General features: G+C 70.3%; 104 protein-coding genes (2 of these 104 running past the window's edge). 65 read left to right on the top strand and 39 right to left on the bottom strand.

Annotation, left to right across the window (positions count from 1 at the left end):
- On the bottom strand, positions 1-1,070 hold the 5' portion of the coding sequence (locus tag AC07AG_RS13215; protein ID WP_478754686.1) for a threonine synthase. It extends 55 nt beyond the left edge of the window; 1,070 of the gene's 1,125 nt are visible here — the first part of the coding sequence; the start codon lies at positions 1,068-1,070; its stop codon lies off the left edge, out of view.
- Between the two features lie 233 nt (positions 1,071-1,303).
- On the opposite strand from AC07AG_RS13215, the gene AC07AG_RS13220 reads away from it, so the two are divergent.
- The 9 genes from AC07AG_RS13220 to AC07AG_RS13260 all read left to right on the top strand — a co-directional run bounded on the left by AC07AG_RS13220 (position 1,304) and on the right by AC07AG_RS13260 (position 12,751).
- Complete coding sequence (locus AC07AG_RS13220; RefSeq protein WP_478754688.1) at positions 1,304-2,878, top strand: S8 family peptidase; 1,575 nt, start codon at positions 1,304-1,306, stop codon at positions 2,876-2,878.
- A 211-nt stretch (positions 2,879-3,089) separates the two neighbouring features.
- Positions 3,090-4,298, top strand: coding sequence for a DUF4190 domain-containing protein (locus AC07AG_RS13225; RefSeq protein ID WP_478754690.1), 1,209 nt, complete (start codon positions 3,090-3,092; stop codon positions 4,296-4,298).
- 118 nt (positions 4,299-4,416) lie between these two features.
- A complete protein-coding gene (locus AC07AG_RS13230; protein WP_478754692.1) occupies positions 4,417-5,682 on the top strand; it encodes an alpha/beta hydrolase fold domain-containing protein in 1,266 nt (421 codons plus the stop codon).
- A gap of 174 nt (positions 5,683-5,856) precedes the next feature.
- Positions 5,857-6,609 (top strand): GntR family transcriptional regulator, encoded by a 753-nt coding sequence (locus tag AC07AG_RS13235; RefSeq protein ID WP_478754694.1) that lies wholly within the window; start codon positions 5,857-5,859, stop codon positions 6,607-6,609.
- A 178-nt stretch (positions 6,610-6,787) separates the two neighbouring features.
- Positions 6,788-8,482: a purine-cytosine permease family protein gene (locus tag AC07AG_RS13240; protein ID WP_478754696.1), complete on the top strand. Its 1,695-nt coding sequence runs from the start codon at positions 6,788-6,790 to the stop codon at positions 8,480-8,482.
- 205 nt (positions 8,483-8,687) lie between these two features.
- The gene (locus tag AC07AG_RS13245) at positions 8,688-8,873 is read left to right on the top strand and encodes an SPOR domain-containing protein (protein ID WP_478754698.1); all 186 of its coding nucleotides are present in this window, start codon (positions 8,688-8,690) and stop codon (positions 8,871-8,873) included.
- Between the two features lie 18 nt (positions 8,874-8,891).
- On the top strand, positions 8,892-9,278 hold the full coding sequence (locus AC07AG_RS13250; protein WP_478754700.1) for a (deoxy)nucleoside triphosphate pyrophosphohydrolase: 387 nt from the start codon (positions 8,892-8,894) through the stop codon (positions 9,276-9,278).
- Positions 9,279-9,453: 175 nt separating this feature from the next.
- Positions 9,454-9,870 carry an ATP-binding protein gene (locus AC07AG_RS13255; protein WP_478754702.1) on the top strand — a complete coding sequence of 139 codons (417 nt, stop codon included), beginning with the start codon at positions 9,454-9,456 and terminating at the stop codon, positions 9,868-9,870.
- A gap of 166 nt (positions 9,871-10,036) precedes the next feature.
- The gene (locus AC07AG_RS13260; protein ID WP_478754704.1) at positions 10,037-12,751 is read left to right on the top strand and encodes a SpoIIE family protein phosphatase; all 2,715 of its coding nucleotides are present in this window, start codon (positions 10,037-10,039) and stop codon (positions 12,749-12,751) included.
- A gap of 35 nt (positions 12,752-12,786) precedes the next feature.
- Here AC07AG_RS13260 and AC07AG_RS13265 read toward each other — a convergent pair whose 3' ends face one another.
- From AC07AG_RS13265 to AC07AG_RS13295, 7 genes are all read right to left on the bottom strand, one after another.
- The gene (locus tag AC07AG_RS13265) at positions 12,787-13,500 is read right to left on the bottom strand and encodes a PspA/IM30 family protein (RefSeq protein WP_478754706.1); all 714 of its coding nucleotides are present in this window, start codon (positions 13,498-13,500) and stop codon (positions 12,787-12,789) included.
- Positions 13,501-13,614: 114 nt separating this feature from the next.
- Positions 13,615-15,735, bottom strand: coding sequence for a TPM domain-containing protein (locus AC07AG_RS13270; RefSeq protein ID WP_478755534.1), 2,121 nt, complete (start codon positions 15,733-15,735; stop codon positions 13,615-13,617).
- A gap of 99 nt (positions 15,736-15,834) precedes the next feature.
- Positions 15,835-17,262 (bottom strand): glucoamylase family protein, encoded by a 1,428-nt coding sequence (locus AC07AG_RS13275; protein ID WP_478754708.1) that lies wholly within the window; start codon positions 17,260-17,262, stop codon positions 15,835-15,837.
- 201 nt (positions 17,263-17,463) lie between these two features.
- Positions 17,464-18,669: a glycoside hydrolase family 1 protein gene (locus AC07AG_RS13280; protein WP_478754710.1), complete on the bottom strand. Its 1,206-nt coding sequence runs from the start codon at positions 18,667-18,669 to the stop codon at positions 17,464-17,466.
- A gap of 54 nt (positions 18,670-18,723) precedes the next feature.
- Positions 18,724-19,575: a carbohydrate ABC transporter permease gene (locus tag AC07AG_RS13285; protein WP_478755536.1), complete on the bottom strand. Its 852-nt coding sequence runs from the start codon at positions 19,573-19,575 to the stop codon at positions 18,724-18,726.
- A 50-nt stretch (positions 19,576-19,625) separates the two neighbouring features.
- Positions 19,626-20,630: a carbohydrate ABC transporter permease gene (locus tag AC07AG_RS13290; protein WP_478754712.1), complete on the bottom strand. Its 1,005-nt coding sequence runs from the start codon at positions 20,628-20,630 to the stop codon at positions 19,626-19,628.
- Between the two features lie 5 nt (positions 20,631-20,635).
- Positions 20,636-21,880 carry a sugar ABC transporter substrate-binding protein gene (locus tag AC07AG_RS13295; protein ID WP_478754714.1) on the bottom strand — a complete coding sequence of 415 codons (1,245 nt, stop codon included), beginning with the start codon at positions 21,878-21,880 and terminating at the stop codon, positions 20,636-20,638.
- A gap of 428 nt (positions 21,881-22,308) precedes the next feature.
- Here AC07AG_RS13295 and AC07AG_RS13300 point away from each other — a divergent pair, with 428 nt between their 5' ends.
- Positions 22,309-23,421: an acetylxylan esterase gene (locus AC07AG_RS13300; RefSeq protein WP_478754715.1), complete on the top strand. Its 1,113-nt coding sequence runs from the start codon at positions 22,309-22,311 to the stop codon at positions 23,419-23,421.
- A 24-nt stretch (positions 23,422-23,445) separates the two neighbouring features.
- Here the strand turns inward: AC07AG_RS13300 and AC07AG_RS13305 are convergent, their stop codons facing one another.
- The gene (locus AC07AG_RS13305) at positions 23,446-24,534 is read right to left on the bottom strand and encodes a LacI family DNA-binding transcriptional regulator (RefSeq protein ID WP_478755537.1); all 1,089 of its coding nucleotides are present in this window, start codon (positions 24,532-24,534) and stop codon (positions 23,446-23,448) included.
- Positions 24,535-24,719: 185 nt separating this feature from the next.
- On the opposite strand from AC07AG_RS13305, the gene AC07AG_RS13310 reads away from it, so the two are divergent.
- Positions 24,720-25,463 (top strand): SMI1/KNR4 family protein, encoded by a 744-nt coding sequence (locus AC07AG_RS13310; protein ID WP_478754717.1) that lies wholly within the window; start codon positions 24,720-24,722, stop codon positions 25,461-25,463.
- A gap of 63 nt (positions 25,464-25,526) precedes the next feature.
- On the opposite strand, the gene AC07AG_RS13315 is transcribed toward AC07AG_RS13310, so the two are convergent.
- The 6 genes from AC07AG_RS13315 to AC07AG_RS13340 form a co-directional block, all read right to left on the bottom strand.
- A complete protein-coding gene (locus AC07AG_RS13315; RefSeq protein WP_478754719.1) occupies positions 25,527-26,207 on the bottom strand; it encodes a phosphotransferase in 681 nt (226 codons plus the stop codon).
- 114 nt (positions 26,208-26,321) lie between these two features.
- Entirely contained in the window at positions 26,322-27,521 is a 1,200-nt protein-coding gene (locus tag AC07AG_RS13320; protein ID WP_478754721.1) for an alpha/beta hydrolase, read from the bottom strand.
- Positions 27,522-27,748: 227 nt separating this feature from the next.
- Entirely contained in the window at positions 27,749-28,549 is an 801-nt protein-coding gene (locus tag AC07AG_RS13325) for a succinate dehydrogenase/fumarate reductase iron-sulfur subunit (RefSeq protein ID WP_478754723.1), read from the bottom strand.
- Positions 28,546-30,483: a fumarate reductase/succinate dehydrogenase flavoprotein subunit gene (locus tag AC07AG_RS13330; RefSeq protein ID WP_478754725.1), complete on the bottom strand. Its 1,938-nt coding sequence runs from the start codon at positions 30,481-30,483 to the stop codon at positions 28,546-28,548. Before AC07AG_RS13330 ends, AC07AG_RS13325 begins: the two co-directional genes overlap by 4 nt.
- Positions 30,483-31,316, bottom strand: a complete 834-nt coding sequence (locus AC07AG_RS13335) for a hypothetical protein (RefSeq protein WP_478754727.1) — start codon at positions 31,314-31,316, stop codon at positions 30,483-30,485. The genes AC07AG_RS13330 and AC07AG_RS13335 overlap by 1 nt, the downstream gene beginning before the upstream one ends.
- 83 nt (positions 31,317-31,399) lie before the next feature.
- Positions 31,400-31,714 carry a hypothetical protein gene (locus AC07AG_RS13340; RefSeq protein WP_478754729.1) on the bottom strand — a complete coding sequence of 105 codons (315 nt, stop codon included), beginning with the start codon at positions 31,712-31,714 and terminating at the stop codon, positions 31,400-31,402.
- Positions 31,715-32,081: 367 nt separating this feature from the next.
- On the opposite strand from AC07AG_RS13340, the gene AC07AG_RS13345 reads away from it, so the two are divergent.
- The 14 genes from AC07AG_RS13345 to AC07AG_RS13410 all read left to right on the top strand — a co-directional run bounded on the left by AC07AG_RS13345 (position 32,082) and on the right by AC07AG_RS13410 (position 50,422).
- Positions 32,082-34,484 carry an ABC transporter family substrate-binding protein gene (locus tag AC07AG_RS13345; RefSeq protein ID WP_478754731.1) on the top strand — a complete coding sequence of 801 codons (2,403 nt, stop codon included), beginning with the start codon at positions 32,082-32,084 and terminating at the stop codon, positions 34,482-34,484.
- A gap of 301 nt (positions 34,485-34,785) precedes the next feature.
- A complete protein-coding gene (gene typA, locus AC07AG_RS13350) occupies positions 34,786-36,660 on the top strand; it encodes a translational GTPase TypA (protein ID WP_361050582.1) in 1,875 nt (624 codons plus the stop codon).
- A gap of 658 nt (positions 36,661-37,318) precedes the next feature.
- Complete coding sequence (locus AC07AG_RS13355) at positions 37,319-38,944, top strand: peptide ABC transporter substrate-binding protein (RefSeq protein ID WP_478754733.1); 1,626 nt, start codon at positions 37,319-37,321, stop codon at positions 38,942-38,944.
- A gap of 81 nt (positions 38,945-39,025) precedes the next feature.
- Positions 39,026-39,955 (top strand): ABC transporter permease, encoded by a 930-nt coding sequence (locus tag AC07AG_RS13360; protein ID WP_249587956.1) that lies wholly within the window; start codon positions 39,026-39,028, stop codon positions 39,953-39,955.
- On the top strand, positions 39,948-40,910 hold the full coding sequence (locus tag AC07AG_RS13365) for an ABC transporter permease (protein WP_478754736.1): 963 nt from the start codon (positions 39,948-39,950) through the stop codon (positions 40,908-40,910). The genes AC07AG_RS13360 and AC07AG_RS13365 overlap by 8 nt, the downstream gene beginning before the upstream one ends.
- A gap of 11 nt (positions 40,911-40,921) precedes the next feature.
- Positions 40,922-41,983, top strand: a complete 1,062-nt coding sequence (locus AC07AG_RS13370; RefSeq protein ID WP_478754738.1) for an ABC transporter ATP-binding protein — start codon at positions 40,922-40,924, stop codon at positions 41,981-41,983.
- Complete coding sequence (locus tag AC07AG_RS13375) at positions 41,976-43,124, top strand: ABC transporter ATP-binding protein (RefSeq protein WP_249587953.1); 1,149 nt, start codon at positions 41,976-41,978, stop codon at positions 43,122-43,124. Before AC07AG_RS13370 ends, AC07AG_RS13375 begins: the two co-directional genes overlap by 8 nt.
- 143 nt (positions 43,125-43,267) lie before the next feature.
- Complete coding sequence (locus tag AC07AG_RS13380; protein ID WP_478754740.1) at positions 43,268-43,813, top strand: SigE family RNA polymerase sigma factor; 546 nt, start codon at positions 43,268-43,270, stop codon at positions 43,811-43,813.
- A complete protein-coding gene (locus AC07AG_RS13385; protein ID WP_478754742.1) occupies positions 43,806-44,465 on the top strand; it encodes a hypothetical protein in 660 nt (219 codons plus the stop codon). Before AC07AG_RS13380 ends, AC07AG_RS13385 begins: the two co-directional genes overlap by 8 nt.
- A 185-nt stretch (positions 44,466-44,650) precedes the next feature.
- Positions 44,651-46,282: a peptide ABC transporter substrate-binding protein gene (locus tag AC07AG_RS13390; protein WP_478754744.1), complete on the top strand. Its 1,632-nt coding sequence runs from the start codon at positions 44,651-44,653 to the stop codon at positions 46,280-46,282.
- Positions 46,283-46,352: 70 nt separating this feature from the next.
- Entirely contained in the window at positions 46,353-47,276 is a 924-nt protein-coding gene (locus AC07AG_RS13395) for an ABC transporter permease (protein ID WP_478754746.1), read from the top strand.
- Complete coding sequence (locus AC07AG_RS13400) at positions 47,269-48,246, top strand: ABC transporter permease (protein ID WP_478754768.1); 978 nt, start codon at positions 47,269-47,271, stop codon at positions 48,244-48,246. The genes AC07AG_RS13395 and AC07AG_RS13400 overlap by 8 nt, the downstream gene beginning before the upstream one ends.
- 6 nt (positions 48,247-48,252) lie before the next feature.
- The gene (locus AC07AG_RS13405; protein ID WP_478754772.1) at positions 48,253-49,296 is read left to right on the top strand and encodes an ABC transporter ATP-binding protein; all 1,044 of its coding nucleotides are present in this window, start codon (positions 48,253-48,255) and stop codon (positions 49,294-49,296) included.
- A 52-nt stretch (positions 49,297-49,348) separates the two neighbouring features.
- Complete coding sequence (locus AC07AG_RS13410; RefSeq protein ID WP_478755539.1) at positions 49,349-50,422, top strand: ABC transporter ATP-binding protein; 1,074 nt, start codon at positions 49,349-49,351, stop codon at positions 50,420-50,422.
- Between the two features lie 157 nt (positions 50,423-50,579).
- Here the strand turns inward: AC07AG_RS13410 and AC07AG_RS13415 are convergent, their stop codons facing one another.
- Positions 50,580-52,757 carry a S9 family peptidase gene (locus AC07AG_RS13415; protein WP_478754774.1) on the bottom strand — a complete coding sequence of 726 codons (2,178 nt, stop codon included), beginning with the start codon at positions 52,755-52,757 and terminating at the stop codon, positions 50,580-50,582.
- Between the two features lie 149 nt (positions 52,758-52,906).
- Here AC07AG_RS13415 and AC07AG_RS13420 point away from each other — a divergent pair, with 149 nt between their 5' ends.
- The 8 genes from AC07AG_RS13420 (at position 52,907) to AC07AG_RS13455 (ending at position 60,493) form a co-directional block, all read left to right on the top strand.
- The gene (locus AC07AG_RS13420) at positions 52,907-53,101 is read left to right on the top strand and encodes a hypothetical protein (RefSeq protein ID WP_160507048.1); all 195 of its coding nucleotides are present in this window, start codon (positions 52,907-52,909) and stop codon (positions 53,099-53,101) included.
- A gap of 52 nt (positions 53,102-53,153) precedes the next feature.
- Positions 53,154-54,074: an N-acetyl-1-D-myo-inositol-2-amino-2-deoxy-alpha-D-glucopyranoside deacetylase gene (gene mshB / locus AC07AG_RS13425; RefSeq protein WP_361050552.1), complete on the top strand. Its 921-nt coding sequence runs from the start codon at positions 53,154-53,156 to the stop codon at positions 54,072-54,074.
- A gap of 101 nt (positions 54,075-54,175) precedes the next feature.
- Positions 54,176-54,544 (top strand): DUF6113 family protein, encoded by a 369-nt coding sequence (locus AC07AG_RS13430; RefSeq protein ID WP_478755541.1) that lies wholly within the window; start codon positions 54,176-54,178, stop codon positions 54,542-54,544.
- Positions 54,545-54,686: 142 nt separating this feature from the next.
- On the top strand, positions 54,687-56,864 hold the full coding sequence (locus AC07AG_RS13435) for a hypothetical protein (RefSeq protein WP_478754776.1): 2,178 nt from the start codon (positions 54,687-54,689) through the stop codon (positions 56,862-56,864).
- A gap of 131 nt (positions 56,865-56,995) precedes the next feature.
- The gene (locus tag AC07AG_RS13440; protein WP_478754778.1) at positions 56,996-57,925 is read left to right on the top strand and encodes an ABC transporter ATP-binding protein; all 930 of its coding nucleotides are present in this window, start codon (positions 56,996-56,998) and stop codon (positions 57,923-57,925) included.
- Positions 57,919-58,653: an ABC transporter permease gene (locus tag AC07AG_RS13445; RefSeq protein WP_361050543.1), complete on the top strand. Its 735-nt coding sequence runs from the start codon at positions 57,919-57,921 to the stop codon at positions 58,651-58,653. Before AC07AG_RS13440 ends, AC07AG_RS13445 begins: the two co-directional genes overlap by 7 nt.
- Positions 58,650-59,867 carry a sensor histidine kinase gene (locus tag AC07AG_RS13450; RefSeq protein ID WP_478754780.1) on the top strand — a complete coding sequence of 406 codons (1,218 nt, stop codon included), beginning with the start codon at positions 58,650-58,652 and terminating at the stop codon, positions 59,865-59,867. Before AC07AG_RS13445 ends, AC07AG_RS13450 begins: the two co-directional genes overlap by 4 nt.
- Positions 59,864-60,493 (top strand): response regulator transcription factor, encoded by a 630-nt coding sequence (locus tag AC07AG_RS13455; protein ID WP_478754782.1) that lies wholly within the window; start codon positions 59,864-59,866, stop codon positions 60,491-60,493. Before AC07AG_RS13450 ends, AC07AG_RS13455 begins: the two co-directional genes overlap by 4 nt.
- 18 nt (positions 60,494-60,511) lie before the next feature.
- On the opposite strand, the gene AC07AG_RS13460 is transcribed toward AC07AG_RS13455, so the two are convergent.
- Complete coding sequence (locus AC07AG_RS13460; protein WP_478754784.1) at positions 60,512-61,354, bottom strand: transglutaminase family protein; 843 nt, start codon at positions 61,352-61,354, stop codon at positions 60,512-60,514.
- Between the two features lie 70 nt (positions 61,355-61,424).
- On the bottom strand, positions 61,425-61,901 hold the full coding sequence (locus AC07AG_RS13465; protein WP_478754786.1) for a DUF2000 family protein: 477 nt from the start codon (positions 61,899-61,901) through the stop codon (positions 61,425-61,427).
- Positions 61,902-61,950: 49 nt separating this feature from the next.
- Here AC07AG_RS13465 and AC07AG_RS13470 point away from each other — a divergent pair, with 49 nt between their 5' ends.
- On the top strand, positions 61,951-62,796 hold the full coding sequence (locus AC07AG_RS13470; protein ID WP_478754788.1) for a helix-turn-helix transcriptional regulator: 846 nt from the start codon (positions 61,951-61,953) through the stop codon (positions 62,794-62,796).
- Positions 62,797-62,800: 4 nt separating this feature from the next.
- Here AC07AG_RS13470 and AC07AG_RS13475 read toward each other — a convergent pair whose 3' ends face one another.
- Together AC07AG_RS13475 and AC07AG_RS13480 are read right to left on the bottom strand one after the other, a co-directional pair.
- Positions 62,801-63,637 carry a transglutaminase family protein gene (locus AC07AG_RS13475; RefSeq protein ID WP_478754790.1) on the bottom strand — a complete coding sequence of 279 codons (837 nt, stop codon included), beginning with the start codon at positions 63,635-63,637 and terminating at the stop codon, positions 62,801-62,803.
- A gap of 40 nt (positions 63,638-63,677) precedes the next feature.
- Entirely contained in the window at positions 63,678-64,697 is a 1,020-nt protein-coding gene (locus tag AC07AG_RS13480; RefSeq protein ID WP_478754792.1) for a GNAT family N-acetyltransferase, read from the bottom strand.
- A gap of 143 nt (positions 64,698-64,840) precedes the next feature.
- On the opposite strand from AC07AG_RS13480, the gene fdxA reads away from it, so the two are divergent.
- Positions 64,841-65,161, top strand: coding sequence for a ferredoxin (gene fdxA, locus AC07AG_RS13485; protein WP_030573070.1), 321 nt, complete (start codon positions 64,841-64,843; stop codon positions 65,159-65,161).
- A 93-nt stretch (positions 65,162-65,254) separates the two neighbouring features.
- On the top strand, positions 65,255-66,349 hold the full coding sequence (locus AC07AG_RS13490) for a bifunctional succinyldiaminopimelate transaminase/glutamate-prephenate aminotransferase (protein WP_478754794.1): 1,095 nt from the start codon (positions 65,255-65,257) through the stop codon (positions 66,347-66,349).
- A gap of 183 nt (positions 66,350-66,532) precedes the next feature.
- Here the strand turns inward: AC07AG_RS13490 and AC07AG_RS13495 are convergent, their stop codons facing one another.
- Together AC07AG_RS13495 and AC07AG_RS13500 are read right to left on the bottom strand one after the other, a co-directional pair.
- A complete protein-coding gene (locus tag AC07AG_RS13495) occupies positions 66,533-67,003 on the bottom strand; it encodes an ATP-binding protein (protein WP_478754796.1) in 471 nt (156 codons plus the stop codon).
- A gap of 303 nt (positions 67,004-67,306) precedes the next feature.
- A complete protein-coding gene (locus AC07AG_RS13500) occupies positions 67,307-68,230 on the bottom strand; it encodes a VldE C-terminal domain-containing protein (protein WP_478754798.1) in 924 nt (307 codons plus the stop codon).
- 62 nt (positions 68,231-68,292) lie between these two features.
- On the opposite strand from AC07AG_RS13500, the gene dapE reads away from it, so the two are divergent.
- Positions 68,293-69,384, top strand: a complete 1,092-nt coding sequence (dapE, locus tag AC07AG_RS13505) for a succinyl-diaminopimelate desuccinylase (protein ID WP_478754800.1) — start codon at positions 68,293-68,295, stop codon at positions 69,382-69,384.
- A gap of 88 nt (positions 69,385-69,472) precedes the next feature.
- Positions 69,473-70,228: an LOG family protein gene (locus AC07AG_RS13510; protein ID WP_361050516.1), complete on the top strand. Its 756-nt coding sequence runs from the start codon at positions 69,473-69,475 to the stop codon at positions 70,226-70,228.
- Between the two features lie 60 nt (positions 70,229-70,288).
- Here AC07AG_RS13510 and folP read toward each other — a convergent pair whose 3' ends face one another.
- A complete protein-coding gene (folP, locus tag AC07AG_RS13515; protein WP_478754802.1) occupies positions 70,289-71,149 on the bottom strand; it encodes a dihydropteroate synthase in 861 nt (286 codons plus the stop codon).
- Positions 71,150-71,273: 124 nt separating this feature from the next.
- Between folP and AC07AG_RS13520 the strand changes: the two genes are divergently transcribed.
- Positions 71,274-71,681 (top strand): DivIVA domain-containing protein, encoded by a 408-nt coding sequence (locus tag AC07AG_RS13520; protein ID WP_478754803.1) that lies wholly within the window; start codon positions 71,274-71,276, stop codon positions 71,679-71,681.
- The gene (locus AC07AG_RS13525) at positions 71,678-72,268 is read left to right on the top strand and encodes a DNA-3-methyladenine glycosylase I (protein WP_478754805.1); all 591 of its coding nucleotides are present in this window, start codon (positions 71,678-71,680) and stop codon (positions 72,266-72,268) included. The genes AC07AG_RS13520 and AC07AG_RS13525 overlap by 4 nt, the downstream gene beginning before the upstream one ends.
- A 30-nt stretch (positions 72,269-72,298) precedes the next feature.
- Here the strand turns inward: AC07AG_RS13525 and chcB are convergent, their stop codons facing one another.
- Positions 72,299-73,099 (bottom strand): 2-cyclohexenylcarbonyl CoA isomerase, encoded by an 801-nt coding sequence (chcB, locus tag AC07AG_RS13530; RefSeq protein WP_478754807.1) that lies wholly within the window; start codon positions 73,097-73,099, stop codon positions 72,299-72,301.
- A 320-nt stretch (positions 73,100-73,419) separates the two neighbouring features.
- Here chcB and AC07AG_RS13535 point away from each other — a divergent pair, with 320 nt between their 5' ends.
- Positions 73,420-73,587 (top strand): DUF3117 domain-containing protein, encoded by a 168-nt coding sequence (locus tag AC07AG_RS13535; RefSeq protein WP_003966491.1) that lies wholly within the window; start codon positions 73,420-73,422, stop codon positions 73,585-73,587.
- 128 nt (positions 73,588-73,715) lie between these two features.
- Here the strand turns inward: AC07AG_RS13535 and AC07AG_RS13540 are convergent, their stop codons facing one another.
- Positions 73,716-74,414 carry an O-methyltransferase gene (locus AC07AG_RS13540; protein WP_478755543.1) on the bottom strand — a complete coding sequence of 233 codons (699 nt, stop codon included), beginning with the start codon at positions 74,412-74,414 and terminating at the stop codon, positions 73,716-73,718.
- Positions 74,415-74,567: 153 nt separating this feature from the next.
- Here AC07AG_RS13540 and sigE point away from each other — a divergent pair, with 153 nt between their 5' ends.
- From sigE to AC07AG_RS13565, 5 genes are all read left to right on the top strand, one after another.
- On the top strand, positions 74,568-75,335 hold the full coding sequence (gene sigE / locus AC07AG_RS13545) for an RNA polymerase sigma factor SigE (RefSeq protein ID WP_478754809.1): 768 nt from the start codon (positions 74,568-74,570) through the stop codon (positions 75,333-75,335).
- Complete coding sequence (locus AC07AG_RS13550; RefSeq protein ID WP_478754810.1) at positions 75,332-76,399, top strand: anti-sigma factor family protein; 1,068 nt, start codon at positions 75,332-75,334, stop codon at positions 76,397-76,399. Before sigE ends, AC07AG_RS13550 begins: the two co-directional genes overlap by 4 nt.
- 126 nt (positions 76,400-76,525) lie before the next feature.
- Positions 76,526-78,403: a S1C family serine protease gene (locus tag AC07AG_RS13555; RefSeq protein ID WP_478754812.1), complete on the top strand. Its 1,878-nt coding sequence runs from the start codon at positions 76,526-76,528 to the stop codon at positions 78,401-78,403.
- Between the two features lie 82 nt (positions 78,404-78,485).
- Complete coding sequence (locus tag AC07AG_RS13560) at positions 78,486-78,968, top strand: sec-independent translocase (RefSeq protein ID WP_478754814.1); 483 nt, start codon at positions 78,486-78,488, stop codon at positions 78,966-78,968.
- 186 nt (positions 78,969-79,154) lie between these two features.
- On the top strand, positions 79,155-79,826 hold the full coding sequence (locus AC07AG_RS13565; protein ID WP_478754816.1) for a hypothetical protein: 672 nt from the start codon (positions 79,155-79,157) through the stop codon (positions 79,824-79,826).
- A 97-nt stretch (positions 79,827-79,923) separates the two neighbouring features.
- Here the strand turns inward: AC07AG_RS13565 and AC07AG_RS13570 are convergent, their stop codons facing one another.
- From AC07AG_RS13570 to AC07AG_RS13580, 3 genes are read right to left on the bottom strand one after another with little or no spacing between them, the layout of a single operon-like run.
- A complete protein-coding gene (locus tag AC07AG_RS13570; protein WP_478754818.1) occupies positions 79,924-81,057 on the bottom strand; it encodes an Mrp/NBP35 family ATP-binding protein in 1,134 nt (377 codons plus the stop codon).
- Positions 81,058-81,101: 44 nt separating this feature from the next.
- On the bottom strand, positions 81,102-81,677 hold the full coding sequence (locus AC07AG_RS13575; protein WP_478754820.1) for a DUF1003 domain-containing protein: 576 nt from the start codon (positions 81,675-81,677) through the stop codon (positions 81,102-81,104).
- Positions 81,664-82,941, bottom strand: coding sequence for a magnesium transporter MgtE N-terminal domain-containing protein (locus tag AC07AG_RS13580; RefSeq protein WP_361050486.1), 1,278 nt, complete (start codon positions 82,939-82,941; stop codon positions 81,664-81,666). The genes AC07AG_RS13575 and AC07AG_RS13580 overlap by 14 nt, the downstream gene beginning before the upstream one ends.
- Before the next feature lie 203 nt (positions 82,942-83,144).
- On the opposite strand from AC07AG_RS13580, the gene AC07AG_RS13585 reads away from it, so the two are divergent.
- Complete coding sequence (locus AC07AG_RS13585; protein WP_478755545.1) at positions 83,145-83,909, top strand: hypothetical protein; 765 nt, start codon at positions 83,145-83,147, stop codon at positions 83,907-83,909.
- 15 nt (positions 83,910-83,924) lie between these two features.
- On the opposite strand, the gene AC07AG_RS13590 is transcribed toward AC07AG_RS13585, so the two are convergent.
- Both AC07AG_RS13590 and AC07AG_RS13595 read right to left on the bottom strand, forming a co-directional pair.
- A complete protein-coding gene (locus tag AC07AG_RS13590; RefSeq protein ID WP_478754822.1) occupies positions 83,925-84,437 on the bottom strand; it encodes a hypothetical protein in 513 nt (170 codons plus the stop codon).
- Between the two features lie 24 nt (positions 84,438-84,461).
- Positions 84,462-85,577 carry a magnesium and cobalt transport protein CorA gene (locus AC07AG_RS13595; protein ID WP_478754824.1) on the bottom strand — a complete coding sequence of 372 codons (1,116 nt, stop codon included), beginning with the start codon at positions 85,575-85,577 and terminating at the stop codon, positions 84,462-84,464.
- 471 nt (positions 85,578-86,048) lie between these two features.
- On the opposite strand from AC07AG_RS13595, the gene AC07AG_RS13600 reads away from it, so the two are divergent.
- A complete protein-coding gene (locus AC07AG_RS13600) occupies positions 86,049-86,633 on the top strand; it encodes a suppressor of fused domain protein (protein ID WP_478754826.1) in 585 nt (194 codons plus the stop codon).
- A gap of 18 nt (positions 86,634-86,651) precedes the next feature.
- On the opposite strand, the gene AC07AG_RS13605 is transcribed toward AC07AG_RS13600, so the two are convergent.
- On the bottom strand, positions 86,652-87,905 hold the full coding sequence (locus AC07AG_RS13605) for an MFS transporter (protein ID WP_478754828.1): 1,254 nt from the start codon (positions 87,903-87,905) through the stop codon (positions 86,652-86,654).
- Positions 87,906-88,065: 160 nt separating this feature from the next.
- Between AC07AG_RS13605 and AC07AG_RS13610 the strand changes: the two genes are divergently transcribed.
- The 3 genes from AC07AG_RS13610 (at position 88,066) to AC07AG_RS13620 (ending at position 90,420) form a co-directional block, all read left to right on the top strand.
- On the top strand, positions 88,066-88,707 hold the full coding sequence (locus AC07AG_RS13610) for a DUF6758 family protein (RefSeq protein WP_478754830.1): 642 nt from the start codon (positions 88,066-88,068) through the stop codon (positions 88,705-88,707).
- A 151-nt stretch (positions 88,708-88,858) separates the two neighbouring features.
- The gene (locus AC07AG_RS13615; protein ID WP_478754832.1) at positions 88,859-89,725 is read left to right on the top strand and encodes a PHP domain-containing protein; all 867 of its coding nucleotides are present in this window, start codon (positions 88,859-88,861) and stop codon (positions 89,723-89,725) included.
- A gap of 89 nt (positions 89,726-89,814) precedes the next feature.
- A complete protein-coding gene (locus AC07AG_RS13620; protein ID WP_478754834.1) occupies positions 89,815-90,420 on the top strand; it encodes a MarC family protein in 606 nt (201 codons plus the stop codon).
- 99 nt (positions 90,421-90,519) lie between these two features.
- Here AC07AG_RS13620 and AC07AG_RS13625 read toward each other — a convergent pair whose 3' ends face one another.
- Positions 90,520-90,672, bottom strand: coding sequence for a hypothetical protein (locus AC07AG_RS13625; protein WP_167829028.1), 153 nt, complete (start codon positions 90,670-90,672; stop codon positions 90,520-90,522).
- Positions 90,673-90,883: 211 nt separating this feature from the next.
- Here AC07AG_RS13625 and AC07AG_RS13630 point away from each other — a divergent pair, with 211 nt between their 5' ends.
- The gene (locus AC07AG_RS13630) at positions 90,884-91,783 is read left to right on the top strand and encodes an NYN domain-containing protein (RefSeq protein ID WP_478754836.1); all 900 of its coding nucleotides are present in this window, start codon (positions 90,884-90,886) and stop codon (positions 91,781-91,783) included.
- 49 nt (positions 91,784-91,832) lie between these two features.
- On the opposite strand, the gene AC07AG_RS13635 is transcribed toward AC07AG_RS13630, so the two are convergent.
- Positions 91,833-92,720, bottom strand: coding sequence for an alpha/beta fold hydrolase (locus AC07AG_RS13635; RefSeq protein WP_478754838.1), 888 nt, complete (start codon positions 92,718-92,720; stop codon positions 91,833-91,835).
- 888 nt (positions 92,721-93,608) lie between these two features.
- Positions 93,609-95,843, bottom strand: a complete 2,235-nt coding sequence (locus AC07AG_RS13640) for a DEAD/DEAH box helicase (protein ID WP_478754840.1) — start codon at positions 95,841-95,843, stop codon at positions 93,609-93,611.
- 463 nt (positions 95,844-96,306) lie between these two features.
- Here AC07AG_RS13640 and AC07AG_RS13645 point away from each other — a divergent pair, with 463 nt between their 5' ends.
- Positions 96,307-97,044, top strand: coding sequence for a ferritin-like fold-containing protein (locus AC07AG_RS13645; protein ID WP_478754842.1), 738 nt, complete (start codon positions 96,307-96,309; stop codon positions 97,042-97,044).
- A 285-nt stretch (positions 97,045-97,329) separates the two neighbouring features.
- On the opposite strand, the gene AC07AG_RS13650 is transcribed toward AC07AG_RS13645, so the two are convergent.
- The 4 genes from AC07AG_RS13650 to AC07AG_RS13665 all read right to left on the bottom strand — a co-directional run bounded on the left by AC07AG_RS13650 (position 97,330) and on the right by AC07AG_RS13665 (position 99,162).
- On the bottom strand, positions 97,330-97,602 hold the full coding sequence (locus AC07AG_RS13650) for a hypothetical protein (RefSeq protein WP_478754855.1): 273 nt from the start codon (positions 97,600-97,602) through the stop codon (positions 97,330-97,332).
- Positions 97,603-97,781: 179 nt separating this feature from the next.
- Positions 97,782-98,009, bottom strand: a complete 228-nt coding sequence (locus tag AC07AG_RS13655; protein WP_249587904.1) for a DUF3107 domain-containing protein — start codon at positions 98,007-98,009, stop codon at positions 97,782-97,784.
- A 151-nt stretch (positions 98,010-98,160) separates the two neighbouring features.
- Positions 98,161-98,802, bottom strand: coding sequence for a TetR/AcrR family transcriptional regulator (locus AC07AG_RS13660; RefSeq protein ID WP_249587903.1), 642 nt, complete (start codon positions 98,800-98,802; stop codon positions 98,161-98,163).
- Between the two features lie 144 nt (positions 98,803-98,946).
- Entirely contained in the window at positions 98,947-99,162 is a 216-nt protein-coding gene (locus AC07AG_RS13665) for a hypothetical protein (RefSeq protein ID WP_478754861.1), read from the bottom strand.
- A gap of 181 nt (positions 99,163-99,343) precedes the next feature.
- Between AC07AG_RS13665 and AC07AG_RS13670 the strand changes: the two genes are divergently transcribed.
- From AC07AG_RS13670 to moeZ, 12 genes are all read left to right on the top strand, one after another.
- Positions 99,344-100,333, top strand: a complete 990-nt coding sequence (locus tag AC07AG_RS13670; RefSeq protein WP_478754863.1) for an alpha/beta fold hydrolase — start codon at positions 99,344-99,346, stop codon at positions 100,331-100,333.
- 8 nt (positions 100,334-100,341) lie between these two features.
- Positions 100,342-101,766: a DUF3152 domain-containing protein gene (locus AC07AG_RS13675; RefSeq protein ID WP_478754865.1), complete on the top strand. Its 1,425-nt coding sequence runs from the start codon at positions 100,342-100,344 to the stop codon at positions 101,764-101,766.
- 90 nt (positions 101,767-101,856) lie between these two features.
- The gene (locus AC07AG_RS13680; protein WP_344520500.1) at positions 101,857-101,949 is read left to right on the top strand and encodes an Ms4533A family Cys-rich leader peptide; all 93 of its coding nucleotides are present in this window, start codon (positions 101,857-101,859) and stop codon (positions 101,947-101,949) included.
- A 145-nt stretch (positions 101,950-102,094) separates the two neighbouring features.
- A complete protein-coding gene (locus tag AC07AG_RS13685) occupies positions 102,095-103,822 on the top strand; it encodes an ABC transporter substrate-binding protein (RefSeq protein WP_478754867.1) in 1,728 nt (575 codons plus the stop codon).
- A gap of 20 nt (positions 103,823-103,842) precedes the next feature.
- On the top strand, positions 103,843-104,835 hold the full coding sequence (locus AC07AG_RS13690) for an ABC transporter permease (RefSeq protein WP_478754869.1): 993 nt from the start codon (positions 103,843-103,845) through the stop codon (positions 104,833-104,835).
- 11 nt (positions 104,836-104,846) lie between these two features.
- Positions 104,847-105,836, top strand: coding sequence for an ABC transporter permease (locus AC07AG_RS13695; RefSeq protein ID WP_478755547.1), 990 nt, complete (start codon positions 104,847-104,849; stop codon positions 105,834-105,836).
- Positions 105,833-107,473, top strand: coding sequence for a dipeptide ABC transporter ATP-binding protein (locus AC07AG_RS13700; RefSeq protein WP_478754871.1), 1,641 nt, complete (start codon positions 105,833-105,835; stop codon positions 107,471-107,473). The genes AC07AG_RS13695 and AC07AG_RS13700 overlap by 4 nt, the downstream gene beginning before the upstream one ends.
- Before the next feature lie 201 nt (positions 107,474-107,674).
- On the top strand, positions 107,675-109,417 hold the full coding sequence (locus AC07AG_RS13705; RefSeq protein WP_478754873.1) for a DUF3492 domain-containing protein: 1,743 nt from the start codon (positions 107,675-107,677) through the stop codon (positions 109,415-109,417).
- The gene (locus AC07AG_RS13710; protein WP_478754875.1) at positions 109,414-110,658 is read left to right on the top strand and encodes a hypothetical protein; all 1,245 of its coding nucleotides are present in this window, start codon (positions 109,414-109,416) and stop codon (positions 110,656-110,658) included. Before AC07AG_RS13705 ends, AC07AG_RS13710 begins: the two co-directional genes overlap by 4 nt.
- A gap of 153 nt (positions 110,659-110,811) precedes the next feature.
- Positions 110,812-111,765 carry an NAD-dependent epimerase/dehydratase family protein gene (locus tag AC07AG_RS13715; RefSeq protein WP_478754877.1) on the top strand — a complete coding sequence of 318 codons (954 nt, stop codon included), beginning with the start codon at positions 110,812-110,814 and terminating at the stop codon, positions 111,763-111,765.
- Positions 111,753-112,502 carry a spherulation-specific family 4 protein gene (locus tag AC07AG_RS13720; RefSeq protein WP_478754879.1) on the top strand — a complete coding sequence of 250 codons (750 nt, stop codon included), beginning with the start codon at positions 111,753-111,755 and terminating at the stop codon, positions 112,500-112,502. Before AC07AG_RS13715 ends, AC07AG_RS13720 begins: the two co-directional genes overlap by 13 nt.
- Before the next feature lie 63 nt (positions 112,503-112,565).
- Positions 112,566-113,744, top strand: coding sequence for an adenylyltransferase/sulfurtransferase MoeZ (gene moeZ / locus AC07AG_RS13725; RefSeq protein WP_344520509.1), 1,179 nt, complete (start codon positions 112,566-112,568; stop codon positions 113,742-113,744).
- Between the two features lie 144 nt (positions 113,745-113,888).
- Here the strand turns inward: moeZ and AC07AG_RS13730 are convergent, their stop codons facing one another.
- Positions 113,889-114,093: the 3' portion of an alpha/beta hydrolase gene (locus tag AC07AG_RS13730; protein ID WP_478754881.1), read on the bottom strand. It continues 1,358 nt past the right edge of the window; 205 of the gene's 1,563 nt are visible here — the last part of the coding sequence; the start codon falls outside the window, past its right edge; the stop codon is at positions 113,889-113,891.

A 114,093-nucleotide genomic window follows, 5' to 3' on the forward strand; every position in this document is an offset into this window, starting at 1 on the left:
CACAGCGGCACCACGGCCGTGCGCTCGCCGAGTGCGCCGTCCCGGACGGCCGCCCAGCAGGCGACCCCGGTCGCCTCGACGTACAACCCGCGCCCCGCCAGATCCAGTTGGGCGTGCCGAATCTGATCCTCCGTCACCGTCAGGAAGGCGCCGCCGGATCCGCGTACCGCCCGGAGGATCTGCCGCGCGCGGGGCGGCCGGGGGATCGCGATGCCCTCCGCGAGGGTGGGCGCCATCGGGGTGGTACCCAGGGGTTCGTCGGCGCCCGCGTGCCACGCCTCGGCCAGCGGGGAGACCGCGGCGGCCTGCACGGCGTACAGCGCGGGTGCCTTCGCGATCAGGCCCGCCGCGTGCAGCTCCCGCACCGCGAGGGCCGCGCCGAGCAGCAGGGTGCCGTTGCCCACGGGCACGACGAGCGCGTCCGGAAGACGGCCGCCCAGGTCCTCCCAGAGCTCATGGACGTACGTCTTGGTGCCCTGGAGGAAGTAGGGATTGTGGACGTGCGAGGCATAGAAGACGCCGGGTCCGTCGGCCGCTTCCCGGGCCGTGCGTGCCGTCTGCTCGCGGTCCCCGGGGACGACTTCGAGGCGTGCCCCGTGCGCGCCGATCTGCTCCAGCTTCTTCGGGGACGTGCCCTCCGGGACGTACACCGTGCAGGGCAGCCCGGCCCGCGCGCAGTACGCGGCGACCGCCGTGCCCGCGTTGCCGCTGCTGTCGGCGATCACCCGCTCCGGGGCGAGCCGCGTCGCGAGGGCGGCGAGCATGACAGCGCCGCGGTCCTTGAAGGAGAGCGTCGGCATCAGGAAGTCGAGCTTGGCCGAGATCGCGCCATCCAGTGGTACGAGCGGTGTGCGGCCCTCGCCGAGCGAGAACGCGGGGGCGGGCAGCGGCAGGGACTCCGCGTACCGCCACAGTGAATTGACCCTTCCGTTGAGGGACTTCAGCGACGCGGGAGTGGGGGAGAAGTCCAGGTCGAGGGGGCCGCGGCAGACGGGGCAGCACCAGGCGAGGGTGCCCGCGGGGACACGCGTTCCGTCGGTGGGGCAGAAACAATCCGGCAATGCTGTCATGTGCGCAGGCTAGTTGCGGCAGTTGGGGCCGATGTGTCATGGCGGGTGCGTGGCGGTCGTGTTACGTCCGGTCCTGACCCTTGTGGGTTTCCTATGGATCCGCCAATCTTTCGTCCCGACGAAGGCAAGAGTGGGCATGTTGCTTGACATGTCCCTGTCTTCGTCTCCGTGTGTGTGGGCACCACCGGCACCATCCCCCACCAGCGCACCACCTATTGAGGAGGACCCCTCAGATGGCAGTGATGCGTCATACCCGCCGAAGACTGGCCGGGATCAGCGCGACAGCGGTCGCGGCCCTCGCCCTCGGCGTCGTCTCCGCCCTCCCCGCGACCGCTCAGCCGGGTCAGGCCGAAGGCACGATCGAGAACGCCGGAGCCCCCGGCGCGATACCGGGCAGCTACATAGTCAGCCTCGACGAGGACGCCGCGAAGGCGGGCTCCAAGGCGGGCAAGGCGCTGGCCGAGAAGTACGGCGCCGAGATCGACCGCACGTACAAGAAGGCCCTCAACGGCTACGCGGTCGAGCTCTCCGCGGCCGAGGCGAAGAAGTTCGCCGCGGACCCGGCGGTCGAATCCGTCGTGCAGAACCGGACGTTCACGGTCGACGCCACCCAGCCGAACCCGCCGTCCTGGGGCCTGGACCGCATCGACCAGAAGACGCTCCCGCTGAACAACTCCTACACCTACCCGGACTCCGCCGGTGAGGGCGTCACGGCGTACGTCATCGACACCGGGGTGCGCATCAGCCACAGCGACTTCGGTGGCCGCGCTTCGTACGGCTATGACGCCATCGACAACGACAACACCGCGCAGGACGGCCACGGCCACGGCACGCACGTCGCCGGTACCGTCGGCGGGGCCCTGCACGGCGTCGCCAAGAAGGCGAAGATCGTCGGCGTCCGCGTCCTGAACAACCAGGGCTCCGGCACCACCGCGCAGGTCGTCGCCGGCATCGACTGGGTCACCCAGAACGCGGTCAAGCCCGCCGTCGCGAACATGTCGCTCGGCGGCGGCGCGGACAGCGCCCTGGACACGGCTGTACGCAACGCCATCGCGTCCGGCATCACCTTCGCGGTCGCGGCGGGCAACGAATCGGTCAACGCCTCGACGCGCTCTCCCGCGCGCGTGACCGAGGCCATCACGGTCGGCGCCACCACGAACACCGACGCCAAGGCGAGCTACTCCAACTTCGGCGCGGTCCTTGACCTGTTCGCGCCCGGCTCGTCCATCACCTCGTCCTGGAACACGAGCGACAGCGCGACGAACACCATCTCCGGTACGTCGATGGCGTCCCCGCACACCGCGGGCGCCGCGGCGCTCTACCTCGCGGACAACCGGACGGCGACCCCGGCGCAGGTGTCCGCGGCTCTGGTCAGCGCGGCCTCCACGGGCGTCGTCACCAGCCCCGGTACGGGCTCGCCCAACCGCCTCCTGAACGTGGGCCCCGGCTCGACGAACCCTCCGGGCCCCAAGTTCGAGAACGCGACCGACTTCGCGATCAGTGACAACGCCACGGTCGAATCGCCGGTCACCGTGAGCGGCGTCCCGGGTTCGGCCCCGGCCGCCCTGAGCGTGCCGGTCGCCATCAAGCACACCTACGTGGGCGACCTCCAGGTGCAGCTGATCGCGCCCGACGGCACCGCGTACACGCTGAAGGGATATGGCACCGGCGGCAGTTCGGACGACATCAACACCACGTACTCGGTGAACGCGTCCTCCGAGACGGCCAACGGGACGTGGAAGCTGCGGGTGAGCGACAACGCGGCGCAGGATGTCGGGAAGATCGACTCGTGGGGGCTGCAGTTCTAGGCCACAGGCCCTGAGCTGAGCTGCCGCACGCAGTACGTACGCGCTCTCGTCCTCGGGGACGGGCTTCGGGTCGTCGGCCCGGCTCGCCGCGGGGACGGGAGCGCGTCGCGCGAGATGCCCCCTGTGCCCGTTCCGTCCCCTGCCCGTGCCCGGCATACGATGCGAAGCCCCCCGCATCGACCGACCGCACGAACGCAGGAGCACGGCACCCGTGGACATACCCCCGCCGCCCGACCTCGGTGGCCGCCCTCAGCAGCCGTACGGGCAGGCTCCGTACGGCCCGCCCGCGCAGCCCCCGTACCCGGGCGGGCCCCAGGTTCCGTACCAGCGGTGGCCCGGTGCGTACTCCCCGTACTCCAGCCCTCCGGTCAACGGCTTCGCGATCGCCTCGCTCGTTCTCGGCATCCTGTGCTGCGTGCCCGCCGCCGGTCTGATCCTCGGCCTGGTCGCGCTCTCGCAGATCTCGAAGAAGGGCGAGCGCGGCAAGGGCATGGCGATCGCGGGGAGCATCCTCTCCGCCGTCGGCATCGTGCTCCTGGTGCTCGCCGTCGTCACCGGGGGCGCGCGTGACTTCATGGACGGCTTCAAGGAGGCCGCGCGCGACTCCCGGAACAGTTCCGGGTTCCCCGTCGGCAAGGGGAAGTGCTTCAACGTCCCCGGCAGCGACCTCGAAGGCGCGAAATACGCCTTCGAGATCGACGAGGTGCCCTGCTCCACGCGGCACGACGGCGAGGTCCTCGCCCAGTTCCGGGTGGATCACGAGACCTTCCCGGGCGAGGCCGCGCTCACCTCGCTCGCCGCGCGGAGGTGCGTCGACCTCGACGCCTCCTACGTACTCGACTCCTGGGCCGACCTCGGGGACGCCGAGCTCACCTACTTCATGCCCGACCGGGACACCTGGAGCCAGGGGGACCGGCACATCACCTGCCTCTACGGCGTCACGGAGCCCGAGCGCACCCTGAAGGGCTCCATGCGCCGCGACGCGACGAACCTCGATGCCGACCAGCTCGCCTACCTGAAGGCGGACAAGGCCCTCTACGACGCGTACGGGACCGAGCCGGACACCGAGCGCTTCGAGGACGACCTGCCGGGCCACAAGGAGTGGGCGGGCCGCGTCGAGAAGGGCCTGGCCGAACAGGCGCGGCTGCTGCGCGCGCACGACTGGCCCGCGAAGGCGGACGCCCGCGTCACCGACCTCGTCGACGCGATCGGGCGCAACCGCGAGCAGTGGAAGAAGGCGTCCACGGCCAAGGACGCCGACGCCTTCGACGAGCACTACGTGCGGGCGCAGCGGCACATCAGCGGCAAGCGCGAGGCCGCTGCCCGCAAAACCCTTGGCCTGGCCACCACTTCACCGCGCGACGCGACCCCCGGCGGCGCGACCCCCGGCGACGCGCCCCCCGGTGGTGCGGCCGTGTGACGGGGCCTGTGCGGCCGTGTGACGGAGGGGTGACGCGGCGGTGCGGCGAGTGGGTCCGGTTGACGCCAAGCCACTCACCCTAAGGGCTTTTTGTCCGCTTCTGTGATAGTTCTTCGGCGTGACGACCGTCATGACGCCGACCGTCGCGGCCCAGCGCACCGTGGGGCCCGCGGCGTCGGACTCTCCCCGAAGGGGCAGCCGCAACGGCAGGAACGGGCCCAGGGTTTCGTGCGTCGCGCACCTCTCCCGCGGGCTCCTCGTCGTCGTCGCCGTCCTGAACGCCGCCCTTGTCGTGCTCGTCGCCGCCCCGCTGCCCCGCATCCCGCTCCTGGTGCTCGTCGCGGCGGCGGTCACCTCCTGGGGGCTCGTGATCGTGCCGCCCGCGGTCATCGGCCTGGTGGCCGGTGCGGTCGCGGGGCGGCGGCACCCCTGGTGCGCAGGATTCGCCGTGCTGACCGCGTTCGTCGCGCTCGTGTACGGCGTCATGCCGTACGCCGCCGCGTACCGCACCGCCGAGGACCACGGACAACCCCTTTCCCCCACGGCCTACTTCGAGGGCGTGAACTACGCCAAGGCCCCCGACGGCGACCGCACGCGCCGCTACGCCCGCATCGGCGAGCGGCGCGAGAAGCTGGACCTCTGGACCCTGCCGAGGCGGGAGGGGGTGCGTCACCCGGCCGTGGTCTGGGTGCACGGCGGAGGCTGGAACAAGGGGCACCGCGGTCAGAGCCCCGCATGGAACCGCTGGTTCAACGAACGCGGCTGGTCGGTCTTCGACATCGACTACCGGCTCGCGCCCCGCGTGACCCAGCTCGACCAGATCGGCGACGTGAAGTGCGCCGTGGGGTGGGTGCGGCGGCACGCGCGCGCGTACGGCATCGATCCCGACCGGCTTGTCCTCGCGGGGAGTTCGGCGGGCGGCAACCTCGCCCTCGCGGCCGCCTACACGGAGGGTGATGACCGCGTCCCCGCGTCCTGTGCGGTGCGTGACAGCTCGGTCTCCGGGGTGATCTCGCTCTACGGGCCGACCGACATGGGGCGCCTCATCGCCGGGACCGCACTGCGCGGCGATCCCATGATCCCGCGTCTGATGGGCGGTTCGGCGAAGGCGGTGCCCGCCCGCTACCTCCTCGGCTCGCCCGCGAAGCTCGTACGGACCGACGTGCCGCCCACGCTCCTGCTGCACGGCAGCGCGGACCGTGCGGTGCCGGTGGCGCAGGCGCGGGAGCTTGCGCGGCGCCTCCATGCGGCCGGGGCGCCTGCGACGTATGTCGAACTCCCCTGGGCGGACCACTGCTTCGACGTGAACTGGGGTGGCTGGGGGAGTCAGATCGCACGGTCGGCGATCTCCCGGTTCCTCGACATCCGGGGCGCGAGCGTCTGATGGCCGCCTTCTGGACCGTGGCGGAAAAGTGATCGCCATAGCTGCGGAAAGCCCCTGCGTAAAGCCCTGCACACCTAGAAATCATCACTTCGGGTGATTCCTTGGCCTTGGGTTGCGGCCAACAACCGACGGTTGCCAGGCTGTTGCTGTCTGTCAACCTGATGGGAGTGGCCAGTGACTTTCGGTGAACAGCCGGCGTATCTGCGTGTCGCGGGTGATCTCCGCAAGAAGATCGTCGACGGTTCCCTGCCGCCGCACACCCGACTCCCCTCGCAAGCCAGGATCCGCGAGGAGTACGGAGTGTCGGACACGGTCGCCCTGGAGGCACGCAAGGTCCTGATGGCCGAAGGCCTGGTCGAAGGGCGTTCCGGATCCGGCACCTATGTGCGCGAGCGACCGGTGCCCCGCCGCGTGGCGCGCACGGGCTATCGGGCCTCCGGCGGCTCGACGCCCTTCCGGCAGGAGCAGGCGGAGGACGGCGCGCGCGGCACCTGGGAGTCCCGCAGCGAACAGGCCGAGGCGAACAGCACGGTCGCCGAGCGTCTCGGCATCCGCGCGGGCGACCGCGTGATGTGCACCAAGTACGTGTACCGCGACGCGGGCGAGGTGATGATGCTCTCCACCTCCTGGGAACCCCTCGCCGTCACCGGACGCACTCCGGTGATGCTCCCCGAAGAGGGGCCGCTCGGCGGCTGCGGAGTGGTCGAGCGCATGGCGGCCATCGACGTGGTCGTGGACAACGTAGCGGAGGAGGTCGGCGCGCGCCCGGGGCTTGCGGAGGAGCTCATGGCGCTCGGCGGCGTCCCCGGCCATGTGGTGATCGTCGTGCAGCGGACGTACTTCGCGTCGGGCAAGCCGGTCGAGACGGCCGACGTCGTGGTGCCCGCGGACCGGTATCGGATCGCATACCACCTGCCGGTGAAGTGACCGAGCGCTCCGGCGTACGCCCGGAATCCGGACGGGTCCGTCCGCCCGTCGTGATCACGAGTTAACCCGCGCTCCGATTCCGTAACGCCGGGGCAATCGCGCCCTGCAACAACTTGTCATGCACGGCTCCTAATTTCGTCGTCCGTACCCGCAATCCGGTCGGACGACAGGAACCCACATGACGGATACGGCCACCCGCGACACCAGCGCCGCCGCAGGACCGCCGCCCAAGCGCAGCTACGCGAAGATGGCGGCCGACGAGAGCCGCGAGGACTACTCCCTGCGGTACGCGCCGCATTCGTTCCGGCGCTGGTCGCCGACGATGGTGGCGTCGACCGCGCTCGGCGGCATCGCCTACCTCGCGGACTTCGCGATCGGCGCGTCTATCGTCTTCACGTACGGCTTCACGAGCGGACTCGCCTCGATCCTGTGCGCCGCGACGATCATCTTCGTCACCGGCATCCCGATCGCGCGGGCCTGTGCCAAGTACGGCCTGGACATGGACCTGGTGACCCGGGGTGCGGGCTTCGGCTACTTCGGCTCGACGCTGACGTCGCTGATCTACGCCTCGTTCACGTTCATCTTCTTCGCGCTCGAAGGCTCGATCATGGCCCAGGCCATGCACCAGGCCGTCGGACTCCCCGTGGAGATCGGCTACTTGATCACGACGCTCATCGTGATCCCGATCGTCTTCCGCGGCATGGGCGCCCTGGCCAAGGTGCAGGCCTGGACGCAGCCGATCTGGCTCGTCGGCATGGTGCTGCCCTTCGTGGTGCTCGCTTTCGAGGCGCCGGACGCCTTCGGCTCCTTCGGTTCCTTCGGCGGCACCGAAGGCGCCGGAAGCGGCTTCTCCTGGGTCGCCTTCGGGCTCGGCACGGGCGTCGCGCTCTCGCTCATCGCCCAGATCGGTGAGCAGGCGGACTATCTGCGCTTCATGCCCGCCAAGACGGAGCAGAACAAACGGCGTTGGAATCTGGCCGTTCTCGCGGCAGGACCCGGCTGGGTCATCATCGGCGCCGCCAAGCAGCTGGGCGGCGCGCTCCTGGCGTTCGCGGCCCTGGAGGCCGTCGGCAAGACGCACGCCCTGGAGCCGATCGCCCCGCAGATCGAGGCCCTGAAGCCCTGGCTCGGCTCCTTCGCGCTGCCCGCCGCCGCCCTCTTCGTGATCGTCTCCCAGATCAAGATCAACGTGACCAACGCCTACAGCGGCTCGCTGTCCTGGTCGAACTTCTTCTCCCGCATCACGCACAAGCACCCGGGCCGGGTCTGGTACATCTTCCTCAACCTCGCCATCGCGCTGACGCTGATGGAGATGAACATGTTCGCCGCGCTCAACAAGCTGCTCGGCTTCTACTCGAACGTGGGCATCGCGTGGATCGTGGCGGTCGCCGCCGACCTCGTCATCAACAAGAGGATGGGCTGGAGCCCTCCGTACATCGAGTTCAAGAGGGCCTACCTGTACGCGGTGAACCCGGCGGGCTTCGGCTCGATGGTGGTCGCCTCCGTAGTGTCGATCCTGGCCTTCTTCGGCCTCTTCGGGGAGTACGCCGAGGCCTTCTCGACGTTCATCGCGGCCGGACTCGCCGTCGTCCTCTGCCCGTTGATCGCCTGGGCGACGAAGGGCAAGTACTACCTGGCACGCCCCAACCCGGTGAACGGCCCGCACGTGGAGGTCCCCGACGTGACGGCCACGCACGCGTGCAGCGTCTGCGAGACCGCGTACGAGCTCCCGGACATCGCGGACTGCCCGGTCCAGTCGGGCCCGATCTGCTCCCTGTGCTGCTCGTTGGACGCGGAGTGCGGCGACGTCTGCCGTACATCGCCCTCCAGTGTGCCGGTGCTCATGCCGATGCCGACGGTGCGCGCCGACTGAGACCGGCTCGCACCGGCCGCACCTGTTTCACCAGGGGGCGCACCCGCCAAGGTGCGCCCCCTCGGCGATGGCCAATTGCGTACCTCTTTGTGCAAAGTCGTATCCGCTGAGTAAAGGTCGGGCGTAGGCTCGGGCATATGCGGATTGCGGTTTCCTTACCTGTCAAGGCGTTACGCGCGCCGGGGGCGGCGAGCGGAGGGGCGCGATGAATGACGGAACGGTCGTACTTCCCTGGCTCGTGATACGCCAGGACGACAATGGCAACCGCTACAGGGTGGGCAGGTACGCGACGAAGGCCGAGGCCGAGAAGATGGCCGACAGCCTCGACGAGCACGGCAACCAGAAGCTGTACTGGGTGGAGCGGCTGATCCAGAACGGCAGCGCGCGCTGACCGCATAGGCTCCGGCGCATGACGGAACGGATCGTGGTGGGCGCCGCCCTGTACGACGACGGGCGCCTGCTGGCCGCGCGGCGCAGCGCACCCCCCGAGCTCGCGGGCCGCTGGGAGCTGCCCGGCGGGAAGGTCGAGCCCGGCGAGCGCCCCGAGGAAGCCCTGGTGCGGGAGCTGCGCGAAGAGCTGGGCGTCGACGCGGAGCCGGTCGCGAGGGTGCCGGGGGAGTGGCCGCTCAAGCCCGGATACGTCCTGAGGGTGTGGACGGCGAAGCTCCTCTCGGGAGCCCCCGAACCCCTGGAGGACCACGACGCACTGCGATGGCTCTCGCCGGACGAGATCTGGTCGGTGGAGTGGCTGGACGCCGACGTCCCCGCGGTGGCGGCCGCGATCGAGTGCCACTAGGCATCGGTTCCGCCGGGTGGGGGAGCGTGCGAGGCCATGTCTCCCCGCGCTTGAGCCTCACCTACGCCGTTCGTGCCACAGTGCGCCCAGGTAAGCGGTACTTCCGCCGGGATATCGGGTATGTGCCCATTAACCCCATGAAACCGGACAAGGGTCCGCTGTTGCTGGTCTGGAAGTGATCGGCGTGATCGACACCGAAGGCGACTGCGCCGAGTGGGATTTTCCCGCGGACCCGGGCGCCGTGCGCACAGCCCGTGCCGTCGTCCGCAAGCAGCTCGCCGCCTGGGGCCTCGCCTCTCTCGGTGACGTCACCGTCCTCCTCGTGAGCGAGTTGGTGACCAATTCCCTGCGGCACGCCTCGGGCCCCATCGGCGTACGTCTCGTACGCCCTGCCGGACCGTTGGGCACCCTCCTCGTGGAGGTCTCCGATCCGCTTCCCGATCCGCCCCAGGAGCGCGACGCAGCCCCTGATGACGAGGGGGGCAGGGGTATCCAGTTGGTGGCCCGCGCGTCCCGGCGCTGGGGGACACGACAGGGCAGGACGGGGAAGACGGGGAAGACGGTGTGGTTCGAGCTGGTGCTACCTGGTTAGAAGACTGGCAGCGTAGGACGGACACAAGACGGTCACGGGCCAAAAAGAGTTGAGTCCGTGCTGTGATCGTGAACGCCGTGTGGCGTGGCTCCGTAGTGCTGGATACTGCGGGCAGCTGCATCCGGTGACCGGTGCCGGACGTGGTGAGCTGGAGGGGACGGTTCGCGTGAGCGAGATACCAGCGAAGGCGACGGAGCAGGATGGGCCGTCGGGTGACGCTAGGGGCGAAGCTGCGGATGACGTGATGTGGCAGAGCAGTCCACCCGGTTCGATCTATGACTACATCAAGGTGGCGTCGTTCTCGATCGGCCCCGACGGTCTCATCGACCAGTGGAGTCGGCGGGCCGAGCGGCTGTTCGGAGTGCCGGCCGAGGATGCCGTGGGCAGAGACCCGATCGAGGCCTTCGTCGCGCCTGAGCTGCGCAGCAGCGGGCACCGCAAGATGGCGGAGATCCTGGACGGCAGGGAGTGGACCGGGTCCGTTCCCTTTCGGGCGCCCGGACGGCCTGAGGGGCCTGAGGGGCCTGAGAGGTCGTCCGAGGGGTCGTCCGAGAGGGCTGACGGGTCCGGTGGGTCTGACGGGTCCGGTGGGCCCGGTGGGTCCCGTGGGTCCGAAGCGGGGTCCTTCAAGGGCTCCGAAGGCATAGCCGAGGTCTACGTGATGCCGACCGAGACGGAGGACGGTGAGCGGGCCGCCGTCTGCATCGTCGTCGACGTACGGGCGCTCCGGCAGATCGAGACCGACCTCGCCGCTTCGGAGGCGATTTTCGGCCAATCTCCCTTCGGCTTCCTGTTGTTCGGCACGGACCTGAAGGTGCAGCGGGCCAACCGCCGCTTCGCCTCGGTCTTCGGCGGCGGCGTCGACGAGCAGCGCGGACGCACCGTCCACGACTATCTGCCCCGGCACGAGGCCGACCGCATGGCCGCCGCGCTCAAGCGCGTCCTGGAGACCGGCGACTCCGTCACGGACATGCAGATCGTGGGCCCCGCCCCCGGCAGCAGCGACCGCCGCCACTGGTCGATCAACCTCTACCGCGTGCACAGCGGTTCCGGCCGCCCCATAGGCGTCGCGGGCCTCGGCACCGACGTCACCCGGCGGCACGCCGCCGCCCGTGAGGCCGCCCACGCCCGCCGCAACCTCGCCCTGCTCAATGAGGCGGGCGCCCGCATCGGCAACTCCCTGGACCTGGAGACGACCGCACGCGAGCTCCTCGACGTCACCGTCCCCGGCTTCTGCGACCTCGCCTCCGTGGACCTCTATCAGGGGCTCCTCGACGGCGACGAGACGCCTCCGGGCCTCGCCGACGGAAGCGCCGAACTGCGCCGCGTCGCCTTCGCGAGCGCCGTGTCCGACGCGCCCTTCCCGGACGGCGGCCACCCCGTGGACGTGGGCGCCGTGCACCGGTTCGCCTTCACCTCGCCCTGCGCCGACGCCCTGCGCACCGCGCGGCCGCGACTCGTCTCCGGGACCGACGAGGGCTCCGCGAGCAGGCTCACCGGCGGTCTCATCCAGTCGACGCTCGTCGTGCCGATGGTCGCCCACGACACGGTCGTCGGCCTCGCCCAGTTCTCCCGTACGAAGGGAAGCGAACCCTTCGGGGAGCGCGATCGCGCCCTCGCCGTCGAGCTCGCCGCGCGCGCCGCGGTCTGTATCGACAACGCCCGCCTCTACCGCCGTGAACACGAACGCGCGCTCATACTGCAGCGCTCCTTGCTGCCGCCGGGCGACCCCGAGGCGTCCGGCCTCGACATCGCCTGCCGCTATCTTCCGGGCAACGCGGCCACCGAGGTCGGCGGCGACTGGTTCGACGTCATCGAACTGCCGGGCCATCGCACCGCCCTGGTCGTCGGCGACGTCATGGGCCGCGGCCTGCGCGCCGCCGTCGCCATGGGGGAACTGCGCACCGCCGTACGCACCTTGGCGCTCCTGGACCTGGAGCCCGCCGAGGTCCTCTCCGCGCTCGACGAGATCGCCCGCGGCCTCGGCGACCCCTCGGGCACCCAGCAGGCCACGAGAGCGGCCCGTCAGACGCGTTCCGCGAACGGGACGGACCTCTCGGAGGTCTACCTCGCCACGTGCGTCTACGCGGTCTACGACGCCGTCACGCGCCGCTGCACGTTCGCCAACGCCGGCCATCTGCCGCCCGTGCTCGTCGAGCCCGACGAATCACCGCTCATGCTCGACGTGCCGCCCGGCATGCCACTGGGAGTCGGCGGCGAGCCCTTCGAGGAGGTCGAGGTCGAGCTGCCCGAGGGCGCACTCCTCGCGCTCTACACCGACGGGCTCGTCGAATCCCGGGACCATCCGCTCGACGAGGGCCTGAACGCCTTCGTACGTGCCCTGGACGACCCCGCACCCGCCCTCGAGGACGTCTGCGACCACGTCCTGAACACCCTCGACACCCACCACGGAGAGGACGACATCGCGCTGCTCATGGCGCGCATCCAGGGGCTGCCCGCCGACGCCGTGGGCGACTGGACGCTGCCGCGCGACCCGAAGTCGGTGGGCCGGGCGCGGGAACTGGCCTGCGAGCAGCTGCGCACCTGGGACCTGGAGCCGCTCTGCGACACGACCGAACTGCTGGTCAGCGAGCTGGTCACGAACGCACTGCGGTACGGAGAGGGCGACATCCGGCTGCGGCTGCTGCTCGACCGCACCCTGGTGTGCGAGGTGTGGGACGCGGGCCTCGTCCAGCCGCGCCGCCGCCGGGCGCGTGACACGGACGAGGGCGGTCGCGGGCTGCAGCTGGTGGGTCTGCTGAGCGCCGCGTGGGGCTCGCGCAGGACGCCGCGCGGCAAGACGGTGTGGTTCGAGATGCCGCTGCCGGACAGCGGGGTGCAGCCGATGGACGCGGCGGAGGCGCTGCTCAGCCTCTTCTGATCAGCCTCTTCTGGCGGCCCGGCTGGTGCGGGCCGCTAGGTGGTGGCCTTCAGGGCGGCGAGGCGGGCCGCGACCTCCGCCTCGTCGCCCATGTTGTCCAGCTGCTCGAACTGCGCGTCCAGGGAGGACGCGGCGAGCTCCTGCTTGCCCAGCGCCCTGGCCTCCTCGCGGCGCACCTTGTCCTCGAAGCGGCTCAACTCGCTGGCAGGGTCGAGCACGTCGATGCTCTGGGCGGCGTCCATCATCTGGTTCTGCGCCTGCGCGGTCTTGGCGCGGGCCACCAGCTGATCGCGCTTCGACTGGAGCTGGATCAGCTTGATCTTCATCTGGTCGAGTCCGGACTTCAGCTTGTCGACGACCTCGGTCTGCGAGGCGATCGTCGGCTCGGCGTCCTTGGCCTCACGCTCGGACTGCAGCTGCCGCTGCAGCGCGACCTTGGCAAGGCCGTCGAACTTGTCGGCCTCCACGGCGCTCCCGCCGGAGCGCAATTCGTCCGCCTTCTTGCTGGCGGCCACCGCCTTGGTGCCCCACTCGTCGGCCGCGTCCCGGTCCTCCTTGTGGTCCAGTTCCAGCATCCGCAGATTGCCGATGGTGGTCGCGACCGCCTCCTCGGCCTCCCGGATGTTGTTCGTGTAGTCGCGGATCAGCTGGTCGATCATCTTCTGCGGGTCCTCGGCCTGGTCGAGGAGGGAGTTGATGTTGGCCTTGGCGAGCTGGGCCACGCGTCCGAGAATCGTCTGCTTCGTCATGTCGGGCTCCTTCTATGTGGGGTGGTAGGAGTCGCGGGGAAGCCGCGAGGGCAGTGCGGTGCGGTGCGGTGGAGCGCAGTGCAGTGCAGTGGAGTGCGGTGCGGTGGGCCTGGCTCAGAACCTTCCGCCTCCGCCCATCCGCCCCCGAGTTCTCCCGCCACCGAAGCTCCCGGGGCTGCCTCCGCCGAAACCGCCTCCGCCGAAACCGCCTCCTCCGAAGCCGCCGCCTCCCAAGCCGCCTCCTCCGAAGCCCCCTCCGCCCGTCCCGCGGCCCCTGCCTCCGAGCAGCTCGCCGAGGATGATGCCGCCGAGTACCGCGCCGCCCATGCCGCCGCCGCGCCCGCCGCCGCCTCCGTAGGGGTTGCCGAAGCCGCGTACGTCGCGTTCGGCGAGCTGCTGTGCCTGCCGGGCCTGGGCGTCGGCCTGCTGGGCCTCGGCGAGAGCCGCCGCGGCGTCGGTGTCCTGGGCGGCCTCCGCGCCCGCGAGGTGCCGCTGTGCCTCGGCGAGGCGGGTCCTCGCCTCGCTGCCGACCGCGCCCCGGTGCGTGTCGATGAAGTCCGCCGCCGTTCCCACGGCGCTGCGCGCGGTGAGCAGGGCCTGGCCGAGGAGGGTGGCGGCGCGCTGACGGGTGACCTCGCGTTCGCGGGCGCCCGCCAGGGACTCGTCGAGGACCGTGTCGGCCTCCTCGACCCGGCGCAGGGCGTCGATCGGGTCGTGCGGGCCCGCCGCCATCTTCTTGCGGACCTCGGCGACCACCGTCTGCGCGCGAGCGATACGGCCGTGCAGATCGGCCGTGGAGGCTCCCGCCGTGGTGCCTTCGAGGAGGCCGCGCGCCTCGGCGAGGTCGGTCTCCGTCTCGGTGAGCGCGTCGGGCAGCTTCTCCGCGGCCAGCGCGAGCTCGTCGCCGAGGCGGTCGACGGCGTCCACGAAGGTGCCCGCCTGGTCGACCGCCCCTTCGGCGGCGCGCAGATGGACGGCCGCCTTGCCGTTGTCGCCCGCGTCGATGGACTGCCGGGCTTCGTTGAGGTGCGTCGTGGCGAAGACGAGGCGGTCCTTGGCCTGCTCCACGTGGCCCACCACCGGCGCGGACGCGGACGGCGCGTACTGCTCCCGCATCGCGGCCAGGGTGCTCTCCGCGGCGGTGGTACGCACGGTGACCTGCCGGAACACCGTTTCGGCGTGCTCCAGGGCCCCGGCCGCGTCGCGTTCGAGTGCCCGCAACTGGTCGAAGCCCGCGGCCTCCGCGTCGAGGCGCCGGCCCGCCTCGGTGCAGCGCGAGACGATCTCGTCGAGCAGGATGCGCCTGGTCGCGTCGTCCTCCGGATAGGCGTCGTCCAGCTGCTGGCGCACCTTGAACGCCGCCGTCAGCTCGGCGCGTGCGTAGGTGAGCGCGTCCGTGAACGGCCGCACCGCCTCGTCACCGAACTGGGCGGTGGCGAAGCCCAGTTCCTCGGCGCTGGTGCGGATCGCGTCGTCGGTCTCCACCAGGAGCTGCTTGCTCTGCTTGTCGAGCTCCGGGAGCGGGGTCGGCTGTTCGGCCGCCGCGCCCTTGCCCCAGCCACCGCCTCCGGGCGTCGTACGCGTGTGGGTGCGCCGTTTGCGGCGGCTGTACGCGACCGCGGCGAGGGCGCCCGCGCCGCCGACCACCGCGATGGGCAGGACCAGATCGCCGGTGGCCACCTCGTCACCGCTGTCACCGCCGCCCGGATCGGCGTTCCCCGGGGTGATCGCCGGGGTGGGGACGGGCCTGCCGGAGAGGACCGCGCTGTAGCCGTTCGCGGCGCCGATGGCCGCGCCCGCCCAGTCGTTCTGCCGCAGTGCGGGCTTGATCGCGGTGGTCGCGACGTCCTGGAGCTGGGCCTCGGTGAGCCGGGAATCGACGTCTACGGAGTAGGCGTACTGGCGGTCGTGCGTCGCTACGGCCAGCAGCACGTCGTCCAGGCCGAGACCATTGCGCTCGGCGGTGGAGTCCGCCCAGTCCTGTGAGCCGCGGCCGGAGAAGTCACGTACGTAGACGACGAAGAGCTGCAGGCCGCGGTCGTCGTAGAGCGCGTCGAGCGCCCGTGCGGTGGCGTCCTTGCGGTCGCCGAGCGCGCCCACCTTGTCGGTGATCTGGCCGTCGCGGGAGAGCGTGACCGGGTCGTCGGCCGGGGCGGCGAAGGCTGCGGGGGCGGCCAGGAGCAGCAGGCACCACGTGAGCAGTGCGGCGGCTGCCGCTGTCGCCCGCACGGCCAGGTGCGGGGGCGGCGTCACATTTGGGAGCGTATGGCCGTCTTTGAGGGTGCGCGACCGGGGGCCACCGGCTGCTGTCTCCGGCGCCCCCGGCCGCGGCGCTCAGATGCTGAACCGCTCCTTGGCGAGCAGCGGCCGCACGCGCGTACGGAAGCCGCCCGACCGGAACGGCGCCTGCAGCAGTCCGGGCCTGAGCTCCTGCGCCAGCGCGGCCGCGATCATGCCCTGGTCGAGCGCGAGCACGAAGTCGCTGACCCGTCCGGTCCGCACGTTCACGGAATCCCGGAATCCGTAGTCCTCGTCGTACGCCCCGAAGTCGCGGGCGAGTGCCTTCAGGTTGCCGATGGCCTCCCCGCGCGCGTGGGGGAGTGCGAGGAAGGAGGCGTGCGGGGTGACGACGCCGAGGGAGTTGTAGCCCTCGGTCTGCATGCCGATCGCGTCGACGCCGTACTCCCGGTACCCGCCCTCGGGGATGTTCGCCGGTGAGAACCCCCAGTAGCCGTACTTCTCCTCGTCGAGGCCGTGCTCGATCTGGCTGCGGACGTAGCGTGCATGCGTGGTCCCCCAGGAGCGCGGCGACCACTCGCTCTCCGGCACGAAGAGCGGCACCATCAGCGCCTCGAACATCGAGCCTCCCCAGGTGGGGACGAGCTTGCGTCCGCGGTACGTGTAGTGACCCTGCCACACCCGGACGCCGTTCAGGGTGACGTACGAACCGCCGGGGGCCTGCTCCTGCTCCTGGCCGGGGAGCATGGTGCGCAGCAGGTGCCAGTAGTGGTCGCCCGGAAGGGAGCCGTCCGCCATGCCGAGGTAACTGGCCATGCGGGGCTCGGTGTTGAGGGCGCCGTAGTGGTGCGGGGTCGGCTCATCGGTGTCGGTCCAGAAGCCGCCGCGCAGCTGGCCGGGGTGGCCGACGGGGTCCGCCGCGTCGTAGGGCGTGTAGAAGTACGACCAGTCGGCGGTGGCCAGGAGCTCCGCGATGCGGGGGCGCAGGGCGGGATCCGCGTCGGCGGCGATGCGAAGGCCGGTGACCAGCCAGGCGTTGTCGACGGACGACAGGAACGGGCGGACCGGGTCGCCGGTGCCGGGCCAGCTCGTCAGCACCGAACCGTCGTGCGCGTCGTACCAGTTGAGCCAGAACCCGTGATGGCGCTCCAGCTTCTCGACGGCGGAGACGGTGCGGGACAGACGGGTGTGCAGGGCGCTGTCGCCGAGGAGACCGAGACCGTGCGCGGCGACCGTGGACCACAGGCCGCAGCCGATGTTGGTGGGCGAGGTCTGGCGCGAGGGGACGGGCGTTCCGGAGCCGCTGACGTCGATCTTGTCGGCGGTGAGGCCGATGTCGGTCGTCATCGCCTCGATCGAGTGATGCGTCGAGCGGAACCACTTCCGCAGCAGCGGTGTATCAGAAGTATGAGAACGCGATGCGGCGGATGCCGACGGGGAAGCGAAGGCCGGTGCGGATGCGGCGCCCAGCGACAGGGCGGCGGCTCCGGTCCCGGCTGCGCCGAGGAACGTACGACGGTCCATGAAGGTCCAACTCCCAGTGACAGGTGTGGAAGGGGAGATCCGTGGCGTGCGGGCGTTGCGGGTCTTGCGGGTGTTGCGGGCCGTTCGGGCCTTGCGGGTCGTGCAGGGCGTGCTGTTCACGCGTGCGTGCGGTACGCGGATGTACGGGGGCAGGCCGCGGTCAGGTGCGGCCGGCCCCCGGATCTGGTGGGGCGCGGTGAACTATCCCTCGATGCGCGGCAGTTCACGCGTGCGCCCGAGCCCGCCCAGCCAGACGGCGGAGGGCTTGGCGGTGCGGGCGAAGGTCTCGCGGTCCCAGGCGATCAGGCCGAAGGTGGGCTTGTAGGAGCCCCACTCGTAGTTGTCCAGGGCGCTCCAGGCCAGGTAGCCCTCGATGTTGAGGCCGTCCTCCAGGCAGGCGGCGACCGCGTTCAGCGCACCCTTGTAGTAGTCGACGCGGCGCGCGTCGTCGGCGGTGGCTATGCCGTTCTCGGTGACGATCATCGGTACGTCCCCGTTGCCGAGCACCTCGGCGGTGTGGCGCAGGGCGTGGCCCACGGCGGCCGGGTAGTACTCCCACTGGGTGAGCGTGCGCTCGACGTCGTCGGGCCACGGGATCGGGCCATCGGTGCCGATCTCCGTGCGGGTGTAGGACTGGACGCCGATCCAGTCGTCGCCGCGCGCGGCCTCGATGAAGATGTCCTCGCGGGGGTGGCGGTAGGCGGCGGCGACGTCCTCGGCGCCGGGCAGGGCCTGGTAGACCTGGTTGGCGATGGTCCAGCCGGCCTGGATCTGCGGGTTGATCGCCTTGATTTCCTTGACGGCGGCCCGGTGCGCGGCGATCACCGCGTGAGTGGTCTCCTCGTCGGGCGTCGGCAGCCCGGCGGGCGGGAAGCCGATGTCGCCCGCCTTGGCCTGACCCGCCATCACGGCGATCATGTTGGGCTCATTGATGGTGCACACATGGCGCACGTCCTCGCCGATGACGGGCGCGCAGGCGGCGACGTACCGCGCGAAGAGCTCGACGGCACCCTCGGCGGTCCAGCCGCCCCGCGCCTCGAACCACTGCGGCACGGTGAAGTGGTGCAGCGTGACCATCGGGCGCAGCCCGCGCACGATCGCGCCTTCCACCATCCGCCGGTAGTGAGCGAGCTCGGCCCGCGAGAACTGGCCCTCGGCGGGCTCGATGCGCGCCCACTCGATGCTGAACCGGTAGTCGGTGAAGCCGAGTTCGGACAGGACGTCCATGTCGTCACGCCAGCGGTGATAGCTGTCGCAGGCGTCCAGGCTCGGCTCCTGGATGTGCGTGCCGCTGCTGTGTTCCTTCACCCACCAGTCGCTGTTGGTGTTGTTGCCCTCGATCTGATGGGCGGCGGTGGAGGCCCCCCAGAGAAAGCCTTCGGGGAACGGGATCGGGGTGTGCGTCATCGTCAGATGTCTTTCTGGTGGAGAGAGGGCGCGGACCGTCGTGGCGCGGGCGGGCTACTTCATGCCCGCGGTGGCGATGCCCTGGGTGAAATGCCGCTGCAGCACGGCGAAGACGATCAGGACCGGCAGCACGATCAGGAACGAACCGGCCATCAGCATGCCGTTGGAGCCACCCGACTTGTTGGGGTCGGTGGCGAACGTGGCCAGGGCTACCGGGAGGGTGTATTTGTCGGGGTCGTTGGTCGCGATCAGCGGCCAGACGAAGTTGTTCCAGGAACCGAGGAAGGTGAAGATCGAAAGCGTCGCGAGAGCGGGCTTGACCAGCGGCATCACAATGCGCCAGAAGATGTACCACTCACCCGCGCCGTCCATCCGGGCCGCCTCGAGCAGCTCGTCCGGGATCGACTGCATGAACTGCCGCATCAGGAAGACCCCGAAGGCGCCGGCGGCGAACGGCAGCACCAGCGCGGCATACGAGTCGATCAGCTGAAGCCTGCTCATCAGCACGAAGAGCGGCAGCAGCATCAGATTGCCGGGCACCATCAGAGCGCCGAGCACCAGGCCGAAGATCTTGTTCTTGCCCGCGAAGTTCAGCTTGGCCAGGGCGTAGCCCAGCATCGAGCAGAAGACGAGATTCGAGACGGTGACGAGCACCGCCACGATCACCGAATTCATGAAGTAGAGCGGCAGGTCGAGCTTGTCGAGCAGCGCGCTGAAGTTGTCCAGGGTCCACTCGGTGGGAATCCACACGGGCGGACTGGCCGTGAGCTCGCTCGACGTCTTGAAGGCCGAGAGCGCCATCCACAGGAAGGGCGCGGACATCACGAGCAGCCCGACGGCGAGCAGCACATACACGAGCCGCTTCTTCACCCCGGCCGACTGCCTGGCCTTCGGCTCCCGCTTCATCTGCTTCGTCTGCTTCTTCTGCGGTGTCTTCTCCGCCAGGCCCGAGGCGCTCATTTCGTGTTGTCCTTCAGCAGTCGGAGCTGGAGCACGGTAATGCCCATGATCACCACGAAGAGGACATACGCCATGGCGCTCGCATAGCCCATGTGGAAGAAGTTGAAGCCCTCGCGGTACATGTCGAGGGAGACGGTGAGAGTGGAGTCCGACGGCCCGCCCTGGGTCATCACGAAGGGCTCCTCGAAGACGTTGAGATAGCCGATCGTGGTGATCACCGTGGCGTAGAGCAGCGTGGGCCGCAGCAGTGGAACGGTGATGGCGCGGAATTCCTGCCACATTCCCGCCCCGTCGAGCTTCGCTGCCTCCCGCACCTCGGTGGGGATGGCCTGCAGACCGGCGATGAAGAGCACCATGACGGTTCCGAGATTCCGCCACACGGCCATCGCGATGAGCGACGGCATGGCGAGCTTCTCGTCGCCCAGGAAGTCCGGTGCGGTGAGCCCCACTTCCGAGAACAGACCGGCGATCAGGCCGTCACTCGGATCCAGGACGAAGCGCCAGACGACGGCGACCGCGACGATGGAGGTGACCACGGGAGCGTAGAAACCGACCCGGAAGAAGGTCCGTGCCCGGTCGATGCCGTTGTTCAGCAGGACGGCGACGACGAGACCCAGAAGGATGGTGAGAGGAACACCGATCACCACGAAGTAGGCGGTGTTGAACAGTGCCTTGAGGAACTTCTCGTCGCTGAACAGCTTGGTGTAGTTCTCGAACCCGATGAAGTTCGCTTCCAGCGGGTGCGTGACATTGCGCAGTCCGAAGTCGGTGAAGCTCATCAGGAGCGTGGCGACGATCGGGAACGCCATGAAGACGGTGAACAGTACGAGGAAGGGGGTCGAGAACAGCCAGCCGGCGAAGTTCTGCACGCCCATGGAGCCCCGCTTGGGACTCCCCTTGGAGCCCTGTCCGCGCCCCCGGCCCGAATCCGCCGAACCGGTGGCGGCCCGCACCCCGGCCGCCCGTGCGACCTTCTCAGTCTTGGTGCTCGTGGTGCTCATGGCTCCTACTTCACAAGGCTCTCGATCTCGGACTTGGCCTTCTTGGCGGCGTCCTCGGGGGAGGCCTTGCCCTGGGTCACCGACTCGACGGCCGCGTCGACCTTGGAGGTCACCTCGGTCCAGTTGGCGAGTGTCGGCGAGGACTTGGCGGTCTCCATCTGCTTCTTGAACACCTGCAGGCTGGGACTGTCGGCGAGCTCGCCGGTCTTCCAGGCCTCGGTGTTGGCGGGCAGATCACTGGTCCGCTCGAACCAGTCGGTCTGGCCCTTGGCGTCCGTCAGGTACTTGATGAACTCCTTGGCCGCGGCCTTGTGGGAGCTGTCCTTGGAGACCACCAGGCTGGAGCCGCCCGCCATGGAGGCGGAGGTCTTGTCCGCGGGGACGGGGGCGACGGCCCACTTGCCCTTGAGGTCCGGGTACTGGTCCTTGATCAGGGTGCTGATCCAGGGGCCGGAGAAGAACATCGGCACGTCACCGGTGTTGAAGTCCTTCAGCGGGTCGTAGCCGGGCTGCGAGCTCTTCATGCTCAGGCCCTGCTTGACGTAGTCGCCGTACTCCTTGAAGGCCTTGACCGCGGCCGGGCTGTCGATGACGGGAGTGCCGTCCTTGTCGACGATCTCGCCGCCGGCGGAGTACAGGAACGGGTAGAAGGACTGCACGGTGTCGAGGCCGCGGGGCTGCATGTAGATGCCCCACTTGCTGTCGGCCTTGTCCTGCAGGGCCGACGCCATGGTCCGCAGGCCCTTCCAGTCGGCGGGCGCCTTGGTGATGCCGGCCTTCTTGGCGAGGTCGGTGCGGTAGTAGAGGACGCGGGTGTCGACGTACCACGGCACGCCGTAGGCCTCGCCCTCGACTTCGCCCTGCTGCCAGCCCGCCGGGAAGAAGTCCTTCTCGTCGAAGGTCTTGGTGTCCACCGGTTCAAGGACGCCGAGCTCGGCGAACTCGCCCATGTAACTGCCGCCCATCTGCGCGACGTCGGGCATCTTCCCGGCGGCGGCAGCGGCGACGAGCTTCTGGTGGGCGACGTCCCAGCCGACCGGGGTGACCTTGACGGTGATGTTCGGGTTCGCCTTCTTGTACTCCTTGGCGACATCCACGAGCTTCTCGCCCTCGGCACCCATGGCCCAGACGGTGAGGGTCTGCTTCTTGTCGGCGGCGACTTCGCCTCCGGCGGAGCTTCCGCACGCGGTGACGGCGAAGGCCGTCGCCAGCGCGGTGGCTACCGATGCGGTTCTGGCGGCGCGGTGCATGGACGGCTCCTCCTTGAGCTTCCCTGACAGTCCGGCATCCCTGGAAGGGGCAGATGCAGGATGTATGCGCTGTCTGTAAGCGCATACATCACTCTGTGGCAGCGTCCTTGGATGTCGCAAGGGGGGTCCTGGTCACACTCCCGTAACGGGTCCGCCATCTGGAGTCGTCCGCCGGGGCGCCCAAATGGAGCGTACTGCTCCGCTTCTGGCTCCGGCGGGGGAGCGGTGGGCTGCGAGTACCGCTTGGCGGGGGGCGGTGGGCCGGGAGTACCGCTCGGCGGGAAAGCGGTGGGCCGGGAGTGTGTCTTGGCGGCGGGGGAGGGGAGGCGGGCCGGGAGTGCCTCTTCGCGGGGTGGCTACCCCGGAGCGGCGGCAGCCGCCCCGGAGCAGCGGCATCCGCCCCGCGGCCCCGCGGTTAAGGTCCCCGCATGCCACCCTTCTCCCACGGCTTCTCCCACGGCTTCCCCTTCGACCCCGCCTATGGGTGCACCCTCGGTGACCTCCTTGCCGTCCCCGCACCTCCTGCCCCCGCCGACTTCGACGCGTTCTGGCAGGACCGTTACGCGGCCGCACGGCAGGTAGTCACGGACCCCGTGGTCGGCCCCCTGGAGGAAGAGCGCGACGGGGTGCGGATCCACGGTGTGACGTACACGTCAGTAGGCGGCGCACGCCTCGGCGGCTGGCTGGCCCTGCCCGCCGATCCACACACCACCGACAGTCCCGCTGCCCCCGCCCCCGCCCCCGCGGAACACGGCTTCGTCATCGCGCACGGCTACGGCGGTCGTCACGAGCCGGGCCCCGACATCCCGCTCCCCCTGCCCCGCTCGGCAGCGATCCTCCCCTGCGTGCGAGGCATGGGCGCCCGCAGCGCGAGCCCCGCCTGCGATACCGGCCCCGCGAGCCCCACCAGCGATACCAGCCCCGCCAGCCATACCGGCCCCGCAACCCCCACCATCCCCGCGGACGCCGACACCCACGTCCTGCACGGCATCGGATCCCGCGACACCTACGTCATCGGCGAGTGTGCAGCCGACCTGTGGTGCGCCGCATCCGCCCTCCTCGAACTGGTCCCGGAGCTGGCCGCGCCACAGCCCCGCCTCGGCTACCTCGGCGAAAGCTTCGGTGGCGGCCTCGGCGCCCTCGCCCTCCCCTGGGACGACCGCTTCGCCGCGGCCCAGCTGACCGTCCCCACCTTCGGAAACCACCCGCTGCGCCTCACGCTCCCCTGTGCGGGCAGCGGCGAGTCGGTCCGTACCCACCACCGGGTCCACCCCGAAGTAGCCGACGTCCTGCGCTACTTCGATGCCGCGACGGCAGCGACCCGCCTCCGTATCCCGACCCTGGTCGCACCCGCGCTCTTCGACCCCTCGGTGCCGCCTCCCGGTCAGTTCGCCGTGCACAACGCGCTGCCGCCCGCCGCCCGCGAACTCCACGTACTGCAGGCAGGACACTTCGAGTACGAGGGCAAGGCGGCCGAGGCCCGACGCCTGGCCGACGCCACATCCCGCTTCTTCGCGGCTCAGTTGGAGACAGAGGGGTAGCGGCAGAGGGATAGCGGCAGAGAGCTAGCGCTCTCCGCAGCCGCAGCTGGCCCGCCGAGCCACCGTCACCGGCAGCATCAACGACACCGGCTCACCAGCACGCTCCCCGCCCAGCCTCCGCACCAGCAACTCGACCGCCTCCTCGCCGAGTTGACGCATCGGCTGCCGCACGGTGGTCAGCGCGGGCCGCACCAGGCGGCTCAGCGGAATGCCGTCGAACCCGGTGACCACCACGTCCTCCGGCACCCGCACCCCGCGCCGCTCAAGGGCATGCAGCGCGCCCACGGCCATCTGGTCATTGGCGAAGATCATGGCCTCCGGCACCGTGCCGCCGCCCGGGGTTCCGCCCTCCCCTTCTGACCGGTCCAGCAGTGCGTCCGTGGCGCGCTCGCCCTCGGCCTGCGTCATCATCTCCGTGCGCAGGTCGGGCTCTTCGCGTACGGGGAGGCCCGCCGCCCGGCACGCTTCCTGATAGCCGCGGAACCGCGCTTCTGCGTCCGGCGACGACTTCGCGCCGCCGATGAAGACGAGCCGCCGCAGCCCGTGGTCCTCGATGAGGTGCCGGGTCAGTTCGCGCTGGCCGTCGGCGTTGGCGACCTCGATGTGGTCGAGGTGGTCGAGCTCGTCGTTCTCACGGGGGCCCGCGAGCATCACGATAGGCAGGCGTCGCGAGATGATGTCGAGATCCTCGGTCGGCACGGTCCTCGCGAGGACGGCGAACCCGTCGACCCGCCCGGCGACCTTCGCCACCTGGCTCTCCGGACCGCCCTTGAGGGAGGCGGCGATCAGGAGCGCGTACCCGTGCCGCCGTGCGGCCCGTTCCATGCCCCGGATGATCTGGTCGGAGTAGAGCATGAAGGCGTGGTCGTCGTCGGCGTCGGCCGCTGCTGCCTCGATCTCCGTGTCCGGGTCCGAGTAGTCGGGGAAGCAGAGCCCGAGCACGCCCGTCGATCGGCTTGCGAGCCCGCGCGCGTTTCCACTCGGTACGTACCCGAGCTCGCGCGCCGCGGCGAGGACCCGCTCCCGGGTCGTCTCACGGACGGAGTCCGGGTTGCGATAGACCCGGGACACCGTCGCGATGGAGACGCCCGACCGCTCGGCGACGTCGTACACCGTGGGGGTTGTGCTCACCCGACCGCCTGCTCGTTTCTCGTTCTGGAACCGGCCTGAACCGGATTGAAAGCGCATTCACAGTAGGCGCGTACGGTGACCCTGGGCAAGGCCGGGTCTGCTTCCGGCGTCGGCCGTGACGGGGAGGAGCGCAGGTGGACGGGGTCTGGGCGGGAGTAAGGGAGCGCGTGCTCGCCCTCCGAGAAGCACCGCGGTGGCGGTCGGTGTTCGGCGCGGATTTCGGTACGTACGGTCACGGCTTCGAGCTGAGCCCGGTACTGACCGAGGGGCAGGTGCTGGCGGCGGAGCGGCGGCTCGGCTTCGGTTTCCCGGAGGAGTACCGGAGCTTCCTCCTCGAGGTCGGCGCGGGCGGGGCAGGCCCGGACTACGGCCTGTTCCCGATCAAGTCGGTCGAGCCGATGGCATCTGTCGAGCCGATGGCGTCTGCTGAGTCGATGGCATCTGCCGAGCGGGCCGCGTCCGCCGAGCCACCGTTCCGTCCTGAACGTACTCAGGAACTGGACGCGCACGAGTCCGCGGAACCGCTACGCGCCGCCTACGCCGACACCGCGGAGGCCGAGGCGCGGTTCCTGCGCGACTACCGCGCCTGGGACGCACGGCACGACGCACTTCTCGACGCCCTCACCGAGGGAACCCTCTGCGTGGGCGAGCAAGGCTGCGCGTACTACACGCTGCTCGTCGTCACGGGCCCCGAGCGCGGCACCATGTGGGAGGACGTCCGGGCGGTGGGCGAGGGAGTGCTCCCGATCCGGCGTGCAGGCGAGCAGCCCGGAGGACGGGAAGGTGGTTCTCGCGTCACGTTCGCCCAGTGGTACCTGAACTGGCTGACTCACGCGGAACGCAAGGCAGCGGCCCCACCCCCGACCAGCAGCGACCCCACCCCTCCCTGGACCAGCCGACCAGCCAACTGACTGACCACCCCCGCCCTCAGCTGGCTCAACCGGCCCAGCCCGTCAACCAGCCCAGCCCCTCAACTACCCCAACTCGACAACCAGTTGCGCCGCCGCCTCCAGCCACCGCAGCTCCTCCGCCCCCAGCGTCGGATTCGCGGCCCGGCGTGCGCGGGCCTCCGCCAGGTGGTCGGCGGCGGTGGCCCCGACATCGACCGCCGCGTCCGTCAGGAGCGTGGCCAGAGCGGCGCGTGACCCCGCCGCCTCTGGTCTGCCGCTCACCGCGACCTCCGCGAGGATCAGCGCCGACATCGCCCAGTCGAGGCCGGGCGGGCCCTCCTCCGTGGTGGCCCAGTCGATCACCACGGGGCCCTCAGCCGTCAGGATCACGTTCTCCGGGTGGAGGTCCAGGTGCAGGACGCGGTCCGTGGGCGAGGTGGACGAGCGGGCCGGAAGAGCGTGCAGCGTGTGCAGTAGCCGGGCGAGGATCACTGCCGCGTCCTCCGGGGTGACAGCGCCCCGCATCGCGGCCTCCGCCATGGTCGGCCCGGTCAGCCGCCCCATGACCAGGTCCGTACGCGGAGCCCCGGGCTCGGCCGGGCGGATCTGCGGTACGGGATAGCCCTGCTCCGACAGATACGTCATGACGTCGGCCTCGTCCGTCGCGTCGGTCCCGTCCCGGTACCGACGCAGAACCCAGGTGTCGTCCAGCGCGAAGACATCCGCGGTGCGTCCTGAGCCGAGCAGCTGATCAGTCATCCCCATGCCGGGAGCGTAAGCCGCCGCCCTCGCGCGCGCAGGGGCTACGCGCAGGGGCCATCGGTACGCGTGGGGCTCATCGGCCGCGGGGGATCCGGCATCCGATGCGGCGAGAGAGCCTCATCCCGCGAACTCCACCTCCGGATACTTCCCCGAAGGGCCGTCCAGCAGGTGGTCGTTCTGACCCCGCAGCCAGCGGTCGAAGAACGACTTCGCGTAGGCCCGCTCCGCCGCCACCGCGCGGTCCGGGTCGACCGTGCCTATGTGCTCCTCGATGACCTTCCGGTCCACCCCGGCCTGCGGGAGCAGCGCGGCCAGGTCCGTGTACGTCTGGTGCACCGAGCCGCGCAGGGTCAGATTCCGCTTCCAGCCGGTCGTGTGGGACCAGAACTCTCGCCACGACGGCTCTGTGGTGCGGTCGTTGCCCTGCCTGCCCATCAGGAGGAACGGGCGTGTCAGGCCATGCTGGGCCACGGGCGTCAGGTTCGTGCCCTTCGGCTCGGGGTTGTTCTCCAGGGTGCCGTCCATGTTCAGGCCTGCCTTGACCCGGCTGTCCTCGTACATCGTCTCGGCGGCCGCGATCCCGCCCGCCGACTGGCCGAACATGCCCACCCGCTTCTGGTCCACGACCTTGGACAGTCCGTTCGGCAGCGAGCCGAGGCGGTCAAGGACGAACTTCGAGTCGGCCACCCGGACGTCCAGGACCTTCTTGAGCAGCTCCGGCACCCTGTCGTTCTGCTGTGCCTCCTCGAAGGCCTTGAGGAGTGGGGCGTCGTCCTTCACCGAGCCGTCGGGGAACTGCACCCCTGGCGCCTCATAGGTGTGGTCGATCGTCACCACCACATAGCCGTGGCTCGCCAGCTCCTCCACCGCCGAAGTACCCCACGTGCGCGGGTCGTTGGCGCCCGACGCGTACAGCAGGACCGGCCGTCGGCCGCCGCTCGTGTCGGCCGGGGCTCCCTCCCGCGCGTGCGTCCGTATGGCGGCGAAGTCGATCGCGTCCTTGGGGATGCCGTGGGGTGCCATCGCGTTCCAGCGCGCTGCCGCGCCCGGCGCCATGTACGGAGCGAGGCGGTGTCCCGTGCCGCCCGGCCTTCCCGCCGCCGGATACCAGACGCTGATCATCAGCTCTCGGTACGGCACGGACCTCACCCACGGGTCGAGCCGTGACGTGTCGACGATGCGCGTCGACACCGTGCCGATCCGGTGCGGTCCCGTGGGCCCGGGGAGCTTCGCCTCGATGCCCATGGGCCGCGCCTGCGCGGGAGCCGGGGCAGTCAGAAGCGTCGCCGCCAGACCGGCCGCGGCAAGTCCCAGCACCGAGCGCCGAGTTAAAGCCGAGCGGGGCGCCGGGCGAGCCACAGCCGTGGAAGAGAAAGAAGCCAGGGAAGAGGAAGAAGCCGAGGTAGAGGAAGAGTTCATGCCTCAATGCTGATCTCGTCCCGAGCCCGTGACCATGGGGGAAATCTTGAGTCTTCGGCGTGGGGGATTACCCCCACGCCGAAGACTCAAGATCCTCCCACGCAAGCCTCAGCCGATCCCCAGGGCTATCGTTCCCCCCGCCGCCGAATCTTGTTCCCGAGCCAGACCAGCGGATCGTACTTCCGGTCAACCGCCCGTTCCTTCAGGGGAATCAGCGCGTTGTCCGTGATCTTGATGCCCTCCGGGCACACCTCCGTGCAGCACTTCGTGATGTTGCAGTAGCCGAGTCCGTGCTCGTCCTGGGCGGTCTGCTTGCGGTCGAGGCCGCTCTCCGCCGCCGCGTCCAGCGGGTGCATGTCCAGTTCCGCCACCCGCATCAGGAAGCGCGGACCCGCGAACGCCGTCTTGTTCTCCTCGTGGTCGCGCACGACATGGCACGTGTCCTGGCACAGGAAGCACTCGATGCACTTGCGGAACTCCTGGGAGCGGTCGACGTCCGCCTGCTGCATGCGGTACTCGCCGGGGCCGAGGTCCGCCGGTGGCACGAAGGCCGGTACTTCCCGCGCCTTCGTGTAGTTGAAGCCGACGTCCGTCACCAGGTCCCGCACCACGGGAAAGGCCCGCAGCGGTGTCACCGTGATGACGTCATCGCGGCTGAACACCGACATCCGCGTCATGCACATCAGCCGTGGCCGGCCGTTGATCTCCGCCGAGCACGAACCGCACTTGCCCGCCTTGCAGTTCCAGCGCACCGCGAGGTCGGGAGTCTGGGTCGCCTGCAGGCGGTGGATGATGTCGAGGACGACCTCGCCTTCGTTGACCTCGACCGTGAAGTCCTCCAGGTCGCCGCCCTTGACGTCCCCGCGCCAGACCCGGAACCGCGCGTCGTACGACGTACTCGAAGAACTCGGTGTAGCGGTACTCACTCGTAAAGCTCCTCTTCGGCCAGGTACTTGACCAGCTCTTCCTTCTCGAAGAGAGCAAGCAGGTCAGGACGGATGGGCTCGGTGGTGACCCGCACCAGGTCGATCTGGCCGCGCACGGGGTCCGTGGCCGCAAGACCACCCGAAGGGTCCGTGAGCTGGCAGAGCAGATTCGCGCGGCGCCATTCGCGGTTCATGCCCGGATGGTCCTCGCGGGTGTGCCCGCCCCGGCTCTCCGTGCGCTCCAGGGCGGCCCGCGCCACGCACTCGCTGACAAGAAGCATGTTGCGCAGGTCGAGCGCGAGGTGCCAGCCGGGGTTGAACTGGCGGTGGCCCTCGACCCCGGCCCGCCGTGCCCGTACCCGCAGTTCCGCCAGCTTCTCCAGGGCCTGTTCCATCTCGCCCTCGCGGCGGATGATGCCGACCAGGTCGTTCATCGTCTGCTGCAGTTCCTGGTGGAGGGTGTACGGGTTCTCCGGCGTCGCCCCGTCCTCGGGGCCCTCCGCGCTGAACGGCCGCAGCGCCTCGGCCGCGGCCGTGTCCACCTGGACCTCGTCGACCAGGGGCCGCGCGTCGGCCCCGGGGAACCCTGCCGCGTACCGCGCCGCGTGCAGTCCCGCGCGCCGTCCGAAGACCAGCAGGTCGGAGAGGGAGTTGCCGCCGAGCCGGTTGGAGCCGTGCATGCCGCCGGCGACCTCGCCCGCCGCGTACAGACCCGGCACGCGCTGTGCCGCCGCCGTGTCCGACTCGACCGCGATGCCACCCATCACGTAGTGGCAGGTCGGTCCGACCTCCATCGCCTCGGCCGTGATGTCGACGTCCGCGAGCTCCTTGAACTGGTGGTACATGGAGGGGAGTCGGCGCCGGATGACCTCGGCGGGCATGCGCGTCGACACGTCGAGGAAGACCCCGCCGTGCGGCGATCCGCGGCCCGCCTTCACCTCGGAGTTGATGGCGCGCGCCACTTCGTCGCGCGGCAGCAGCTCAGGGGGACGGCGGTTGTGGTCCGGATCCTCGTACCAGCGGTCGCCCTCGTCCTCCGACTGCGCGTACTTCTCCTTGAAGACGTCCGGTACGTAGTCGAACATGAAACGCTTGCCTTCGGAGTTGCGCAGTACTCCGCCGTCGCCGCGCACCGACTCGGTGACCAGGATGCCCTTCACCGAGGGCGGCCAGACCATCCCCGTCGGGTGGAACTGCACGAACTCCATGTTGAGGAGCGGCGCACCGGCGAGCAGCGCGAGCGCGTGCCCGTCACCGGTGTACTCCCACGAATTCGACGTCACCTTGAAGGACTTGCCGATGCCACCGGTCGCCAGGACCACACTGGGGGCTTCGAGCACGAAGAAGCGGCCGGACTCGCGGTCGTAGCAGAACGTTCCGCTGACCCGCTCGCCCTCCTTCAGCACGCGGGTGACCGTGCACTCCTGGAAGACCTTCAGGCGTGCTTCGTAGTCTCCGAATTCGCGTTCGTCCTCCTGCTGGAGGGAGACGATCTTCTGCTGGAGCGTACGGATCAGTTCGAGGCCGGTCCGGTCGCCCACGTGCGCCAGGCGTGGATACTCGTGCCCCCCGAAGTTGCGCTGGGAGATGCGGCCGTCCGCGGTGCGGTCGAACAACGCGCCCCAGGTCTCCAACTCCCAGACCCGGTCGGGTGCTTCGCGTGCGTGCAGCTCGGCCATCCGCCACTGGTTGAGGAACTTGCCGCCGCGCAGGGTGTCGCGGAAGTGGACCTGCCAGTTGTCGCCGGAGTTCACGTTGCCCATGGAGGCGGCGATGCCGCCCTCGGCCATCACCGTATGGGCCTTGCCGAACAGGGACTTGCAGATCACGGCCGTACGCGCGCCCTGCTCCCGTGCCTCGATCGCGGCCCGCAGGCCCGCTCCTCCGGCTCCCACCACGACAACGTCCCACTGCTGCCGCTCCACTTGAGACATCAGAACAACCTCGGATCATCGAAGGCGCCGGACGCGATCAGATACACGTAGAAGTCGGCGAGCGCCACACTCACCAGGGAGGCCCAGGCGAGCAGCATGTGCCGTGCGTTCAGTTTTCCGACCCACTGCCACATGCGGTACCGCACGGGATGCTTGGAGAAGTGCTTGAGCTTGCCGCCGACGATGTGCCGGCAGGAGTGACAGGAGAGCGTGTACGCCCAGATCAGCGTGATGTTGACCAGCATGACGAGGGTGCCGAGGCCCATGTGGCCCCACTCGTAGTGCTCGTCGCGGAACGAGAGCACGGTGTCGTACGTGAGGATGCCCGCCACCGGAACCGCCGCGTAGAAGAAGTAGCGGTGGATGTTCTGCAGGATGAGCGGGAAGCGGGTCTCTCCGGAGTACTTCTTGTGCGGCTCGGCGACCGCGCAGGCGGGTGGCGAGGCCCAGAAGCCGCGGTAGTAGGCCTTGCGGTAGTAGTAGCAGGTCAGGCGGAAGCCGAGCGGGAAGATCAGGATGAGCAGGGCGGGGGACAGGCCCCACCAGCTGCCGAAGATCTCCCAGTTGGGCCCTGACCGCATCGGCTCGCAGTTCTCGGCGAGGCACGGCGAGTAGAACGGTGAGACGTAGGGCGCCGCGTAGTAGTCCGCGTTCGCGAAGGCCCGCCACGTCGAGTAGACGATGAAGGCGAAGAGGCCCGCGGCGGTCGCGGCGGGCGCGAGCCACCAGCGGTCGGTCCGCAGATGGGCAGCGCTGATCGCGGCGCGCGTCGCCGCTCGTACGCCGCCGGGATCCTGACCGCTGTTCAGATGGGGTTCCGTGCCAGTGGCCAACGAGGCTCCACTCCTTTGTCCTCAGGTGGGCGTGTCCCTCGGGTGGGCGGCGAGGCTCAGTCGCTCGGGGCGCGCGGGTCGGCTCAGGGGGCGCGCCGGTCGCTGGCGCCGAGGCCCTCGTCGTCCGAGTCCGTCCACAGCGAGCTGTCGTACGGCGTATCGGGGATGGTGACCAGGTCGGGGCGCTTCTGTGGTGCGCCGCCTGGGCCCGGGGTCGTGGCGCGAAGGAGCGCGACGCTCTCGCGCAGGTGGTCGGTGTCCGTGCGGACGCGGCGGACGTCGATCCCGGCAGGACCGCCCTGGGAACCCTCGCCGACCTGCTGCTCCAGCTTGCCGACGGTGCGGACCAGATCGTCGACGCAGCGCTGAACAGCCGTCAGATCATCCTGCAGAGCCATGACTTGCCCTCACTTCAGGGGTGCGGCGGCAACGTTCATGCGCCTGCGAGTGTCGCGCGTCACATCCCGGCTTGTGAAGGGATCTGCCGGGATTCCCGGCTCGCAGGCGCTGAAATGCGCCGGGGTGCATGCCGCCGTCCCGACCGTGCGTCGGGGCGCGCGCCGACGCCGTCGTCACGCTCGGTCACGCCTGGTTGGGCCGCACGAGTGGGATCTGGCGCCCCCACGCCGTGTCGCTCCCGTGTGCCGTCCCCGGTCCCCTTCAGTGGGTCGATAGATGTGATCAGCTCCATATACCGCCAAACGTGATCAAACCCGGCCCCGGTCCTGGTAGCGGGCGGCCGGGCGAGCCCCGGAGGTACCCGCCATGTCCCCAGACCGCGCCAGACTGAGATCTGCCGTGTTCCTCGCCACGGGCGTGCTAGCTCTGCCCGCCCTCGCCGCCTGCAGCTCTCAGGACGAGGCAGGCTCCCCGACCGCAGGGCAGGACGTCGCGCCAGCGGCCCGGGATCTCGTCGCCGACGGCGGGACCATGAACTGGGCCGTCGACGCGATGCCGGAGACCCTCAACTCCTTCCAGTCGGACGCCGATTCGGGCACGACCCGGATCGCCGGCGCGGTGCTGCCGTCGATGTTCCGCCTCGACGCGCAGGGCAGGGCGCAGCAGAACACCGACTTCCTGGAGTCCGCGAAGGTCGTCGAGAGCGAGCCCAAGCAGGTCGTGCTCTACAAGCTCAACCAGCAGGCGGTGTGGAGCGACGGCCGGGAGATCGGGGCCGATGACTTCGCGGCGCAGCAGCGTGCCCTGTCCGGGAAGGACAGCGCGTACTGGACGGCGCGCAACGCGGGCTACGACCGCATCGAGAAGGTCGAGCGCGGCGCGAACAACCTGGAGGTGCGTGTCACCTTCAACAAGCCGTACGCGGACTGGCGTTCGCTCTTCTCGCCGCTGTACCCGAAGGAGGTCATGGGTACTCCTGACACCTTCAACGACGGTGCGCGGCACAAGCTCAAGGTGAGCGCGGGTCCCTTCGCGGTGCAGGACTTCGACAGCAAGGCCGACGAGGTCACGCTGACCCGCAACCCGCGCTGGTGGGGCAGGCCCGCCAAGCTCTCCAAGGTCGTCCTGCGCGAGGTCCCGCGCGAGGAGCGCGCCGCTGCCCTCGCGCAGGGCAAGGTCGACCTCGCCGAGGTCGACGCCCCGGAGGCGCGACGCATCACGAATGCCGCCCGTGACCAGGGCGCCCAGGGTCCGCTGAGCCACGGCCCCGAGGCGCAGCTGACCCCGGCCAAGGCGCTGCGCTCCTGGGCGATCGCCAACGGCTCCGACGAGGAGGCGGCCGACACCGAGCAGCAGGCCCGCGAGAAGACCCACAAGGCGATCAAGAAGTACGCCACCGAGCAGACGGGCCTGCGGGGCTACACCGTCCGCAAGTCCCTCGAACCGGCCTACACCCAGCTCGCCCTCAACGGCACCGAGGGACCGCTCGCCGACGACCGGGTGCGCCGCGCGGTGGCCCGCGCTCTTGACCGCGACGAGCTCGCCAAGGCGGTCCTGACGCCGCTCGGCCTGCCCGCGGAGCCGGTCGGCAGCCACCTGGCCCTCGCCGGGCAGCAGGCGTACGCGGACAACAGCGGGGCCCTGGGCGACCAGGACACCACCGAGGCGCGGGCGCTGCTCGCGGACGCGGGGTGGACGCCGGGCGGTCCGCTGAAGGAGCCGAAGGGCAAGACGGCCGGGAGCGAGGCGGACGCCAAGAAGGCGAAGAAGGAGTCCCGCTCGGATTCGGACTCCAGCTCGGACTCCAGCTCGGACTCCGGCTCGGACTCGGATTCAGGGGAGGACTCGGGCGACGACGGCACGTACGTCGTCGGCGAGGACGACCAGAAGGCCGAGGACGACCAGAAGCCGGGCGACAGCGGCACCTCGGTGCTCGCGCCCGCTCCCGCGGCGGCCTACCAGGAAGCGGCGCTGACCCGCCAGGCGGCGTCCCTCACGGCTCACCGCGAGGCGGACAAGGAGAAGAAGAAGGACCCCGGCGGGCACGCCAAGCAGCACGCCGAGAAGCGCTCGGAGAAGCGGGCCGAGAAGCGCGCGGAGAAGCACTCCGAGAAGCAGGCCGCCAAGGGCGGCGCGCCCGGCGCGTACGCCCCCAAGGGCACCGCGGCGCCCGCCGCGGCGGACCCGGCGGCGGGCGGCCCCATGGCGAAGGACGGCAAGCCGCTCACCCTCCGCTTCGTCCTGCCGTCCGGCGAGGGCTCGGAGTCGCTGCGGACCGTGGCCGACCGGATCTCGCGGATGCTGGAGAAGATCGGCATCCGCACGGAGACGGCGAAGGTCTCCGACGACAGCTACTTCAAGGACCACATCGCGTCGGGGCAGTACGACCTCGCCCTCTACTCCTGGCCCGCGTCGGCCTTCCCGGCCACGGACGCGCGTCCGATCTTCGCCAAGCCGGTGCCGGCCGCGGACGGCTCCCTGAATGTCGAGCAGAACTACACGCGGGTCGGTACGGACCACATCGATCAGTTGTTCGATCAGGCGATGGGTGAGCTCGACGAGGACGAGAGCCGCGCCCTGGTCAGGAAGGCCGACGCCCGCATCTGGGCCGAGGCGGGATCCATTCCCCTCTATCAGCGCCCCCAGCTGATGGCGGCCCGGACGAATCTCGCGAACGCGGGCGCCTTCGGCTTCCAGTCCCCGGTCTTCGAGGACATGGGCTTCCTGAAGCCGGGCGCGAAGCCCTCGGGCAAGCCGGCGGCGAAATAGCTCCGTCCGGCAGCTCCCTGCGACAGCTGTCGGAGGTCACGCTCAGATTCCGCTCAACTCCCTTGCCCGTCGGCACCACCGGCGGGCAAGGTCATTTCCACCCATTGACCTGCACGTTCTGTCCAGCAGCACCGATAAACCCCTGAAACCCCTGGTCAGACCCCTACGAGGGCCCCGCGGAGGTCACCTCCACGTAAGGCACGTAGACTGGGGTGAGGCCGTGGCGTGTTCTGCCCGGCAGGGCACGCGTACCGGACCGTACGCGCCGCCGTCCACTCTTCCCGGGAGAAGCGCAGCTCGTATGCCCACGCGCCATGACATTCGTAATGTTGCCATCGTCGCCCACGTCGACCACGGCAAGACCACCCTGGTCGACGCCATGCTCAAGCAGGCCGGCTCCTTCGCCGCGCACGCAGCCGAGTCCCTCGACGACCGCATGATGGACTCGAACGACCTGGAGCGTGAGAAGGGCATCACGATCCTGGCCAAGAACACGGCCGTCAAGTACCACCCCAAGGATGGCGGAGACGTCATCACCATCAACATCATCGACACCCCCGGCCACGCCGACTTCGGTGGTGAGGTCGAGCGCGGCCTGTCGATGGTGGACGCGGTCGTCCTCCTCGTGGACGCCTCTGAGGGCCCGCTGCCCCAGACCCGCTTCGTGCTCCGCAAGGCCCTCGCGGCCAAGATGCCGGTCATCCTGTGCATCAACAAGACGGACCGCCCCGACTCCCGGATCGCCGAGGTCGTCGACGAGACGTACGACCTGTTCCTGGACCTGGACGCGGACGAGGACCAGATCGAGTTCCCGATCGTCTACGCCTGCGCCCGTGACGGCGTCGCCTCGCTGACCAAGCCGGAGGACGGCACCGTCCCGGCCGACAGCGAGAACCTGGAGCCGTTCTTCTCCACGATCCTGGACACCGTCCCGGCTCCGGAGTACGACGAGGAGGCCCCGCTCCAGGCTCACGTCACGAACCTGGACGCCGACAACTTCCTCGGCCGTATCGCCCTGTGCCGTGTCGAGCAGGGTGAGCTGAAGAAGGGCCAGACCGTCACGTGGATCAAGCGCGACGGCACGATGTCCAACGTCCGCATCACCGAGCTGATGATGACGGAGGCGCTCACGCGCAAGCCCGCCGAGAAGGCTGGCCCGGGTGACATCTGCGCCATCGCCGGTATCCCGGAGATCATGATCGGTGAGACCCTCGCCGACCCCGAGAACCCGATCGCGCTCCCGCTGATCACGGTCGACGAGCCCGCGATCTCCATGACCATCGGCACCAACACCTCGCCGCTCGTCGGCAAGGGCGGCAAGGGCCACAAGGTCACCGCCCGCCAGGTGAAGGACCGTCTGGACAAGGAGCTCATCGGTAACGTCTCGCTCCGTGTCCTGGACACCGAGCGTCCCGACGCCTGGGAGGTCCAGGGCCGTGGTGAGCTCGCGCTCGCCATCCTGGTCGAGCAGATGCGCCGCGAGGGCTTCGAGCTGACCGTCGGCAAGCCCGAGGTCGTCACCAAGCAGATCGACGGCAAGACGTACGAGCCGATCGAGCGCATGACGATCGACTCGCCCGAGGAGCACCTCGGCGCCATCACGCAGCTGATGGCGACCCGCAAGGGCCGCATGGAGACGATGACCAACCACGGCTCCGGCTGGATCCGCATGGAGTGGATCGTTCCGTCGCGTGGCCTCATCGGCTTCCGTACGGAGTTCCTGACCCAGACCCGCGGCACCGGCATCGCGCACTCGATCTTCGAGGGTCACGAGCCGTGGTTCGGCGACCTGCGCACCCGTCACAACGGCTCGCTCGTCGCGGACCGTTCGGGTTCGGTCACGCCGTTCGCGATGGTCAACCTCCAGGAGCGCGGTGTCATCTTCACCGAGGCCGGCACCGAGGTGTACGAGGGCATGATCGTCGGCGAGAACTCGCGCGCCGACGACATGGACGTGAACATCACCAAGGAGAAGAAGCTCACCAACATGCGTGCGGCTTCCGCGGACACGACCGAGAACGTCGTGCCCGCCCGCAAGCTGTCGCTCGAGCAGTCCCTGGAGTTCTGCCGCGACGACGAGTGCATCGAGGTGACCCCGGAGACCGTGCGCATCCGCAAGGTCGTCCTGGACGCCAAGCAGCGTGGCCGCTCCGCCTCGCGCGCCAAGCACGGCTAAGGCCGGAGCAAAGCCGGGACAAAGCTTTGTGCGGGGCCCAGGGCTCCGCACCACCCGGCGCAACTGCCGCTGACGCCCGGCGAATTCGGCACCCGAGGCCGGTTTCCGCCCCTCCCCAGGGAGAGGCGGGGGCCGGCCTCTCGCGCTGTCTGGCCCGGATACCCCTTTGCGGGACCCTCAGCGGCACTACGCTGGCCCACACCCCGGGGGCGCGGGTTCTTCCGCCGCCGCGACTCTCCGCGCATCTACGCGCGTCCACAGAGCCGCCCCCGAAAGCGCCGCGAGGCCGCCGCGACTCGCCTCCGGCGCGGTCCGTCGCAACCGGTTTTCCTGGGCCATCTGTCCGGAATGCGGACGCCGTTGACCGTTAGATGTGTAACACGTCCGTTTCGCAACCATCTATCTCGGATCGGTTTGTCCGGATTTTGGAAGTTGTACGCACCAGGTGTGATTGAACCGAGACCAAAAGAGTGTGGTCGGGCGGTACCTCATGGCTAATAGTTGACCGCGTATAGCTCGGGTCAATGGGTCACGCGCTGTGGGGAGCGCCGACTCACGAGCACACTGGGGTACTCGATCTACGCGCCGTCAGGGGTGTCGGCGCGGTTTCTCGTACCCCCTCTTGTAGTGAACAAGTGGACTCATGAGGAGGAACCCCATGCGTGGTGCCAAGAGCGCCAAGTGGGTCGCGATAGCGGGTGTCGTGGCGCTGACGGCAACGGCCTGCGGCGGCGGCAGCGACAGCGGCGGCAACAGCGGCAAGGTCGACCCCAAGGGGATCGTCAGTTACGCCAACGGTGAGCCGCAGAACGCCTTGCAGCCTGCCAACACCATGGAGGCGTACGGCAGCGTCGTCATCAACTCCCTCTTCACGGGGCTTGTCAACTACGACAAGCAGGGGAACATCACGTACGAGAACGCCGAGTCGGTCACCCCCGACAAGAGCAACAAGGTGTGGACCGTCAAGCTCAAGCCGGGGTGGAAGTTCCACAACGGCGAGGCCGTCACCGCCAAGTCGTACGTGGACGCCTGGAACTGGTCCGCCGACCCGGCCAACGGTCAGCAGAACAGCGCCTGGTACCGCGACATCGTCGGCTACGACAAGGTCCACCCCGAGAAGGGGAAGGGCACGGGCAAGACCATGTCCGGCCTGAAGGTCGTCGACGACAACACCTTCACGATCACGCTGAACACGGGTATCCCGTACTACGCGTACAAGCTCGTCTACTCGCCCTTCTACCCGCTGCCCTCGGGCGCGCTGAAGGACCCGAAGAAGTTCGGCGAGGCGCCGGTCGGCAACGGTCCCTACAAGTTCAAGAGCTGGGACCACAAGAAGTCGATCCAGGTCACGGCCTGGCCGCAGTACAAGGGCGCCAACAAGCCGAAGAACGGCGGCGTCAACTTCAAGGCGTACACGACGCCGCAGGCCGCCTACAACGACCTGCGCTCCGACAACGTCGACACGATGCCGATCATCCCCGACAGCGAGCTCGCCAACTTCAAGCAGGACTTCGGCGACCGCGCGATCGAGCAGGACTTCTCGGCGATCAACACGGTCAACCCGGCGTTCTACAGCAAGACGTTCAAGGACATGGACGTCAAGGTCATCCAGGGCCTCTCGATGGCCATTGACCGCGACACCATCGCCAAGCAGACGTTCGCCGGCACCCGTGAGTCCGCCTCGGGCTGGGTCGCCAAGGGCGTCAAGGGCTACAAGGCCGGCGCCTGTGGTGAGTTCTGCAAGTTCAACCCGAAGAAGGCCAAGCAGTTCGTCAAGGACGGCGGCGGCGTTCCCGGCAACAAGATCACCATCCAGTACAACGCCGACCAGCCCCACGAGGGCTGGGTCACGGCGGTGTGCAACAGCATCACCAAGTCGACCGGCGTGAAGTGCACCGGCGACCCGAAGACCGACTTCCAGGCCGACACCGAGGTGCGGGACAAGAAGCAGGTCAAGGCGATGTACCGGTCGGGCTGGGTGCTCGACTACCCGTTCAACGGCAACTTCCTCGCCGACCTCTACGGCACGGGCGTCGACGGCAACAAGGGCGGCTTCTCGGACAAGAAGTTCGACGAGCTGACCAAGAAGGCCGACGCGGCGAAGACGATCGACGAGTCCGCCGCGCTGTACCAGGAGGCCGAGAAGGAGCTCGTCAACACCTTCCCGGGCATCCCGCTCTGGTACAACAAGACGCTCTCCGCTTACTCGAAGAACGTGAAGGGCGTCGAGTTCGACCAGGCTGGCGACCCCGTCCTCACCGACATCGAGGTCTTCGAGAAGTAGGCGTCGGAGGCCAGTTCCCGAAGCGACGCCCGGCGATCCCGGGCGTCGCTTCGGGCGGCTCCGGATTGGACGGAGGCACCAATGGGGCGTTATGTCGCGCGGCGACTGCTCCAGATGATCCCGGTTTTCATCGGGACAACCCTGTTGATCTTCATCATGGTCAACGTGCTCCCCGGCGACCCCGTGCGGGCGCTGTGGGGAGACAAGCCGCCGGACCCGGCACAGGTGGCGCAGATTCGCCACGACCGAGGTCTGGATCTGCCGCTCTGGCAGCAGTATCTGCACTACATGGGCGGTCTTCTGCAAGGAGACTTCGGCAAGACCATCGCCGGTAACCGGCCGGTCCTCGACGAGATCTCCCAGGCGTTCCCGGTCTCGATGCGACTGGCCTCCATGGCCTGGACGTTCGAGCTCATCGTCGGCATCACGCTCGGCGTTCTCGCCGGTGTGCGGCGCGGCCGGTTCGTCGACAACACCGTGACGCTGTTCACGCTCCTCGTGATCTCCGTTCCGATCTTCGTCATCGGACTGCTCTGCCAGCTGTTCTTCGGCAACGAGCTGGGGTGGATCACACCCACGGTCCAGGACTCCGAGAGCATGAGCCAGTTGCTGGTCCCCGCGATCGTGCTCGGCATGGTCGGCCTCGCGTACGTGGCAAGACTGACGCGTACGTCGATCGCCGAGAACCGGTCGGCCGACTACATGCGGACCGCTGTCGCCAAGGGACTGCCGCGACAGCGCATCGTCACCCGGCATCTGCTGCGCAACTCGCTGATCCCCGTGGTGACTTACCTCGGCACGGACATCGGCACCCTGATGGGTGGCGCGGTCATCACCGAGGGCATCTTCAACGTGACGGGCGTCGGCAACCTCCTCTTCCAGGCTCTCGCCCGCCGTGAGGGCGCGGTCATCGTCGGTGTCGTCACCGTCCTGGTGATCGTGTACCTCATAGCCAGCCTGATCGTCGACCTGCTTTACGCGGTCCTGGACCCGAGGATCCGTTATGCCTGACCTCACCAAGACCTCCACCACGGACGAGAAGGCCGCGGCGCAGGACGAAGTCGTGGCAGGTGCCGCGGTGTCCGCGACGCCGGCGCCCGGGAAGCCCCGCAGCCTCGGGGCGGATGCCTGGCGGGACCTCCGCCGCAATCCGCTCTTCATGATCTCCGCGGTGCTCATCGTGGTCCTGGCCATGGTCGCGCTCGTGCCCGGCCTGTTCACCAGCACGGACCCGACGAGCGGCGACCTGGCGAACGACTTCCTGAAGCCTCCGGAGCTCGGCCACTTCTTCCAGGCCGACTGGTTCGGGTTCGACCGCCAGGGCCGCAGCATCTACGCCCGCGTCGTCTACGGCACGCGGAACTCGATCCTCGTCGGCGTCGGCGTGACCATCCTCGTCACGCTGTTCGGCGGCCTGTGCGGCATGCTCGCCGGTTACTTCGGCGGCTTCTGGGACAGCCTGCTCTCCCGGCTCACGGACGTGTTCTTCGGCATCCCGTTCCTGCTCGGCGCCATGGTCGTCCTGAACGCGTTCACCAACCGCACGGTGTGGGTCGTCATGGGCGCCCTCGCCTTCCTGGGCTGGACGCAGATCGCCCGCGTGATGCGCGGTGCGGTCATCACCACCAAGCACGCCGACTACGTGGTGGCGGCGCGCGCGCTCGGCGCCGGGACCAAGCGGATCCTGTTCCGCCACATCCTGCCGAACGCGCTGGCTCCAGTGATCGTCGTGGCGACCATCTCGCTCGGTACGTACATCGTCGCCGAGTCGACGCTGTCGTATCTGGGCCTCGGCCTCGCCGACGACGCGATCTCCTGGGGCGGCGACATCTCCAAGGCGACGCAGGACATCCGGAACAACCCGCACACGCTGTTCTTCCCGGCAGGAATGCTGAGTATCACGGTGCTGGCGTTCATCATGATGGGTGACGCCGTACGCGAAGCCCTCGACCCGAAGCTGCGCTGAGGGAGGCGTAAATGACCAGCATCGACATCAAGGAAGACTCGGTTCCCGCCCCCCGCTCGGGCGAGGAAAAGGGCGGCAGGCTCCTGGACGTCAAGGACCTGCACGTCGAGTTCCACACCGGCGAAGGCGAAGTCAAGGCCGTCAACGGCGTCAACTACAGCGTGGACGCGGGCGAGACGCTCGCCGTCCTCGGTGAGTCGGGCTCCGGCAAGTCCGTGACGGCCCAGGCCATCATGGGCATCCTCGACATGCCGCCCGGCAGGATCCCGCAGGGCGAGATCCTCTTCCGCGGCCAGGACATGCTCAAGATGTCCAACGAGGAGCGCAGGAAGATCCGCGGCCGCAAGATCGCGATGATCTTCCAGGACGCGCTGTCGTCGCTCAACCCCGTGCTCTCGGTGGGCTATCAGCTCGGCGAGATGTTCCGGGTGCACGAGGGCATGAGCCGCAAGCAGGCCAAGGCCAAGGCGATCGAGCTCATGGAGCGGGTGAAGATCCCGGCCGCCAAGGAGCGGGTGAACGACTACCCGCACCAGTTCTCCGGCGGTATGCGCCAGCGCATCATGATCGCGATGGCACTCGCCCTGGAGCCGGACCTGATCATCGCGGACGAGCCCACCACGGCTCTCGACGTGACGGTCCAGGCACAGGTCATGGACCTGCTCGCCGATCTCCAGCGCGAGTACAACATGGGTCTGATCCTGATCACCCACGACCTGGGTGTGGTCGCGGACGTCGCCGACAAGATCGCGGTGATGTACGCGGGCCGGATCGTCGAGACGGCCCCGGTCCACGAGCTCTACAAGCGCCCCGCGCACCCGTACACGCGCGGTCTGCTCGAGTCGATCCCCCGTCTCGACCAGAAGGGCCAGGAGCTCTACGCGATCAAGGGCCTGCCGCCCAACCTGCTCCACATCCCGCCCGGTTGTGCCTTCAACCCGCGCTGCCCCAAGGCGCAGGACATCTGCCGTACGGACATTCCGGCCCTGGTGCCGGTGGCCGAGCAGGACGGGTCGGAGATGCCGGGCCGCGGCAGCGCGTGCCACTTCTGGAAGGAGACGATCCATGGCTGAGCTCAAGAAGACCGACGAGCCTCAGGACGCGACCCCGAACGTCTCCGAGGTGGAAACGGTCGACGCGGCCACCGCCGAGGAGGCCGTGGCCGCGATCGAGGCACCGGTCGAGCGGGGCGAGCCGATCCTGCAGGTCCGCAACCTGGTGAAGCACTTCCCGCTCACGCAGGGAATCCTCATCAAGAAGCAGATCGGCGCGGTCAAGGCGGTCGACGGGATCTCCTTCGACCTCTACCAGGGCGAGACGCTCGGCATCGTGGGTGAGTCCGGCTGTGGCAAGTCCACCGTCGCCAAGCTCCTGATGACGCTGGAGCGGGCCACCGCGGGCGAGGTCTTCTACAAGGGCCAGGACATCACCAAGCTGTCCGGGCGCGCGCTGAAGGCGGTCCGCCGCAACATCCAGATGGTGTTCCAGGACCCGTACACCTCGCTCAACCCCCGTATGACGGTGGGCGACATCATCGGGGAGCCCTTCGAGATCCACCCCGAGGTGGCTCCCAAGGGCTCGCGCCGCCAGAAGGTCCAGGACCTCCTGGACGTGGTGGGCCTGAACCCGGAGTACATCAACCGCTACCCGCACCAGTTCTCGGGCGGCCAGCGCCAGCGCATCGGCATCGCGCGCGGTCTGGCCCTGAACCCCGAGATCATCATCTGCGACGAGCCGGTCTCGGCCCTGGACGTCTCCGTCCAGGCCCAGGTCATCAACCTGATGGAGAAGCTGCAGGACGAGTTCAACCTCTCGTACCTCTTCATCGCGCACGACCTGTCGATCGTCCGGCACATCTCGGACCGCGTGGGCGTGATGTACCTCGGCAAGATGGCGGAGATCGGCTCGGACGAGCAGATCTACGAGCACCCGACGCACCCGTACACGCAGGCGCTGCTCTCCGCGGTGCCGGTGCCGGACCCGGAGGCTCGTGAGGGCCGCGAGCGGATCATCCTCACCGGCGACGTCCCGTCCCCGGCGAACCCGCCCTCGGGCTGCCGCTTCCGCACCCGCTGCTGGAAGGCGGAGGCGAAGTGCGCCGAGGAGACCCCGCTGCTCGCGATCCCGCAGCGGTTCGCGGGCCAGGACACCCCGGCGGCGCATGAGTCGGCGTGTCACTTCGCGGAGGAGAAGGACGTCGTGCACGCGGCGTAGTCTCGGCCTCGGCTCTTGGCCGTACGTGATGGGGGCGCCCGGAACCACTCGGTTCCGGGCGCCCCCATTTTTCGTGCGTAACGTCCGGGCGCCGCCGAGCGTGTCCAGGTCAGAAGCGGAACCCAGGGACGGACGGGGGGACGATGACCACACGGCCAAAAGACGCGGGCCACCACGCGGACCACTCCGCGGAGTTCGACGCGTTCTACGCCGCGACCGCCAAGAGACTGGTCGCCACGGTCTATGCGATGACCGGTGATCTGGCGGAGGCGGAGGACGCCGTGCAGGAGGCGTATGTGCGGGCGTGGCAGCGGTGGGAGCGGCTGACGCGGGAGGGCGATCCCTTGCCGTGGGTGCGCACGGTGGCGTCCCGGCTCGCCATCAGCGCGTGGCGGCGGACCAGGGGCCGGCTGCGCGCGCAGTTCCGGCACGGAGCCGCGGCCGACGTGCCCGAGCTGTCGGCGGACCGGGTCGCGCTGGTGGAGGCGCTGCGTGAACTGCCGGCTCAGCAGCGCCACGTGGTGGTGCTGCACCACCTGCTCGACCTTCCCGTGGACCAGATCGCCCGGGAGACGGGCGCGTCCAACGGGGCGGTTCGCACCCGGCTGAGCCGGGCCCGCAAGGCACTGGGGGAGCGCCTGACCGACACGACTGCTTTCACCGCGGAAGGGGCGGCCCACCATGGCTGAGGTCGAAGAGCTGCTGGACGACGTCGTCGTACGGATGCCGAGCGGGGCCGAGCTGCGGGCGCGGGGCGAGAGGCGGACCGCGCGCAGGCGTGTCGCCGGGGGAGTGGCTGTCGCCGCGGTGGTGACGGGGGCGCTGACATGGGGCGTTGCCTCCGGGGGGAGCGGCGGCGACGGCAGGGAGGTGCGGCCCGCGGCCACGCCGACGGCGAATCCCTTCAAGGTGGGCGGAGTCGTGCGGCTCCTGACGCCCGAGCTCATGCCGCAGGCCGCGAAGTGGCACTGGACGGGCATGGAGGAGGAGGTGATGGTGGACCTGCCCCTGCCGAAGGTGGGCGGGGACAACAGCTGCCCAGGATCGGACGCCGGGCGGAAGGCGCCGAGCCAGGTCCAGTACGGCACGGAGTACTACGGCGACAAGGGCGCCCGCGCCAGGCAGCGGGTCACCGAGTACGACAGTGAATCCGTCGCGGCGGACGAGGTGTCCCTCCTGCGCGACGCACTGACCGAATGCGGTCTGCGGGAGCACACGGAGGGGGCGGACCCGTACTGGTCCGGCACCACGGAGTCCTCGTCGCGGCTCCGCGTCAGCGTCGAGCGGTGGCGCGGCTGGGTGTCCGTGGTGGAGATCGAGGTGGAGGGGCGGCGCGGATGACGGGGCGGCCCGTGTCCGGGCGGGCGGGACTCGCGCCTCCCCGCCCGCCGGTCTCTCCCCGCAGCGGCATCCGAGGGTTTCCCCGGTCCTACTAGCCCCGGAAAGCCCCCATAAAGATGCGGAGAGCCACTCACTGCGGTGTATTTGGGCCTAAGTCAGACTTAGGCCTGAAAGGGAGGCTCTCCATGCGTGGAGCCACGCACGCCAAGTGGGCCGCATGCGCGGTGACCGTCGCACTCGCGGCGACCGCCTGCGGTGGAGGCGGGGACAGCGGCGGTGGCGGCGACGGCTCCGGGATCGTGGGCTCCTCGTGGGGGGATCCGCAGAACCCGCTGGAGCCCGCCAACACCAATGAGGTGCAGGGCGGCAAGGTGCTCGACATGATCTTCCGCGGTCTGATGCGGTACGACCCGAAGACCGGCGAGGCCAAGAACATGGTCGCCGAGAAGATCGACACCAAGGACTCGCAGACCTTCACCGTGAAGATCAAGGACGGCTGGAAGTTCAGCAACGGCGAGAAGATCACCGCGAAGTCCTTCGTCGACGCCTGGAATTACGGCGCCCATCTGAAGAACAATCAGAAGAACGCCTACTTCTTCGGCTATATCGAGGGCTACGACAAGGTCCACCCGGAGAAGGGTGACGCCAGTGCCGACACGCTCTCCGGACTGAAGGTCGTCGACGACACCACCTTCACCGTCAAGCTCACGCAGAAGTTCTCCACCTGGCCCAAGACCCTCGGCTATCCGGCCTTCGCGCCGCTGCCCAAGGCGTTCTACGACGACCACGACGCGTGGCTCGCCAAGCCCGTCGGAAACGGTCCGTACACCGTGGACTCGTACGCCAAGGGATCGAAGATGTCCCTGCGGAAATGGGACGGGTACAGCGGTGAGGACAAGGCGCGGAACGGCGGTGTGGACCTGAAGGTCTACACCGACAACAACACCGCCTACACGGACCTGATGGCGGGCAACCTCGACCTCGTCGACGACGTTCCCGCCTCGCAGCTCAAGAACGCCAAGAACGACCTGGGTGACCGCTACATCAACACCCCGGCGGGCATCATCCAGACGCTCGCCTTCCCGTTCTACGACAGCAAGTGGTCGAAGGCCGGAATGGAGAAGGTCCGCCAGGGGCTCTCCATGGCGATCAACCGTGAGCAGATCACCGAGACCATCTTCCAGAAGACCCGTACCCCCGCCACCGACTGGACGTCGCCGGTGCTCGGCGAGGCAGGCGGCTACAAGTCCGGGCTCTGCGGCGACCCCTGCAAGTACGACGCGGACCAGGCGAAGAAGCTGATCGCGGACGGCGGCGGCATCCCCGGCGGCACGCTGAAGATCACGTACAACGCGGACACCGGCTCGCACAAGGAATGGGTCGACGCCGTCTGCAACTCCATCAACAAGGCCCTGGGCAATGACAAGTCCTGTGTCGGAAGTCCGGTCGGCACTTTCGCCGACTTCCGCAGCAAGGCCTCACAGCAGAAGCTGGACGGAGCCTGGCGCGCGGGCTGGCAGATGGACTACCCGCTGATCCAGAACTTCCTGCAGCCGCTGTACTACACGGACGCCCCGTCCAACGACGGAAAGTGGTCCGACAAGAAATTCGACGAGCTCGTCGACAAGGCCAACGCCGAGACCGACACCGCGAAGGCCGTCTCCACCTTCCAGGACGCCGAAAAGGTGCTCGCCGAGCAGATGGCGGTCATTCCGCTCTGGTACCAGAACGGCAGTGCCGGCTACTCGGACAAGGTCTCCGACGTGACGCTGAACCAGTTCAGCGTCCCGGTCTACAACGAGATCAAGGTCAGCTGAGGCCAGGGAGCGGTCATCCGGCGCGGTGATGCGCGCCGGATGACCGCTCCCGTTACTTCCGGAGCCCTTCATGGGACGTTATGTGATCCGGCGTCTGCTGCAGATGATCCCCGTCTTCTTCGGCGCCACGCTGCTGATCTTCCTGATGGTGAACGTGATGGGCGACCCCATCGCGGGCCTGTGCGGGGACCGAAAGTGCGACCCCGCGACGGCCGAGCAGCTGAAGAAGGAATTCGGCCTCGACAAGCCCGTGTGGCAGCAATACGCGACCTATATGGGCAATGTCTTCACCGGCGACTTCGGTACCGCCTTCAACGGGCAGAAGGTCACCGAGCTGATGTCGACGGCCTTCCCGCTCACGATCCGGCTGACGCTCGTCGCGATCGTCTTCGAGATCGTCATCGGCATCTCGCTGGGCGTCGTCACGGGGCTGCGGCGCGGGCGCCCCATCGACACCGTCGTGCTGCTCCTGACGCTCGTCGTCATCGCGATCCCCACCTTCGTCACCGGCCTGCTGCTCCAGCTGCTGCTCGGCGTCGAATGGGGCGTCATGAAACCCTCCGTCTCCTCGGAGGCGCCCCTGAACGAACTCATCGTGCCGGGCCTCGTCCTCGCCTCGGTCTCCCTGGCGTACGTCACCCGGCTCACCCGGACCTCCATCGCCGAGAACCGCCGCGCCGACTACGTCCGCACGGCCATCGCGAAGGGACTGCCCAGGCGCCGCGTCATCACCCGGCACCTGCTGCGCAATTCACTCATCCCGGTGGTCACCTTCATCGGCACGGACATCGGCGCGCTGATGGGCGGCGCGATCGTCACCGAGCGGATCTTCAACATCCACGGCGTCGGCTTCCAGCTCTACCAGGGGATTCTCCGCCAGAGCACACAGACCGTCGTCGGCTTCGTGACCGTCCTCGTCCTGGTCTTCCTGGTGGCCAACCTGGTCGTCGACCTCCTGTACGCCGTACTCGACCCGAGGATCCGCTATGCCTGAACCCCGAGAGCCAGACGGAGCCATCGCCCCGACCGGTGCGGGCGGCGCGATGGACCTCGCGGCGACCGAGGGGTCGACGCTGGAGAAGACCCCCGGCGGCCCGCAGGGCACAGGGCCGTCGGCCCCGGCCCGCAGCCTGTGGTCCGACGCCTGGCGCGAGCTGCGACGGAACCCGATCTTCATCATCTCGGGCCTCATCATCGCCTTCCTCGTCGTCATCTCGATCTGGCCGTCCCTGATCGCCTCCGGCAACCCGCTCGACTGCGACCTCGCCAACGCCCAGAAGAGCTCCACCTCAGGCCATCCCTTCGGCTTCGACGGACAGGGCTGCGACGTCTACACGCGGACCGTGTACGGGGCCCGCGCCTCGGTCACCGTCGGCGTCTGCGCCACGCTCGGTGTCGCGATCCTGGGCAGCGTGCTCGGCGGGCTCGCGGGGTTCTTCGGCGGGTTCTGGGACGCGATCCTCTCCCGGATCACCGACGTCTTCTTCTCCATCCCCGTCGTGCTCGGCGGCCTGGTGCTCCTGTCGGTCGTCACCAGCAACACCGTCTGGCCGGTGATCGGCTTCATGGTCCTGCTCGGCTGGCCGCAGCTCTCGCGCATCGCCCGCGGATCCGTCATCACCGCCAAGCAGAACGACTACGTCCAGGCGGCGCGGGCCCTCGGCGCGTCCAACTCGCGGATGCTCCTGCGGCACATCGCGCCGAACGCGGTCGCGCCGGTGATCGTGGTCGCCACCATCGCGCTCGGCACGTACATCGCCCTGGAGGCGACCCTCTCGTACCTCGGTGTGGGTCTGAAGCCGCCGACCGTGAGCTGGGGCATCGACATCTCGGCCGCCTCCCAGTACATCCGCAACGCCCCGCACATGCTGCTCTGGCCCGCCGGCGCGCTCGCCATCACCGTGCTCGCGTTCATCATGCTCGGCGACGCGGTGCGCGACGCCCTCGACCCCAAGCTGAGGTAGGCGCCCATGGCAACCGTGGCATCCGAAGCCGATGCGTCCACCGCGGGGACGTCCAAGCTGCTCGAAGTGCGCGACCTGCATGTGGAGTTCAGGACCAGGGACGGCGTCGCCAAGGCCGTCAACGGCGTCGACTACACCGTCAGCGAGGGCGAGACGCTCGCCGTGCTCGGCGAGTCCGGGTCCGGCAAGTCCGTGACCGCGCAGGCCATCATGGGCATCCTCGACATGCCCCCTGGAAAGATCACCGGCGGCGAGATCCTCTTCAAGGGCCAGGACCTCCTGAAGCTCAAGGCGGAGGAGCGGCGCAAGACGCGCGGCGCCGGTATGGCGATGATCTTCCAGGACGCCCTGTCGTCGCTGAACCCGGTGGTCAGCGTCGGCCAGCAGCTCGGCGAGATGTACGTCGTCCACCAGGGGATGTCCCGCAAGGACGCCAAGGCCAAGGCGGTCGAGCTGATGGACCGGGTGCGCATCCCGGCCGCGAAGGAACGGGTCGGGCAGTATCCGCACCAGTTCAGCGGCGGCATGCGCCAGCGCATCATGATCGCCATGGCGATGGCCCTCGAACCCTCGCTGATCATCGCCGACGAGCCGACCACGGCCCTGGACGTGACCGTCCAGGCCCAGGTGATGGACCTGCTCGCCGAGCTCCAGCGCGAGCTGAACATGGGCCTGATCCTCATCACCCACGACCTGGGCGTCGTGGCGGACGTCGCCGACAACATCGCCGTCATGTACGCGGGCCGCATCGTCGAGAAGGCCCCCGTCCACGAGATCTACAAGGCCCCCGCGCACCCGTACACGCGCGGTCTCCTGGAATCCATCCCGCGCCTGGACCAGAAGGGCCAGGAGCTCTACGCGATCAAGGGCCTGCCGCCCAACCTCATGAACATCCCGCCGGGCTGCGCCTTCAACCCCCGCTGCCCGATGGCACAGGACGTCTGCAGGACCGATGTGCCGCCGCTCGCCGACGTGACGTACGAAGGCCTGGCCGCCGACCGCAAGAGCGCCTGCCACTTCTGGAAGGAGACGCTCCATGCCTCGTGGTGAGCACATCAGCAAGAAGCAGCTGGAGGACGAGGGCGAGACCGCACGGCAGCTGATGCACAAGGCGCAGGCGGAGCACGAGTTCGCCGTGCTCGGCTCGCCGTCGGGCCGTGAGCCGATCCTCCAGGTCCGGGGCCTGGCCAAGCACTACCCGCTCACCCAGGGCATCGTCATCCGCAAGCAGATCGGCGCGGTCAAGGCCGTCGACGGCGTCGACTTCGACCTCGGCCACGGCGAGACGCTCGGCATCGTGGGGGAGTCCGGCTGCGGCAAGTCGACGGTCGCGAAGATGCTGGTCAACCTGGAGCGGCCCACGGCGGGCGAGATCCGCTACAAGGGCGAGGACATCAGCAAGCTGTCCGGGCGCGCGCTGAAGGCCGTGCGCCGCAACATCCAGATGGTGTTCCAGGACCCGTACACCTCGCTCAACCCCCGTATGACGGTGGGCGACATCATCGGGGAGCCGTACGAGATCCATCCGGAGGTCGCGCCGAAGGGCTCGCGCCGGCAGAAGGTGCAGGAGCTGCTCGATGTGGTCGGCCTCAACCCCGAGTACATCAACCGCTACCCGCACCAGTTCTCCGGCGGTCAGCGCCAGCGCATCGGCATCGCGAGGGGGTTGGCGCTGCGCCCCGAGATCATCGTGGCGGACGAACCGGTCTCGGCGCTCGACGTCTCGGTGCAGGCCCAGGTGGTGAACCTCCTGGACCAGCTCCAGAACGACTTCGACCTGAGTTACGTGTTCATTGCACACGACCTGTCGATCGTGCGGCACATCTCGGACCGGGTGGGTGTGATGTACCTGGGCCGGATCGTGGAGATCGGCTCCGACGAGGAGATCTACGAGCATCCGACGCATCCGTACACGCAGGCGCTGCTCTCGGCCGTGCCGGTGCCCGATCCCGAGGCGCGGGAGCACCGGGAGCGGATCATCCTGAGCGGCGACGTGCCCTCGCCCGCGAATCCGCCGTCGGGGTGCCGGTTCCGCACGCGGTGCTGGAAGGCGCAGGAGCGGTGCGCGCTTGAGGTCCCGGCGCTGGCCGTTCCGGCGGAGTTCCGCGACGTCTCGGGCCCCGCCGCCCATGACTCGGCGTGCCACTTCGCGGAGGAGAAGCAGGTCGTGCCGTAGGGGCGGTCCCTGCGGGGTTGGGGAAGAAACATGAGGGCAACCCCACTGACCCCGCACCGCCACACGCAACAGGCAGGCTGACGAACGTACGGCCGTGCGGGTGCCGTAGATCGGCCGGGGTTCGCCATGTCGCCCCGGCCGATCGCCGTGCCAAGGGTTAGCGCATGCCCAACGACCGCTTCAGGAAGTCCACCTGAAGCAGCAGCAGATTCTCCGCCACCTGTTCCTGCGGGGTCATGTGCGTCACCCCGGACAGCGGAAGCACCTCGTGCGGGCGCCCCGCGGCCAGCAGGGCCGAGGAGAGGCGCAGGGCGTGCGCCACCACCACGTTGTCGTCCGCGAGGCCGTGCACGATCATCAGCGGGCGTGACGGGCTCTCCGGGGCCACAAGACCCTCCTCGGTGACGAGGGAGCTCAGTGCGTACGGCGCCGGATCCTCCCCGGGGTTCCCCAGGTACCGCTCCGTGTAGTGCGTGTCGTACAGCTGCCAGTCCGTCACCGGCGCCCCCGCCACCCCCGCGTGGAAGACATCGGGGCGGCGCAGGACCGCGAGCCCCGCGAGGTAACCGCCGTAGGACCAGCCGCGGATGGCGACCCGGTCCAGGTCCAGGGGGTGCGACGCGGCGAGGCCCTGCAACGCGTCCACCTGGTCGTCCAGGGTCAGGGTGAAGTCGCGGCGGATCTCCTTCTCCCAGGCGGGGGAGCGGCCCGGAGTGCCCCGGCCGTCCGCGACGATCACCGCGAAGCCCTGGTCGGCGAACCACTGGGACGTGAGGTACGGATTGTGGGCCGCGAGGACCCGCTGGCCGTGCGGGCCGCCGTACGGATCGAGGAGCACCGGCAGCGGGCCCGAACCCTCCACGTAGTCCGTGGGGAGCAGGACGGCGCACGGGATCTTGCGTGCGCCCCCCTCGGTGAGAGTCACGCGCGGCGTGAGCCCCGGACGCTGCGCGTATGAGGCGACGGTCGCCACCTGCTTGCCGTCGCGCATTACCTGGACGCGGGAGCCCGGCTGGTCAAGGGTGGCCGACACGAGGACCGTGAGGCCGCCCGAGCGGACCGCCGAGTGCACCCCGGGTTCCGCGGAGACGCGCTCCACGCCCAGTTCGTTGACGCGGTAGACGTGGATCTCGCCCGTCTCCGGGGAGGCCGCGGCCGCCCCCGCCGATGCTGAGATCAGGACGTCGTCGTCCGCCACGTCGAGCACCGCCCGCACGTGCAACTGCGGCCCCGTCAGCGGACGTTCGCCCACCGCGAGGACCCGCGCGCCGCCCTCGTCCACGATCCGCACCAGCCTCCCGCTGGGGGACCAGGACGGGGCGCCGGGGAAGAGTTCGAGCCACTGCGGATCCTCTTCCGCGTGCACCATGCGGGTCGAGCCGTCGTCCGGGTCCACCGCCAGGTAGAGCTGGCTGAGCTGGTCCCTGGACTGGACGAGGAGCAGCGGCGCCCCGGCCGACGACCAGTGCACCCGCGCCAGATACGGGTAGCGGGCGCGGTCCCACATCACCTCGGTGCGCGCACCGTCCAGGGTCACGACGAAGAGGCGTACGTCCGCGTTGGCGGTGCCCGCGGCCGGGTACGCGACCCGCGCGGGCTCCGTCTCCGGATGCGCGGGATCGGCGATCCACCAGCGCCGCACCGGGGCGTCGTCGGCGCGTGCGACCAGGAGCCGGTCCGACGCGGGAGACCACCAGAAGCCCCGCGAACGTCCCATCTCCTCGGCCGCGATGAACTCCGCGAGGCCGTACGTCACGGTCTCCTTCTCGACGGAGTCCGGCTCCGGCGCCACAAGCGCCCGGTCGCCCTCGCCGTCGGCGCCCGTCACCCGCAGGGCGCCCCCGGCGACGTACGCGACGTGGCGGCCGTCGGGCGAGGGGCGCGGGTCGATCACCGGTGCGGGGGCGGGCAGTTCACGTGCGGTGCCCGCGCGCAGCTCCGCGGCGAAGAGCCGTCCGGAAAGGGTGAAGGTGGCAAGCTCCACTGCCGCGTCCGTCGCGTAGCCCACGATGCCCGCGCCGCCCTCACGGCTGCGCTCACGGCGGGCGCGCTCCTCGGCGGAGAGCCGCTCGGCCGCGCCCTTCAGGAGGGCCTGCGGATCGGCCGCGACACGCTCGACGGCGCCGTCCTGAAGGTCCAGGACCCAGAGTTGGTTCGCCCGGTCCGTGCCGGACGACGAGCGCAGGAAGGCGACGCGGGATCCGTCGGGCGCCACCGTGAACGCGCGGGGCGCACCGAGAGTGAAACGTTGCGTGCGGGCGTGCAGGCGAGGGAAGGAGAGCCGCTGCGCCTGACTCTCGGCGGGCCCGGCGGTCGCGGGCGTCTCGGTGGTCATTCCCCGAGCCTAGGGGGCATGCGCCCCCTTGTGCTGCCGTGCTCCGAGTCATGCGGACCCACGGATAGTTATGATCCGTAGCGCTTAGTGGGTATGTACCTGCTGGCGTCCGCACTGGTGCAGGGTCTGGGACTTGGAGGTGAGCCGCCGTGGCACTCTCGATTTCGGCGGTGGTGCTACTGGCGATCATTGTCTTCTTGCTGGTCAAGAAGTCAGGGTTGAAGACGGGCCACATGATCGTCTGCGTGCTGCTCGGCTTCTATCTCGCGAGCTCCTCCATCGCACCGACGATCAATGAGCTGACGACGAACGTGGCGGGGATGATCGGCGACATCAAGTTCTGATCCGTGCGCAGCACGTTCTGATCAGCGCGCGGGGTGCTCGTAGGGTGGTCCCATGACGGAACTGCCCGCCCGGCGTCTGCTGCTCGTGCACGCGCACCCCGACGACGAGTCGATCAACAATGGCGCGACGATGGCCAAGTACGTGGCCGACGGCGCCCATGTCACGTTGGTGACCTGCACGCTGGGCGAGGAGGGCGAGGTCATCCCGCCCGAGCTCGCCCATCTCGCGGCCGACCGCGAGGACGCGCTCGGCCCCCAGCGCATCGGCGAGCTGGCCGCCGCGATGAAGGAGCTCGGCGTCACCGACCACCGGTTCCTCGGCGGCACGGGCCGCTACCGCGACTCCGGGATGATGGGCATCGAGCAGAACCACCGTGCGGGCGCCTTCTGGTCCGCCGATCTCGATGCCGCCGCCGCGGACCTCGTCGAGGTGATCCGCGAGGTGCGGCCCCAGGTGCTCGTGACGTACGACCCGGACGGCGGGTACGGCCACCCCGATCACATCCAGGCCCACCGCGTCGCGATGCGTGCCGCGGATCTCGCGGCCGAAGGCGCCTTCCGCGCGGATCTCGGCGAGCCGCACACCATCGGCAAGATCTACTGGAACCGTGCGCCGCGTTCCGTCGTCGAAGAGCGGTTCCGATGGATGGAGGGTGCCCTGCGGCACTCGCCGTTCACGACGCCCGGCGTGGTCGCGGACGTCCCCGGTGTGACGGAGGACGAACGCGTCACGGCGGAGATCGACGGGACGGCCTTCGCGCGGACGAAGGCGGCGGCGATGCGCGCGCACGCCACGCAGATCGAGGTGCAGGGGCCGCTCTTCGTCCTGTCGAACGGGCTCGCGCAGCCGATCTTTGATGTGGAGTACTACGAGTTGGTGCGAGGAGAAGCCGGTGCGGTGGACGGCGAGCGTGAGACGGATCTGTTCGCGGGGCTCGCGGGCGCGGGCCTCGAAGGGGTGACGGCGCTGTGAGTACTCGTTCGCGTGCGGCGTCGGGAACGCCGTCCGGTTCCGGTTCGGGTTCCGGTGCGTCCGCCGCCGCCCCGCCCGTTGGCAGCGCGCTCGCCCAGCCGCTGAATGTCGCTCGTATCGCCTCTTATGGCGTCCTCTTCGTCCTTGGCGCGGTCGTCGGCACGGCCGGCGCGCTCGTCCAAGGGGGCTGGTTCCCGGGCGGGTTGCTCCTCGGGCTCCTCGGGGCCGCGGGGCTCTTCCACGGAGGGGTGCGTGCCATCGGCACCAGAGCGGGGGCGGTGGCGCCGGCGGCGGGCTGGCTCGTCGCCGTCATGCTGCTCACGGCCAGCCGGCCCGAGGGGGACTTCCTCTTCGGCGCGGGCATCGGGTCGTACGCCTTCCTCCTCGGCGGAATGGCGGTCGCTGTGATGTGTGCCACCCTCGGTCAGCGACCGCAACCAGGCGGGCCCGCTGCCCGACTTGGCAAGTGACGTACCACTTCAGCCCGTGCCCCGCACGGGTTTGACGGCGGTCACAGGATGAGTGCCGGCGGCGGCCAGTATGGTGGTGCGCGCCGCCGAGCCGCCCGAGTGAGGTCGAGACGGGCGGCGGAGCCAACCGGGAGAACCTGCCTTGAGTCGTGAAACTGACAGTTCGTCCTCCGGGCCCCAGGGGCGCGGTGGAGCCGCTTACCCCTCGGGGACGCCGCCGTACGGCTCCCCCGCGCAGGGCGCCGCGTCGGACGGCGCCCCGGACGGCGCGCAGCGGCAGGCCGCCGATGAGCGGCCCGACGAGCCCAAGACCGAGACCACGCTGACCACGCGCATCCGGATCAACATCCCCGGGTCGCGGCCGATCCCACCGGTCGTCATGCGCACGCCCATGGCGGAGAGCGACGTGAACGCGCCGCGTCCGCAGGACGCGGGCCGCGCGGCGGACAGGTCCGACGCCGGGGACGGCGCCGGGCGCCCGGGATCCGCGAACGGCGCCGGGGGCCCCGGTTCCGCCGGGATGCCCGCTTCGGGCTCCGCGCCCGAGGGGCCTTCATCCGGCGGACCCGCGTCCCCTTCTGCTTCTGCTTCCGCTCCGGCGGAGGAGAAGACGAGCGACTGGTTCGCGCCGCGCAAGAGCAGCGCGGGCACCGGCGGGAACGGCACGTCCGGATCCGGCGGTTCGGGATCCGGCGGTCCAGGAGCAGGCGGCTCCGGTACGGGCTCCTTCGACGTGTCCGGTGCCGTGGCGGCGGGCCCGCTCGGCACGGGCGCGCCGCAGGGCGGCGACCCCCAGCGCGGGGACCTGCCGTACTTCTCCGGAGGCGCCGCTGGTGACGGCGGCCGCGGTCCTTCGGGCCCGACCGGCGGACCGGTGACCGGCGACGGCCCGATGGCGCCGAACCCCGCCCGCCCGTCCGACCCGGCGAACCAGGCCAACCCCGCGGGCCGCGCGAACCCGATGGCCCCGCCGAACCCGGGCGGTCCCGGCAACCCGGCCAACCCGGGCAATCGCCCCAACCCGGCCAACCCCGCAGCCCGTTCGGGCGCGGGCGCGCCCGCCATGGGCGACGACACCGCCATCCTCACCCCGCAGAAGGCGGGCCCCCTCCCGGGTCCCCCCGGCGGCGGTCCCGGCGGTCCGGTCCACGGCGGCCCCGGCTCCATCCCCGGCGGTCCCAGCGCGCCGTCCCCCGGGACCAATGTCTCGGGCGACACCCTGACCAGCGGCATCCCCGTCGTACCGCCCGCCCAGAACTCGCCGTTCGCCACGGGCCCGCAGCACACCGACGGACCCGTGCCGCACACCCCGCCCAAGCTGCCCGAGCCGGTGCAGCCGAACGTGCCCGTCGCCGCGGCCCCGTCCAAGAAGAAGGGGCGCAACAAGCTCGTCCTCGTGGGTGTCGCCGTGGTCGTGGTGGCCTGCGGGGCCTATGGCGCAGGGCTGTTGATGAACCACGCCGATGTGCCGAAGGGCACCACCGTGCTCGGCGTCGACATCGGCGGCGGCACGCGCGACGAGGCCGTCAAGAAGCTCGACGCGGCCATCGGCAAGGACGTCATCAAGCCCCTGAAGCTGTCGGTCGACGGCGAAGAGGTCACGCTCAAGCCGGAGCAGGCGGGCCTGACCCTGGACAGCCAGGCCACCGTCCGCGAGGCGGCGGGCAGCGACTACAACCCCGTATCGGTGATCGGATCGCTCTTCGGCGGCGAGCGCGTCGCCGAGCCGGTCATGCCCGTGGACGAGGAGAAGCTGGCGGCCGCCCTGGAGCGCGCCGCGGGCGGCTCGGGCTCGGCCAAGGAGGGCGGGGTCAAGTTCGTGCCCGGAAAGGCCGTCCCCGTGTACGGCAAGGCGGGCAACGGCATCGACGTCGCCGCCTCGACGAAGGCCGTCTCCGAGGGGTACAAGAAGCAGGTCGAGACCGGCAGCGCGGGCACGGTCGACGTGCCCGTCACGACCCGCAAGCCGACCGTCGCGAACGCCGAGGTCGACAAGTTCATGACGCGCTTCGCGAAGCCCGCCATGTCCGCCAACGTCACGATCAAGGCGGGCACCGCCTCGATCCCGTTCGGCCCGGCGAAGTCGCTGCCGAAGATCCTTGAGACGAAGGTCGCCGCGAACGGCAGTCTGCAGCCGCACTACAACCTGGTGGAGCTCAAGAAGCTGTACGGCAACGTCTTCGACGGCATCCTGATCCAGCGCGGCAACGGCGACAAGACGCCGGTCCAGCCCACCGACGTGGCGGCCGCGATGAACAAGGCCCTGATCGGCAAGACGCCGGCGGAGCGGGTCGGTGTGATCGAGACCGACGCCAACTGATTTCGGTACGTCCCCGGAGGCCGGGCGGCTCACAGGAGTGACCGCCCGGCCTCCGGCATGACATCTGTCATCCCGTACTCGGCACACACGACACTGCCGCCGTCGACCGCCCTTTGGCGACGATGGATCACATGACGACGACCGCAGCACCGCCCGTCACCGCGGTGAGCTTCGACCAGGTGACCAAGAGCTTCGGGGACGTCCGCGCCGTGGACTCCCTCACACTCGATCTCCACCCCGGCGAGACCGTCGCCCTCCTCGGGCCGAACGGCGCGGGCAAGTCGTCCACGCTCGACCTGCTCCTGGGCCTGCGGCACGCGGACAGCGGCACCGTGCGGGTCTTCGGCACGAGCCCGCGCGAGGCGATCACCGCGGGCCGGGTCGGCGCGATGCTGCAGAGCGGCGGCCTGATGGGGGAGGTCACCGTCCGCGAGCTGGTGCGGCTCGCCTGCGATCTGCACCCCAGGCCGTACCGCGCGGACGACGTGCTGGCCGCGGCGGGCCTCACCCAGCTCGCGGGCCGCAAGGTCGACAAGCTCTCCGGCGGGCAGGAACAGCGTGTCCGCTTCGCACTCGCGACCGCCGGGGCGAACGACCTGATCGTCCTGGACGAGCCGACCACCGGCATGGACGTCACCGTGCGCCAGGCCTTCTGGGCCACCATGCGCGAGCAGGCCGACCAGGGGCGCACGGTCCTGTTCGCCACGCACTACCTGGAGGAGGCCGACGCGATCGCGGACCGGGTCCTGGTCCTGCACCGCGGCCGTCTCCTCGCGGACGGCACGGCCGCCGAGATCAAGGCGAAGGCGGGGGCGCGGAGGGTCGCCTTCGACCTCACCGAGCTGGACGCCGGGCTCGCCGAGAAGCTCCGCGCGCTGCCGTTCCTCACCGCCGTGGACGTGTCGGGCCACACCGTACGGCTCCAGTCGACGGACGCCGACGCCACCGTCCACGCGCTGTACGGGCTCGGTCTTTACCCCCGCAACCTTGAGGTCGCGGGCCTTGGCCTCGAACAGGCCTTCGTGGCGATCACCGAGGCCGAGGAGGCCAGGACATGCTGATCAAGCTGGAAATCATCCGCTCCCTGCGGAACAAGAAGTTCCTGTTCTTCTCGGTGATCTATCCGTCGATGCTCTTCCTGATCATCGCGGGCGGCCAGAACAGCACGGACATGGTCGGCGACACGGGGCTCGCGCTCCCCGCCTTCTTCATGGTGTCGATGGCGTCGTTCGGCGCCCTCACCGCCGTCCTCATGGGCAACAGCGAGCGCATCGCCAAGGAGCGCGAGAGCGGCTGGGTACGCCAGCTGCGCCTGACGAGCCTGCCGGGCCGCGGCTATGTGATCGCCAAGACGGCGAGCGCCGCCGTGGTCAGCCTGCCCTCGATCGTCGTGGTGTTCGTGGTCGCGGCGGCCGTCAAGGACGTACGCCTCGAAGCCTGGCAGTGGCTGGCGCTGACCGCCGCCATCTGGGCGGGCAGCCTCTGTTTCGCCGCGCTCGGTGTGGCCATCGGTTACCTCGCGACCGGCGACGCCGTCCGGCCGATCACGATGATCGTGTACTTCGGGCTCTCCGTGCTCGGCGGCCTGTGGATGCCCACGGCCACCTTCCCGCAGTGGCTGAGCGACATCGCGACCTGGCTGCCGACCCATGCGTACGCTGCCCTCGGACAGGCCATCGAACTGGGCGACGCCCCGCACGCGAAGGACATCGCGCTCCTCGTCGGGTACTTCGTCCTCTTCGCGGGCGGCGCGGCATGGCTGTACCGGAAGGACACATCGAAGGCGTGAACGACACCGACTGCCCCGAGCCCGGCCACCCCCTGAAGAGCTTCGGCCGTCCGGTGGCGGACCGCCGCCAGCTGTGGACGAAGGCGCTGTGGATCGGCATCTGGCTGGTCTTCCTCGCCAGTCCGGTGGAGGACCTGGTGGGAGGCGAGCACGGCGGCACGGCCACCGTGCTGGGCAGCCTCGGTCTGACCGCCTTCGTGATCTGCTATCTGACCCTGGTCTTCCGCTACACCTCCAGGGTGTTCGAATGGCGCGTGGTGCACGTGTCGTTCGGGGCGCTGCTCGCGCTGGCCATGATCCTGTCGTTCGCCTTCGGCACGGCCTGGCTCGGGCTCTTCGTCTACGTCGCGGTGTCCGCCGGGGCCGTGCTGCCGCTGCGGCACGCGGCGTGGGCCATCCCGGCCGTCACCGGCGTGATGGTCCTGATCGGCCTGCGCACCGACAGCGTCGCGGACCTGCTCGGCAGCCTCGCCGTGCTGACCGTCCTGGTCGGCTTCGCGATGACCGGGGTGCGCGAGCTGGTCCGTACGACGATCCAGCTGCGCCAGGCACGGGCCACCGTCGCCCAACTGGCCGCCAACGAGGAGCGGCTGCGGCTCGCCCGCGATCTGCACGACCTCCTCGGCCACTCGCTCTCCCTGATCACGCTGAAGAGCGAGCTCGCCGGGCGGATGCTCCCGGACCACCCCGACAAGGCCGCGCAGCAGGTGGCGGACATCGAGCAGGTCAGCCGCCAGGCCCTGGTGGACGTGCGCGAGGCGGTCTCCGGTTACCGCAGGCGCACGCTCGCCGACGAGCTCGCGGGCGCCCGCACGGCGCTCACCGCCGCCGGTGTCGAGGCCGACGTACCGCTGGAGGCGCCCGCCGTGCTGCCCGCGGAGGAGGGGGAGACGGCGCTGGCCTGGGCGCTGCGCGAGGCGGTGACGAACGTCGTGCGGCACAGCGGCGCGCGCCGCTGCACGGTGGCGTTCACTTCCCGGCACACCCTGGACGGCCCGGTCGTCGAGCTGTCGGTGGAGGACGACGGCAGGGGCGGTTCGGCCGCCGCCCAGGGCAACGGCCTGACGGGCCTGACCGAGCGCGTGGAGGCGGTCGGCGGTGTCCTGGACGTGGGGCCCGGCGACCGCAGGGGCTTCAGGCTCACGGCCAGGGTGCCGCTGGACCGGGGCGAGGCACCGGCGTCCGACGACTCCGCCCTAGGATCTTCGGCATGAGTACGAACAGTGCGGGCAGCCCCGTCAGGGTGCTCCTCGCCGAGGACCAGTCGATGGTCCGTGAGGCGCTCGCCGCGCTGCTCGGCCTTGAGCCGGACATCGAGGTGGTCGCCCAGGTGGCCCGCGGCGACGAGGTCCTCGCGGCGGCGCGCGAGCACGCGGTGGACGTGGCGCTGCTCGACATCGAGATGCCGGGCAGCACGGGCATCGAGGCCGCGGCCGAACTCCGCGCCGAGCTGCCGGAGTTGAAGATCGTGGTGCTCACCACCTTCGGCCGCCCCGGCTATCTGCGCAGCGCCATGGAGGCAGGCGCCGACGCGTTCCTGGTCAAGGACGCGCCCGCGGCCCAGCTCGCCGAAGCGGTCCGCAAGGTCCTCGCGGGGGAGCGGGTCATCGACCCCACGCTCGCGGCGGCGGCACTCGCGGGCGGCGCGAACCCGCTGACCGACCGCGAGCGCGAGGTCCTGCGCGCGGCGGCCGACGGCGCCACCAACGCCGAGCTGGCCACGGCCCTGCACCTCTCGGCGGGCACGGTCCGCAACTACCTCTCGACGGCGATCCAGAAGCTGGCCGTGCGCAACCGCGCCGAGGCGGTGAAGGTCGCCAGGGACAAGGGCTGGCTCTGAAATGCTCCTCGCAGGGCCTCAGTTCAGCATCGCCCGCGCCCCGTGCGCCTCCTGGCGCAGCCGGACCGCCGCCGCCTCGTCGGATGCGGCAAGGGCGTCGGCGTACGTCTCGATCTCCAGGGCGCCGGTCAGGAAGTCACCGCGCTGGACGAGGAGTTGGGCCCGGTCGTAGTGCAGCCGGTCGGAGTGCGCGGGCAGCAGCAGGGAGAGTTCGACGGCCCAGAGCGCGACGTCCGAGCGCTCGGGGCGGGCCGCGGCCCACGCGCGGATGTTGTTGAGGACGCGCAGCACGATGTCGAGGGGCCCCGCGGGACTCAGCATCGACGGCGCGAGCGGTGCGCCCGTGGCCCCCGCCACCATCAACTCCGCGTCCGTGCGGGACAGTACGTCGCCTCCCGCGAAGGGGTTGGCGAGCACCTGCTCGTCGCGGGTGCCGAAGCCGACCACGAAGTGACCGGGCAGCGCGACGCCGTGGACGGGGGCGCCCGCGCGGCGTGCCACCTCGATCCACACCACCGAGAGCAGGATGGGCAGGCCTCTGCGCCGCCGCAGGACTTCGTGAAGCAGCACCGACTGGAGGCGCTGGTAGTCGCCGGGCCTGCCCTTGAACCCGTAGCGCCGGCCGAGCAGTTCGGCCAGCGCGAGCGCCCAGGACCGGGGGTCGCCTGCCGCGTCGGGCAGCCGCTCGGCCAGCTGGTCGGCCAGGCGGTCCAGGATGCGCCGCGCCGCGCGCATGCCCGCTTCGTCGAGATCCGGGTCCGCCTCCGCGCCGATCAGCAGGCACAGCTGCGCGAGATCGGGCCGCGCGGACCGTGCCTGATCGGCGAAGAGACGTCGCCGCTCGGGGGATAGGGGGTGCATAGGTGCTTCGTGCCCTGCCGGGCCGATCGATAGCGCTCCGATCTCACTCCGTGCTGCCGCCCCCCGGCGGTCAGGGATGCATCCGGGCCCCTTTGAGGATCTTGTCGACGGCGTTGCGCGGACCGTGGACGGCGATCCCCACCAGGTCGAGCTGACCGGCCGGCACGGCCCGCACCGCCGCCCGGTTGTCCCGGTCGTTGCCGGTGGCGAACAGGTCCGAGGTGAACACCGCCCGCGGCAGCGAACGGGACAGCACGCGGCCGTGCGCGGCGGTCAGAGTCTCCTTCGACCCCTCGAAGACCAGGACGGGCTGGCGGAACATCGGCAGGTAGGGGGTGCCGTCGGCGTCCTCGTACGGCTCGCCGATCACCTCGGGAGCCGCCGTGCCGAGCCCGCTGACCAGGAACGCCGTCACATTGAGGCGCTGCCAGGGCTCCAGGTCGTCACGGAGCAGGACGGCGATCTTCGTGTCGAAGCGGATGGGCGCCTCGCCCGTGACCCCGGCGGATTCGGTCTCGGCGATGTCTGTCTCAGCGGTGGTTCTCATGCATCGAGACTGCCGAGTGGCCCGGCGCCGCGTCTTGTACGTTTCTTGCATGGTGGCCCGGCAGGAGATCTCCGCATGGCGCCCGCCGGTCGCGGGTGTCGTGGAGGTCTTCCACGCCCACTTCACCGAGCACGCGTATCCGATGCACGTCCACGACGCGTGGACCCTGCTGATCGTGGACGACGGAGCCGTCCGCTACGACCTGGACCGCCATGAGCACGGCACCCCGGGCGACACCGTCTCGCTGCTCCCGCCGCAGGTCCCGCACAACGGCTCGCCCGCCACCCCCGACGGCTTCCGCAAGCGCGTGCTCTACCTGGACATGACGCAGCTGGACGCGAGCTTCATCGGCCCGGCGGTGGACGGCCCCGACCTGGTCGACCCCGTCCTGCGCAGGCGCGTGGGCCAGCTGCACGCGGCTCTCGCGCACCGGGGCGACGAGCTGGAGGCCGAGAGCCGCCTGGCGCTGATCGGCGAGCGGCTGCGCGGACACCTGCGCCCCAGGGCCGCCACAGGCCCGCTGGGCGGCGCGGGCGGCGGCGTCGCCCAGAACCTCCGTGACCTCCTCGACGAGCGGCTCCTGGACGGCGGCGTGACCCTGGACGAGGCCGCGCGCCTGGTCCACGCCCACCCCAGCCATCTCGTACGCGCCTTCAGCGGGGCCTTCGGCATCGCGCCGCACCAGTACGTGATGTCCCGCCGCGTCGACCACGCCCGCCGGCTGCTCCTGGCGGGCCTGCGGCCGGGCGAGGTGGCGGCCGCCGCCGGTTTCTACGACCAGTCGCACCTCACCCGGCACTTCAAGCGGGTGGTGGGCATCGCTCCGGGGCGTTACGCCCGCACGGGAGCGGCCACCGGGGCTTCCCCTGAGGCCGTCCCGGGAGCCGCCGAGTGAGCCGTCAGTTGAGCATGGCGCGCGCGGCCCGAGCCTGGTCCCGCACCCGGTCCGCGGTGGTCGGCTCCACCGTCGTCACCACGTCGGCGTAGGTCTCCAGCTCCGCCGCCCCCGCGAGGAAGTCACCGCGCTGGACCAGGAGTTGGGCCCGTTCGTAGCGCAGGCGCGCCGGGTGCGCGGGCAGCAGCAGGGAGAGCTCGACGGCCCAGAGCGCGACGTCCGAGCGCTCGGGGCGGGCCGCGGCCCACGCGCGGATGTTGTTGAGGATGCGCAGCACGATGTTCAGCGGATCGGCGGGCGTCAGCATCGAGGGAGACACCGTGCCGCCCGATGACCCGGCCACCAGCAGCTCCGCGTCCTCGTCCGTGAGCAGCCGCCCGCCGGTGAACGGGTCGGTCAGGACCCGCTCGTCACGGGCGCCGAAGCCGACGATGAAGTGACCGGGCAGCGCGACGCCGTAGACGGGTGCGCCCGCGCGGCGCGCCACCTCGATCCACACCACCGAGAGCAGGATCGGAAGGCCCCGGCGGCGCTGCAGCACCTCGTGGAGGAGGGAGGACTCCAGGCGCTGGTACTCGGCGGGCGTCCCCATGAACCCGCAGCGCGCGCCCAGGAGTTCGGCGAGCGCGGCGGCCCACTCGCGCGCCCCGCCGGGGCGGTAGGGCAGCAGTCCCGCGAGCCGGTCGAGCTCGATCTGCGCGGCGTCGATGCCGTCGTCGTCGAGTTCGGGGTCTGCCTCCGCGCTCACCAGGAGGCACAGCAGGGACAGGTCGGGCCGCTCGGACCTGGCCTCCTCAGCGAACCGCCGCCGGGACGCGGCCGTCCTTGACTCCTCGTGCATGCGTGCCTCGTGCCTTACTTACCGAGCCGGCCGGTAGAAGCTACCGAGCCGACGGGTATCGATAGTGGTGGTAAGTGTGGTGCGCGGCGAAGCCAAGACCGCCGTACAGCTTCCTCGCACCCTCGTTGTCGTCCTCGACCTGCAGCCAGGCCGCCGAAGCGCCTTCCGCGAGCGCCTGCCGGGACAGCGCGGCCATCACCGCGGTGGCCAGCCCCTGCCTGCGGTGTGCCGGATCCACCTCGACCGCCATGAATCCCGCCCAGCGCCCGTCCACGACGCAGCGCCCGATCGCCGCGGGCCCCGCGTCGAAAGAGGCCCCGGGCACGGAAGCGAACCACACGGAGGGGCCGCCCGCCAGCACCTTGAGCACATGAGGTCCCGGCACCCCGAAACGCTTGTACCGCCGCAGCCACGCCTCGTCGAAAGAGCGTGAGAGGTGCACGCTTTCCAGGGTCGCGTCGGGCAGGTCGGGATCGCCGAGCGGAGCGAGCGCGCCGACGTGGAGTTCCGCGCTCACCTCGCGCTCCCAGCCCCGCTCCGCCAGCTCCGCGCAGAGCAGCTCCTGAGTGTTGTCGGCCCCGGTCGCGGTCTGTATGTAGGCGGGCAGCTCCCGCTGCTCGTACCAGTGACGTACGTACGTCAGGGCCTCGTCCAGCGGCCTTCCCGGATCTCCCAGCGGCAGCACCGAGTTGGCCCGCCGGGTGAATCCGCCCGCCGCCCGCAGCTCCCACTCGCCGAGTGCCTCGCTCTCCACGGGCTGCCAGGCGCGTGCGGAGACCCGGGCCAGCTCGGGGTAGGACGCCGCGGGGCCGCGCCTGCGGGCCGGGGCGGAGGGGACGACCTTGCCCGCCACCAGAGAGCTCTCCACCATGCGGACACGCTCACCGTCGCGACGTGTGATCAGTACCACACCGTCGTTCCACGATGTGAGAACACCCACCGTGTCAGTGAACTTACCGCCCGTCCTCGACCCGTCGTTGAGGCGCCGGACCGACACCCGTTTGCCCACGTCAGCAGGGGTAATTCGGACCTCGAGCCGTCCGCCCGCAGTGAATTCCACAGCTCTGTACGCCCCTCCTGTTCGGATCATGCCCAGGAACGGAGATACTAGAGGCGGGCATCGACGACGCCGCGCTCCCGCGCGCCAGGCGAGCGGAGCCTGAAGACGGCCCGCCAACGCCCGTATCGAGGAGGAACGACAGCGTGACCTACGTCATCGCGCAGCCTTGTGTCGACGTCAAGGACAAGGCGTGCATCGAGGAGTGCCCGGTCGACTGCATTTACGAGGGCTCCCGGTCCTTGTACATCCACCCGGACGAATGCGTCGACTGTGGAGCCTGCGAACCGGTCTGCCCGGTCGAGGCGATCTTCTACGAGGACGACACTCCGGAAGAGTGGAAGGACTACTACAAGGCGAACGTCGAGTTCTTCGACGAGCTCGGATCGCCCGGTGGTGCCAGCAAGCTCGGCCTGATCGAGCGCGACCACGCCTTCATCGCCGCATTGCCGCCGCAGAACCAGTAACGGCAGCTTGAAGCGCCGCCCCGGTCCCGTACGGCTCACATCGCTGTACGGGACCGAGGCATTTGTCCACACACGCAGTACGGGAGTCAGTTCGTGTCCGCAGTCTCTGACCGCCTTCCCACCTTCCCCTGGGACAAGCTCGAGCCGTACAAGGCCACGGCGGCCGCCCACCCCGGTGGCATCGTCGACCTGTCGGTGGGCACTCCGGTCGACCCGGTGCCCGAGCTGATCCAGAAAGCGCTGATCGCGGCGGCGGACTCGCCGGGCTATCCGACGGTCTGGGGCACGCCGGAGCTGCGCGACGCGATCACCGGCTGGTGCGAGCGCCGTCTGGGCGCACGCGAGGTCACGCACCGGAACGTGCTGCCGATCGTGGGCTCCAAGGAGCTGGTGGCTTGGCTCCCGACACAGCTGGGCCTGGGTCCGGGCGACGTCGTCGCCTACCCGCGCCTCGCGTACCCGACGTACGAGGTGGGCGCCCGCCTGGCCCGCGCGGAGTACGTCGCGTACGACGACCCGACGGACCTGGATCCTGCGGGCCTCAAGCTGCTCTGGCTCAACTCGCCCTCGAACCCCACCGGTCGCGTCCTGTCCAAGGAAGAGCTGACCCGCACCGTCGCCTGGGCGCGCGAGCACGGGGTGCTCCTCGTCAGCGACGAGTGCTATCTGGAGCTCGGCTGGGAGGCGGAGCCGGTCTCGGTCCTGCACCCGGACGTGTGCGGCGGTTCGTACGAGGGGATCGTCGCCGTCCACTCCCTCTCCAAGCGGTCGAACCTCGCGGGCTACCGCGCCGCGTTCGTCGCCGGTGACGCGGGCGTCCTGGGCGACCTGCTGCAGATCCGCAAGCACGGCGGCATGATGACGTCCGCGCCGACGCAGGCGGCGGTCGTCGCGGCGCTCGGCGACGACCAGCACGTCCACGAACAGCGCGAGCGGTACGCGGCCCGCCGCACGGCCCTGCGCGAGGCCCTGCTCAAGCACGGCTTCCGCATCGAGCACAGCGAGGCGAGCCTCTACCTCTGGGCGACCCGGGACGAGTCCTGCTGGGACACGGTCGGGCACCTCGCGCGGCTCGGCATCCTCGTGGCGCCCGGCGACTTCTACGGCCCGGCGGGCGACCGCTTCGTGCGCGTGGCGCTGACCGCGACGGACGAGCGCGTGGCGGCGGCGGTCGAGCGACTCGCCTGAGCCGCTGTGGCCCCTGAGGCCGCTGACCGCAGCCGGCGCGGCGCCCACGCCCTGCATCGTGAGCATCCCGGAGGCGTACAGGCCGAGGGGCGGGCGCAGGCGGACGGGTGAGGCCGGTGGCGGCCGCACGCGACGAGGGCCCGGAGCCAGTGGCTCCGGGCCCTCCTCTCAGGTGCGCGACGGTCAGCCGAGCGGGCTCTTGACCGGCAGCTGGTCGGTGGGCAGTCCGCCCTTGGTGACCGCGTCGGTGGGCAGGCCGCCCTTCGTGACCGCGTCGGTCGGCAGGCCGTCCTTGGTGGCGGTGCCCGCGGCGTCGCCGACCACGTCACCGGCGTTGCCCGCGAGGTCGCCCGCGGCCTTCTGCGCCACGGGGGTCGTGGTCTTGGCGCCCGAGCCGACGACCTTGCCCGCGGTCGGGACGCCCTTCTTCACGGCCTTGCTGCCGGTCTCACCCGCGAGACCGGTGGCGTTCTGAGCGGCGCCGTCGACGGTGTTGCCCAGACCGGCACCGTCCAGGGCGGTCACACCGCCGAGGTCGGGGGTGGCGGGGAGCTCGGCGGCGCTTGCGGAGCCGGCCGCACCGACCACGGGAGCCGCCCCCGCTGCGATGAGCAGCGCGGCGCGGGCGATCCGGCGGGTCAGGGGGAGGGACATGATGCTCCTTCAGACGGGAGAGAACGTTGGGGTGTCCGGCCGGATGGGGCCCGGCGCTCGGACGCAGTGACTACCGCTCGAAGCCCTCGAAGGTTGCGGTGGGCCAACGTAAAGAGTTGGCAATGCATCGCATAATCGGCTGTGGATAAAAACGGGCAAAGGGATCAGTTCACGCGGGCCCGCTGAATCGTCAAAGCCCAGTGTTCACAAGGGGTTTGGCGCGTGCGGGGGTGAGTGCGCGAAAGTCTGGGCGGCACGTCGCCCGTGAGTGATCAACGTGCCCCGATCGGGTGACCTGCCGTACTACTGCCCAAGGACGATTCGGACCGAGGTCGCGTCGGGCCCGGTGCCGGAGCCCTGCCCGTCCTCACCCGCCTTGCCCGGCTTGCGCCATTCCTTCCCGGAGTCCGTGGCGCTCCACTCCCGGCCGCCGTACGCGACGCGGTCGATGCCGAGCACGGACGCCTGGGCCACCGCCCAGTGTGCGAGCTCCCAGCCCCGCTGCCCGGCGCCGCTCCCGGCGCTTCCCGTGGTGGCGCTCACCGGCACGGTGACCGTGCCGCCGCGGGCGCTCTCCGGTGCCACATCGCGGCCGAAGTCCCGGACCAGGGCGGCCCGCACCTTCGCCGGGTCACCGGGCTCGGCGTCCGTGCGGCCCTCGCAGGTGAGGGTGGCGGGGGCGCGGCCGGTCAGCGCGGCGGCCAGCAGGGCGGCGTCCGGCTCGTGCTTCGCGTACGCCTGGGGATAGCCGCTGCGCTGCACGCGCTGCGCGGCGACGGTCAGGGGGAGGCGTGAATAGCCCGGGACGTCGTTCAGATGGGCGTAGAAACGCGCCGCCGAGTACGCGGGGTCCATGATCTGTTTCTCGTTGCCCCAGCCCTGTGAGGGCCGCTGCTGGAAGAGGCCCAGCGAGTCGCGGTCGCCATGGCTGATGTTGCGCAGACCCGACTCCTGCAGGGCCGTCGCCAGGGCGATCGTGATCGCGCGCTCCGGCATGCCGCGGGAGGTGCCCACGGCGGCGACCGTCGCCGCGTTCTCGGCCTGCTCGGCGCCGAATTCGTACGACGCGCCGTCGCCGTTGCCCGAGACGACCCGGCAGCGTGGGTCGGCCTTGCCCCCGAAGACGTACTGCACGACCACATAGCCCACGAGGGCGAGCAGGACCGCGACGGCGGCCCCGATACGGAGGAGGCGGCCGCGCCGGACGAGGGTGGGGGGCTCAGGCACGCGACCAAGGTACTGGAGGCCACTGACAGGGCCGTGCGCCGAGGGGCGTTAGGGTCGAAGCCATGGCCCAGACCTCACACGACACGTCGCTCGACCTCACGCTCGACGCTGCCGCGCTCACCGCCCGGCTGGTCGATTTCCCGTCGCCGAGCGGCGAGGAGAAAGCACTCGCGGACGCCATCGAGACGGCCCTGCGACGCCTGCCGCACCTCACGGTGGACCGGCACGGCAACAACGTGGTGGCGCGCACGAACCTGGGCCGGGCCGAGCGCGTGATCCTCGCCGGGCACATCGACACGGTCCCGATCGCGGACAACGTGCCGTCCCGCCTCGACGAGGACGGCGTCCTGTGGGGCTGCGGCACCTGCGACATGAAGTCCGGCGTCGCGATCCAGCTGCGCATCGCGCAGACCGTGACCGAGCCGAACCGAGACCTCACCTTCGTCTTCTACGACAACGAAGAGGTCGCCGCCCACCTGAACGGCCTCGGCCATGTCGCCGAGGCCCACCCCGACTGGCTCGCGGGTGACTTCGCGATCCTCCTGGAGCCGACGGACAACCAGGTCGAGGGCGGCTGCCAGGGCACGCTGCGGGTCTTCCTGAAGACGAAGGGCACGCGCGCGCACTCCGCGCGCGCGTGGATGGGCTCGAACGCCATCCACAAGGCCGCGCCGATCCTGGCGAAGCTCGCCGCGTACGAGCCGCGCAAGCCGGTCGTCGACGGCCTCCAGTACCACGAGGGCCTCAACGCCGTACGCGTCGAGGGCGGCGTCGCCACGAACGTCATCCCCGACGAGTGCACCGTCGTCGTGAACTTCCGCTACGCACCCGACCGCTCCGAGGACGAGGCGCTCGCCTTCGTGCGCGACTACTTCGCCGACTGCGAGATCGACGAGTTCGTCGTCGACGACCACACGGGCGGGGCGCGCCCCGGTCTGAACCACCCGGCCGCCGCGGCCTTCATGGCGGCGGTCGGCGGCGAGGCGAAGCCCAAGTTCGGCTGGACCGACGTCTCCCGCTTCAGCGCGCTCGGCGTGCCCGCCGTGAACTACAGCCCGGGGAACCCGCTGCTCGCTCACAAGATCGACGAGCGCGTGAAGGTGTCGCTGATCCCGGAGGCCGAGAAGCGGCTGAGTGACTGGCTGACATCCTGAGTTCCCGCAAGGATGCCTCGTCCGTAACGCCCGTAGACCTACGCTGAAGTGGCACGTCGAGCAAGACCGTCAGCGGAAGGGGACGTTCATGGGTAGTCCAGAAGGACAGGGCCCGCCGGAGGAGCAGCACTTGGGGCCTGTGGTGCGGCGGCGTGAGCAGATCACCCCCGGCACCACCGACCAGCGGCTCCTCGACACCGACGCCGAGGGCGAGTCGGAGTGGGTGCACACCGACCCCTGGCGGGTCATGCGCATCCAGTCGGAGTTCGTGGAAGGCTTCGGCGCGCTCGCCGAACTCCCCAGCGCCATCAGTGTCTTCGGATCGGCGCGCACCCCGGTCGGCTCGCCCGAGTACGAGGCGGGCATCCGCATCGGCAAGGCGCTGGTCGACGCGGGCTTCGCCGTGATCACCGGGGGCGGCCCCGGTGCCATGGAGGCGGCCAACAAGGGAGCGCGCGAGGCCAAGGGCGTCTCCGTCGGCCTCGGCATCGAGCTGCCCTTCGAGCAGGGCCTCAACGAACACGTCGACATCGGTGTGAACTTCCGCTACTTCTTCGTGCGGAAGACCATGTTCGTGAAGTACGCCCAGGGCTTCGTGGTCCTGCCCGGCGGCCTCGGCACCCTGGACGAGCTCTTCGAGGCCCTGACCCTCGTCCAGACCCGCAAGGTCACCCGCTTCCCGATCGTCCTCTTCGGCTCGGCGTACTGGGGCGGGCTCGTCGACTGGCTGCGCGACACGGTGGTGGCGGGCGGCAAGGCGTCGGAGCACGACCTGCACCTCTTCCACATCACGGACGACGTGGACGAGGCGGTCACGCTGGTGACCAAGGAAGTCGGCCGCTAGGCCCCGCGGCGCCCCGCCGGGCCGGCCGCCTCGCTGCCCGCCCGGCGGTCGCTTCCGCTGCTACGCCAGACCCCTCCGGGCGATGGCCGGGTCCCGGTGCCCGGCGATGGTCGCGACCATGTCGAGCACCTGCCGCGTCTCCGCGACCTCGTGCACCCGGTACACCTGCGCCCCCAGCCACGCCGACACCGCGGTGGTGGCAAGGGTCCCCACCACGCGCTCCTTGACCGGCTTGTCGAGCGTCTCCCCGACGAAGTCCTTGTTGGACAGGGACACCAGGACGGGCCACCCGGTCTCCACCATCTCCCCGAGCCGCCGCGTCGCCTCCAGGGAGTGCCGCGTGTTCTTCCCGAAGTCGTGCCCGGGATCGATCATCACGGACTCGCGCGGCACCCCGAGCGCGACCGCGCGCTCGGCGAGGCCGAGCGTGACCGAGAGGATGTCGGCCATGACGTCCTCGTACGTCACCCGATGGGGGCGGGTACGCGGCTCGGCGCCCCCCGCGTGCGTGCACACCAGGCCCACGCCATGGCGCGCGGCCACCTCCGCGAGCCGGGGATCCACCCCGCCCCACGCGTCGTTCAGGAGGTCGGCCCCCGCCTCGCAGACCGCCTCGCCGACGTCGTGCCGCCACGTGTCCACGCTGATGACGACATCGGGGAAACGCCTGCGCACCTCGGCGACGAAGCCGACCGTCCGCCGCGCCTCCTCGTCCGCCGTGACTTCCTCACCCGGACCGGCCTTGACCCCGCCGATGTCGATGATGGCGGCGCCCTCCGACACCGCCTGCTCCACGCGGGCGAGCGCGGGTTCGTCGCGGAACGTGGCGCCCTGGTCGTAGAAGGAGTCAGGGGTCCGGTTCACGATCGCCATGATCACCGGCTCGTGCGCGTCGAATTCACGCCTGCCAAGCCTGAGCATCCCCTGTGAACCTCCATCGTCGGTGCCGTGGTCCGGCCGCCTGCGACCTTAACTGTCACAGGCGCATGGCACGATCAGACCCTGACAGTGTGAGCACGGCAGTCGAGCGTGGGGGCCTGAAGAGATGGTCTTGTTCTTGTTCCTGGTCATCGCCCTCGTCGTGGTGGTCGGCGCGGTGACGCTGGCCGTCGTGGGCGGCGGGGAGCGCGCCGCCCTGCCCGACGTCGCGGCCGAGCGGTTCACCGACCCGCTGCCCCCCGACCGCGCCCTGCGCCGCGCGGACGTGGAGGCGCTGCGCTTCCCGCTGACCCTGCGGGGCTATCGCATGGCGGACGTGGACGACGCCCTCGGCCGTGTCGCCGCCGAACTGGCCGAGCGCGACGCCCACATCGCGGAGCTGGAGGCGGCGCTCGCCGGCGCCCAGGCCACCGCGGTCGGCGGGCCCGGCCTCCTCAAGAAGCACGCCCCGGCGACGATGACCCAGGACCAGGACACCCCGAAGGACGCGGTCGAAGAGGAGAACGGCCAGTGAGCGGCGACGCGGTGGCGGGCCCGGACGGCAGACTGCGCTGCCCCTGGGGCCTCTCGACCGAGGACTACGTGACGTACCACGACGAGGAGTGGGGCCGCCCGGTCCACGGGGACGACGCGCTGTACGAAAGGCTCTGCCTGGAGGCCTTCCAGTCGGGCCTCTCCTGGATCACGATCCTGCGCCGCCGCGAGGGGTTCCGCGCCGCCTTCGCCGGTTTCCGGATCGACGAGGTCGCGCGGTTCACCGACGCCGACCGGGAGCGGCTCCTCGCCGACCCCGGCATCATCCGCAACCGCGCCAAGGTCGACGCGACCCTCGCCAACGCGCGCGTGCTCGCCGGCTGGGCCGAAGGCGATCTCGACGAGCTCATCTGGTCGCACGCGCCGGACCCGGCCTCCCGCAAGGCCCCGAGCGTGCTGGCCGACGTACCGGCGATCACGCCCGAGTCCACGGCCCTGTCCAAGGACCTGAAGAAGCGCGGCATCCGATTCGTCGGCCCCACCACGGCGTACGCCCTGATGCAGGCCTGCGGCCTGGTGAACGACCACCTGGAGGACTGCGTGATCCGCGTCCCCCAGGACCGCTAGACACCTCTGGGCGTCGGCCGTGCGCCGGTCCTAACGGCCGAGGTACTTGGGCTTCGCCTTGTCCAGGAACGCCTGGACGGCGATCGCGTGGTCCTCGGACGCGCCCGCCTTCGCCTGGAGTTCGTCCTCCTTCTCCAGGGACTCCTCCAGGGTGTGGCCCGCCGCGTAGGCGAGGGACTCCTTGAGGGCCCCGTAGGCGAGCGTCGGGCCCTCGGCCAGGGTGCGGGCAAGCTTCAGGGCCTCGGCGGCCAACTCGGCCTCGGGGACGACCTTGTTGGCGATGCCCAGGTCGTACGCCTCCTGGGCGCCGATGTTGCGCGGGAAGAGCAGCAGATCGGCGGCGCGGCCCGGACCGATCACGCGCTGCAGCGTCCAGGAGACGCCCGAGTCGGCGGTCAGCGCGACCCCCGCGAAGGACGTGTTGAAACGTGCGGTGTCCGCGACGATCCGGTAGTCCGCGGCGAGCGCGAAGCCGAGGCCCGCACCGGCCGCGACGCCGTTGACGCCCGCGACGACCGGCTTGGCCATCCCGGTCAGCGCGCGCAGGACGGGGTTGTAGTGCTCCCGCACCGTGCTCATCGTCTGTCCGGTGCCCGCCGCGCGGTCCGCCATGAGAGAACCCACGTGTTCTTTCAGGTCCTGCCCCACACAGAAGGCGCGTCCGGTCGCGGTGAGCAGGACGGCGCGGACCGCGGGGTCCGACTCGGCCGACCGCACCGCCTCCCGCAGAGCGACCTTGGCCTCGATGTTCATCGCGTTCATCGCCTCGGGGCGGTTGAGCGTGATGGTCGCGAGCCCGTCGCTCACCTCGTAGAGCACGGTGTCGGCCATGGTGAATCCCCTCCAGTGGTCCTGCGCCGGTCATCTTTGTCCGAGCCCAGCATGACGGAGATCATCGGGCTCCGACATGAGGGGAGATATGTGACCTGCGTCAAAGAATTCCTGGCCCCGGAGGCGTAAGAGGCGGCGCAGTATCGCAGCCACATCGCCGAATTGAGTGGTTTTGCGGGCGCGCGTTGCGCAAGCGATGCAGACCGATGTTGGTCATCGGGTCCTGCCATGCGGGATAATGGCCTGGAAGCAATATGTTCGATGCCGGTGACACCTGGGTTGTCGGCTGCGATGAGCTGGTTTCAGGAAGGGGAACGAGCATGGCGGCCATGAAGCCGCGGACGGGCGACGGCCCGCTCGAGGTGACCAAGGAGGGGCGGGGCATCGTCATGCGCGTTCCGCTCGAAGGCGGCGGACGACTTGTCGTCGAACTGACTCCGGACGAGGCCGATGCACTCGGCGACGCCCTGAAGAAGGTCGTCGGCTGACGCGGAAGCGCCCACACTTTTTCACTGCCCCGGCATCGTAACGACGTGCCGGGGCAGTGCTATGTCCGGGGTTCGATGCTGCCCCGAAGGGGCGCCCGCGGACAGACGCTGCTCAACCCGCGGAGCGATCAGCGCTTCACGGCGCAGAGCAGGCCGTCGCCCACCGGGAGCAGCGCAGGCATCAGGTCCTGGCTCTCGCGCACGGTGCGCAGGAGCTCGCGGATGCGCAGCACTTCGGCGGGCTGCGGACCGGAGTCCACCGTCCGGCCGTCGGAGAAGGCGCCCTCGAAGCAGACGAGCCCGCCGGGGCGCAGCAGGCGCAACGATTCAGCGAGGTAGTCCAGGTACTCCGTGCGGTCGCCGTCACAGAACACGAGGTCGTAACCGCCGTCGGCGAGCCGCGGCAGTACGTCGAGTGCGCGGCCGGGGATGAACCGCGCGCGGTTGCCGGCGAATCCGGCGGCGCGGAAGGCCTCCCGCGCGAACTGCTGGCGGTCGGGCTCGGGGTCGACGGTGGTCAGGACGCCGTCGGGCCGCATGCCGTGCAGCAGGTGGAGCCCGGACACGCCCGTGCCCGTCCCGATCTCGGCGACGGCCTTGGCGTCCGCCGTGGCGGCCAGCATGCGCAGCGCGGCGCCGGTACCGGGAGACACCGAGGGCAGCCCTGCTTCCTGGGCCCGGTCACGGGCCCAGCGCGCTGCCTCGTCCTCGGCGACAAAGGCGTCGGCGAACGCCCAGCTCGTCTGCCGGTTGCCGGTAATGGCCCTCTCCTGTCCCCGTGGTTGCCTGGCCGTGACTGTATCCGTAAGGGGTGGGAACCCGCAGATGGGACCGGGCGTTTAGTAGGGGTAGGCGGACGTCGGGGGTAACGAATGGATCAAGAATGGCTGCGGGCCCTGCGACCAGGCAGGACAGCTGGCAGGAAGCCCGTACCAAATTCCAGTAAAAACGCTTATCCGGAGCTAACGGGCGAGGTGGTTATGGTAGGGGCTCCACTGGACACCACCAGAGCCGACAGGGGAGGTGCGGCTGCGTCCGCAGGCAGGGGACGAGCGCTGAGGCGCCTTCTCAGGCTGGCGGGTGAGCCGAAATCCGTGACCGACACCGCTGACCGAATCCACACCGCCAGCTCCGCTCAGACCGCGACCTTTGCCGCTGATGCGGAATCGCAGGCGTGGACTCCCCCCACCTGGGAGGAGATCGTCAGCACGCACAGCGGACGGGTCTATCGCCTGGCGTACCGCCTGACCGGCAATCAGCACGACGCCGAGGACCTCACGCAAGAGGTCTTCGTCCGTGTCTTCCGGTCCCTGTCGACCTACACCCCCGGCACGTTCGAGGGCTGGCTGCACCGCATCACCACGAACCTCTTCCTGGACATGGTGCGTCGCAAGCAGCGCATCCGCTTCGACGCCCTCGGCGACGACGCGGCCGAGCGCCTCCCCAGCCGTGAGCCCTCGCCGCAGCAGGTCTTCAACGACACGCACTTCGACGCGGACGTGCAGCAGGCGCTCGACACCCTCGCTCCCGAGTTCCGTGCCGCAGTGGTCCTGTGCGACATCGAGGGCCTCTCGTACGAGGAGATCGCCGCCACCCTGGGCGTCAAGCTGGGCACGGTCCGCAGCCGTATCCACCGTGGCCGCTCGCAGCTGCGCAAGGCCCTTCAGCACCGGTCGCCCGAAGCCCGCGCCGAGCGCCGCTCGCTCGCAGGAGCCGTGGCGCTGGGAGGAGGGGGCGCGACCGCGTGAGTGGATCACGGTCGAATCCTGCCGAGCGGCATCTGGCCGAGCAGCATCTGGGGGACCGACTCGCCGCCCTGGTGGACGGTGAGTTGGGCCATGACGCGCGTGAGCGAGTCCTCGCTCATCTCGCGACCTGTCCGAAGTGCAAGACCGAGGCCGACTCGCAGCGGCGGCTCAAGAGTGTTTTCGCGGAGGTGGCACCGCCACCCCCGTCCGAGAGTTTCCTGGCGCGCCTTCAAGGCCTTCCCGGCGGAGGCAGCGAGCCTCCCTCCGGTCCCAGGCACCCTGGAAGCGGAGGCTTCGCCACCGCGGACACGGACTCAGGGCTGCCCCCCACCGGAATCTTCGGCGTAAAGCCGGAGACCTTCGGCTATGCGCCCTCGGGCAGCCATGCCGCCGTACTGCCCAGCTCGGGGCGCGGTTTCCGCATCCATGACGTCAGCCGGCACGACGTCGGCCGTCACGAGGCCGAGCGGTCGATGTGGCGCGGGCGGCGGTTCGCCTTCGCCGCCGCCGGTGCGGTGTCGCTGGCCGCGATAGCGCTGGGCGGTGTCACGGCGGGCATGCCCGCCGACCCGGGTGAGCCGCGAGCGGGCTCGGGCAGCAGCAACAGCTCGGGCAAGAGCACCGGCAACAACACCGGCAACAGCAATGCGTCGCCGCAGCGTTCGCCGGGCGCGGGTGCCACCGCGGCTCCCGACTCCGTCCGTCGCCGTGGCAGCAATCCGCTGTCCGTGCAGGGTCAGCGTCCCGGGGTCCTCGCGGCGCCGGTCGCGCCGACCCAGGCGACCGGGCCCCTGCTGCCCGGGGTGCCTGTGCGGGGTCCTCGCGTCCAGCAGCCCGAGCCCGTGTCCGCCAGGCACGAGGTCACGGCGCCGATGCTGACGGGCGCGGCGATCATGTCCCCTCTGATACGTCCGGTCTCTCCCGTGACACCGGGCGGCGCTTCTCCTGCTGCCGCCGTGCCGAATCTGGGCGGCGTTGCTTCGGGTGGCGGGGCGGATCCGACGCACACCGCGGCGGCCTCGCCCATAGAGGGCACACTGCAGGGCACTTCGCAGATCCGCTGACGTGCTCTGCGCTTCGGCGCGGGAACCTGGTTGAATCCTCGGTGGGCCGTGCCTGCCCGAGGCTTGTGGCGGGCGCGGAGTTGAGCACGTGATCGGCGTCCGCCGTAGGCCAGGTGTGGGGAGAGCATGGACGAGGGCAAGCCCACAAAGGCGAAGTGGTGGAGCCGCCCCAGGTCGGCGTCCGCGCCTGACGGAACGGGAGCGGAGCGGGGCGGCCCCGACGGAGAGATAGGCACCACCGGGGACGAGGCGACGGCCACCGCCGGGCGAGCGGAGGACGCGTCCGGCGACTTCACCCTGGCCGCGGCGACCCCACCAAGCCCCGAGCCCACGCAGGCGCCGGCGTCCGAGCCGCGTCCCGACCCGACGGCGGCTTCTGTCTTCGCGCCGGGCTCTGATCTGCCGTCTGGTTCTGGTGGCCTTGCTCCGGGTGAATACGCTTCGGGTATTCCCGCCCAGGCAGGCGCCCCCGCCGACCGCCCCCGCCCACTGCACGACCCCGATCCTTACAGCACCCCGCCCTACGGTGAGCCCGGCCCCTGGGCCCCTGCCCCGCCCGTACAGCACCCGGCGGCGACCCCCGCGCACGGCACGCAGCTCCCGGCGGCGGGCCACAGCGGAACCCCGCCCCACGGAACCCCCGGTCCCGCCCCGGCCCCGGCCCACGGCGCCACCCCGCCGCACGGAACCCCGCACCCCACGCCCCCACAGGGCGTCACCCCGCAGCCGCAAACCCACCCGGCCCCGCAGCAGGCCCACCACCAGCCCCACCCGCAGACTCAGCAACCCCACCCCCACCCCCAAGCCGCAGCCCCTCCCCGCCGCCCCTACGACCCCTGGAACGCCCCCCTCCAGCAGAGCGGTGCCGTTCCCGTCGATGAGGCGAAGCAGAAGAAGCGGGCGCGGCGGATCATTCTGGTCGGGATCGCCGTCATCGCCCTCGTGGCCGGTGGCATCGGCGGTGCCCTCGGGGCCTATCTCGAGCGGAACGCCGGCGTCTCGGACATCGAGCTGTCGCAGTCGGACGCCCAGGACAAGGTGCGGGCCAAGGACAGCGTCGCCGGGATCGCGGCGAGCTCGCTGCCCGGCGTCGTGACCCTCCACGTCAGCGGCGACGACGCGCAGGGCACCGGCACCGGCTTCGTGCTCGACGGCAAGGGCCACATCCTCACCAACAACCACGTGGTCGAGCCCGCGGGGACCGGCGGCGCGATATCGGTGACCTTCAGCGGCGGCGAGACCGCCAAGGCGGAGGTCATAGGACGCGACTCCGGGTACGACCTCGCCGTGGTCAAGGTCTCCGGGGTGCGCGGGCTCAAGCCGCTGCCCCTCGGCAACTCCGAGAACGTCCAGGTGGGCGACCCCGTAGTGGCCATCGGCGCCCCGTTCGACCTGGAGAACACCGTCACCTCCGGCATCATCAGCGCCAAGGAGCGCCCCATCACCGCCGGCGGCGAGAAGGGCGACGGCAGCGACATCAGCTACGTCGACGCGCTCCAGACCGACGCACCCATCAACCCCGGCAACTCCGGTGGCCCGCTGATGGACGCCGACGCCCGCGTCATCGGCATCAACAGCGCCATCCGCTCCGCCGACGACAGCTCGGCACCCGGTGGCGGCCAGGCGGGTTCCATCGGCCTCGGCTTCGCCATCCCCATCAACCAGGGCAAGCGGGTCGCCGAAGAGCTGATCAACACCGGCAAGGCCACGCACCCTGTGATTGGCGTCACGCTCGACATGGAGTACACGGGCGACGGCGCCCGCGTCGGCGACAAGGGCAAGGACGGCGGCCCCGCCGTGAACGAAGGCGGACCGGGTGATCGCGCCGGAATCAAGCCGGGCGACGTCATCACCGAAGTGGACGGCCAGCGCATCCACTCCGGGGACGAGCTCATCGTCAAGATTCGCGCCCATCGCCCGAAGGACAGCCTCGAATTGACGGTCCAGCGCGCGGGAAAGGACCGGAAAGTGACGCTCGTGCTCGGTGCGTCGGGCGGAAGCTGATCCACGTCTGTCGCCCAGCGGCTACCGGACGGACAGGAACGCCGGGTACCGTGGACCCGGTCCGGATGGCAAGGAGCTCAAGGTGTTCTCAGACATTGGCCCGCTCGAGGTAGTGGCGCTGATCATCCTCGCCGTGCTCGTTTTCGGCCCGGACAAGCTGCCCAAGCTCATTCAGGACGCGACGCGGACCATCCGTAAGATCCGGGAATTCTCGGACAGCGCCAAGGCGGATATCCGCAGTGAACTGGGCCCGGAATTCAAGGACTTCGAGTTCGAGGACCTGAATCCGAAGACCTTCATCCGCAAGCAGCTCGACAACGACGAGCTCGGCCTGAAGGAAATCCGGAACGGCTTCGACCTCAAGAAGGAGATGGCCGAGGTCACGGACGCCGTGCACGGGCGGGAGAGTGAATCCTCCGACGGCGCGACCGGCACGGACAGCGCTTCCGAAGCGGCCGGCGGCCGTATCGACATGGCCAAGAAAGACGGCCGTATCGACATGGACAAGAAGCCCGAGAAGGCCGCTCCCCTCGACCATCCGCCGTTCGACGCGGACGCCACCTGACCTCCTGAGAGGCACCCGCGGTACGCCCCTGAGCGCGCCCCCGGTCACTCCCTTCGAGACACCCGACCGCCTACCGGTGTCCCAGCTTCCGGAACGGGTGTGGCTATCCTGCCTTGTTGTCCGGCTGAGGACGCCCGAGGGGGGCGGGCCCTGCGGACCGATGAGAACGAGGAGGCGGCCGGGTACATGGAGACGACAAGTCGCGTAGGCGCACAGGCGCCGGCCGCGGACGGCACCGCACAAGCGATGCCCTCCGCCCGGCGCACGGTCGACAGCTATCTGCTGGCGCCCTTCCCCTGGTACGGCCTCGACGAGGCCTTCACCGGGGAGCGCTGGCTGATGCAGGTCGGCACCGCCGCGGACGGCGCGGTGGAGCACGGCTCCATCGGGCACGGCGATGAGCCGTCGGTCCGCAGCGACGGGCCCTTCGGAAACAGCGACAAGGAGCGCTTCGCGGTCGTGGTGACCGTCGCGGCCAACCCGGTGCGGCGCAGCCCGGACGGCACGGGCCTCCTGGAGGCGACGTCGGTGTCGTCGGCGGCCTGGCTCGCCGGAGTGGGGCTGCTGTCCTTCACCTGGCCGAACCAGATGGACCACAGCCTGCGTGACGACTGGCTGGACCAGCAGACCGAGACGGCCTGGGTCCTCGCGGACGACCTCCAGGGCGAGGACTGGTCGACGCTCTCGCTCCCGGTGGACGGGGTGCCCACCTCGTTCCACTACCGCGAGTCCGAGTTCGGCTGGGTGCTGGCCGGGTCCACCAAGGACGGCGTGCCCCTGGGCGCCTACGGGCGCGGCATGAGCGCGTACGGCCTGGGCTTCTCGGTGGTCAAGGACATCCACGAGTACGCGGCCTAGAGCCTCGGGCACACGCACACACGCACACACCCGCATACGCCGATGGGGGCGCCGCTCATGACGAGCGGCGCCCCCATCGGCGTATGGCGGGGAGGACTCAGAACTTGTTGCGCGGGGTGATTCCCAGGGTCATGCCCGCCAGGCCGCGCTGGCGGCCGCCCAGCTTGCCCGCGATGGTGCGCAGCGCGGAGCCCGCGGGGGAGTCCGGGTCCGAGAGGACCACCGGCTTGCCCTCGTCGCCGCCCTCGCGCAGGCGGACGTCGATCGGGATGGAGCCGAGGACCGGGACATTGGCGCCCGTGGTCTTCGTGAGGCCCTCGGCGACGCGCTGGCCGCCGCCCGTGCCGAAGACGTCGACCATCTCGCCGCAGTGCGGGCAGGGAAGCCCTGCCATGTTCTCGACGACGCCGACGATCTTCTGGTGGGTCTGCACCGCGATGGAGCCCGCGCGTTCGGCGACCTCGGCCGCCGCCTGCTGGGGCGTCGTCACGACGAGGATCTCCGCGTTCGGGACCAGCTGGGCCACGGAGATGGCGATGTCGCCGGTGCCCGGGGGCAGGTCGAGGAGCAGGACGTCCAGGTCGCCCCAGAACACGTCCGCGAGGAACTGCTGGAGGGCGCGGTGGAGCATCGGGCCGCGCCACACGACCGGGGCGTTGCCCGGGGTGAACATGCCGATCGAGATGACCTTCACGCCGTGCGCCGACGGCGGCATGATCATGTCCTCGACCTGGGTGGGCTTGCCGTCGGCGCCCAGCATCCGGGGCACGGAGTGGCCGTAGATGTCCGCGTCCACGACGCCGACCTTCAGGCCGTCCGCCGCCATCGCGGCCGCGAGGTTCACCGTCACCGACGACTTGCCGACGCCGCCCTTGCCGGACGCGACGGCGTAGACACGGGTCAGCGAGCCGGGCTTGGCGAAGGGGACCTCGCGCTCGGCGGTGCCGCCGCGCAACGCGCTCGCCAGCTCCTTGCGCTGCTCGTCGCTCATCACGTCGAGGGTGACGTCGACGCGCGTGACGCCCTCGACGGCGGCGACCGCGTCGGTCACGTTCTTCGTGATGGTCTCGCGCATCGGGCACCCGGAGACCGTGAGGTACACGGTGACCGCCACCGCCCCATCAGGGGAGATGTCTACCGATTTGACCATCCCCAACTCGGTGATCGGTCGGTGGATCTCGGGGTCGTTCACCGTCGCCAGTGCTTCACGCACCGCGTCTTCCGTAGCCATACGTCCGATAGTACGGCGCGGTAACCCTGCCCCGGAAAGGGCCGTCAACGGTCGCCTACATCACGCCCGCCGCCTTCCTCCGCGGGGAATACGACGCGCTTGCCCCTGCGCTGCTCCTCCAGCTCCTTGACCAGGTCCTGGAGCTCGGAACGGATCCAGTCGCGGGTGGCCACCTCGCCGAGGCCCATGCGCAGCGAGGCGATCTCGCGGCTCAGATATTCGGTGTCCGCGATGGACCGCTCGTTCTGTTTGCGGTCCTGTTCGAGGTTGACCCGGTCCCGGTCGTCCTGCCGGTTCTGCGCGAGCAGGATCAGGGGCGCCGCGTAGGACGCCTGGAGGGACAGCGCGAGGGTCAGGAACAGGAACGGGAACGGGTCGAAGCGCAGCGCCTCGGGGGCCCAGACGTTCCAGCCGACCCACACGATGATGGTGATCGTCATCCAGACGATGAACCGCCCCGTGCCCAGGAACCGCGCGATCCGCTCCGAGAGCCGCCCGAACGCCTCCGGGTCGTACTCCGGCAGGAGCTTGCGTCGCGGCGGCCGCGGCTGGTCGAGCCGGAAGCGGGGCGCGGTCCGCGGCTCGACGCGGCTGTCCCGCTCCCGGTCAGCCGGCGGCATGGCGCACTCCCTCCTCCTGGTGGAACTCGGTCTCGCGCCAGTCGTCCGGCAGCATGTGGTCGAGCACGTCGTCGACCGTGACCGCGCCGAGCAGCGAGCCGCCCTCGTCGACGACGGGGGCCGCCACCATGTCGTACGTCGCGAAGAACCCGGCGACCTGCGGCAGCGCGGTCTGCGGCAGGAGCGTCTGCAGGTCGTCGTCGAGGATCGAGCTGACCAGTGTGTACGGCGGATCGCGCAGGAGGCGCTGGAAGTGCACGGTGCCCAGGTACTTGCCCGTCGGCGTCTCGTCCGGCGGGCGGCACACGTAGACCTGTGCGGCGAGCGCGGGGGAGAGGTCCTGCTGGCGCACCCGGGCGAGGGCGTCGGCGACCGTCGCGTCGGGCCTCAGCACGATCGGCTCGGTCGTCATCAGACCGCCGGCGGTGCGCTCCTCGTACGCCATCAGGCGCCGCACGTCGGCGGCGTCGTCCGGCTGCATCAGGGTGAGCAGCCGCTCCTTGTCGTCCTCGGGCAGCTCGGCGAGCAGGTCGGCGGCGTCGTCCGGGTCCATCGCCTCCAGGACGTCGGCGGCGCGCTCCTCCTTGAGCTTGCCGAGGATCTCGATCTGGTCGTCCTCGGGGAGCTCTTCGAGGACGTCGGCGAGCCGGTCGTCGTCGAGCGCGGCGGCCACCTCGGCCCGCCGCTTGGGGGAGAGGTGATGCAGGACGTTGGCGAGGTCGGCGGGGCGCAGCTGTTCGAAGGTGGCGAGCAGGCTCTCCGCGCCCTGACCGTGTTCCTCCAGGGAGAACCCGTCGACGGCCGACCACTCGACGGTGAGCGTCTCGCCCTTGCGCCGGAAGGTGCCCGCCTTCCCCTTGCGTACGAAGACCCGGTCGATCTCCCAGTCGCGGCGGGCCGGAAGCTGCTGCACCGCCACGTCGAGGACGGTCACCTCCTCGTCCGTCTCGACGAGCCTGACCCGCCGGTCGAGCATCTCGCCGAGCACCAGCCGCTCGGTGGGGCGCTGCTCGAAGCGGCGCACGTTCAGTACGCCGGTCGTGATGACCTGGCCCGTCTCGATGCCCGTCACGCGGGTCATCGGCAAGAAGATGCGGCGCCGCGTGGACAGCTCGACGACGAGGCCCAGGAGCCGGGGCGGCCTGCGCTGCACCCGGAGCATCGCCACCAGGTCGCGCACCCGGCCGACCTGGTCGCCGTTCGGGTCGAAGACGGCGGTGCCGGCCAGATGCGAGACGAAGACCCGGGAGGCGGTTGCCGCCATCGCACGCGCCTCCCTCGCTCGTAGCTTTTTGCGCCGTTCTGTCGGGCAATGCGGGCTTCAGGCTAGCCCGTCCCGGTCGGATACGCCCCGGCGGAGCGTCCGGCCACACTGGCGCCGATCCAACTGGTCAGCACGGGTACGCTGCCGTACTGCCGTAGCCGTAGCCGTCGTCCCCACGAGAGGCAGCGCCCCCTGTGTCCGAGATTTCCCTGGTCCGCCGTACCCGCAGGACAGCAGTCGTGAGCGCGGTGTGCGCGGGTCTCGTCATCGGGGTCACCGGTCTCACCGGGTGCAGCAGCGAGGAGGACCCGGACGCGGGCACGAACGGCATGGGAAAACTCTCCGCCGCGAAGATCCAGAGCAAGTCCCGCGCGGCGGCCGACTCGGCGACCGCGGTGCGGCTCTCGGGCACCCTGGTCAGCAAGGGCCACACGTACAAGCTCGACATGCGCCTGAAGGACGACGGCGGCACGGGCTCCGTCACCTCGAAGGGGGAGACCTTCCAGCTGTTGCGCGTCGGCAAGCAGCTCTTCCTGAAGGCCGACTCCGCCTTCTGGACCCACGAGGACGCCAAGGGCGAACAGAAGCCCGGCAAGGCGGACGGCGCGGCCGCCGCCAAGCTCGACGGCAAGTACGTCAAGGTCCCCCAGGAAGACGCGTCCTACCAGCAGCTGAGCGGCTTCACGGACAAGGATGTCCTCCTGGCGGGCATGCTCACGCTGCACGGCGAGCTGGCCACCGGCGACCGCGGTACCACGTCCGGCAACCCCACCATCGAGATCACCGGCGACAAGGGCGCGGGCGGCACCCTGGACGTCTCCCTCAAGGGCAAGCCCTACCCGCTCAGCCTGGAGCGCGCGGGCGACGCGGGCACGCTCCGGCTCAGCGACTGGGGCAGGGACTTCCCGCTCAGCGAGCCGGACAAGGACGAGATGGTGGACTACGGCGAGCAGCTTCCCGAGTCCTGAGGGCGCGCGGACGCGCTAGCCGCGCCGCTTCTTGCGCTTGAACAGCAGCCGGGGCAGCGCATCGGGCACCGGCTGCCGGGTGGTCGCCCCGGTCGGCAGGGGCGGGGCCGCCAGGGAGCCGTCGGGCAGGTCGGTGATCGTCTCCTGCGGGGTGAGCCGGACGACCCGGCACTCGTCAGCCCAGCGCTGCGGCATCCGCTCGCCGTCGGGCGCGTTGAGGCGCTTGCCCTTGAGCTCGGCGACGGCCGCCTCCCACGCCTCGGAGCGCGGCGCGAGCTCGGTCACCAGCGCCGTCCAGGCGATGAGCCTGCCGCCCTTGTCCTTGCTGCGTACGGTCACTTCGGCGGTGCCGCCGTCGACGAGACCCGGCAGCGGCTGCTCGCCGGGGCCGTCACCGATGAGGTGCGCCGCGCCCTCGTGCCATACGTGCCACAGGGCACGGGCCGGTTCTTCGCCGCGCACCCAGATGAGGCCCGACTTCTTGGTGGCCTCCTCGACGAGGGCCTGGGCGAGCAGCGTTTCTGTCATGCGCGCAGCCTACCGAGTGGGGTGCTAGAGCCAGCCGTTGCGCTTCAGGGTGCGGTGGATGGTCCAGCAGGCACCGGCGATGAGGCCGAGCACCATCGGGTAGCCGAACCGCCAGTGCAGCTCGGGCATGTGGTCGAAGTTCATGCCGTAGACACCGCAGACCGCCGTCGGCACGGCGATGATCGCCGCCCAGGAGGTGATCTTGCGCATGTCCTCGTTCTGCGCGACCGCGGCCTGCGCGAGGTTGGCCTGGAGGATCGAGTTGAGGAGTTCGTCGAAGCCGACGACCTGCTCCTGGACGCGGGCCAGGTGGTCGGCGACGTCACGGAAGTACTTCTGGATGTCCGGGTCGACGAGCCGCATCGGCCGCTCGCTCAGGAGCAGCATGGGCCGAAGCAGCGGCGACACGGCCCGCTTGAACTCCAGGACCTCACGCTTCAGCTGATAGATCCGCCCGGCGTCGACACCGCGAGAGGTGCCTTTGCCCGGCGCCGAGAACACCTCGGTCTCGACGTCGTCGATGTCGTCCTGCATGGCGTCGGCGACCGCGAGATAGCCGTCGACGACGTGGTCCGCGATGGTGTGCAGGACGGCGGACGGGCCCTTGGCGAGCAGCTCGGGCTCCTCCTGGAGCCTGCGCCGCAGGGCGCGCAGCGAGCCGTGGCCGCCGTGCCGCACGGTGATGAAGAAGTCCCGCCCGGTGAAGCACATCACCTCGCCGGTCTCCACGATCTCGCTGGTCGCGGTGAGTTCGGCGTGCTCGACGTAGTGGATGGTCTTGAAGACGGTGAAGAGCGTGTCGTCGTAGCGCTCCAGCTTGGGCCGCTGGTGCGCGTGCACCGCGTCCTCGACGGCGAGGGGGTGCAGCCCGAACTCGGCGGCGATACCGGCGAATTCGGACTCGGTCGGCTCGTGCAGACCGATCCAGGCGAAGCCGCCGTCACGGCGCACCTGGAGCATCGCCTCGTGCGGCGTGAGCGTGTCGTCGCAGGCCGCGCGGCGGCCGTCGCGGTAGACGGCGCAGTCGACGACGGCGGAGGCGGCGGTGGGGTCGCGCGTGGTGTCGTACGAGCTGTAGGCGCTGCCGTCCTTGCGGAGCGAGGGGCGGACGGCGGCGCGGAGGTCACGGATCATCGACATGGGCAGGCTCCTTTGACGGAGGCCGCCGGCGGCGGGTGGAACTACCCGGAATGGGGACGTCCTGCTGAGGATGTTTGGCACGTCCACAAAGCGGGGAGCACCGCACCATCGCGGTGGCAGCTTCGCTACTGACTCAGATCAAAGAACTCAGAGAGATCAGGTGGAAACGAAGTGCTCTTCCGTCGCACGCGAGCACGGGGAGTACAGGCGCGCAGTGGCAGCTACAGAGCTGCGTGAGGTGTCAGACGGAAGAACGGGTGGTACTGCACGGTCGACTTCGATCCATGGCAGCCCCACCTCCTCCGGCCGGTCCCCCGTAGGGGAGTCCCAAGCGCGTAGCGCGCGAAGTCATCTGCCCCGGGCTTGAAAGCGCGCTCTGCGTGCTGCCCGGAACCAGCGGCCAACACTATCAGCCGACTGAAGTGTCAAGCCCCGCCTTTACCCGCCACTGACGAGTTCTATGCTCGCGGCATGGCTGATGTTCTTGCTCTGGTCGAAGCCCGTCTCCGCACTGGCCTCGGTGAACCCGACGCCCGCGCCGCGGTGACCTTCCTCGGCACCGACCGCGTAGAAGTGCTGCGCTTCACGGACGGGGACGTGGTCAGGTACGCCACGCTCGGTATGGCGGCCCAGCCGATGGCCGACCCCACCGCCCCGCTGGCCGACCCCGTCAAGGGCCCGCGCGCGGAGCTGATCCTCTCCGTGCGGGGCGGTGTCGCCGACACGGACAAGGTGCTGCGACCCTTGGCCGTCCTTGCCGCTTCGCCGCAGGTCGAGGGCCTGATCGTGGCGCCCGGTGCCTCGCTCGACGTGGGTGAACCGCTGTGGCCCGGCGCGCAGTTCACATCGGTCCTTGTCGCGGAGCCGGGCGGTCTTGTGGAGGACCTGGAGCTCGACGAGCCGATGGAGCCCGTACGTTTCCTTCCGCTGCTGCCCATGACGCCGAACGAGGGCGCGTGGAAGCGGGTGCACGGCGCGCAGGCACTCCAGGAGCGCTGGCTGAACAGCGGAACGGACCTGCGCGATCCGCTGCGCAAGTCCGTGTCCCTGGACTGAATCCCCGTACGGAAGAACTCAGTTGGCGAAGACGGTGACGCCGTCCTCCGTCGCGTGCTTCGGCTCGAGCTCCTCGGCCTCGTGGGTGAGGGCGTCCTTGCGGACCCAGACCACGACCGCGCCGAGCGCCGCCGTGACGGCCGCGACCACGAACGGGATGTGGATGTTGCTCCACTCCTCGATCTTCGGCGCGAAGAACGGCGCAGCGGCGGCGGCGAACCACCGGACGAAGTTGTAACCGGCGCTGGCCACCGGCCGCGGCGCGTCCGATACGCCGAGCGCGAGCTCGGTGTAGACGGTGTTGTTCACGCCGATGAAGGCGCCGGACAGGATCGTGCAGACGATGGCCGTGGTGTGGTCGCCGTACCCGAGCACCAGCACGTCCACCGCGAGCAGCACCAGCGAACCGCCGAGCACCTTCAGCGAGCCGAACCGCGCCTGCAGCCGCGGGGCCACGAGCACCGAGAAGACCGCGAGCAGCAGACCCCAGGCGAAGAAGATCGCACCCGACTTGTACGGGGTCATGTTCAGCACGAACGGCGTGAAGGCCAGGACCGTGAAGAACGTGTAGTTGTAGAAGAACGCGGAGGCGGCGGCGGAGGCGAGACCGCCGTGTCCAAGGGCCTTGATCGGGGCGAGCAGTGACGTCTTCTGCGCGGGCTTCGGCTGCTCCTTGAGGAACGCCGTGATGCAGAGGAACCCGACCGCCATCAAGGCCGCCGTGCCGAAGAACGGGTAGCGCCAGCTCGCGTTGCCGAGCACCGCGCCGAGCAGCGGCCCGCACGCCATGCCGAGGCCGAGCGCCGACTCGTAAAGAAGGATCGCGGCGGCGCTGCCGCCGGCCGCGGCGCCCACGATGACCGCGAGGGCGGTCGACACGAAGAGCGCGTTGCCAAGGCCCCATCCCGCGCGGAACCCGACGAGCTCGCCGACCGAACCCGAGGTGCCGGCGAGCCCCGCGAAGACCACGACGAGCGCGAGCCCGAGGAGCAGGGTCTTCTTGCCGCCGATCCGGCTGGAGACGAACCCGGTCACCAGCATCGCGACGGCGGTGATCAGGAAGTACGAGGTGAAGAGCAGGGAGACCTGACTGGCGGACGCGTCCAGGCCCTTGGCGATGGAGGGGAGGATCGGGTCGACGAGCCCGATGCCCATGAAGGCGACGACGGACGCGCCCGCGGTGGCCCAGACGGCCTTCGGCTGACGCAGAAGACTGGTCGCTCCCTCGTCGAACGGATCCCCTTCCGCGGGGCCTCCTGTGCTGCTTGTCATGCCTGCTCCTTAGCGGCTCACGTCGAGATCGTTGACGTATACACATATTAGTTAGCCAACCTAAAAGATGCAAGCTACATCTAGTTTTGCCTGGTGACAGCGCCACCGGACGGGTGATCGTCCTTGACGGAGCGACGACCGGGGAGGACCGTTGGGCGCTATGAGGGGCGAACCCAGTTGCCCGAAGTGTGGTGGCCGGGTCAGGGCTCCCGGTCTCTTTGCCGACTCCTGGCAGTGCGATGTGCACGGGACGGTGCATCCGCTGCAACCTGTGATCCCGCCCAGCGTCGAGGCCCTCCAGGTCGTGGTGCACCGCGCGCAGGTGCCGGTCTGGATGCCGTGGCCGCTGCCGGTCGGCTGGCTCTTCACGGGCGTGGCCTGCGCGGGGGACGACCGCAGCGGCGGCCGTGCGACCGCTGTGGCCTGCTCGGGTCCCGCGCCGCTCGGCGGCATCGGTGAGCTGGTGCTCGTCGCCGAGGAGCTCGGCGTCGGCCTCGGCGCGCGGTACGCGGGCATCGACGGCCCGGACCCCGGCCCGTATCTGAACGTCGAGAAGCCGCCGCAGGCCAAGCTGCTCGCGGCCGGGCGGCCGACCCCGATGTGGCATGTGGCGGGCACGCCTGACGACCGCGCGGTCTTCGCGGGCGAGGCGCGCGGCCTGTGGCTGTGGGCGATCGCGTGGCCGGAGCAGTCTGGCCTTTTGATGTACGACGAGCTGGTGCTCACCGATCTGCGGGACGCGGGGGCCGAGGTGGATCTGCTGCCGTGCGGGGCGCTTTCGCCGCGGATCCTGATGCCGTGAGGGCGGATCCCGCCGCCGTCGTGAGGTGAGGGGTGTCTCCTTCGCGACGGCCGGGGGAGCGTTCGCGTCCCGTTATCCTTGAGCTTCCCCCTCGTGACGGTCCTTCGTGGACCTGTCCGTGTCCGTCCCGTCAGAGCCTGGAGTACGCGTCGTGCGCATCGACCTGCACACCCACTCCACCGCTTCGGACGGCACGGACACCCCGGCGCAGCTGGTGCGGGGCGCTGCCGCCGCAGGGCTCGACGTCGTCGCGCTCACGGACCACGACACCACCCGCGGGTACGCGGAGGCCGTCGCGGCCCTGCCCGCAGGCCTCACCCTCGTCACCGGCGCCGAACTCTCCTGCCGCCTCGACGGCGTGGGCCTGCACATGCTGGCCTACCTCTTCGACCCCGAGGAGCCGGAGCTCGCCCGCGAGCGCGAGCTCGTGCGCGACGACCGGGTGCCCCGCGCGCAGACGATGGTCGGCAAGCTCCAGGAGCTCGGCGTCCCGGTCACCTGGGAGCAGGTCGCGCGCATCGCGGGCGACGGCTCGGTGGGCCGCCCGCACATCGCCGAGGCCTTGGTCGAACTGGGCGTCGTGCCCACCGTCTCGGACGCCTTCACGCCGGACTGGCTCGCCGACGGCGGCCGTGCGTACGCGCAGAAGCACGAACTGGACCCCTTCGACGCGATCCGCCTGGTCAAGGCAGCGGGCGGCGTCACCGTCTTCGCGCACCCGGCGGCCGTCAAGCGCGGACAGGTCGTGCCCGAGTCGGCCATCGCGGAGCTGGCCGCGGCCGGTCTCGACGGCGTCGAGGCCGACCACATGGACCACGACCCGGTCACCCGCACCCGGCTGCACGGCCTCGCCGCGGACCTCGGCCTGCTGGCCACGGGGTCGAGCGACTACCACGGCAGCCGCAAGACCTGCGTGCTCGGGGAGTTCACCACCGACCCCGAGATCTACGGCGAGATCACGCGCCGGGCGACCGGGGCGTTCCCGGTGCCGGGCGCGGGCGGACGCCCCGCCGCGTAGCGCGGCCGCACCCCGCACCCCGCACCTCTCCACCTTTTCCGCCGCCACCCGCGCGGCACTTTCGTACGACTCACTGCAAGGCCATCACTGTGTTCGACGTCGCCGTCTTCGGATCCCTCTTTCTCACCCTTTTTGTGATCATGGACCCTCCCGGGATCACGCCGATCTTCCTCGGACTCACCTCCGGCCGCCCCGCCAAGGTGCAGAAGAAGATGGCCTTCCAGGCCGTGTGCGTCGCCTTCGGCGTCATCGCGGTCTTCGGGCTCCTGGGCCATCAGATCCTCGACTACCTGCATGTCTCCGTCCCCGCGCTGATGATCGCGGGCGGGCTGCTGCTCCTGCTGATCGCGCTCGACCTGCTCACCGGCAAGTCGGACGAGCCGACCCAGACCAAGGACGTCAACGTCGCCCTGGTGCCGCTCGGCATGCCGCTGCTCGCGGGGCCCGGCGCGATCGTCTCCGTCATCCTGGCCGTCCAGGACGCCGACAGCGTCGGCACGCAGATCTCGGTGTGGGCGGCGATCGTGGCGATGCACGTCGTGCTGTGGCTCGTGATGCGTTACTCGCTGCTGATCATCCGGGTCATCAAGGACGGCGGCGTGGTCCTGGTGACGCGGCTCGCGGGGATGATGCTCTCCGCGATCGCGGTGCAGCAGATCATCAACGGCGTGACGCAGGTGATCAACGGCGGCTAGGCGCCGCTGACGGTCGGGGGGAGCCAGGGCCTCCGGGCATGCCAAGGGCCCCGTACCAAAGGTGTACGGGGCCCTTCAACCTGTGCATCAACCTGTGCGTTACGAGGCCGGGGATTCGGCCGGTCGGATATAGATGCGCTGGCCGATCGCTGCGGCCTGCTGCACGATCCGATTGACGGAGGCGGCGTCTACGACGGTCCGGTCCACGGCGGCGCCGTCGACGTCGTCGAGTCGCATGATTTCGAAGCGCATATGGCTTCTCCCTTCGTCTGGTCATCCTCCTGAAGGAGAACTACTGGAGTTGCGGTCCCCCGGGACAGCTGTGTCCGGCGTTCCATATGGGTACAACGAGTTGCCCCCAGCAAACATTCCCTACGCTAAGGAAATTTTTCGACAGACTAATTACCCACGAGTAGCGAGACCGGTTGTGTTCGCTGCGTGACCAACGGGACAATGGGCCCCAATGAACGACGAGATCGACATCAGCGCCCAGCTGGAGCGCGCCAACGGACTCCTCGAGCGCGTGCTCGCCGAGGTGGCGAAGACACCGTCCACACACGCGATCTTCGTCGATGCCGGATATGTGTACGCGGCTGCGGGACGCCTCGCGGTCGGCACGGAGGACCGGCGGGCCTTCGACCTGGACGCGGAGGGCCTGATCGAGGCCTTCATCGACAAGGCGCGCACGATCTTCGCGGACAGCCGTCTGCTGCGCGTCTACTGGTACGACGGTGCGCGGCGCCGCATCCACACCGTGGAGCAGCAGTCGATCGCGGAGCTCCCCGACGTCAAGGTCCGCCTGGGCAACCTCAACGCGAACAATCAGCAGAAGGGCGTGGACTCCCTCATCCGGACGGATCTGGAGTCACTGGCCCGGCACCGCGCCATCAGCGACGCGGCCCTGATCGGGGGCGACGAGGACCTGGTCTCGGCGGTGGAGGCGGCGCAGGGGTACGGCGCGCGGGTGCACCTGTGGGGCATCGAGGCGTCCGAGGGTGGACGCAATCAGGCGGAGCCGCTGCTGTGGGAGGTCGACAGTCAGCGCACGTTCGACCTGGACTTCTTCAAGCCGTACGTGTCCCGGCGCGCCGCCACGGCGACGTACGAGGCGGCGGGCACGCCCCGGCCCTCGCGCGAGGACGTCCGCTTCGTGGGCGCGCAGATCGCCGCGAAGTGGCTGGCCGAGCGGGGGCGCGCGGCGCTGGTCGACCTGCTGCCAGGGCATCCCTATCTGCCGGGGTCGGTGGACCAGGAGCTCCTGGTGGAGGCCGAGAAGCTGCTGGCGTACTCGCTGCGGGGGCAGTCGGACCTGCGGCGGGCGTTGCGGGACGGGTTCTGGGAGAACCTGCAGACGCGGTATTAGCGGTATTAGCGCGGTATTGGTGGTATTGGCGATATCAGCAGCAGCAGTATTAGTCGCTGCGAGTTGTCGTCGTTTCCCTGGTCCTGTCGTCGTTCACCTGGTCCCAGAAGGCGATGAGGGCGGCGGCTGTCTCCGTCGGCCGGTCGGTGTTGGGGGAGTGCTCGGCGCCGGTGACGACCGTGCGGTGGGCGTGCAGCCGGTCCGCCATGTCGCCGAGCCAGGTGATGGGCCAGGTGTCGTCGCGCTCGCCGGAGATGACGTGCTTGCGCAGCGGGAGGGCGTCGAGCTCCGCGACGCGGTCGGGCTCGGCGCAGAGCTGCTTGCCGGTGGCGATGAGCTGGGCGGGGCTGTGCCGCAGCCAGCGCGCGCGCAGGGCCGCACCGTCGATGTCGGTGTTCTCAGGGGGGTCGAGGGCCTGCATGGCCGCCCATACCTCGGCCATGGAGAGCGTGGCGAGCGCGTCGGTCAGCATCTTGGCGCGGTCCTGCTGCGAGGGCGAGACGGCGGCGGGGCCGGAGGACATGAGGGTGAGCGAGGCGAAGGTGCCAGCGGGGGCGCTGAGGGTGGCGGCGCGGGCGATGAGGCCGCCGAGGGAGTGGCCGAGAAGGTGTGGGGTGCCGCCGACGGCTTCGGTCTGGGCGAGGACGTCCTGGGCCAACTCGGCCTGGGCGTAAGGGGATTCGTCGTTCGCCGGGCCCTGGGTCTCGTACTGCCCTCGGCCGTCGACGGAGACCGCGCGGTACCCGGCATCTGCGATGGGCTTGAGCAGGGCGATGAAGTCCTCCTTGCTCCCGGTGAATCCGGGGAGCAGGAGGACGGTGCCCTTGGCCTGGCCGGCCGGGGGGCGGGCGTCGAGGGCGGCGAAGTCGCCACGGGCCGTCTTGAGGCGGTGGGCGTCGACGCCGGGGGGTGGGGTGAAGGTCGGGGGCCTGCTCATGCCCTTGAGGCTAGCGGCCTTCGCGGGGCGGTGCCGGGGGCGGGGCTTTCCGGCTCGGGGGTCTCGGGCGGGGTCTCAGGCCGCCGGTGGCTGCGGGGGCCTTTCCCGCGCTTCGCGCGGATCCTTCCCAGGGGGAGCTGGGTGGGGGCTGGTCGCCGGGGCGCCCTGCGGGAACGGGCCCGGCGCTTCGCGCCGGATCTTGCCCACCCGCCCGCCCGCCCGGTGCTCCGTAGTGGGGTGGGGGTGGGTGGGGGTTGGCTACCGGTGTCGCGCGATCAGCCGTCCCGATGTCCCGGCGCTTCGCGCCGGATTACCCCCACCCGCCCGTCCGTTGCTCCGTAGTGGGGTGGGGGTGGGTGGGGGCTGGTCACTGGTGTCGCGCGATCAGACGTCCCGACGCTTCGCGCCGGATCTTCCCCACCCGCCCGCCCGTTGCTCCGCAGTGGGGTTGGGGTGAGTGAGGGCTGGCCACTGGTGTCGCGCGATCAGCCGTCCCGATGTCCCGGCGCTTCGCGCCGGGTTGCCCCCGCCTGCCTGCCCGTTGCTTCGCGCGGATCTTCCCCGCCCGCCCGTGCCCTGCGGGGATTTGTCCCGCCCACCCGCCCATTGCCCTGCGCTGGTTCCCCCCCCGCCCGCTCATCCGATCACGCTGTGGCTGCGGGGCAACCGGGTGGGTGGGCGGGAAAGATTCGGCGCGGAGCGCCGGGTTGGGGCTGTTGGGGGTGCCCCGTTGCTGCGGGGTGATCGGGTGGGTGGGCGGGAGAGGCCCGGTCCGCGGGAGGCGTCCTCAACTGGGCGGTAGTGAAAGGGAGTTGAAGGGGGGGTACGCCGAAGGCCCGGCCTCCCCGTGAGGGGGGCCGGGCCTTCGGTTCAGAACTCGGCGGAGCTTCAGCTCTCCGGCGCTTCGGCCGGCGCAGCCACCTTGCGGGCCCTGCGGCGCGGCTTGGTGACGGCGGCCTCCTCGGCGGCGGCGACCGGAGCCTCCGCAGCCTTGCGCGTGCGGCGACGCGGCTTGGTCTCCTCCGTCGGCTGAGCGGGAATCCCGGCCTCGACGGTCTCGACCACGGCTTCGGCTGCCTTGCGCGTGCGCCGTGCCCGCGGCTTGGTGGCCGGAGCTTCCGCCTCGACCGCTTCCGCGACCGCGGTCTCGACGACCGGCTCGGCCGCCTTGCGGGTGCGGCGGCGCGGCTTGGCTGCGGGCGCCTCTGCCTCGACGGCCTCGACCGTGTCGACCACGGCCTCCGCTGCCTTGCGGGTGCGCCGTGCCCGCGGCTTCGTGGCCGGAGCCTCTGCCTCGGGTGCCTCCGTGACAGCGGCGGTCTCGACGACCGGCTCGGCCGCCTTGCGGGTGCGGCGGCGGGGCTTGGTGGCCGGGGCTTCCGTCGTTTCCACGGCTTCGACCGTGTCGACGACAGCTTCGGCTGCCTTGCGCGTGCGCCGTGCCCGCGGCTTCGTGGCCGGAGCCTCCGCCTCGACCGCTTCCGCGACCGCGGTCTCGACGACCGGCTCGGCCGCCTTGCGGGTGCGGCGGCGCGGCTTCGTCGCGGGGGCCTCCGCCGTCTCCACGGCCTCAACCGTCTCTACCACGGCCTCCGCGGCCTCCGAGGCGCTCCGCGTCCGGCGACGGCGGCGCGGCGTACGCGGCTCCGTCAGCTCGGCCTCGGGGGCGGACACGGCGGCAGGGGCAGCGGCAGCGGCAGCCGCAGGCGCGGCCTCGGCCACTGCCAGGGCCGGAGCCGGAGTCTCCAGCGGCGTACCCGAACGCGTGCGGCGACGCCGACGCGGCGTACGCGCCTCACGAGGCTCGCGCTCCGGCTCGGCAGCCGGACCACGGTTGTTACGGTCACGGCCGCCGTCACGGCCGCCGTCACGGCCGCCATCACGGCCACCGTCACGACCGCGGTCCCGCCCGCGCGAGCCACCCTTGCCGCCCGTCTCGCCGAGGTCTTCGATCTCCTCGGCGCGGAGCCCGGCACGGGTCCGCTCGGCGCGCGGCAGGACACCCTTCGTGCCCGCCGGGATGTTCAGCTCCTCGTACAGGTGAGGAGAGCTGGAGTACGTCTCGACCGGGTCGCTGAAGTCGAGGTTCAGCGCCTTGTTGATCAGCTGCCAGCGCGGGATGTCGTCCCAGTCGACCAGCGTGATCGCGATGCCCTTTGCACCCGCGCGGCCCGTACGGCCGATGCGGTGCAGGTAGGTCTTCTCGTCCTCGGGGGACTGGTAGTTGATGACGTGCGTGACGCCACCGACGTCGATGCCGCGCGCGGCGACGTCCGTGCAGACGAGCACGTCCACCTTGCCGTTGCGGAACGCGCGCAGCGCCTGCTCACGGGCGCCCTGGCCGAGGTCGCCGTGCACGGCGCCCGATGCGAAGCCGCGCTTCTCGAGCTGCTCGGCGATGTCGGCGGCGGTCCGCTTCGTACGGCAGAAGATCATCGCGAGTCCGCGGCCGTCGGCCTGCAGGATGCGCGAGACCATCTCGGGCTTGTCCATGTTGTGCGCGCGGTACACGTGCTGCTTCGTGTTCGCGACGGTCTGGCCCTCGTCGTCCGGCGCGGTGGCGCGGATGTGCGTGGGCTGCGACATGTAGCGACGGGCCAGGCCGATGACCGCGCCCGGCATGGTCGCCGAGAACAGCATCGTCTGACGCTTCGGCGGCAGCATGTTGATGATCCGCTCGACGTCGGGCAGGAAGCCCAGGTCGAGCATCTCGTCGGCCTCGTCGAGGACCAGGCACTTGATGTGCTTGAGGTTGAGCTTCTTCTGGCCCGCGAGGTCGAGCAGACGACCCGGCGTGCCGACGACGATGTCGATGCCCTTCTTGAGGGCCTCGACCTGCGGCTCGTAGGCACGGCCGCCGTATATGGCGAGGACGCGTACGTTCCGCGCCTTGCCGGCGGTCAGGAGGTCGTTCGTGACCTGCTGGCAGAGCTCGCGGGTGGGGACGACGATGAGCGCCTGCGGGGCGTCGGTCAGCTGCTCGGGCTTGGCCCGGCCGGCCTCGACGTCCGCGGGGACGGTGACGTGCTCCAGGAGCGGGAGTCCGAAGCCGAGCGTCTTGCCGGTGCCGGTCTTGGCCTGGCCGATGACGTCGGAGCCGGAGAGCGCTACGGGCAGCGTCATCTCTTGGATGGGAAAGGGGCTGATGATGCCGACGGCCTCAAGGGCCTCGGCCGTCTCGGGGAGAATTCCGAGATCGCGGAAAGTCGTAGTCAGGGCATTGCCTCTTCTGTGAGACGCGGCGCGAGGCGAACGCTGGGGGTCGTGACCGTGCCACTACCGCCGGCTGCTTGGGGGGCGGGGCCGGGGGCGCGGGACCACTGCCTGCGCTCGAGCGCTCGTACCGCTGAGGTTCCCTCCTCATGCCGTCCGCACTGTGCGGGCCGCCTGGAGGGCTGTCGGGTCGGAGCCGATCGGGCCTCCGACCGGGCATCCTCATTCGTACGGCCCGACGAATATTCGGCGGGCGCATTACCACTGTACCCCGGAATCTCGCAGCCGTGTCTGGCGAATTGGTCACGTAGTCGTCGTCACAGTCACTGACCAGGCCCTTACACGTTGCTGCGAGCGGGCTATTGTGCGGTTTATGGAGACGCCTGACACCGCCGCTGACACACCTGCCGAACCCACCGGAATCGCCGCCCAGGACTGGAAGACCGCCGCCGCCGATCCGCACTACCGCGCCGCGGTCGTGGACCTGCTCGGAGCGCTCGCCTACGGAGAGCTCGCGGCGTTCGAGCGGCTCGCGGAGGACGCGAAGCTGGCGCCGACGCTCGGCGACAAGGCGGAGCTGGCGAAGATGGCGTCGGCCGAGTTCCACCACTTCGAGCAGTTGCGGGACCGGCTCTCGGAGATCGGCGCGGATGCCACCGAGGCGATGGAGCCCTTCGTGGAGGCCCTCGACGGCTTCCACCGGCAGACGGCGCCGTCCGACTGGCTCGAGGGTCTCGTCAAGGCGTACGTGGGTGACTCGATCGCCAGTGACTTCTACCGCGAGGTCGCGGCCCGGCTCGACGGCGACACCCGTCGTCTCGTCCTCGGCGTGCTCGACGACACGGGACACGCGAGCTTCGCCGTGGAGAAGGTGCGCGCCGCGATCGACGCGGACCCGCGCGTGGGTGGGCGGCTCGCGCTGTGGGCCCGTCGCCTGATGGGCGAGGCGCTCTCGCAGTCGCAGCGGGTGGTCGCCGACCGGGACGCGTTGTCGACCATGCTGGTCGGGGGCGTCGCCGATGGGTTCGACCTTGCCGAGGTCGGGCGGATGTTCTCTCGGATCACTGAGGCGCACACGAAGCGGATGGCTGCGTTGGGCCTCGCGGCCTAGCGTTGGCGCTCTGCTGGGGTTGACGGTTCTTCTGCGGGGCCGCTGTGGCTGGTCGCGCCGTTCCCCGCGCCCCTTGCGGGGCTGGGCGGTCGTCTACCCCTGCGGGTGCGTTGTGGTTGCTCGCGCCGTTCCCCGCGCCCCTTGCGGGGCTGGGCGGTCGTCTACCCCTGCGGGTGCGTTGTGGCTGGTCGCGCCGTTCCCCGCGCCCCTTGCGGGGCTGTGGTCGTTTTCCCCCGCGGGTGGGCTGTGGTTGCTCGCGCCGTTCCCCGCGCCCCTTACGGGGCGCTACGCCGTCGCCGAGCGACGGCGCAGTCTGCCCCGGCTGGGGCGGATCAGGAGTGAGAGCAGGGCTGCCGCTACGGCCACCGCGCCCGCGATCGTGGCGGGTGCGTGGCCCGCGCCCAGGGCCATGTGCGTGACGAAGGATCCGATCACCGCGCCCGCCGCCCCGGTCGACAGGACCAGGCTGCGCGCCGGGAGCCGGTGGGACAGTCGGTGGGCTGCGCCCCATGCCAGGGCGAAACCGAGCAGTGCGGACCCGAGTGCTTCCAGAATCACAGGGTGTTCCCTCCCTCGCGGCCAGGTGCAAAACGGTCGTAGCCGGTCTTACCCCTGAGGGCCGGAATGCAATCCTCCAGACCCTCGGCGCGTGGGGTCGGGTCAACACACGAGAACGGCCCGGTGGTTGTGACCACCGGGCCGTTCTCGTCGTTCGTCCTGCGTGCAGCGCCCGTGAACTACAGGGCGCTGAAGCCCACCTTGCGGGCGGTCGGCTCACCGAGCTCGACGTACGCAAGGCGGTCGGCCGGAACCAGGACCTTGCGGCCGTGGTCGTCCACGAGGCTCAGCAGCGGCGACTTGCCGGTCAGCGCCTCGGACACCGCGCGCTCGACTTCCTCGGCACTCTGGGTGCTCTCGAGCACGATCTCGCGGGGCGCGTACTGCACGCCGATCTTGACCTCCACGGCTTTGTCCCTCCGACGGTCAGTGATGTGCGCGGGCGTCCGCGCCGTACTCAGCACACATTAGCCCGGTGAAGCGACGCCCATGCTTCCGCCGCTGCACGCCAGTAGCGAACAGAGATCGGGAACAGAACGCGAGAAGGCGAAACCGGGGTCAGTGGCCTTCCAGGCCGTGCAGCGGGAAGCCCGCGATACCGCGCCAGGCCAGCGAGGTCAGCAGCTCCACCGCCTTGTCGCGCGGGACCGTGCTGCCGCTGGCGAGCCAGTACCGGGCGACCACCTGTGAGTAGCCGCCGAGGCCCACCGCGAGCAGCATCGCCTCGTCACGGGGCAGGCCCGTGTCCTCGGCGATGACCTCGCAGATCGCTTCCGCGCACTGGAGCGTGACCCGGTCCACGCGCTCGCGGACCGCGGCCTCGTTCGTGAGGTCGGACTCGAAGACGAGGCGGAAGGCGCCGCCCTCGTCCTCCACGTACGCGAAGTAGGCGTCCATCGTGGCCGCGACGCGCAGTTTGTTGTCCGACGTGGAGGCAAGTGCCGTGCGGACGGACTGCAGCAGTGATTCGCAGTGCTGGTCGAGCAGCGCGAGGTACAGGTCGAGCTTGCCGGGGAAGTGCTGGTAGAGCACCGGCTTGCTGACTCCGGCCCGCTCGGCGATGTCGTCCATCGCCGCCGCGTGGTAACCCTGCGCGACGAAGACCTCCTGAGCCGCGCCCAGCAACTGATTGCGTCGGGCACGACGCGGCAGGCGTGTGCCCCGAGGGCGCGCTGCCTCTGTCTGCTCGATGGCTGTCACGCCGCCTCCCATGATCGTGAATGTGCGGTGTGCGCCGCGCGGCCATCGTACTTTTCGGTAACCGTGATGTGCGCGGTACGAGCGGAGAATTTCACGGACTGGATGGCCGTGAAAGCCGTGCGTAGCAGGGCAAACACGGGCAGCTCAGCGATAGTCGTCCTCGTCGATGCTGACGACGCGGGCCTGCTCGGCCAGATCGGCCTCGTTGGCCGCGTCCGTGTCCGCGTCCTGCAAGGAGTCGTCCTGGTGAGGTGTGAGGTCGGTCTGCTGCTCCGCGCTGTCGGCCTCGGGTGCCTCGGTGCTGATAGGGGCGTTCTCTTCGGCCTCGAAGGTCTCGGGGTCGGACGGGTCGACGGTCATCGTGGCTCTCTTCCCTAGCGGACTAGTGGTGCGAGTGCCCTGTTCGCCCTCTTCTATGAGCCTCTTCTTACGAGCCTAGGAGACTGTCGATCCAGGCGCTATGCGATCTCCCCGCGACATCGTCGGGATCTGTGACGGCGAACACACGAACCACCGTGTGATCGTCTCGTAACATTGCCGCATGTCTTCGACCGATCTGCCGAACGTGATCGCCGCCTCCGTCGCGCCCAAGCCGGGTGCCGTCGGGGTCGCGGCGGGCGAGCGGCTCGACTCGGTCCCCCTTCCGGGGCTCACGCTCTCGGTGCGTTCCAGGCCGTCGGTCCGCGAGGGTCTTCCGCCCGCGCTGTACGTCCACGGGCTCGGCGGCTCCTCGCAGAACTGGTCGGCCCTGATGCCGCTGCTGGAGGACGTCGTCGACTGCGCGGCGCTCGACCTGCCGGGGTTCGGCGACTCGCCGCCGCCGGACGACGGCAACTACTCGGTCACCGGGCACGCACGCGCGGTCATCCGTTACCTGGACGCGCGCGACGACGGGCCGGTGCACCTGATCGCCAACTCGATGGGCGGAGCGGTCACCACCCGTGTCGCCGCCGTCCGCCCCGACCTGGTCCGCACCCTCACGCTGATCTCGCCCGCGCTCCCCGAGCTGCGGGTGCAGCGCACGGCACTGCCGACCGGGCTCCTCGCGGTGCCCGGCGTCGCGCGGCTCTTCACCAGGCTCACCAAGGACTGGACGCCCGAGCAGCGGGTCAGCGGCGTCATGGCCCTCTGTTACGGCGACCCGGGCCAGGTCACGCCCGAGGGGTACAGCGCGGCCGTGCGGGAGATGGAGCGCAGGCTCGCCCTTCCGTACATGTGGGACGCGATGGCACGCTCGGCGCGCGGCATCGTGAACGCGTACACGCTGGGCGGGCAGCACGGCCTGTGGCGGCAGGCGGAGCGGGTGCTCGCGCCGACGCTGCTCATCTACGGCGGCCGGGATCTGCTCGTCTCGTACCGCATGGCCCGCAAGGCCGCCGCCGCCTTCCGTGACTCACGGCTGCTGACACTGCCGGACGCCGGGCATGTGGCGATGATGGAGTATCCGGATACGGTGGCCACTGCGATCCGCGAACTCCTCGCGGGCACGGGCGAGTTGCATGCATCCGGTCATTCGGGCGCGGGGAGCTGAGGCGGCGAGTGGGACGTCATAGCCGCCGGGGTTCGGCCGACCTCGCAGACAACACGGGCAACGCGAATACCGACGACATACCGTCACCGCAGGGCGCACGCCCGCCGGCTCCCGGCACGGGACGCCGCAGGCGCGCCCCGGGGGACGGCGGCACGCCCGCGCACGGCGTCCCGCAGGCCACCCCGCCGCACGGCGTCCCGCAGGCCACCCCGCCGCACGGCATGCCCCAGGCCACCCCTTCCCACGGCACACCGCACGTCCGCGGCGGGCACCCCGAGCAGCGTGAGCCGGGCGGGGGATGGGGATCCGGGCCGCGGATGGGCGCCGCCTACGGAGCGCCGGGCGCGCGGACCGGGCTGCCCCGCGTACCGGGGCCACGACGTGAGTACGTGGACGCGTTCGGCGAGGAGTTCGCCGACGAGGACCTCTTCGCGGGCGGCGGCGCGACCGAAGCCCTGCCCACCAGGGCCGGCGTACCGCCCCGCGACCCGTACGCCTCCGTCACCGACTGGGACCGCGCGGTCGACGAGGACGAGGAGGCGCACGGAGACCTCTGGTCCGGCGGCGCCGACGGAGCACACGGCTCCGGTGGGGCCGACGGAACCGACGGCGAGGCCAAGGACGGCAAGGGAGGCGGCAAGGGCCGCACCTTCACCGGTATCGCCGCCGCCGCTGTCACCACCGTCCTCGCGGTCGTCGTGGCCGGCCAGGTCACCGACGGGCCAGCGGACTCCGCTCCCAGGACGCAGGCCGCGAAGGGTCAGGGCGCCCGTGACGCGGGCCAGGACGCGTCCCGCTCGGACGACCGGCCCACACCTCCGGAGTCCGCCCCGGCGACGTACGAGACGAAGATGGCCAAGAAGTACCCGCTCGACGCCAAGCTCACGGCGTCCGGCGACTTCGACGCCATGGCCGGGTTCGACAAGGCACCCGGCAAGGGGCAGAAGTTCCGCTACCGCGTCGACGTCGAGAAGGGGATGGGCCTCGACGGCGAGCTGTTCGCCTCGGCCGTGCAGAAGACCCTGAACGACGACCGGAGCTGGGCGCACGGCGGAGGCCGCACCTTCGAGCGAATATCTTCGGGCAAGCCCGATTTCGTCATCACGCTCGCGAGCCCGGGGACGACCGGGAAGTGGTGCGCGAAGTCAGGGCTCGACACCCTGGAGGAGAACGTCTCCTGCGACTCCGCGGCGACGGAGCGCGTCATGATCAATGCCTATCGGTGGGCACAGGGCGCCAAGACCTACGGCGACCGCATCCATCCGTACCGGCAGATGCTGATCAATCATGAGGTCGGACACCGGCTCGGCTTCAACCACACGGACTGCACGAAGGACGGCGACCTCGCGCCCGTCATGCAGCAGCAGACGAAGTTCCTCGACCACGACGGCATCAAGTGCAAGGCCAACCCCTGGGCGTTTCCCAAGAGTTGAGACGGAAACGATCGGTATGCGGTCGTTTCTCGATCAGTGGCGCGGTCGACAGCTTTGACATCCGCGACGAGTTCGTTCATATTTCTCCGCATGTCGCCTCGTCACGCCTCCTCGCGCGCAGCCCTTGAGCTGGCGCTCTTCGGCGTGACCGCGCTCTGCGTGTCCGACATTCACTGTTGCTGACGCCCGCCCCTGGCGCGTGCGTCGCTTCTCTCCGGACCTTGTGCACCCTGTGCACTCTCTGCGGTCCTGACTGACCTTCTTCGGCGACCCCGGGGCGAGCTCTGCTCTCATCTCCCCTGCTTGAATCTCCGAGAGGTCCTTTCCCATGCGTCAATCGTCCGTCATAGCCCGCCGCGTGGCAGCGGCATCCGTCAGCCTCGTCCTGGCAGCGGGCGCAGCCGCCTGCGCGGGCCCCGAGGACAACGACGCCGGGAGCGGCGGCGCCGACGGCAAGCCCGGCAAGGGCGGCACGCTCACCGTCCTCAACAGCGACCCGCAGGTCGACTTCGACCCCGCGCGGCTCTACACCTCCGGCGGCGGCAACGTCCCCTCGCTCGTCTTCCGCACCCTGACCACCCGCAACCGCGAGGACGGTGCCAAGGGCTCGGAGGTCGTGCCGGACCTCGCCACGGACCTCGGCAAGGCGAGCAAGAACGCCACGGTGTGGACGTACACCCTGAAGAAGGGACTCAAGTACGAGGACGGTTCGCCGATCACCTCCGCCGACATCAAGTACGGCATCGAGCGCTCCTTCGCCGGTGAACTCTCCGGTGGCGCGCCCTACTTGAGGGACTGGCTGATCGGCGGCGACAAGTACGCCGGGCCCTACAAGGACAAGAGCGGCAAGGGTCTGGAGTCGATCGAGACGCCCGACGAGCGGACCATCGTCTTCCATCTGAACAAGCCGGAGGGCGAATTCCCCTATCTGGCGACGCAGACGCAGTTCACGCCCGTCCCCAAGAGCAAGGACAAGGGCACGAAGTACGAGGAGCACCCGGTCTCCTCGGGCCCCTACAAGGTCGTCAAGAACGAGAACGACGGCGAGCGCCTGACCCTGGAGCGCAACCCGCACTGGTCGGCGAAGACCGACCCCGAGCGCAAGGCCTACCCGGACAAGATCGACGTGCGGTCCGGCCTCAACTCGTCCGTCATCAACCAGCGGCTCTCGGCAGGACAGGGCGCGGACGCCGCCGCCGTGACCACCGACACGAACCTCGGCCCCGCCGAACTCGCCAAGGTCACCGGCGACAAGGCCCTGGCGTCGCGCGTCGGCACCGGGCACTTCGGATACACGAACTACCTCGCCTTCAACCCGAAGGTGAAGCCCTTCGACGACCCGAAGGTGCGCCAGGCCATCTCGTACGCCGTCGACCGCTCGTCCGTGGTCAACGCGGCCGGCGGCTCGTCGCTCGCCGAGCCCGCGACCACGTACCTCCCGAACCAGAAGTCCTTCGGATACACGAAGTACGACCACTTCCCGGCGGGCACGTCCGGCAACGCGAAGAAGGCCAAGGAGCTCCTGAAGGAGGCCGGTCACAAGGACGGGCTCACCATCACGCTGACCCACTCCAACGCCAAGGACTTCGAGACGAGCCCGGAGATCGCCACCGCGATCCAGGACGCCCTGAAGAAGGCCGGGATCAAGGTCAAGCTGGAGGGCCTGGAGGACAACGACTACAAGGACAAGGTGCACAGCGCCAAGGACGAGCCGGGTCTCTTCCTGGCCCACTGGGGCGCCGACTGGCCCTCCGGCGGCCCCTTCCTCGCCCCGATCTTCGACGGGCGGCAGATCGTGAAGGACGGCGCCAACTTCAACACCGGCTTCCTGGACGACAAGTCCGTCAACGACGAGATCGACGAGATCAACAAGCTCACCGACCTCGACGCGGCAGCGAAGCGCTGGGGCGCCCTCGACAAGAAGATCGGTGAGCAGGCCCTGACCGTGCCGCTGTTCCACCCGGTCTACAAGCGTCTGTACGGCAAGGACGTCAAGAACATCGTGATCAGCGACTGGACGGGTGTCCTCGACATCTCCCAGGTCGCGGTCAAGTAAGGGTCAGCGGTCACATCACCATGAGCGAGGCCCTGTTGGCCTCGGGAGCGGGGACGGGCGCGCAGGCGCCCGCCCCGACTTCCGGTGCCCGTCAGTTCTGGCGGCGGCTGCGTGCGCAGCGTGCCGCCCTCGTCGCGGCGTCCGTCGTCGCGCTTCTCGTCCTGGTCGCGCTCGCCGCGCCGCTGCTCACCGCCATCGAGGGCCAGGACCCCAGTACGTACCACCCCGACCTCATCGACTCAGGGCGCGGCGGCGTGCCCATCGGCCCGTTCGGCGGGATCAGCGCTGACCACTGGCTCGGCGTCGAACCGCAGACAGGGCGCGACCTGTTCGCCCGTCTCGTCTACGGCGCGCGTGTCTCCCTCGGCGTCGCGCTCGCCGCCACGCTCGTGCAGGTGCTGCTCGGCGTCGGCGTCGGCATCGCGGCCGGGCTCGGCAACCGCCTGGTCGACCAGGTGCTCAGCCGCGCCACCGACGTCATCGTCGCCATGCCGCTGATGGTGCTCTCGCTCGCCCTGATGGCGATCGTGCCCAGCGGCTTCCCGCGTCCCGTCCTCGTGGCCCTGGTCATCGGGCTCGTCGCCTGGGGCAGCACGGCCAAGATCGTGCGCGCGCAGACCATCACCCTGAAGGAGCTCGACTACGTGGCCGCCGCCCGGCTCAGCGGCTGGAGCACCTGGCGCATCGCGCGCCGCGAACTCCTGCCGGGGCTCGCCGCCCCCGTCATCACCTACGCGGCGCTGCTCGTCCCGATGAACATCACCGTCGAGGCCGCGCTCTCCTTCCTCGGCGTCGGCGTCAAACCGCCGACGGCGTCCTGGGGACAGATGCTGACCTCGGCCGACATCTGGTACCAGGCGGCGCCGCAGTACCTGCTGCTTCCCGCGGGCGCGCTGTTCGTGACGGTGCTCGCGCTGACCGTCCTGGGTGACGGCGTGCGGACCGCGCTCGACCCGCGGGCCGCTTCGCGGCTGCGGATCGGCACCGGGCGCAAGCGGGAGGGCAAGGCATGACCGGGCAAGGCATGAGCGGCTTCTTCCTGAGGCGCTCGGTGGGCGCCCTCGTCACGCTGCTCGCCATCTCCGTGATCATCTACGCGGTCTTCTACGTCGCTCCCGGCGACGTCGCCCAGATCACCTGCGGCCCGCGCTGCTCACCGGCCCAAGTGGCCCAGGTCTCCGAACAGTTGCGGCTCGACGACCCGGTGTACGTCCGCTACTGGGACTTCCTCCAGGGCATCTTCGCCGGCCAGGACTACTCGACGGGCACGGGCGTGGAGCACTGCGACGCCCCCTGCCTCGGGCTCTCCTACCAGAGCGACCAGCAGGTCACCCAGCTGATCCTGGCGAAGCTTCCGGTCACCGGGTCGCTCGCGCTCGGTGCCATGGTGATGTGGCTGATCCTCGGGGTCGGCACGGGAGTCCTCTCCGCCTGGCGGCGCGGGCGCGTCACCGAGCGCGTCCTGACCGCCGTCACGCTCGCGGGCACGGCCACGCCCGTCTTCGTCATCGGTCTGCTGCTGATGATCGTGGTCTGCGGGCAGCTGAACTGGCTGCCCTTCCCGCAGTACGTCGCGTTCACCGACGACCCCCAGCAGTGGGCGTGGAACCTGCTGCTTCCCTGGCTCTCCCTCGCCCTGATCGAGGCCGCCAAGTACGCGCGCCTCACCCGTGCCTCGATGCTGGAGACCCTCGCCGACGACCACGTGCGGACCTTCCGTGCGTACGGCGTCGGGGAGCGCTCGATCATCGGCAAGCACGCCCTGCGGGGCGCGGTCGCCCCGGTCATCGCGCTGAGCGCCAACGACTTCGGGTCGATGTTCGGCGGCGCGGTGCTCAGCGAGACGCTCTTCGGGCTTCCCGGCATGGGGCGCGAACTCGTGCACGCGGTCAAGGTCGTGGATCTGCCGGTCGTGGTCGGCATGGTCCTGGTGACCGGCTTCTTCGTGGTGCTCGCCAACGCCGTCGCGGACGTCCTGTACGCGGTGGCCGACCGAAGGGTGGTCCTGTCATGAGCCTCGTCCACGTGTCCGACCTGGTGGTCGATTTCGGGGACGTCCGTGCCGTCGACGGGCTCTCCTTCACCCTGGAGAAGGGCGCCGCGCTCGGCCTCGTCGGCGAGTCGGGGTCCGGCAAGAGCACGGTGGCGTCCGCGCTGCTCGGGCTACACCGGGGCACCGGCGCGGGCGTCGGCGGCGCGGTGCGGGTCGGCGGCATCGACGTACAGGAAGCGTCCGGTGAGGAGCTGCGGCGGCTGCGGGGCGGGAAGGCGGCGATGGTCTTCCAGGACCCGCTGTCGTCCCTCGACCCGTACTACGCGGTGGGCGACCAGATCGCCGAGGTGTACCGCGTGCACACCGGAGCCTCGCGCCGGGCGGCACGCGCGCGTGCCGTCGAGGTGCTCGACCGTGTGGGCATCCCCGACGCCGTACGCAGGGCGCGTTCCCGGCCGCACGAGTTCAGCGGCGGCATGCGGCAGCGCGCACTCATCGCCATGGCGCTCGCCTGCGAGCCCGAGCTCCTGATCGCCGACGAGCCGACGACCGCCCTGGACGTCACCGTGCAGGCCCAGATACGCGACCTGCTGCACGCGCTGCGGGCCGAGACCGGGATGGGCCTTCTCCTGGTCACCCATGACGTGGGCGTCGCCGCGGAGAGCGTCGACGACGTCCTGGTCATGCGGCACGGGCGTGCCGTCGAGCGCGGGCCCGTGCGCGAGGTCCTCGGGGCGCCCGAGAAGGCGTACACGCGGGAGCTGCTCGGGGCGGTGCCCCGGGTGGACGCGCCGCGCGAGGCGGCCTCGCGCGCGCCGGGTGACGTGGTCCTCGAAGCGGTCGGTCTGCGGCGGGAGTTCGGGCGCGGCAAGCGCGCGTTCGCCGCCGTGGACGGGGTGTCGCTCACCGTCCGCAGGGGAGAGACGCTCGGGGTCGTGGGGGAGAGCGGCAGCGGCAAGACCACCCTCGGGCGGATGCTGGTGGGGCTGCTCGAACCTTCGGCGGGGGAGATCCGCCATGGCGGGGGCGCGGAGAAGGCGGGCGGCGCGGAGAAGCCGGGCGGCGGGGAGAAGCCTGGCGGTGGCGCGCGGGCCGGCGTGCAGATGGTGTTCCAGGACCCCGTCTCCTCGCTCAATCCGCGCCGCGGCATCGGGGAGTCCATCGCCGATCCGCTGCGCGCGCGGGGCGAGCGGGACGACTCCGTGGTGCGCGCTCGCGTGCGCGACCTCATGGAGCGCGTCGGGCTCGATCCGGCGTACTACGGGCGCTATCCGCACGAGTTCAGCGGCGGCCAGCGGCAGCGCGTCGGGATCGCGCGGGCCCTCGCCGCCGAGCCGCGGATCATCGTGTGCGACGAGCCGGTGTCCGCGCTCGACGTGACCACGCAGGCACAGGTGACCGCGCTCCTTGCCGAACTGCAGGAGGAGTACGGCCTCGCGCTCGTCTTCATCGCGCACGATCTCGCGGTCGTACGCCAGGTCAGCGACCGGGTGGCGGTGATGCGGCAGGGGCGGATCGTCGAGCAGGGGTCCGTCGACGAGGTCTACGGCTCGCCTCAGCAGGCGTACACCAAACAGCTGTTGGCCGCCGTGCCCGCGCTCGACCCGGAGGCCGCCGCGCAGCGCCGCACGGCCCGCAGGGAGCTGGCCGCAGCTTAACGCTCCGTAGCGAAAGAGCGCTCTCCCGGCGTCATAGCGCGACGGAACGCAACCGGCACGGGAAAGTTACGGCCGTTCACCCCTTTTGGTGGCGTGATGGACAACCGTCCATCACGCCACCGGCATGTCCGCATACGTTCGTCCCGCTGCGAGCCGCTGGTCCAACGGCGGCTCTCCATATGGGAGATCGGGGGTGTACGCGTGCGCATCGGACTGCTTACGGAGGGTGGCTATCCGTATGTGAGCGGTGACGCCAGGCTCTGGTGCGACCGGCTCGTGCGCGGGCTCGGGCAGCACGAATTCGACATCTACGCCCTCAGCCGCAGCGAGCGGCAGGAAGCGCAGGGCTGGATCGAGCTGCCGCCCCAGGTGAACCGCGTGCGGACGGCGCCCCTGTGGACGGTCGACGACGACGGCGTCGCCTTCGGAGCCGGGTACGGACGCCGTGCGCGGCGGCGCTTCGCGGAGTGCTTCGGCGAACTGGCCGCGGTGGTGTGCGACTCCGGGGCGGGCTCCATCGCGGGGGCCACCGGCGCCCGTGACGCGTTGGCGGACCGTTTCGGCAGTGCGCTCTACGGCCTCGCCGAACTGGCCGGGGACCAGGGTGGTCTCGTCGGCGCACTGCGCTCCGAAGCGGCCGTGCGCGCCCTGGAGGCCGCGTGCCGCGCGCCGGGCGCACTCCGCGCCGCACGCACCGCACGCGTGCCCGACCTCCTCGCCGTGGCGGGCCTCCTGGAGCGCGCGCTGCGGCCGCTCTCCCTCGACTGGTACGGCGACGACGGCCTCGGCGCGGTGGACCTGTGCCACGCCACGTCCGGCGGCCCCGCGGCGCTCCCCGGCCTCCTCGCCAAGCACTTCTCCGGGGTGCCGCTCCTGGTCACCGAGTACGGCATACAGCTGAGGGCGCACTACCTCGCGACCGGCGACGAGGCGCTGAGCGCACCCGCGCGGGCGCTGCTCACCTCCTTCCACGGCAGGCTCGCCGCCGAGGTGTACCGCCAGGCCACGATCGTCACCCCCGGCAACACGCACGCCCGCCGCTGGCAGGAGCGGTGCGGCGCCGAGCGGTCGAAGCTGCGCACGGTCTATCCGGGCATGGAGGCCTCGCGCTTCGCGGAGGTCGGCGACCGGGAGGACCCGGGAGACCCCGACACCCTCCTCTGGGTCGGGCGCATCGAGCCCGCGAAGGACCTGATCTCCCTGCTCCACGCCTTCGCGGAGGTCCGCAAGGAGGAGCCGAAGGCGCGGCTGCGCATCGTCGGGGCGCCCGGGGAAGGCCAGGAAGCCGCCGCCTACCTCGCGCACTGCAAGGCGCTCGCCGCGCAGCTCTTCCCGGACGAGGCCCAGGGCGCGCACGCCGTCGGGGACAACCCCGTGTCCTTCGAGGAGATCGGTGCGCCCGAGGTGCCCGACCTTGAGGACGCTTATGCCGCGGGGAGCGTCGTCGTCCTTTCGAGTGTCGTCGAGGGGTTCCCGATCAGCCTGGTCGAGGCGATGTTCTGCGGGCGCGCGACGGTCTCCACGGACGTCGGCGCGGTCGTCGAGGTCATCGGAGGCACCGGACTCGTGGTGCCGCCGCGCAATCCGCGTGCGCTCGCCGAGGCGTGCGTGGCGCTGCTGCGCGACGCCGGGCGGCGTGAGCGGCTCGGGGCGGCGGCGCGTGCGCGGGCGCTCGAACTGTTCACCGTGGAGCAGAACATCGAGGCGTTTCGCGGCATCTATCTGGAGATCGTCTCGCACTGTCCGGTGCGCAGGGAGGCGGTCGACGACGCGGGCGAGCCGGTGCCGTTCGGCCATCCCGCGGAGGCGTACGTGCCGGGACGGTGGGCGGTCGCCGCGGGCGGCGGTGACGCGGGCCCGGGTCCGGGCGGCGCGCCCAGCTGGGCGCAAGAGGCGGACAGGCCGGAGCGGTTGCCGGAGCGGTTGAAGGGGGCGGGCGTATGAGCGAGCGGCAGAAGACGGACGCGCCACGGGCTCCGGGGAGCCCCGGCGGGTGGGACGTGCGGTCGGAGGAGCTGGTGGCCGACACGGCACTGGTGCGGGAGCCCGCGGCCTGGCGGGGGACAGGGACGGAAACGGGGACGGGAACGGGTGGTGGCGCCGGGGCGGCGGCCAGGCCCGCGCGGCGCGGAGCCGTCGACCCCGTGAAGGCGCTGATGCACCGGCATCGAGAGCTGTGCGAGCGTGCCGTCGACCCGCTGGAGATCGCCGCGGGCCTTGAGGCGCACGGAGTGACCGACAGGACCGCTGCGCGGTTCAGGCACCGGGACGTGTTCGCGCTCGCCGAGGAGATGTACGCGCGCGTGCCGCGTGACGAGGAGGAGCGCGCCGTCCCCGAGGCGCCCGCCTCCCAAGAGGTGCCCGAAGTGCCCGCCGGATGGGCGCTGTTCGCCCTGCTGCCGGGTGTGGCCTGCGCGATCGCCGCCGTGGGGTTGGAGCTGGGCGAGGGGCGTGCACGGCTCGCGGTGGGGCTCGGCGGAGCGCTCGCCGTGGCCGTCGCCCTGCGCGTGGCTCTTCGGTACGGCCCGCTGCGGTCCGCGCACCACGTCCTTCCGGCCACGCGCGCGTGGGTCTGCCTTCTCGTCGCGTACGCCCTCTTCGGCGACGGGCTGCTGCGGGCCGCCGTATCGGGCGGGCCCGACGGCCCCTGGGCGCCGTCGACCGCTGCCGCACTGGGGCTCTCGCTCGCTGTCGCGCCCGCGCTGTGGTGCGCGCGGCTGTTCTCCGTGGGAGCACGGCGACGTCTTGCGCTCAGCCGGGGGCTCACTGAATTCACCGCCTCCGTACGGCCGTTGCTCCTGTGCGTGGTCGCGCTGTACCTCTGCGCCCTGGGAGCACTGCTCGTGGGGGCCGGCGCCGCCTATGGGGTGCCGGCGTCCTCCGGGGCCGGGGCGCTCGGCGCGCTGCTGCTGCTCGCCCGGCTGCTCTCCTCGTACGGCTTCACGCATGCGCCCCTGCTGATGCTGGGTGCCGCGGGCGCGGTGGAGGTGGGTGCGCTCGCATCGGTGTTCGCCGGGCGGCTGCCCGGGTGCGCGTGGCTGGCGGCCCCGGTCGAGGGGGCGGTCCGGGCCTGGGGGCCCGGTGTCGTGCCCGTCGTCGCGTGCGGCGCCGCCGCGGGCGTGCTGCTGCTCCATTCCTCGCGGGTGCTCAGCCGGGCGTCCGCGCATGCCGACGGGGCGCCTTGAGCGTGCGCGCCGCGGTCGGCGGCCACTCGAAAGATCTTTCTCTCCCGCGGGGCCGACACCGCGGGCCTTACCCCGTGAATTACGGCAACCCCCTGAAGGAGAACGCCAGATGAGCACCCCCAGCATCCGAGAATCCAAGCCGGGAGCCGCCCGATGAGGGTGCTGTTGATCGGAGCCAACGGATACCTCGGCCGGTTCGTCGCCGACCGGCTGCTCGCCGACCCGGCGGTGCAGCTCACCGCGCTCGGCCGCGGTGACGACTCGGACGTACGGTTCGACCTCGCGAGCGGCAGCCCCGGCGCGCTCACCCGCTTCCTGGACGCCGTGCACCCGGGAGTCGTCATCAACTGCGCGGGTGCCACCCGTGGCGGTGCCCGCGAGCTGACCCGGCACAACACCGTCGCCGTCGCCACGATCTGCGAGGCCCTGCGCCGCAGCGGATGCGGGGCGCGCCTGGTGCAGCTGGGGTGCGGTGCCGAGTACGGGCCGAGCCAGCCGGGGTCCTCCACCGCGGAGGACGCCGTGCCCAGGCCCGGCGGACCGTACGGAGTCAGCAAGCTCGCGGCCACCGAACTGGTCCTCGGGTCCGGTCTCGACGCCGTCGTCCTGCGCGTGTTCTCGCCCGCGGGGCCCGGCACCCCGGCCGGCTCGCCGCTCGGGCGGCTCGCCGAGGCCATGCGGCGGGCCATGCAGGCCGGTGACGGCGAGCTCAAGCTCGGGGGTCTCGGCGTGCAGCGGGACTTCATCGACGTACGCGATGTGGCGCGGGCCGTGCACGCGGCCTCGCTCTCCGCGGCCCAGGGGATCGTGAACATCGGCGCGGGCCGTGCCGTGCGGCTGCGCGACGCGGCGGCCGTTTTGGCGCGCGTCGCGGGGTACGGCGGAGCGCTGCACGAGCTCGACCAAGTGGGCCTGCGGCAATCCATCGGGCACCCCCGCACCGAATCCGACCACGGGAGCCCGGCTGCCTACCCCTACCCCGACGGGTGCGGCAGCTGGCAGCAGGCCGACGTGCGCACCGCGCGCGACCGGCTCGGCTGGCGCCCCCGGATCAACCTCGAAGAATCACTCGCCGACATCTGGATGGAGGCGGCATGCCGCATCTGACCAGCACAGCCACAGGCACCGCACACACCGACGTACGTCTCGGCTTCGGCATCCCGGGCTTCGCGCACCCTCTCGTCGCCCCCGCCGAATGGTCCCAACTCACCCGTCCCGGTGCCCCTTTGCACTGGGTCGTGCTGAACGTGAGCAGGGGGCCTGGCGACCGGCCCGACCCGCACTGCCTGGAGGCGGCGGGGCGGCTGCGGAACGCGGGCGTGCGTGTCCTCGGTCACCTCGACGTGATGTACGGAGCACGCGGCTTCGGGGAGCTCGTCTCCGACGCCCACCGCTACCTCGACTGGTACCAGGTCGACGGCTTCTCCCTCGACCGCTGCCCCACCGAGCGCGCCGCCCTCCCGGAGGTGCGCAGGACGGTCACGACCCTGCGCGCCATCTGTGACGACGCGCACATCGTCCTGGGCCACGGCACCCATCCGTATCCCGGATACGCCGAATCCGCCGACCAGTTGGTGACCTTCTCGGGCCCCTGGAGCGACTACCGCTGGTCACAGGTGGCCGAGTGGACCGCCGACTATCCGCCCGAGCGCTTCTGCCACTTCGTGCACGGCATGCCGCGCGGCCATCTCGACGAGGCGCTGCGCATCGCACGCTGGCAGGGTGCTTCGACGATCTACTTCACCGACCGTGTGGACGGTGGGGGAGCGGACGACCCGTGGGAGTCGATGCCCGGGTACTGGGACGAAATCGTCTCGCGTATCGGACCGGGCGTCTCGGAATGAAGAGGGGCGTGGCAGTGTTACGCGGAGAACAACCGTTCCGAATCACCGACCAACGGAGTCCCCGTGTCGCTGCCACCCCTGGTCGAGCCAGCATCTGAGCTCACCGTCGACGAGGTTCGCAGGTACTCCCGCCACCTGATCATCCCCGACGTCGGGATGGACGGGCAGAAGCGGCTGAAGAACGCCAAGGTGCTGTGTGTCGGCGCCGGCGGCCTCGGGTCACCGGCGCTGATGTACCTCGCCGCGGCGGGCGTCGGCACGCTCGGCATCGTGGAGTTCGACGAGGTCGACGAGTCGAACCTGCAGCGCCAGATCATCCACAGCCAGGCCGACATCGGCCGCTCCAAGGCGGCGTCGGCGAAGGACTCCGTCCTCGGCATCAACCCGTACGTGAACGTGATCCTCCACGAAGAGCGGCTCGAGGCCGAGAACGTGATGGACATCTTCAGCCAGTACGACCTGATCGTCGACGGCACGGACAACTTCGCCACGCGCTACCTGGTCAACGACGCCTGCGTGCTGCTCAACAAGCCGTACGTATGGGGTTCGATCTACCGCTTCGACGGCCAGGCGTCCGTCTTCTGGAGCGAGCACGGCCCGTGCTACCGCTGCCTCTACCCGGAGCCCCCGCCCCCCGGCATGGTCCCGTCCTGCGCCGAGGGCGGCGTGCTGGGCGTGCTCTGCGCGTCCATCGGCTCCATCCAGGTCACCGAGGCGATCAAGGTCCTGGCCGGCGTGGGCGACCCGCTGGTCGGGCGCCTGATGATCTACGACGCCCTGGAGATGCAGTACCGCCAGGTCAAGGTCCGCAAGGACCCGGACTGCGCGGTCTGCGGCCCGAACGCCACGGTCACCGAGCTCATCGACTACGAGGCCTTCTGCGGCGTCGTGTCGGACGAGGCCCAGGAGGCGGCGCTCGGCTCGACGATCACTCCCAAGCAGCTCAAGGAGTGGATCGACGCGGACGAGAAGATCGAGATCATCGACGTGCGCGAGCAGAACGAGTGGGAGATCGTCTCGATCCCCGGCGCCAAGCTGATCCCGAAGAACGAGTTCCTCATGGGCACCGCCCTGGAGAGCCTTCCGCAGGACAAGAAGATCGTCTTGCACTGCAAGACGGGTGTCCGGTCCGCGGAAGTCCTCGCCGTGCTGAAGTCCGCGGGCTTCTCCGACGCGGTGCATGTGGGCGGCGGCGTGATCGGCTGGGTCAACCAGATCGAGCCCGAGAAGCCGGTCTACTAGGCGTAGTGCCTGAACGGAGAGGGGCCCGCACCTGTGAAGGTGCGGGCCCCTCTCCATTGGGCTCGGCCTATCTGAAGGTGCGGCCCTATCGCCTGAAGGACTCGTCCTCAAACGCCGGACGGGCTGAAAAACAGGCGCGCGGGCTCAGGTCTCGCAGACCGTGCCGTCCTTCGGTGCCTTGCCTTCCAGGAGGTAGGCGTTGACCGTGTCGTCCACGCAGCCGCTGCCGCTGCCGTACGCCCCGTGGCCCTCGCCCTTCCAGGTCAGCTCGACGCCGACGCCCTTGCCCAGCTCGTCCGCCATCTTGCGGGCGCCTTCGTAGGGCGTGGCCGGGTCTCCGGTGTTGCCG

It is taken from the genome of Streptomyces sp. NPDC044044 (assembly GCF_056434405.1).

Excerpts from the sequence above, each read along its gene's own strand:
- AC07AG_RS13595 (WP_478754824.1), bottom strand. The coding sequence starts at position 85,577 with ATGTCGATGATCCGTGACCTCCGCGCCGCCGTCCGCCCCTCGCTCCGC.
- AC07AG_RS13535 (WP_003966491.1), top strand. The coding sequence starts at position 73,420 with ATGGCGGCCATGAAGCCGCGGACGGGCGACGGCCCGCTCGAGGTGACC.
- AC07AG_RS13275 (WP_478754708.1), bottom strand. The coding sequence starts at position 17,262 with ATGGACCGTCGTACGTTCCTCGGCGCAGCCGGGACCGGAGCCGCCGCC.
- AC07AG_RS13690 (WP_478754869.1), top strand. The coding sequence starts at position 103,843 with ATGAGCGAGGCCCTGTTGGCCTCGGGAGCGGGGACGGGCGCGCAGGCG.
- AC07AG_RS13375 (WP_249587953.1), top strand. The coding sequence starts at position 41,976 with ATGGCTGAGCTCAAGAAGACCGACGAGCCTCAGGACGCGACCCCGAAC.
- AC07AG_RS13300 (WP_478754715.1), top strand. The coding sequence starts at position 22,309 with ATGCCACCCTTCTCCCACGGCTTCTCCCACGGCTTCCCCTTCGACCCC.
- AC07AG_RS13635 (WP_478754838.1), bottom strand. The coding sequence starts at position 92,720 with ATGAGCAGGCCCCCGACCTTCACCCCACCCCCCGGCGTCGACGCCCAC.
- typA (WP_361050582.1), top strand. The coding sequence starts at position 34,786 with ATGCCCACGCGCCATGACATTCGTAATGTTGCCATCGTCGCCCACGTC.
- AC07AG_RS13665 (WP_478754861.1), bottom strand. The coding sequence starts at position 99,162 with ATGACCGTCGACCCGTCCGACCCCGAGACCTTCGAGGCCGAAGAGAAC.
- AC07AG_RS13250 (WP_478754700.1), top strand. The coding sequence starts at position 8,892 with ATGACGGAACGGATCGTGGTGGGCGCCGCCCTGTACGACGACGGGCGC.
- AC07AG_RS13370 (WP_478754738.1), top strand. The coding sequence starts at position 40,922 with ATGACCAGCATCGACATCAAGGAAGACTCGGTTCCCGCCCCCCGCTCG.
- AC07AG_RS13410 (WP_478755539.1), top strand. The coding sequence starts at position 49,349 with ATGCACAAGGCGCAGGCGGAGCACGAGTTCGCCGTGCTCGGCTCGCCG.
- AC07AG_RS13610 (WP_478754830.1), top strand. The coding sequence starts at position 88,066 with ATGAGGGGCGAACCCAGTTGCCCGAAGTGTGGTGGCCGGGTCAGGGCT.
- AC07AG_RS13295 (WP_478754714.1), bottom strand. The coding sequence starts at position 21,880 with ATGCACCGCGCCGCCAGAACCGCATCGGTAGCCACCGCGCTGGCGACG.
- AC07AG_RS13265 (WP_478754706.1), bottom strand. The coding sequence starts at position 13,500 with ATGACGAAGCAGACGATTCTCGGACGCGTGGCCCAGCTCGCCAAGGCC.
- AC07AG_RS13640 (WP_478754840.1), bottom strand. The coding sequence starts at position 95,843 with ATGACGCTGCCCGTAGCGCTCTCCGGCTCCGACGTCATCGGCCAGGCC.
- AC07AG_RS13685 (WP_478754867.1), top strand. The coding sequence starts at position 102,095 with ATGCGTCAATCGTCCGTCATAGCCCGCCGCGTGGCAGCGGCATCCGTC.
- AC07AG_RS13720 (WP_478754879.1), top strand. The coding sequence starts at position 111,753 with ATGCCGCATCTGACCAGCACAGCCACAGGCACCGCACACACCGACGTA.
- folP (WP_478754802.1), bottom strand. The coding sequence starts at position 71,149 with ATGCTCAGGCTTGGCAGGCGTGAATTCGACGCGCACGAGCCGGTGATC.
- AC07AG_RS13700 (WP_478754871.1), top strand. The coding sequence starts at position 105,833 with ATGAGCCTCGTCCACGTGTCCGACCTGGTGGTCGATTTCGGGGACGTC.
- AC07AG_RS13380 (WP_478754740.1), top strand. The coding sequence starts at position 43,268 with ATGACCACACGGCCAAAAGACGCGGGCCACCACGCGGACCACTCCGCG.
- AC07AG_RS13680 (WP_344520500.1), top strand. The coding sequence starts at position 101,857 with ATGTCGCCTCGTCACGCCTCCTCGCGCGCAGCCCTTGAGCTGGCGCTC.
- AC07AG_RS13395 (WP_478754746.1), top strand. The coding sequence starts at position 46,353 with ATGGGACGTTATGTGATCCGGCGTCTGCTGCAGATGATCCCCGTCTTC.
- AC07AG_RS13345 (WP_478754731.1), top strand. The coding sequence starts at position 32,082 with ATGTCCCCAGACCGCGCCAGACTGAGATCTGCCGTGTTCCTCGCCACG.
- AC07AG_RS13405 (WP_478754772.1), top strand. The coding sequence starts at position 48,253 with ATGGCAACCGTGGCATCCGAAGCCGATGCGTCCACCGCGGGGACGTCC.
- AC07AG_RS13580 (WP_361050486.1), bottom strand. The coding sequence starts at position 82,941 with ATGGCGGCAACCGCCTCCCGGGTCTTCGTCTCGCATCTGGCCGGCACC.
- AC07AG_RS13340 (WP_478754729.1), bottom strand. The coding sequence starts at position 31,714 with ATGGCTCTGCAGGATGATCTGACGGCTGTTCAGCGCTGCGTCGACGAT.
- AC07AG_RS13590 (WP_478754822.1), bottom strand. The coding sequence starts at position 84,437 with ATGACAGAAACGCTGCTCGCCCAGGCCCTCGTCGAGGAGGCCACCAAG.
- AC07AG_RS13330 (WP_478754725.1), bottom strand. The coding sequence starts at position 30,483 with ATGTCTCAAGTGGAGCGGCAGCAGTGGGACGTTGTCGTGGTGGGAGCC.
- AC07AG_RS13245 (WP_478754698.1), top strand. The coding sequence starts at position 8,688 with ATGAATGACGGAACGGTCGTACTTCCCTGGCTCGTGATACGCCAGGAC.
- chcB (WP_478754807.1), bottom strand. The coding sequence starts at position 73,099 with ATGGCCGACACCGTGCTCTACGAGGTGAGCGACGGGCTCGCGACCATC.
- AC07AG_RS13385 (WP_478754742.1), top strand. The coding sequence starts at position 43,806 with ATGGCTGAGGTCGAAGAGCTGCTGGACGACGTCGTCGTACGGATGCCG.
- AC07AG_RS13360 (WP_249587956.1), top strand. The coding sequence starts at position 39,026 with ATGGGGCGTTATGTCGCGCGGCGACTGCTCCAGATGATCCCGGTTTTC.
- AC07AG_RS13710 (WP_478754875.1), top strand. The coding sequence starts at position 109,414 with ATGAGCGAGCGGCAGAAGACGGACGCGCCACGGGCTCCGGGGAGCCCC.
- AC07AG_RS13280 (WP_478754710.1), bottom strand. The coding sequence starts at position 18,669 with ATGACGCACACCCCGATCCCGTTCCCCGAAGGCTTTCTCTGGGGGGCC.
- AC07AG_RS13570 (WP_478754818.1), bottom strand. The coding sequence starts at position 81,057 with ATGGCTACGGAAGACGCGGTGCGTGAAGCACTGGCGACGGTGAACGAC.
- AC07AG_RS13290 (WP_478754712.1), bottom strand. The coding sequence starts at position 20,630 with ATGAGCACCACGAGCACCAAGACTGAGAAGGTCGCACGGGCGGCCGGG.
- AC07AG_RS13415 (WP_478754774.1), bottom strand. The coding sequence starts at position 52,757 with ATGACCACCGAGACGCCCGCGACCGCCGGGCCCGCCGAGAGTCAGGCG.
- AC07AG_RS13555 (WP_478754812.1), top strand. The coding sequence starts at position 76,526 with ATGGACGAGGGCAAGCCCACAAAGGCGAAGTGGTGGAGCCGCCCCAGG.
- dapE (WP_478754800.1), top strand. The coding sequence starts at position 68,293 with ATGGCCCAGACCTCACACGACACGTCGCTCGACCTCACGCTCGACGCT.
- AC07AG_RS13315 (WP_478754719.1), bottom strand. The coding sequence starts at position 26,207 with ATGGGGATGACTGATCAGCTGCTCGGCTCAGGACGCACCGCGGATGTC.
- AC07AG_RS13365 (WP_478754736.1), top strand. The coding sequence starts at position 39,948 with ATGCCTGACCTCACCAAGACCTCCACCACGGACGAGAAGGCCGCGGCG.
- AC07AG_RS13445 (WP_361050543.1), top strand. The coding sequence starts at position 57,919 with ATGCTGATCAAGCTGGAAATCATCCGCTCCCTGCGGAACAAGAAGTTC.
- AC07AG_RS13520 (WP_478754803.1), top strand. The coding sequence starts at position 71,274 with ATGGTCTTGTTCTTGTTCCTGGTCATCGCCCTCGTCGTGGTGGTCGGC.
- AC07AG_RS13460 (WP_478754784.1), bottom strand. The coding sequence starts at position 61,354 with ATGCACCCCCTATCCCCCGAGCGGCGACGTCTCTTCGCCGATCAGGCA.
- AC07AG_RS13440 (WP_478754778.1), top strand. The coding sequence starts at position 56,996 with ATGACGACGACCGCAGCACCGCCCGTCACCGCGGTGAGCTTCGACCAG.
- AC07AG_RS13475 (WP_478754790.1), bottom strand. The coding sequence starts at position 63,637 with ATGCACGAGGAGTCAAGGACGGCCGCGTCCCGGCGGCGGTTCGCTGAG.
- AC07AG_RS13600 (WP_478754826.1), top strand. The coding sequence starts at position 86,049 with ATGGCTGATGTTCTTGCTCTGGTCGAAGCCCGTCTCCGCACTGGCCTC.
- AC07AG_RS13575 (WP_478754820.1), bottom strand. The coding sequence starts at position 81,677 with ATGCCGCCGGCTGACCGGGAGCGGGACAGCCGCGTCGAGCCGCGGACC.
- AC07AG_RS13715 (WP_478754877.1), top strand. The coding sequence starts at position 110,812 with ATGAGGGTGCTGTTGATCGGAGCCAACGGATACCTCGGCCGGTTCGTC.
- AC07AG_RS13670 (WP_478754863.1), top strand. The coding sequence starts at position 99,344 with ATGTCTTCGACCGATCTGCCGAACGTGATCGCCGCCTCCGTCGCGCCC.
- sigE (WP_478754809.1), top strand. The coding sequence starts at position 74,568 with ATGGTAGGGGCTCCACTGGACACCACCAGAGCCGACAGGGGAGGTGCG.
- mshB (WP_361050552.1), top strand. The coding sequence starts at position 53,154 with ATGACGGAACTGCCCGCCCGGCGTCTGCTGCTCGTGCACGCGCACCCC.
- AC07AG_RS13510 (WP_361050516.1), top strand. The coding sequence starts at position 69,473 with ATGGGTAGTCCAGAAGGACAGGGCCCGCCGGAGGAGCAGCACTTGGGG.
- AC07AG_RS13400 (WP_478754768.1), top strand. The coding sequence starts at position 47,269 with ATGCCTGAACCCCGAGAGCCAGACGGAGCCATCGCCCCGACCGGTGCG.
- AC07AG_RS13630 (WP_478754836.1), top strand. The coding sequence starts at position 90,884 with ATGAACGACGAGATCGACATCAGCGCCCAGCTGGAGCGCGCCAACGGA.
- AC07AG_RS13285 (WP_478755536.1), bottom strand. The coding sequence starts at position 19,575 with ATGAAGCGGGAGCCGAAGGCCAGGCAGTCGGCCGGGGTGAAGAAGCGG.
- AC07AG_RS13390 (WP_478754744.1), top strand. The coding sequence starts at position 44,651 with ATGCGTGGAGCCACGCACGCCAAGTGGGCCGCATGCGCGGTGACCGTC.
- AC07AG_RS13495 (WP_478754796.1), bottom strand. The coding sequence starts at position 67,003 with ATGTCCCTCCCCCTGACCCGCCGGATCGCCCGCGCCGCGCTGCTCATC.
- AC07AG_RS13470 (WP_478754788.1), top strand. The coding sequence starts at position 61,951 with ATGGTGGCCCGGCAGGAGATCTCCGCATGGCGCCCGCCGGTCGCGGGT.
- AC07AG_RS13220 (WP_478754688.1), top strand. The coding sequence starts at position 1,304 with ATGGCAGTGATGCGTCATACCCGCCGAAGACTGGCCGGGATCAGCGCG.
- AC07AG_RS13625 (WP_167829028.1), bottom strand. The coding sequence starts at position 90,672 with ATGCGCTTCGAAATCATGCGACTCGACGACGTCGACGGCGCCGCCGTG.
- AC07AG_RS13240 (WP_478754696.1), top strand. The coding sequence starts at position 6,788 with ATGACGGATACGGCCACCCGCGACACCAGCGCCGCCGCAGGACCGCCG.
- AC07AG_RS13605 (WP_478754828.1), bottom strand. The coding sequence starts at position 87,905 with ATGACAAGCAGCACAGGAGGCCCCGCGGAAGGGGATCCGTTCGACGAG.
- AC07AG_RS13355 (WP_478754733.1), top strand. The coding sequence starts at position 37,319 with ATGCGTGGTGCCAAGAGCGCCAAGTGGGTCGCGATAGCGGGTGTCGTG.
- AC07AG_RS13565 (WP_478754816.1), top strand. The coding sequence starts at position 79,155 with ATGGAGACGACAAGTCGCGTAGGCGCACAGGCGCCGGCCGCGGACGGC.
- AC07AG_RS13645 (WP_478754842.1), top strand. The coding sequence starts at position 96,307 with ATGGAGACGCCTGACACCGCCGCTGACACACCTGCCGAACCCACCGGA.
- AC07AG_RS13465 (WP_478754786.1), bottom strand. The coding sequence starts at position 61,901 with ATGAGAACCACCGCTGAGACAGACATCGCCGAGACCGAATCCGCCGGG.
- AC07AG_RS13695 (WP_478755547.1), top strand. The coding sequence starts at position 104,847 with ATGAGCGGCTTCTTCCTGAGGCGCTCGGTGGGCGCCCTCGTCACGCTG.
- AC07AG_RS13455 (WP_478754782.1), top strand. The coding sequence starts at position 59,864 with ATGAGTACGAACAGTGCGGGCAGCCCCGTCAGGGTGCTCCTCGCCGAG.